Below are 113,860 nucleotides of genomic sequence, written 5' to 3' on the forward strand. Positions count from 1 at the left end.
TGCAAAAAAATGTCTGGTCTGGTGAGATATTCTGCTCGCCTGCCGGGTATAGAGGGTGAAAGGCCTTTCAAAGGAAGTGAAGCTATGCTGACAAACCGGGAGTTTTCCGCTCTGGCGGAGCGATACCTGAATCTGGTCTACCGGGTGGCCCTCAACTGCGTGGGCAGCCCGGCGGATGCAGACGATGTGACCCAGAACACTATGCTGCGGCTGCTGCGGCAGAAGGAGGGGTTTCAGAGCGAGGAGCATGCCAAACGGTGGCTCATCCGGGTGGCGGTGAATGAATCCAAACGGCTGCTCACTGCCCCCTGGCGGCGGCACACCGTGACACTGGAGGAGCTGGCCGCCGTCCTGCCCGGGGAGGACCGGGAGGGACAGGAGCTGCTGGAGGCGGTACTGAGCCTGCCGGGAAAGTACCGGCTGCCCCTGTACCTTTATTATTATGAGGGGTACCAGGTGGGCGAGATTGGCGAGCTGCTGAGCCGCCGTCCCTCCACCGTGCAGACCCAGCTGGCCCGGGGACGGGAACTTCTGAAAAAACAGTTGACGGAGGTGAACGGACGTGGATGAATATAAGGTATATGAGCGGGCATTTGCCGGGGTAGAGGCTCCGGCCCGGCTGAAAGAACAGATTATGAGGATGGGCGAAGAAAAGACAAAACCGCCTCACTTTGTGCGGCGGCTGTCCACAGTGGCGGCTGCGGCGGTGCTGCTGTTGTTCCTGCTGGGCTGCGCCGTGGTGGGCACGGTGTACGGCCAGAGCATCCAGAGCTGGTTTGCCCACTACTGGCAGGCGGTAAACCACCAGGCGATGAGCGAGGGCCAGGCCGCCATGATTGACCATCTGACCCAGGAGATAAACCTTAGCCAGACCGTGGACGGAGTGACCGTAACCGTAGATTCGGCCACGGTTGGGGACGACAACTTTTTCCTTCTCCTTCGGGTGGAAGGGGGGGACTTCTCCAAACGATGGGGATACCGCTTCGAGGATATGACCATGGAGTTTTCTCCCGACCCCACAGAGGCGGATGATGGCCTGGGCGGCTACGGATTCCAGTATCAAGGGCTGGACGGAGACGGCGCAGCGCTGATGCTGATGGATATGGGTTATGCCTCCTCCCAGGGGTTCCAGGCGGATACCAGCCCTCTGGAGGTCACCCTGACCCTCACCGATCTGGTGGAGAGCGGTGGGAGCCATGAAAAACTGCTGACCCAGGGGACCTGGAGCTTTGCCTTTACCCTGGACCGCAGCCAGATCCCCGCCCCGGTCTCTCTGCCGGACACCACCATTGAAGTGATGGACCAGAGCAGAGAGTTTATCGTTTCGGTGGCAGTGACCAACCTCCAGGTGACCAATACGGGGGTGCGGTTCCAGTACGGCCCCTCCCGGGCGGCGATGGATGAGCTCCGTGTGACGCTGATTCTGGAGGACGGAACGGAAATCCGGGACGGCGGAGGCTTCGGCACGGGAATGGAGGATGGCGATGACATGTTTGTCTCCTACCAGTGGCCTGTCCCGGTGGACTTGGAGGTGGCTGCGACGCTGCGCATCGGAGACGTGGAAATTCCCATTCCATAAGAAAAATACGGAAAAGCGGGAGGCGGCTTTTGGGCCGCCTCCCTTCGCGTTGACATTCCCTTGGGGGGAATTTATAATGGAAGCCATAGGATTCGAAGAAACACCGGATTTGGAGGCCGCTATGGATATCCACGTAAACGATGTATTAAAGATGAAAAAGCCCCACCCCTGCGGCAGCCAGGACTGGCTGGTTCTGCGGGTGGGCATGGATTTTAAGCTGCGCTGCCAGGGCTGCGGTCACGAGGTGATGCTCCCCCGGAGCAAGGCGGAAAAAAATATCCGCAAGGTGTTCCGGGAGGGACAGGAGATCCAGGTGTAAGGAAAGGACGGAAAAGGAATGCGTTACGACAGCGATTTGTTATATCGTCCCCCGGGAGAGTGGAGGAGCTATCTGCTCCAGTGTACCATCGGCTGCTCCCACAATAAGTGTACCTTCTGCGGGATGTACAAGGAGAAAAAATTCCGCATCCGCCCGGTGGAGGACATTCTGGAGGACATCGACATGGCCCTGGACTACTATGGCCCCAGGGTGGAACGGGTGTTCCTCATGGATGGGGACGCCATCATCATGAAGACGGAGGATTTGCTGAAGATTCTCCATAAGCTCTATGCCACCTTCCCCAAGCTGGAGAAGGTGACCCTCTACGCTGGGCCACGGAGCACCCTGACCAAGTCCCTGGATGAGCTGAAGGAGCTCCACCAGGCGGGCCTGTCCCGGGCCTATCTGGGCGTGGAGAGCGGCAGCCAGGCGGTGCTGGACTTCATCCACAAGGGCTGCACCACCCAGCAGATGCTCCAGGCGGGGCAGAACCTGGTGGCGGCGGGCATTGACCTGTGGGTGACTGTGATCCTGGGCATGACTGGGCAGGGGGGAGACTGGGAGGAGCACATCCTCTCCACCGCCAAGATGATCAACGAGATGCGGCCCCGGCACCTGTCTGCCATGACCTTCGCCCCTGCCAAGGGGACGCCCCTGGGGGATGACGTGCTGGCCGGGCGGTTCGAGGTCTGCACCCCCGACCAGGTGCTGGAGGAATGCCGGCTGCTCATTGAATATCTGGATGTAAACCCGCTGCACTTTACAAGCAATCACGCCTCCAACTACCTGCCCCTGAAGGGCGGGCTGCCGGAGGACCGGGAGAAATTCCTGGGCCTCATCGACCAAGCGCTGGAGGGAAAAATCCGCCTTCGCAAAACGCTCAACCGGGGGATCTGACGTGGGCGGTTCTGTGTCTTTTGGCAACTGAAAAATAGAGGAAACAAATAGGCCTGTATCCGCAGAATGATTTGCGGATACGGCCTATTTTTTTGTTTCTCTCTTGGAGGATGGCGGAAAAAATCTGGAAAGAACTGTAAAGGGAGAACCGAGGGAATTGACTTCAAATTGAGTCGAAAAAACCTCAAAAAGCGGAAAAATGGGAAAAATCTTTCGCAAATCAAACAAAATACACAAGAATCGTATAAGAGGTCTGTGCAGTTTTACCCTTGATTCTGCCGGATGAATTGGTTACAATGTGGTAACAAAAGTAACAGCCAGTTGCTTTTGGTTGTCATAATTATGACAAAAATTTCATCATAGGAGTGTAGACAATGATACGCAAGCTGTTTTCCACGCTGCTGTGTGCCTTTGCCTTACTCCTCCTGATGGGTGCCGGCACAGCTCCTCAGCAGCCGGTGACTGTCTTGGCAGAGGAGGAGAGCGCCGCCGAGATCAATGGGGCGCTTGAGACTGAAAATCAGTCCGTCTATAAGGTGAGCAGTCAGGCAATTCCCGCCGCTGCCGCCGCCAGTCCCATTGAGCTGGCGGAAAGCACGGAGAGCAGACTTCTGGTGGACGGAATCGCTGCTCCTGCAGAAGTGGAAATGACCCAGAAAGACGGGGTAACCTATGTGGCCCTGGCCAACATGGCCCTGTGTCTGGACGAGACCGCCGCGGTCAACTGGAACGCTGAGTCCCAGGTACTCACCGTTACCACCTCCAAGCTGAGCCTGACTGCCAAAGTGGGCCAGCTGTATCTGGAGGCCAACGGCCGTTATCTGTATTTGCCCGAAGGGGTGCAGATGGTCAATGGCAAGGTTGTGGTTCCCCTGTGGGCCGTTACCGAAGCCTTTGGCGCAAAGCCGGGTTGGGAGAGCTCCACCGGGATTGTAACTGTGACCCGGGGGAGCGGAGCCATTCAGTCCGGTGATTCCTACTATGACCAGAACGACCTGTTCTGGCTGGCCCGCATCATCTACGCCGAGAGCGGCAATCAGCCGCTGGAGGGACAGATGGCTGTGGGAATCGTGGTGATGAACCGGGTGGAGAGCCCCATCTATCCCAACACCGTGGAGGGCGTACTGGCTCAGAAGAACCAGTTCTCCACCTATCAGTCCGGCCGACTGGCCAACCGTACCCCCAATGCCTCCAGCGTGATCGCTGCCAAGCTGGTGCTGGACGGCGGTGTGGTGTCTGAGGTAAAGGATGCCCTTTACTTCGATTCCAGCTCCAACAGCTGGGCCTCCCGCAACAAGGAGTGTGTGGCCGTCATCGGCAACCATAAGTTCTATGCCTGATATCGGGCTAAGCCCGAACAAAGCCGCCCCTTTGGGGGCGGCTTTTTGTTGCCCTGAAATTTGGTACAGAGTCGACGATGGAAAAAGGCCGGAGCCCATTGAGGCTCCGGCCTTTTTCCAAAAGAAAATCAGAGAAGCTGGCGAAACAGTCCGTGGCGTGTGCAGTACCAGTACAGCAGCCCATGGCCGCGTCGGGGAAGACGAAGCTGAAAGTCCCACTCCGGCCAGCGCTTATGGATGGTGACCTGTTCCCCGGTGACCAGGGCGGCAAAGGAGAGGTGATGTTCCTTATCCATGGGGTGCTGTGAAGTAAGGAACCACTCATCTTCCACCGGTTCCACCGTCAGCCGGTGCGCCTCATCCGGCGTCTGCCAGGAGAGGGGAAGAAGGGTTCTCCCGCAGCAGGAGAGGACGGGAGTCCCCGTGGCAGTGATGAGGTTTCCGCACTGGGGACAGACGTAAAAGCTGAGATTTCGCATGTTACCTCCATTTGGATCCTGCTCCTCCAGCGTTCCCGCCAGCAGCTGCTCCACGGGAACGCCCAGCGCCCGGGCAAGGTCAGGCAGAAGGGATACGTCGGGGCAGCCCAAGCCGCGCTCCCATTTGGATACTGCTCGGTCTGTGACGCCCAGGATATGGGCCAGCTGGCGCTGGGTCAAAGTCTGCTCCATCCGCAGCCTTCGGATCAGGTGTCCGATTTGATTTTGATTCATGAGGATCCCTCCCAAGGGACATTATGCCAAAACAGCGGCGGGATTGCAATCAACGCACCGTTGACTGGAAAGGAAAAGAATTTGACAGGGGGGGCGAGATCGAGTAAACTGTATAGTAAAATGAGGGCAGTATTGGACTGCAGACTGCAGCGGTATGCCCAACCTCCGAACGGTTAGGGAGCAACGACGATGAAACGAAATTCCAAAGTATCAACGGCTGTCATTCGGCGTCTGCCGCGTTACTACCGGCACTTGTCTGAGCTGCAGGAGACGGGGGTGGTGCGGATTTCTTCCAGTGCCCTGGGCAAGTCCATGGGCCTGACCGCATCCCAGATCCGCCAGGATCTGTTTTGCTTCGGCGGCTTCGGCCAGCAGGGCTACGGCTATAAGGTGGATACGCTGAAAGAGGAGATTGGAGAAATTTTAGGCATCAACCGGGGGCATACCGTGGTGGTGCTGGGCACCGGCAACCTGGGCCGGGCCATTATTGAGAACTTCCGTTTTTCCAGCAATGGCTTCCATCTTCTGGCGGCCTTTGATGTCAACGAGCAGGTGGTGGGCACGCAAATTGCAGGCGTGCCGGTCTACCACGCCCGGGACCTAGAAGATTTTCTGGCCAAGAATCCGGTGAGCGTGGGCCTCTTAACCGTGCCCATTTCGGCAGCTCAAGAGATGGGGGACCGGCTGACTGCGGCCGGGGTGCCCGGAATCTGGAACTTTACCAATTACGAAATCAACTTCAATCCGGAGAAGGTTGTGGTGGAGTCCGTCCACTTTTCCGATAGCCTCCTGGCCCTAAACTACATGATCACCCAGCGGGAGCTGGATGCAAAGGACGACGGCGGAAGGGAGAACACATGAAAAAGACAATGCTCCGCCTTGCGGTGACGGCAGGCGTTCTGGTTTTGCTGGCCTGTGGGGCCTATGCGCTGAACTCCGGGGACAGCCTGATTTCCCTGAGCTATTTGAAAAACACCTTTATTCCCAGCGCGGTGGAGCAGGGGACTGCTGCCGCCAATGAGAAGCTGCAGGAGACCTATGACGAGGCCAAAAGCACGCTGGACGCCCTGCAGCAGGGGTATCTGGGCCAGAGCTCCGGCACCGGCTCCGGAAGCTACAGCGCATCCCTCCAGCCCCGGGACTGGAAGGGGGGAGACAAGCTGGAGCTGACCACCGGATCCGGCTGTTTCTTCTTTGCGGGAAGCGCCACGGTTACCCATAACGGGGCGGTCATTGATGTGACGGAGGGCAAAGAAGTCTCCTCCGGCAGCCGTCTGACCGCGGGACACCGCTATCTGGTGGGGGAGGACACCAAGGCGACGGTGTCGTTCAGCTCCGGCGCAGCCCAGATGGGGGTCCAGGGCAGCTACACCTACACTGCCGGAGGCGGCTCCTCCATTCCGTTCTATGATGTGAGCACCCAGGACTGGTTCTACACCCAGGTCTGCTATGCCTATGAGCATGGGTTCTTCTCCGGCGTGGATGCCACCCACTTCGGCCCTTACGAGCCCATGGACCGTGCCATGCTGATGACGGTGCTCTACCGCCTGGCCGGCTCGCCGGAGGATGAGCTTCTGGCAGCGGAAGCCGACTTCAGCGACGTCTCTGATTCGGCGTGGTATGCCGGCTACGTAAAGTGGGGAGCAGATCAGGGAATTACCGCCGGAACAGGCCCCAATACCTTTGGACCTGAGCTGAAGGTGACCCGGGAGCAGATCGTGGTTCTGCTGCACAGCTTTGTGCGCAACTATCTGGGACAGAGCGCGGATGCCCGGGCAGATCTGTCCGGCTATCAGGACCTGTCCAAGACCAGCGCCTGGGCCAAGGATTCCTTTGCCTGGGCTGTGGCAGAGGGAATTGTCGGCAGCACTTCCTCCAGCTCGCTGACCCTCAGCCCCCAGAACAGCGCGACCCGGGCGGAAGTGGCTGCAATGCTGCGGGTCTTTACAGAAAAATTTATCGCTTAAACCAGAACCCATTTCCTGCCTGTGCATATGATAGGGATGAGAAGGGCAAACAGCCCTCTTAAAACTTTCATAAAACAGGAGGTACTCACTATGGGGTGCTGCAATAACGGTTTTGGCGGCAGCGGCTGTCTGTGGATCATCATTCTGATCATCATTCTCTGCTGCTGCTGTGGCGGCGGCAGCAGTTGGAACAACAACGGCTGCGGCAATAACTGCGGCTGCAACAACGGCTGCTGCTGAGGCAAATACGTTTCTGCGCGGGGCGTGAAGAGATTCACGCCCCGCATATTTTTTGCGTTCCCATAGGGGAGGAGATTGCTGGGCTTGGGAAAAGAATCTTGCAATTTTGACAGGATAGGTGTATGATAAACGACGCAAGCAAGACCGACGGGTTCAAACTTTGAAAAAAAGTTTAAATCCGGCGGGTTTTGTCGTGCGCCTGTGTATCGCAGGCGTCTGGGTGCGTTCCGCCTGGGGAAGGGCCGCGCACAATGGGCCCCGCTCCCGGAAGGGGAGAGGGACATGGTGCGGGGCAGGGCAGGGAGGTACCTGCTGTTCCAGCGATAGCAGTATAGGGAGGTCGAAATCTGAATGAGTAAATTTCTCAAGCGTTCTGCTCAGGGCGCTGGGGTTCCGCACGAAAAGCGGACTTCAGACCTTGAGACGGTAGTGATGCCGCTGCCGTCAAAGATTGTGCTGTCCATGTCTCAGCACATCGGTGCACCGGCGTCGCCTGCTGTGGCGAAGGGCGACCAGGTGTACGTAGGCACGGTCGTCGGAAAGTCCGGCGGCTTTGTCTCCTCTGACATTCACTCCGGCGTGTCCGGTGTGGTGGAGGGGATCACCACCATTACTGCGCCCAACGGCGCGGTTCAGACTGCGGTGGTCATTATTCCCGATGGGGAGCAGAAGGTGGATCCCGCCATTGCTCCTCCCCAGGTCACAGACCTGAAGTCCTTCCAGGACGCGGTGCGTGCCAGCGGTCTGGTGGGTCTGGGCGGCGCCGGATTCCCCACCGCCGTCAAGCTGGCGCCCAAGAATCTGGATGAGATTGATACCCTCGTCATCAACGGCGCTGAGTGTGAGCCCTACATTACATCCGATAACCGCTGCCTGCTGGAGGATACCCACTTTATTCTCAGCGGCATCAAGGCGGTTATGAAGTACCTGAACATTGCCCACTGCATCATCGGCATCGAGGGCAACAAGCCTCAGGCCATTGCCAAGATGAAGGATGCCATCGACACATCTGACATCGAGGTCAAGACCTTGCCCTGCCGCTATCCCCAGGGCGCTGAGAAAGTTCTGATTGAAAACTGCACCGGCCGTGAGGTTCCCTTCCCCGGGCTTCCCTCCGATGTGGGCGTCATTGTGATGAACGTTACCTCCGTGGCTTTTGTGGGCAAGTATCTGGAGACCGGTATGCCTCTGGTCACCAAGCGCCTGACCGTGGACGGCGACATTGTCAAGGAGCCCAAGAATGTGGAGGTCATCATCGGCACTCCTGTTCAGGAGCTGCTGGATTTCTGCGGCGGTCTCACGGACGAGCCCGGCAAGGTGCTCTACGGCGGCCCCATGATGGGCAACTGTCTGGCTGACCTGTCTCAGCCCGTGCTGAAGAACAACAACGCGGTGCTGGCCTTCTCCAAGAAGTGGGCCCATGTTCCCAAGGTGACCAACTGCATCCACTGCGGGCGCTGCACCAACGCCTGCCCCCTGGGCCTGTCCGCCAAGGAGATTGTTCAGGCCTATAACGCTGGCAATGTGGAGCTGCTGCAGGAGCTCAACGCCGATCTGTGCATGAGCTGCGGCACCTGCTCCTTTGTCTGCCCCGCCAAGCGGCCGCTGGCCCCCTCCATCGCCCTGGCAAAGATCATGATGAAGAATGGAGGTAAGAAGTAATGGCCAACAAGCTGATCGTTACTGCCGCGCCCCATATTACCAGCCCCGACAGCACCCAGAAGATCATGCAGCGGGTGTGCCTGGCCCTGGTTCCTACCCTGATTGCTTCCGTCATTATCTTCGGTATCAATTCCCTGATCCTCACTGCCATCACGGTGGCGGCCTGCGTCTTCTTTGAGTGGGCCTACTGCAAGCTGATGGGTCGTGAGGTGGCCATCGGCGATTTCTCCGCCGTGGTTACCGGCATGCTGCTGGCCTTTAACCTGCCCTCCACGCTGCCGTACTGGATGCCCATCGTGGGCGCCTTCATCGCCATCGTGGTGGTCAAGCAGCTCTTCGGCGGTCTGGGCTACAACTTTGCTAACCCCGCCATCGTGGGCCGTATCGCTATGGCCATGGGCTTTGCCGGCCGTATGTCTGCCTACGGTTTTCCCGCGGACGCCGTCTCCTCCGCCACTCCTCTGGCCAACTCTGACGGTGTCAGCTATGTCACTCTGCTGCTGGGCACTCACGGCGGCGTGCTGGGCGAGACCTGTGCCATTACCCTGATCATCGGCGGTCTCTACCTTATCTGGACCAAGGTTATCAGCCCCACCATTCCCGTTACTTACCTGGCCACTGTGGCTGTGCTCAGCCTCATTGCTGGCAAGGATCCCATCTATCAGCTGCTCTCCGGCGGCCTGATGCTGGGCGCCTTCTTTATGGCCACGGACTACGTCACCTCTCCCACCACCCGCAAGGGTAAGATCGTCTTCGGTATCGGCCTGGGCGTCATCACCTGTGCCATCCGCTTCCTGGGCACCATGAACGAGGGCGTTTCCTTCGCCATCCTGCTGATGAACCTGGTCGTGCCTTACATCGAGGTTAACACCCGTCAGGACAAGCTGGGCATCGCCAAGGTAAAAAAGAGCAAGGAGGGTGCCGCGAAATGAGCAACTGGAACAAGATTTTTAAGCCCATTGTGGTTCTGGTCATTATCTGCATCGTGGTGACCGGCGCCCTGGCTGCCACCAACCAGGTTACCGCCCCCATCATTGAGGAGGCCACCCGCCTGGCTGAAGAGAAGTCCCGTACCGAGCTGCTGCCCGAAGCCGAGGGCTTTGAGGAGGTCACCGGTGTCAGCGTGGACAACGTCTCTGCCATCTATAAGTCCACCAACGACGTGGGCGTGGTGATCACCAGCACCGCCAAGGGCTACGGCGGCGATGTGGTGGTGATGACCGCCATCAATCCCGACGGTACCATCAAGCAGATCAAGGTCACCGAGCAGGCTGAGACCAAGGGCATCGGCAGCAAGGTTGCCGGTACTCCCTCCTACTGGGAGAACTACGTTGGCCTGGACACCAGCGACGCTCTGGTTTTGAACCAGGACGTGGATGCCGTGACCTCCGCCACCGTCTCCAGCACGGCTTTGATCAACGCGGTGAATGCTGCCATCGAAGCCTACAACGCGATTCCTTGAAAGGCAGGTGTATAAGATGAGTAATAAACCCAGTAAGCTTAAGATACTGACTAACGGTATCTTGAATGAAAACCCGGTACTGCGGCTCGTTTTGGGCACCTGTCCCACCCTGGCTGTCACCTCCATGGCCTCCAACGGCATCGGCATGGGCCTGGCCGCCACCTTCGTGCTGCTGTGCTCCAACATCGTGATTTCCGCCCTGCGGAAGGTCATTCCCGACCAGGTCCGCATTCCCTGCTACATCACCGTCATCGCCGGCTTCGTGTCCGTGGTGCAGATGCTGGTCAAGGCCTTTGTCCCCGCTCTGGACTCCGCTCTGGGCGTGTACCTGCCCCTGATTGTGGTCAACTGCATCATTCTGGGCCGCGCCGAGATGTTTGCCTCCAAGAACGGCGTCATCGACTCCGCTCTGGACGGCATCGGCATGGGCATCGGCTTTACCATCACCCTGACCATTATGGGCACCATCCGTGAGATTCTGGGCTCCGGCACCTGGATGTCCGGCCTGGACGGTTTGTTCCCCTTCCTGCCCGAGGGCTTTGCCATTCAGGTTCTGCCTGAGTCCATTGACCCCTTCACCATCATGACCAGCGCCCCCGGCGGCTTCTTTGTCTTCGGTGTGATGATGGCGGCCGCTACCTGGCTGACCACCCGCCCCAAGAAGGAGAAGGCCTCCGCTCCTGCTGAGGCTGCGGAAGGAGGGAATGCGTAATGAGCAGTGCAATGCATCTTGCCAGCATTTTCTTCACCATGATCCTGGTGGACAACTATGTTCTGGTTAAGTTCCTGGGCATCTGCCCCTTCCTGGGTGTGTCCAAGAAGCTGGACAGCGCCGTAGGCATGTCCCTGGCCGTTACCTTCGTTATGGTGCTGGCTACCGCCGCCACCTGGCCCATCCAGACCTTCCTGCTCACTCCGGTGAATGCCGCCGGTGAGCTGAAGTGGGATATGGGCTATCTGCAGACCATCGTGTTCATCCTCATCATCGCCATTCTGGTGCAGCTGCTGGAGAACATCTTGAAGAAGTTCATCCCCGCCCTTTATAAGGCTCTTGGTGTGTATCTGCCTCTGATCACCACCAACTGCACCATCCTGGGCGTGACCGTGCTGAACATTGACAACGGCTACAACTTCATTGAGAGCATCGTCTGTGCTGCCGGCGCCGGCCTGGGCTTCCTGGTGGCCATGGTGCTGTTCTCCGGCGTGCGCCGCAAGGTGGAGCAGGCCATCACCCCCGAGTGCTTCAAGGGTCTGCCCATCACTCTGGTGGCTGCCGCTGTGACCTCCCTGTCCTTCATGGGCTTCGGCGGTATCATCGAGTCCATTTTCGGCGCTTGATAGGAGGGGGAGAGTTTAGGTATGGATAGTAATACTCTGATTATCATGGCAATCGTGCTGGTCACGGTGATCGGCCTGATCGGTGCAATTATTCTGGTGGCCGCCTCCATCTTTATGTACGTTCCCGTGGATGAGCGCGTCGAGAAGATCACCGGCGTGCTGGCCGGCGCCAACTGCGGCGCCTGTGGCTGCGCGGGCTGTGCCGACTACGCCAAGACCATCGTGGAGGATGGCAACGCCATCAACAAGTGCACTCCCGGCGGCGCCAAGACGGTGGCTGCCATTGCGGAGATCATGGGTGTGCAGGCAGAAGCCACCGTGCCCATGAAGGCCGTTGTGGCCTGTTCCGGCACCTGTGAGAAGACCTCCAAACGCTATGAGTTTGAGGGCATCCAGAGCTGCCTGGCCGTCAAGGGCCTGTACGGCGGCGACGGCATGTGCAAGTACGGCTGCCTGGGCTACGGCGACTGTACCCGTGCCTGTGCCTTTGATGCCATCCACATCGTGAACGGCATCGCCAAGGTGGACCGGGAGAAGTGTGTGGGCTGCGGCGCCTGTGCGGCCGCCTGTCCCAACTCGGTTATCTCCATCGTGCCCGAGCACAAGCGCAAGCCTGTGGTTCTCTGCCAGAACAAGGACAAGGGCGGTGACACCCGGAAGGCCTGCACCGCCGGCTGTATCGGCTGCATGAAGTGCGCCAAGGCCTGTCCCAAGGAAGCCATCACCGTGGAGAACAACCTGGCCCACATCGACCAGGAGAAGTGTGTTGGCTGTCAGATCTGTGTCAAGGAGTGCCCTGTGGGCATCATCCACGTGCCTGCCAACGAGTAAACCACTTTGCTCAAAAGAGCCGTCCCACTGGGACGGCTCTTTTTTGATTGCTTACAAGGAATTGTGCAGAAGAGAGGATGCGCTCAGATACCGCCGCAGGGGAAGGGGGCGGCCTATGTTTTTTCCCGTCCAAGCATTTGACAAGCAACTTGTTTGGTCCCTGGAAGCGAAATGAATGCCTGGACAGGGAAGAAAAAGGAGCCATCCCCATCGGGATGGCTCTTTACAAAGGTGACAAGGAGTTACGCTTGACGGTCTCTCAGCCAGCTTGGCAAGGCCTTTGCTTTAATGCTGGAGACAATTCCCATAGCGGCAAAAAGGGTGACAATGGAGGAGCCGCCGTAGCTGATAAAGGGGAGGGTTAAACCCATAACCGGGAGCACATACAGGCACATGCCCACATTGAGGAAAATCTGAACCAGGAACATGCCGCCCATTCCCATGGCGACATAGGCGGAGAAGGGGGAGCTGGCGTGCCAGCTGACCCAGATGCACCGCAGTACAATGCTGCCCAAAATGAGCAAAAGGAGGATACAACCCACCATGCCAAACTCCTCGCCGCAGACGGCGAAGATGAAGTCGGTGTGCCGGGCGGGAAGGGCATCGCTGTTGAGAGCTTGGGTCTGGGTCCCGTTCATATATCCCTGCCCAAAAAGACGGCCGGATCCGATGGCCAGAATGGAGCGCAGCTGCTGGAAGCCACGGCCCTGGGGATCCAGATCATGGTCAAACACCACACGAAACCGCATGATTCGGTAGTCTGTCCACCACTTGGTTTCCGGTAGAACGAAAAGCCAGAGGATGACAACGGTCAGAGTAATGATACCGCCCACCAGCACAAACCACCGCACCTTCACGCCGGCCGACCAAGCGATAAAGGCGAACATGAACATGTAGGTGACACACATGCCCATGTCGCCGCAGACCGCGGCAATGAGGCCCAGCATAAACACCGTGTGTCCGCCAATCTGGAGGATCGATGGGATGGAACTGATGTCATGCCCCTGCTCTTGGAGCTTTGATATTTGCAGAGCCAACAGAAGAACAAAGGGCAGCTTGACAATTTCGTTGGGCTGAATGTCCACTGGAAAGCCGGGAATATCCAGCCAGTTCAGGTTGCCCATGTCATGGTCCGTGCCCAGGGGGGTGAGCAGCAGAAGGATGAAGAAGACGTTGAAAGCCAACAGGTATTTCCAGTTCTTTTCGGTAAAAAGCTGGAAATCCACAAAGGTGAGGAGAATATAGGCAATCACACCCAATATAATGGCCAGAAACTGGATGGCCATATAGCGCATAGGCCCGCTGGAACTGCCTTTCATATATTGGGTGGCGGAAAAAATAAGAACTAAGCCGAAGCCGCTGGCCAGCAGGCACAGGGACAGCAGCAGTAAATCGCCTTTCCGGAAAAACTCCCGCAGGGGAGAGAACAGCGTGGACAAAATGCCACCTCCTGGGTAAAAAGAACTGGACCATATTTTATCACTTTTTGCTGGAAAGGTAAACCTTGGGTGTGGTATAATTCTCGATGAGCGTGAAAATTTTCTGTAAACAAGGAGCAGTTTTATGGAATACAGAACCAACAGCCCGGAAGAGACGGAGGAGCTGGGCCGAAAGCTGGGTGCCTGCCTCGCGCCTGGGTCGGTGGTGGCCTTTACCGGAGATCTGGGGGCGGGGAAGACCGCCTTTACCCGTGGCCTTGCCCGGGGGTTGGACATTCCCGACCGGGTGACCAGTCCCACCTTTACCATTGTCAATGAGTATGAGGGGGGACGGCTGCCCCTGTTTCACTTTGACATGTACCGCCTGGGCTCCTCGGAGGAGCTGTTTGACATCGGCTGGGAAGATTATCTGGCCCGGGGCGGAGTATGCGCCGTGGAGTGGAGCGAAAATGTGGCGGATGCCCTGGAAGCGGATGCCATCCGGGTGGATATCCGCAGGGGAGAGACGGAGAACCAGCGGTTGATTACCCTGGAACATGCCCCGGCGCTCCCGGAAGACTGAGAAGAAGAGGACGATGGAATCATGTTGATTTTGGCACTGGAATCATCCGCCACCGCCTGTTCCGCTGCCTTGTGCAGGGACGGGGAGCTGGCGGCACAAGTATATTCCAACAGCGGCCTGACCCACAGCCGCACCCTTCTGCCCATGGTGGAGAGCATGCTGGTAAACAGTGGAACCAAGCTGGACGACGTGGACGTCATCGCGGTGGCGGCGGGCCCCGGTTCCTTTACCGGCCTGCGCATCGGTGTGGCCACAGCCAAGGGGCTGGCCTGGAAGGGGAACAAGGACTGTGCGCCCTGTTCGACCTTGGAGTCCATGGCCTGGCCACTGGCCCATCTGGAGGGGAGCCTTATTATTTGCGCCATGGATGCCCGGCGCAATCAGGTCTATAATGCCCTCTTTCTGGCTACGGGCGAGGGCCTGGAACGGCTGAGTCCCGACCGGGCCATTTCCCTGGGCGAATTGGCGGAAGAAGTCAAAAAATATAAAAATTCCAAAATAGTCGTTGGAGACGGGGCCAAACTGTGTTATAATGCCTTGATGGAACAGGGCCTCGACTTGAAGCTGGCGCCGCAGCCTCTGCGCATGCAGAGCGCCTGGGGTGTCGCCCGGACCGCACTGCGGCTGGCGGAAGAGGGCGCCCTGGTCAAGGGCGGAGAACTGGTTCCGGTCTACCACCGGCTGTCCCAGGCGGAACGGGAGCGGCTGGAGCGGGAATCCCAATCACCAATGAATCAAAAAGGGGAGCATGCGCATGTTTAACGAGAAAGTACACGTTTTGGACCACCCTCTGCTGCAGCATAAGCTGTCCATCCTGCGGGACGAGCGCACCGGCGTAAAGGAATTCCGCGAGATCGTCTCCGAGATCGCCGCTCTGGAGTGCTATGAGGCCACCCGCGACCTGCCCGTGGAAGACGTGGAGATTAAGACCCCCGTTGCGGTGGGTACCTTCAAGCAGCTGGCCGGAAAGAAGTTGGCCATTGTCCCCATCCTCCGTGCCGGCCTGGGCATGGTGGACGGCATCCTGAATCTGATTCCCTCTGCCAAGGTTGGTCACATCGGCCTCTACCGCGACCCTGAAACCCACGCCCCCGTGGAGTATTACTGCAAGATGCCCAACGACATTGCTGAGCGGGACGTCATCATTCTGGATCCCATGCTGGCCACCGGTGGCTCTGCCTCTGCGGCCATCACCTTCCTGAAGGGCTACGGCTGCAAGCACATCAAGCTGATGAACGTCATTGCCGCCCCCGAGGGCATTGCCTGCATCCAGAAGGATCATCCCGACGTGGACATCTATGTGGCTGCCGTGGATGAGAAGCTCAACGAGCACGCCTACATTGTGCCCGGCCTGGGCGACGCGGGCGACCGTATTTTTGGCACCAAGTAATCCATGGTTTTGTAAGGAAACCATCTGGCGCTCCCCGAATAAGCTCGGGGAGCGCTTTTTGCCGAAAAAACCGGGGAAAGCAGGAAAAAATCCGGGGGCGTGCTTGTGTATTTCAGCAGCCTGTGCTAAAATGACCTATTAGTGTATAAAATGTGGTAAGTATGCCCATATGCCGATAATGAGGTGTGTCAATATGAAGATAGTGGTACTGGCCGGCGGTCTGAGTCCGGAACGAAACGTCTCTCTTTCCTCTGGCGCCATGGTGTGTCAGGCGCTGCGGGATCGCGGACATCAGGTGGCTCTGGTGGATTTGTTTTTTGGACTGGAGGGAATGACCGGTGCGCCGGAGGATCTCTATGACCAGCCTGTCCCCGAATCCTTCAAGAAGGTGTCTCCCCAGGCTCCGGATTTGAAGCAGGTGCGTGCCAGCCGTAAGGACCAGAGTCCTTCCGCCATTGGCCCTGGGGTTCTGGAGCTGTGCGCCGGAGCGGATATCGTATATCTGGCCCTCCATGGCGCCTGCGGAGAGGACGGACGGATCCAGGCTGCTCTGGATCTCCTTGGCGTGCCCTATACCGGGTCGGGCTGCCTGGCCTCCGCCATTGCCATGGACAAGGACTTGACCAAGCGCCTGGTGGCCGACAAGGTGACAACTCCCCGTTGGCAGGTGGTCCGGGTCAGTGAGGAGAACCTGGAAGAACTGGTGGAGAAGACCGAGCTCCCCGTGGTGGTAAAGCCCATTGACAGCGGCTCCTCCATTGGCGTTTACATCGCCCATACCCGCCCGGAGCTTCACAAGGCGCTGGAAGGAAGCATTGCCTTGGGTGGCCGTACCGTTCTGGAGCAGTATATCCAGGGGCGGGAAATTCAGGTGGCCCTCCTGGATGGAAAGGCCCTGCCCTCCATCGAGATTATTCCCAAAGAGGGCTTTTATGATTACGAGAACAAGTATCAGCCCGGAGCCGCTCTGGAAGTCTGTCCCGCCGAGATTCCGGCGGAGTGGGAGAAGCGCCTGGGCGAGGCCGCGCTGGAGGTGTTCCGGATTGTGGGCCTCTCTGTCTATGCCCGGGCCGACTTCATTGTCACTGAGGACGGAACTCCCTACTTTTTGGAGATCAACACTCTGCCCGGCATGACTCCCACCAGCCTGGTGCCCCAGGAGGCAGCCGTGGTGGGCATTGACTATGGGACACTGTGTGAGACCATCATCCAGAAATCCCTGGAAGCTCGGAAGGAGGAACAGTAAGGGATGGAAACCATCACCCTGGGCCAACTGCTGGAGGCAGTGGACGGCAAGCTGCTGGGAACCTTTGGGGATTTGAACGCCCCCATTGTCCGGGTGGATACGGACAGCCGGACCATCCATCCCGGCGCTCTGTTCATCCCCCTCACCGGGGAGCGTTTTGACGGACACGCCTACATTAACTCAGCCCTGGAGGGCGGAGCTGTGGGCTGTCTCACTGCCCGGGAGCGGAAGAGCTACCGGGAGGATAAGTTCTATGTGAAGGTGGCCAATACCCAGCGGGCGCTGCGGGATCTGGCCGCCTGGTATAAGGCCCGGTTTGACATTCCCTTTGTGGCCGTCACCGGCAGCGTGGGCAAGACCACGGCCAAGGACATGATCGCCTCCGTGCTGGGGGTGCGGTATAAGGTTCTGAAGACCGAGGGGAACTTTAATAACAACGTGGGCCTGCCCCTGACCCTGCTTCGTCTGGAAAAGAGCCATGAGATTGCCGTTTTGGAAATGGGCATGGACCGATTCGGCGAGATTGACTACCTGGCCGGAACGGTCAAGCCGGACGTGGGTGTCATCACCAACATCGGCGACGCCCACATTGAGCGGCTGGGCAGCCGGGAAAATATCTTCAAGGCCAAGTGTGAGCTGCTGCCCCACATTAAGGATGGGGGACTGGTGGTACTCAACGGCGACGATGAGCTGCTGGCCACCCTGCGGGGCAAGACGCCGGTGCCCGCTGTCTTCTGCGGACGGGGCGAAGGCCTGGAGTATCGGGCGGAGGTCATTGGCGGCGACGGCGTGAGCTACCTGGACTGCCGGCTCATTACCCCCCACATGGACCAGACCGTCAAGATTCCGGCTCTGGGCGAGCACATGATCTATCCCGCCCTCATTGCCGCGGCCGTAGGGGAGCGGTTTGGCCTTACAGCCCAGGAGATTGCCCAGGGTATCTATCAGTTTGTTCCCACTCGGATGCGGATGAACATTGTCCGCCGGGCCGAGGGCATCACCATTCTGGATGACACCTATAACGCCAATCCCCAGTCCATGCGGGCCGCCATCAGTGTGCTGGCTGACAGCCATTGCCAGCGGAAGGTTGCCGTGCTGGGCGATATGTTTGAACTTGGTCCCTTTGCCCCGGGGCTCCACTATGAGGTGGGCGAGTGCCTGGGCAAGGAGAAGATTGACTGTCTGGTGGCCGTGGGCGAGCTGTCCGACTATATCGCCCGGGGAGCCCGAGAGTCCGGCGTGCCTGAGGTCTACCGCTGTGAAGACAAAGAGGCGGCCCGGACCATTCTTCCCAAGGTGCTGCAGCCGGACTGCACCATCCTGGTCAAGGCCTCCCGGGGTATGAAGCTGGAGGAGCTGACCGCCTGCCTGATGGAGCTCACCAAGGCGGAGTAATCCCGTCTTCCGGCCGGAACCAACGTAATAGAAAATGAGGTTGCTATGATCGATCTATCCGTCTCCAACCTGGTCAAGGAATTTGAGGTTGGCAATCGAATATTGGATGGCCTCACCTTCCAGGTGGACACCGGGGAGCGGGTGGGCCTGCTGGGGCCCAATGGCTGCGGCAAGACCACCTTGCTGCGCATCCTCACCGGTGAAGTGGACTGCGACGAGGGCGAGGTTATGGTGGCGCCGGGCAAGCGTCTGGGCCTCATCTCCCAGATCCCCGTCTATCCGGCCGGCTATACGGTGGAGGACGTACTGGACACCGCCTTTGCCCCTCTCCACGAGATGGAACGGGAGCTGAGCCGTTTGGCTGAGCAGATGGGGGCAGGGGAGAACCCGGCTCTTATGGCTCGGTACGATAAGCTCACCGCTGCCTTTCAGGCGGGGGGCGGTTACGAGACGGAGACCAACAAGAATAAGGTCTGCAACGGCCTTTCCATCTCCGCTGAGATGCGCGGGCGTCCCTTTGATAAACTCTCCGGCGGGGAGAAGACTCGGGTCAACCTGGGCCGTCTCATTCTGGAGGACACGGACATTCTGCTGCTGGACGAGCCCACCAACCACCTGGACCTGCGGGCCACCGAGTGGCTGGAGGAATATCTGGAGAGATTTAAGGGTACTGTCCTCACCGTCTCCCATGACCGCTACTTCCTGGACAAAGTGGTGGACCGGGTCATCGAGATCCAGAATGGAAAGGCAGAGTTCTACTCGGGCAACTACAGCTTCTACGCCGTGGAAAAGGAGCGGCGGTACGAGGAAAAGCTGAAGCAGTACGAGAAGGAGCAGGCCAAAATCGAGCAGCTGGAGAAAGCGGCCCAGCAGCTGCGCATCTGGGCCTACTCCGGCAATGATAAGGTATTTAAACGTGCCCAGTCTATGGAGAAGCGCATCGAGCGCATGCGGGTCACCGACCGCCCCCGGAAGGAGCGGAAAATGGAAGTCCGTTTTGGTGAGCGGGAGTTCCGTGGGGACGAGGTGCTCACCATCAAGGGGCTGGAGAAGGGCTTTGCCGGACGGACCCTGTTTTCCGACGTCAACTTGGAAGTGGCCGGGGGCGAGCGCATTGCCCTTTTGGGGGACAACGGCACCGGAAAGTCCACCCTCATTAAAATTTTGATGGGGGAGGAGCAGCCGGACCAGGGCAAGCTTCGTCTGGGACCCACAGTGAAAATCGGTTACCTGCCCCAGATCATCCACTTTGCCCACCCGGAGCGAAACTTGGTGGATACCATGATTTACGACCTGGACTGCACGGCTCAGACGGCCCGGAACCGGCTGGCCTCCTTCAAATTCCGGGGGGAGGACGTTTTTAAGCCGGTGTCGGCCCTGTCCGGCGGCGAGCAGTCCCGGCTTCGCCTGTGTATGCTCATGGATGCACAGATTAACCTTCTCATTCTGGACGAGCCTACCAACCATCTGGACATCCAGAGTCGTGAGTGGATTGAGGAGGCGGTGGAGGAGTACGAGGGGAACCTGCTCTTTGTCTCCCATGACCGTTATTTTATTGACCGCTTTGCCACCCGCATCTGGATGCTGGAGGACGGCCATATCACCGATTTCAAGGGCACCTATCAGGAATACCTCTCCGCCCGTCAGCGGCAGAAGCAGCTTGCTGCCCAGCCCGCCGCTCCTAAGGCGGAAGAGCCCAAAAAGGAGAAACCCAAGCGCCCGGGCGGCACCAAGAACCTGGAAAAAGAGGTGACCGCCGCAGAGCGTGCTGTGGCCAAGGCGGAGGAGCAGATGTACGATCTGGAGCAGCAGATCGAGCAGGCTGCTTCGGACTATCTGAAGCTGCAGGAACTCTATGAACAGCGGGAAGCCCTGGAGGAAGAAATTTTGAAACTCTACGGGACCTGGGAGACTCTCTCAGCCCAATTGGAGGAGGCGCGGGGATGAGCCGGCAGAAGATTGAGGTGCCCAGCTATAAGGGTAGACGGTATCAGCGCTGGATTCGAGCCATTCTTGTGTTGATTGCGGCAGGCGCCTTGTGCTTTGCCGCCCTGTTTGGCGCCGTCATCTACGGCGCCTATGACCACATTGCCGGTGAACCTCAGGTCATGGTGGTGCTAGGCTGTCAGGTCAAACCGGACGGCCCGTCCCAGCTGTTGCGGGACCGCCTGGAGGAAGCGGCAGACTATCTGTCCGATCACCCAGATATGACGGTGGTGGTTTCCGGCGGTCAGGGGCCTGATGAGCCCACCACCGAGGCCCGCGCCATGGCCGACTATCTCATAGAGGAGGGCGTGGAAGAGGATCGCATCCTTCTGGAGGACCAATCCCACAACACCTCTCAGAATCTTCGAAACAGCGCTCAGGTGCTGAAGGATGCGGGCTACGACCTGGATGAGACCGACGTCCTAGTGGTGTCCAATGGCTTCCACCTGACCCGTGCCCGGATGCTGGCCGAGCGTGCGGGCTTCGGAGAGATCTCGACACTGGCCGCACCCACCAGCCACCTGCCCTCCCGGCTGAAGATGTACATTCGGGAGCCTCTGGCGTTGGTGAAGTCCTTTGTGTTCGACCGCTGAATTCGTTGCAGGAGGAATTGTATGCTGGACAAGCTGGCCGCCATTGAGGCCAAATACAGCCAGATCGAGGCCCGACTGGCGGTGCCGGAGACCTATGACGATCCGGAGCTGGTGGCAAAGCTGAACAAGGAACAGACGGAGCTGCAGCCCCTGGTGGAGACCTTCCGCACCTATCAGCGTGTGAAGGAGGCCAGGGACCAGGCCCAGCAGCTGCTCAGCGACCCGGAGATGAAGGAACTGGCCCAGGAGGAGTACCACCAGGCCGGTCAGGATATGGAGCGGCTGGAGCGCGAGCTGCAGATTCTCCTGCTGCCCAAGGACCCCAACGACCGGAAAAATGTCATTCTGGAGATTCGGGCCGGGGTAGGCGGGGAGGAGGCAGCCCTCTTTGCCCACTCCCTCTATCGCATGTACTCCATGTACGCCGAGTCACGGGGCTGGAAGACGGAGGTAGACTCCGTCAGCGAAACAGAATTAGGTGGGATAAAGGAAATTTCCTTTACAATTGAAGGCGACGGTGCCTGGTCCCGCCTCAAGTATGAGAGCGGCGTTCACCGGGTGCAGCGGGTGCCAGAAACGGAATCGGGAGGCCGGATTCACACCTCCACCGCTACGGTGGCCGTCCTGCCGGAGATGGAGGCGGTGGACGTCCAATTGAATCCCGCCGACATCGAGATGCAGGTCTTTCGGTCCTCCGGCGCGGGTGGACAGCATGTAAACAAGACCTCCTCCGCCGTGCGCCTCATCCACAAGCCCACAGGCACTGTGGTGGAGTGTCAGCAGGAGCGCAGCCAGTTCCAGAACCGGGACAAGGCCATGCGCATCCTGGCTTCCCGGCTCTATGAGGCAGAGCAGGAGAAAATTTCCAGCGAATATACCCAGCAGCGCCGCAGCCAGGTGGGTACCGGCATGCGCAACGAGCGCATCCGTACCTACAATTTCCCGCAGGGCCGGGTGACCGACCACCGGATCGGCCTGACCCTCTATAAAATTGATAACGTTGTGAACGGGGACTTGGACGAAATTATTGACGCTTTGGCGGCCGCAGACCAGGCGGAGCGTCTGAAAGAGCAGTCCTGATCCGTTTTGAAAAGGAGTTTTATATCATGGATCTGTTTATTCACTATTCTTCTCTGCCCGAGGGCAAGGAGCTGGCCGACATTGTGGGCGAGCTCAACGAGGTTTTGGACGACCACGGCGCCGTATGCGGCGGGGAAGGGGACGAAACCGGTGGACGGTTGGATTTGGACCTGGAGGACGAGAAGATTAACCCCAAGTATGCTCAGATGGCGGTGAAAGCCTATCTTCAGCGGGCGGAGTTTGCCCGGGATACCTTGATTGAGATCGGCGGTATGGAGATCGGCATTTACGAGTAAAGAAGGAACCCTTTATGTATCAGTATGTGATTTTTGATTTGGACGGAACGCTGCTCAACACCATTGACGACTTAGCGGACGCGGGCAACCATGTCTGCAAGCTCCATGGCTGGCCTACCCACACTGTGGAGGAGTACAAGTACTTTGTGGGCAATGGAATTCAGAAACTGGTGGAGCGGCTGTTTCCGGAGAAGTGCCGTGATCTGGAGTACGCCAAGTCCGTCATGGACCAGGAGTTTACCCCCTATTATGACGCCCACAAGGAGGACAAGACGGCTCCCTACGCCGGAATCCCTCAGCTGCTGGAGCATTTGAAGGCGGCTGGCGTGTCCATGGCGGTCCTTTCCAACAAGGGCCACGCTCTGGCACGTCCGGTGGTGGAGCACTACTATCCCGGCGTGTTCCCATATGTCCAGGGGGCGCTGCCCGATTGCCCCACCAAGCCTGACCCAACCCTGCTTCATCGCTTGATGGCGGAGATGGGTGCCACCCGGGGAAATACCCTCTTTGTAGGGGACAGCAATGTGGACATCCGCACCGCCCGCAACGGGAATCTCACCAGCTGCGGTGTGCTGTGGGGCTTCCGCACCCGGAAAGAGCTGGAGGACGAGGGCGCCGACTTCATCGCGGAGAACCCGGAGCAGCTGGAAAAGCTGATTTTGTCATGAGCCGGATGATTTTAGAGACCGCCCGCCTGCGGCTTCGGGAAATGGAGGACGGGGACTTTCCTGCTCTTTGCCGGATGCTCCAGGACCCCGTGGTGATGTACGCCTACGAGCACGCCTTTTCAGACCAGGAGGCCTGGGATTGGCTTCACAACCAGCAGAGACGCTACAGCCGGGACGGCTTTGGACTGTGGGCGGTGGTGGAGAAGGCTACCGGAGAGATGGTGGGCCAGTGCGGCATTACCTGGCAGTCCGTGGGGGATGACCGGCAGATGCCCGAGGTGGGATATCTGCTGGAGCGTGCCGCCTGGCACAAGGGCTACGCCACAGAGGCGGCTCAGGCCTGCCGGGACTATGCCTTTGATACTCTGGGATTTCAGGAGGTCTGCTCCATCATCCGGGACAACAACCTCCCCTCCCAGGCAGTGGCACGGCGCAACGGCATGACTCCGCGGGGCACCCTGGTCAAGCACTATTACGGCATGGATATGCCCCACCTGATTTTTACCGTCCGACGGACGGAGCTAGAGAAAGAGAAGTGGAACGGCGTTGCAGACTCTGCGATTGACAAACAATGACAGTGCTCAGGCGGCGGAGATTCTCCGTGCCGGCGGTCTGGTGGGCATCCCCACCGAGACGGTCTATGGCCTGGGCGCCAACGGCCTGAACCCTGAGGCGGTTCGGGCCATTTTCAAAGCCAAGGGAAGGCCCCAAGACAACCCCCTGATTCTCCATATCCCGGAGGCCTCCTGGCTGGAGCGGTACTGTGAGAACGTCCCGCCCCAGGCCTGGGCGCTGGCCCAGCGTTTCTGGCCCGGTCCCTTGACCATGATTCTGCCCCGCAAGGCCCTGGTGCCTGACGAGGTGACGGCGGGGCTGGAGACCGTGGGCATGCGCTGTCCCAGCCACCCTCTGTGTCAGGAGATCATCCGTCTGGCCGATATCCCGGTGGCAGCTCCCTCGGGCAACACCTCGGGACGCCCCAGCCCCACCACCGCCCAGCACATGCTGGAGGATATGGACGGAAAGATTGACGCCATCGTGGACGGCGGTCCCTGTTCCGTGGGGGTCGAGTCCACCATCATTGATCTAACCGGAGACGTGCCCCGGCTGCTGCGGCCGGGCGGAATCACTCTGGAGCAGCTGCGCCAGGTACTGGGACAGGTGGAGGTGGACCCGGCGGTAACCCGGCTTATGGGAGCAGGGGAGAAGCCCAAGGCCCCGGGCATGAAATACCGCCATTACGCCCCCAAGGCGCCTGTCACTGTGGTGACCGGTGACCCCGCCAAGGCGGCTGAGTATATCGCCCAGCACGCTGACGCAGAGGACGGCATCATCTGCTTTGAGGAGTTCCTGCCACTGTTCACGGGACGTTCCGTGACGAGGCCCGTCATGGACCTGGGGCCCTCGGGGGACAAAGAGGAGCAGGCCCGACACATCTTTGACGCCCTGCGCTCCTTTGACCACACCAGTGTGCCCGCCATCTGGGCCCAGTGCCCGGATTCCGGCGGCATTGGACTGGCCATTGCCAACCGCCTCAACAAGGCGGCTGGATTCCATATTATCCAGGTGTAACCCTTGGCCCCCAAGGCCTGCAACCTAAGGTTGCACGGAAATTGCTTGACTGTTTGGCCCTTTTTCCGTACGCTTAAGGTGAGGTGAGCCATATGACATTGGGAGAAAACCTGCAGAACCTGCGGAAAGAAAAGGGGCTGTCCCAGGAAGAAGTAGCCAAGGCCCTGTTTGTGACCCGCCAGACCATCTCCAAGTGGGAAACCGGTAAGGCAGAACCAGGTGTAAGTAATTTGAAAGCCCTGGCAGAACTGTATGGGGTGACCTTGGAGCAGCTGGTCCTGTGGGAGACCCCTCAGGTTGTGAAACACGCGGATTCCACTTTGCATGATTCGCACGTAAAAGAGCGCTCCCTTTCTTATCTGTTCTGGACCGCTCTGTTGATCGCTGTCACCGTTATGGTGGGTATCTATACCATGGAGAATGATCGGAGTGTCAGCATTCCATTCTCCCTGATTGCCATGGTGATCGGAATTTGGGTTCGGTACCCCGCCATGTGGATTGTCATCCAGTGCATTTTTACGGTATCTTTGCTCTTTAGTGGGGTTATCCTGTTTCTGGGTGACCATATGGGATGGCTCCATCTGCTGGTCAATGGGGGATATATTTTGGTTATGTACACTCCCTCAATTCGGAGGCGATTTGGCATGAAAAAGAATGTGCCTATGACCGTTCTGGGAATCACCGGCCCCACCGGAGCCGGTAAAACCACTGCGCTGCGCGAGGTAGAGAAACTGGGTGGTTCGGTCATCGACTGTGATGTCGTGTACCACGAGCTTCTGGAAAGTGATTTAACCTTACAGAGGATGTTGGAGAGTGCATTTGGCCCCCTTCGGAATGAGAGCGGCGCCATCGATCGGAAAAAACTGGGGACCATTGTTTTTGGCGACCCGGAAAAGCTGAAAAAGCTCAATACCATCGCCCAGACCGCCACGGTGAAACGAACGCAGGAACGATTGGAGGAGTACCGCGCCAAGGGGAAAACTCTGGTGGCCATCGACGCCATCGGCCTGCTGGAGAGCCCGCTGAAGGATTTGTGCAGTGCCACGGTGGCCGTGATTGCTCCGCCGGAGGTGCGGGTGAAACGTATTATGGCCCGGGAGAGTATTTCTGAGGAGTACGCCTGGTCCCGGGTGAGGGCTCAGAAGCCGGACGATTATTTTACCCAGGGGTGCGATTACACCCTTTGGAATGACTGTGCTGGGCCGGAAGAATTTGCTCTTCAGGCCAAGACGCTGATTGAATCAATTTTAGGCAAGGACATACAATAAAGTCCAAAAGGAGGTTTTTTCAATGGACGAGCGAAAGGAAGAGAGCCGGGGCGAGCAGCTGCGCCGTGCCCTGGCCTATGAGAAGAAAAACGGCTATGACCGGCTGCAGCCCGGTGAGCTGGAGGCCATGGATGCCTACTGCGTCGGCTATAAGCAGTTTTTGGACGCGGGCAAAACCGAACGGGAGTGCGTGGACCGCACCATCGCTCTGGCGGAGGCCTCCGGTTTCCGGCCCTATACCCGTGGCATGGAGTTGAATGCCGGAGATAAGGTGTATCAGGTCAACCGGGGCAAGGCTATCATGCTGGCCGTGATGGGCAAAAAGAGTCTGGCGGAGGGTGTCAACATTGGCGCCGCCCACATTGATTCCCCCCGGCTGGATTTGAAGCAGAATCCCCTCTATGAGGCCGATGAGATGGCTTTTCTCAAGACCCACTATTACGGCGGCCTTCGCAAGTACCAGTGGGTGACCATCCCTCTGGAGCTCCACGGCGTGGTGGCGCTGAAGAGCGGTCAGGTGATTCGGGTGTCTGTAGGCAACGGGGAGGGGGACCCTCTCTTTACCATCGACGATCTGCTGCCCCACCTGGGCTCCGAGCAGTCCAAGAAGCCCCTGGGTGAGGCCATCCCCGGTGAGAGCCTGAACATCCTGGTGGGCAGCCGCCCGCTCAGCGACGATGAGGGTAAGGACCGGGTCAAGATCGCGGTGCTGGAGTTGCTGAATCGGAAGTACGGCATTGTGGAGGAGGACTTTATCTCTGCTGAACTCTCTGCCGTCCCCGCCTTCAACGCCTGTGATATCGGCTTTGATCGCTCCCTCATCGGCGCCTATGGCCACGACGACCGTGTGTGTGCCTATGCCGCCCTGGCCGCCCTTCTGCAGCTGGGCACGCCGGAGCGCACCGCCATCTGCATGCTGGCGGATAAGGAGGAAATTGGCTCCGAGGGCGTCACCGGCATGAAGTCTGAGTGCTTTGACACCTTTATGGCCGACCTCTGTGCGGGCCAGGGCGTGCTGCCCCGGGCCTGCTATGAGAAGTCCTTCTGCCTGTCCGCCGACGTGACGGCGGCCTATGACCCCAACTTTGCCGATGTGTACGAGAAGCGCAACAGCGCCTTTGTAAACTACGGCATGGGCCTTTGCAAGTACACCGGAGCCCGGGGCAAGTCCGGCGCCTCCGATGCCTCCGCCGAGGTGGTCGCCTACGCCCGCCGGGTGCTGGATGAGGCCAATGTGGTGTGGCAGATGGCCGAGCTGGGCAAGGTGGACGCTGGCGGCGGCGGAACGGTAGCCGCCTATATGGCGGAGCGGAACATCGATACTCTGGACGCCGGTGTGCCGGTACTCAGCATGCACGCTCCCTTTGAGACCGTGGGCAAACTGGACTGCTATATGACCTTCAAGGGTATGAAGGCTGTGTTTGAGGCAGTTTAAGGCGCTTGAAAAAAGCCTGGATGTACGTATCGCACGTACATCCAGGTTTTTTAATATATAGCAAGTGATTTTACTTGTCAGAAAGTCACCGGAGGTTTCGTTCCAGACGCCACACACGGATCGCCAGTATCAGACAGAGAATGGCACCTGCCGCCTGGAGGACTGGCCAAAGCCAGATGGGAAGGGTAGAGGCGCTGGACACAAGAATGGCTGTGGGACCATCTGCACTTCCGATTATTCCATATGTGTAAGCCATAGACGCGGAGGTGGTGAGGGCAAGAATCTGGAGGTAGAGAAAGCTCACCAAAAGAATCACCGGGTCATAGGCCAAATACACACAGATGGCGGTAAGCAGCCACCGCAGCAGCCGAAGGTAACGACGTGCGGTAATACGCTGAGATTGATCAATGGCCTGGGAAAGAACCTCACCAGCTTCCCCGATGGTGAGACTTTCTTTCTCCATACGTGCACCCTGGAGCAGCTCCACCAGGGAAACACCCAGCACCTGAGCCAGGGGCTCCAGCAGCTTGACATCGGGGAAGCCCTTTCCGGTCTCCCATTTGGACACCGCCTTGTCCGTTACGTGCAGACGTTCAGCAAGATCCTTCTGTGTCAGACCTTGTTCTTTGCGGAGCTGGGCCACAAAGGCCCCAAACTGTATGTTATCCATGATTTGACCCCTTTCCTGGGGAACATTATGCCAAAGGAAGGGAAAAAACGCAACCTACGCAAAGTAGAGTGGGGGAAAAGGAGTAAAAATGGGCCCATCCGTGCATGCTAATGGCCAGAAAAGGAGTGGTACGCATGGAAGAAACGCCCAATTCCCAAAATCCGGAGCAGGGTCAGGAGCCCAGCCTGCAGCCCATTGTGGATCTGGGATCCTCTCTCATTCAAAGTAAGCGAGGTACCATTTACGTCCTGACCATTGTGGGGCAGATCGAGGGGCATCAGCTGCTGCCTGCCAGCAGCAAAACCACAAAATATGAGCACGTCTTGCCGCTTCTGGCCACGGTGGAGGAGAGTGACCAAATTGATGGTCTGCTTGTTTTGCTCAATACGGTGGGCGGAGACATTGAGGCGGGGCTAGCCATTGCGGAGCTCATTGCCAGTATGACCAAGCCAACGGTCTCTCTGGTGCTGGGAGGCGGCCACTCGATCGGCGTACCGCTGGCTGTGTCAGCAAAGAAATCCTTCATTGCGCCTTCAGCGGCAATGACCATCCATCCGGTACGGCTCAACGGATTGGTCATTGGTGTGCCCCAGACCTTCTACTACTTTGAGCGGATTCAGGAACGAATCATTCAATTTGTAACGGCCAACAGCACTGTAAAAAGGGAAGACTTTACAAAGCTAATGCTCCAAACCGGGGAACTGGTGGCCGACGTGGGCAGCGTCATTTACGGTGAAGAGGCGGTGCAGCTGGGCCTCATTGACCGGATCGGGGGACTGGGGGATGCACTGACCTGCCTCCATGGGCAAATCCTGGCGCAAAAGGGAAACGGAGAGGGCGAGAGATAACTCCTCCTCCGTTTACATAATTGATAAGAAAAAGTCTGGTATTTCCGGGTGGGTTGTGTTAATATAGTAGCAGTGATTTTATGGCATTTTCCATGGGAGGTACATATTGTGTCGTATTTAATGTCTGCCGTTCTGGGCTTTGTCCAGGGTGTGGCTGAGTTTCTGCCCATCTCCAGCTCCGGCCATTTGACCCTGCTGCAGTATTTCTTCGGTATGTCCGAACCTGACCAGCTTTTTAATATTTTGCTCCACTTTGCCACTTTGCTGGCCGTGTGCATCTACTATTTCCAGGATGTCGTGGAGATGATCGAGGAGTTTTTCCGCGGCATTGCCGCCATCTTCTCCCGCCGTCCTGCCCAGGGCAATCCGCCGGAGGCTCGGCGGCTGGTGCTGCTGGTGATTGTGGGTACGCTGCCCCTGTTTGTGGTTATGCTCGTCAAAGACCAGGTGGAAGCGCTGGGAAGCAGCCCTGTTTTTGTCAGCTGCGCCCTGCTGGTCACCGGATGCGTGCTGTTTCTCTCTGACCGGATGGCAGGGGGGAGAAAGACGGCCCGCAACGCCACACTGAAGGACGTGCTGCTGGTGGGCGTAGCCCAGGGCTGTGCCACTATTCCTGGCCTGTCCCGGTCCGGCTGTACCATCTCCGCCGGTATGGCGGTGGGCTTTGACCGTAAGTTTGCCGTGCGCTATTCCTTCCTGATGTCTCTTCCTGCCGTTCTGGGCGCCACCATTCTGGAGGTCAAGGATGTGTTGGGCGCAGAGGGCGGGTTGCCTGAGGGAGCTCTGCCCAAGTATCTGCTGGGTATGGTAATTGCCGGCGTGGTGGGCTATTTCTCCATTCAGCTGGTGAATCTGCTGGCCTCTAAGGGTAAATTCGGAGCCTTTGCCTACTACTGCTGGGCCGCTGGCCTGATTTGCCTGGTTCTTACCCTTATGGGCTGGACCCTGGTCCCTGCGGCGGTATAATCCTTTTCTGGGAAAGGACGTAACACAATGGCATCCACACGAAAGAAACCGGGCGGCGGCAGCCGTGCCGCTTCCACGTCCAAATTAAAAGGCAGTAAAAGCAGTAAAAGTAGTGCCAGATCCAGGACCTCCGCACCTACCCCCCGGCCTTTTCGCCGGGAGGCGGGGGCGGTGGTCTGTCTCTTGCTGGCCGTTTTTGCTGCTTTCGGATATTTTAATCTGAAGGCCATCTTCATCGACTTTTTCTGCGGGATCCTGAAGGGACTGATCGGTTACGGCTATTGGCTGGTGCCCCCGGTACTGCTGCTGAGCGCTTATATTCTGGCCTTTCATCGGGGCCGTCCGGTACGCCTGCGGCTTACCTGTGCCCTGCTGCTGCCGTTGATGCTGGCGGGTCTGATTCACGGCGTTCTGGTCAAGCCTATGGCCTGGGACGGAGCGCTGATCAAGACCCTGTGGTCCACCGGTGAGACGCTGAAGTCCGGCGGTGTGCTGGGCGGCGTACTGGCGCAGGCCTGTGTCGTGCTCTTCACCAGCCTGGGCAGCACCATTATTTTCGCCATGGGCGGAATCCTGATGGGGCTGGCAGCCTTCAATCGCTCTCTCATTGATGTGGCGGACTGGATTTTCAATCGTCCCCAGTACGAGTATGAGCCGGAGCCCGAACCGGTCCGCCGCAAACGGCCGGAACCCGTCGCGGAAGCACGTGGGGCTCGGGAGGCGCGGGTATCTGCGCCTGCGGCACACCGGGCTCCCATCGATATTCCGGTGGATGAGGGACCGCTGGCAGACCAGACGCCTGTCACTGCCCCGGAAAAGAAAAAGCGCGGCTTCTTTGACCGTAAGGCCCGGGTTCCTTCGCCCGATCAGCTGCTCACCGGGCAGCCGGCCGCTCAGCCGGAACCCAAGGCAGAACCGAAGCCGGAGGTGGAAGCTATTACGGAGCCGGTTCAGCCGGAACCGGAATTTGTCACCGAACCGGTGCTGGCCCCCAAGCCAATTCCTGTGGTTCCTCCCGTCACGGTGGCGCCGCCCACACCGCCCGCGCCCGCTGCACCCGAGGCCCCGCCCAAAGCGGCAGTTTCCGAACCCGCCAAGGTTACCCGGGAGGAGGCCCAGGTGGAAGCGGCCAAGGTGGCTCAGGACATTCAGGACACCATGGACCAGGGAACATCGCCCTATCAGTATCCGCCCCTTTCCTTGTTGAAGGAAGGACCGGGGGACATTGGGGGAGAGGCTCTGGCCGAGCTCAATGCCAACCGTCAGCGGCTGACCGACACCATCCACTCCTTCGGCATCGACGCCAACATCACCCACGTGACCCGGGGTCCCTCGGTGACCCGGTACGAGCTGGAGCTGGACCAGGGTGTTCGCCTCAACAAGCTGACCAACCTGTCTGACGACATTGCTCTGGCCCTGGGCGCCACCGGTGTTCGCATCGCCCCCATTCCCGATCAGATCTCCATGGTGGGCATCGAGGTGCCCAACAAGCTGGTTTCTCCGGTGAATATTCACTCGGTCATCGGCTCCAAGGCCTTTACCGACAGCGCCTCCAAGGTGTCCTTCGCAGTGGGCAAGGACATCGGCGGCAACTGCATCGTAGGCAACATCGCAAAAATGCCCCACCTGCTCATTGCCGGTACCACTGGCTCCGGTAAGTCGGTGTGCACCAACTCCCTGATTATTTCCTTGTTGTACAAGGCCACTCCGGAGGAGGTTCGCCTCATTATGGTCGACCCCAAGATGGTGGAGCTGGGCATCTACAACGGCATTCCCCATCTGCTCATCCCCGTGGTCACCGACCCCAAAAAGGCGGCCGGTGCCCTGCAATGGGCGGTCACCGAGATGATGAAGCGCTACCGCACCTTCTCTGAGGTGGGCGTGCGGGATCTGGCTTCCTACAATGCCCTGGCCGCCAAAACCGAGGGCATGGAAAAGATGCCCCAGGTGGTGGTCATCATCGACGAGCTGGCCGATTTGATGCTGGTGGCCGCCAAGGAGGTGGAGGAATCCATCTGCCGCGTGGCTCAGATGGGCCGTGCCTCGGGCATGCACCTGATCATCGCCACCCAGCGTCCCTCCGCGGATGTCATTACCGGCCTCATGAAGGCCAACATCCCCAGCCGCATCGCCTTTGCAGTGGCCTCCAGTCTGGAATCCCGTATCATTCTGGACATCACCGGCGCGGAGAAGCTGGTGGGCCGGGGCGATATGCTTTACTTCCCTCTGGGCTCCGGAAAGCCCACCCGTGTGCAGGGCTGTCTCATCACCGACCAGGAAGTGGCCTCGGTGGTGGACTTCGTCAAGCGCAGCGGCACTGCCCAGTATGATGACGCCGTCATGCAGGAGATTGAGCAGCATGCGGCCGAGAAGGAGAAGGGCGCCAAAGGCGTGGGCGGTTCGGCCCCCGATGACGTGGACAGTGAGTTCGACGAGCTCATTGACGCCGCCGCCGAGGTGGTGGTGGAGACAGGCCAGGCCTCAGTGTCCATGCTCCAGCGCCGGCTGAAGCTGGGCTATGCCCGGGCCGCCCGGCTGGTGGACCAGCTGGAGGAGAAGGGGATTGTGGGGCCCTTTGAGGGCAGCAAGCCCCGCCAGCTACTCATCACCAAGGAGCAGTGGCAGGAGATGAAATACCGGCAGGGCACGTCCACGCCGCTCTCTCAGCCTGTCCCCCAGGAGACAGTCCAGGATCAGGCGCCGCCCTTCGATGTGGAGGATGCACTGGACCGGACGGAGGAGGATACCCTGTAACCGGTAGGTACAGCCAGACGACAAATATTTCATTTTCATTAAATTTACCCCCAGCCCCTTTACAGAACGGGGATTTGGAGTTAGACTAAACCCATATGATGCAGGATTTTCGAGGAGGTGTTTTCAATGGGAGATATGGATTTTACGCGTAAATTCAGTCTGGGTGATCAGCGGGATTTGGAGATTAAGGCGATTCTTTCCTCCGTCTATCAGGCGCTGCAGGAGAAGGGCTACAATCCCATCAACCAGATTGTGGGCTACATCCTGTCTGAAGACCCTACCTATATTACCAACCACAACAATGCCCGTGCCATGATCCGCAAGGTGGATCGGGACGAGCTGCTTCAGACCCTGGTGAAGTATTACCTGACCCATTGAGTTTATCAATCGCGGCCCGGCGCTTTGGAAGGCGCCGGGCCCTTTTCATAGGAGGAAGCCAACATGAACATTCTCATCAGCCGCTGTCTGCTAGGGGAGCCCTGCCGCTACGACGGCCAGAGCCGTCCAGTGCCTGAGATCCGGCAGCTGGAAGAGGCAGGTCACGTCCTGATCCCGGTCTGCCCCGAGGTGGCCGGTGGTCTGTCTACGCCGCGGCCTCCCGCGGAGCGGCAAGCAGACGGTCGAGTGGTCAACGAAGCCGGTGGGGACGTGACGGAAGCGTACCGGAAGGGAGTGGAGCTGGCCGTCGCCCTGGCCAAAAAGCATGGCTGTCAGGCGGCAATCCTGAAAGCCAAGTCTCCCTCCTGCGGCAGCGGTACCATCTACGACGGTACCTTTTCCCGCCGCCTGATTCCAGGCTGGGGCGTGGCAGCGGAGCAGCTTCGTGAGCTGGGGGTGACCGTCGTGGACGAGAACGGCTGGCAGGCTCTTTTAAACCGGTAGTCCTTAAAAATCCATCGAAAGTGGTCTGACGATAAAAAATTTAGGCGGTCCCGGGTCCGTATGAAACCTCCTGTCAAGGAGATACTGAAAACACAGTATCATCCAAGACAGGAGGTTTTTCCATGCAGCACAAGGTAGAACTATGCGGGGTCAATACCTCCAAGCTGAAGGTGCTGAAGAATGAGGAAACCCGGGAGCTGCTGCTGCGGGCCAAGGCGGGGAACAAGCAGGCCAGGGAGGAGCTGATTGCGGGGAATCTGCGCCTGGTGCTGTCCGTCATCCAGCGCTTTGGAAACCGGGGCGAGAACGCCGACGACCTGTTTCAGGTGGGGTGCATCGGCCTTATCAAAGCCATTGATAACTTCAATACCGATCTGGACGTGAAATTTTCCACCTACGGCGTGCCCATGATTGTGGGGGAAATTCGGCGCTACCTCCGGGACAACAGCACCATGCGGGTGTCCCGGGCCATGCGGGACACCGCCTATAAGGTGCTCCAGGCCAAGGAGTCCTATGTGGCCCAGCACCAGAAGGAGCCAACCGTGGAGGAAATCGCCACCATGCTGCAGCTGCGGAGGGAGGATGTGGTTTGCGCCTTAAACGCTATTCTGGAGCCTGTCTCCCTGTACGACCCCATTTATTCCGACGGAAGCGACACCATCTGTGTTATGGATCAGGTGAAGGACAAGAAAAATACGGACGAGATGTGGATTGAACGTATTGCCCTCAAGGAGGCGGTCTCCCACTTAAGTGAGCGGGAGCGGAAAATCCTCTCCATGCGGTTTTTTCAGGGCAAAACCCAGATGGAGGTCTCCTCAGAGATCGGCATCTCCCAGGCCCAGGTGTCCCGGCTGGAGAAAAATGCCTTGCGCCAGATTCGAAAAGAAATGTAACGCCGCCCGTCGGAAGGTTTCCCTTCCGGCGGGCGGCATTTTCCTTGGAGAACAATTATCCCAGTGCTACATCCAAAATCATCATCAGCAGGAACCCGGTCATCACCCCCAAAGTTCCGGTGTGTCCGCCCTGGGAGAGGTTGGCCTCCGGAATGAGCTCCTCCACCACCACATAGAGCATGGCGCCCGCGGCAAAGGAGAGAAGCCAGGGCATCAGCGGTTGCACGGAGCCGGCTACCAGCACGGTGAGAATACCGAACAGGGGCTCTACCAGACCGGACAGTGCCCCCATGGCAAAGGCCCGGGGCCGGCTCATCCCCTCTTGGCGGAGTGGCAGGGCGATGGCGGCCCCCTCGGGGAAATTCTGAATGCCGATGCCCACCGCCAGGGCGGCGGAGGCCGTCATGAGCGTGGGTTCTCCGCTCTGGGCGGCCAGAGCGCAGGAAATGCCCACGGCCATTCCCTCTGGGATGTTGTGCAAAGTCACGGCCAGAACCATCAGGGCTGTCCGTTTGCGGGGTGTTTCCCCCTCGCGCCAGTGGAAGGTATCCGGCGTCAAATGGGGGAGCAGGTAATCCATCAGCAGTAAAAAGGCGATGCCCAGTGCAGAACCTCCGGCGGCGGGCACCCAGCCGATCATTCCCATTTCCTGAGCTTCTTCAATGGCGGGAATAAGCAGAGACCACATGCTGGCGGCGATCATGACCCCTGCGGCAAAGCCCAGCATCACGCGGTGAAGCTGGGGGGATGCATTTTTTCGGAATAAAAAGACCATAGCGGCCCCCGAGGCGGTCATCAGGGCGGTAAATCCCGTCCCACCGGCGGCCCAGAGAATTGCCTGTGTCACGATGTACGTCCTTTCTCAAATCACGGCGGCGCCCACCTGCGGGGGAGGGCGCCTTTGCGGCTGCTTCCACACTAGGCTATGCCCGGACCGCCCGGAGGGTGCACCGCCGTTAGGAGAGAAAGGAGAGGAAAAGCCAGCTCATCCCGTAGCCCAGCAGAGCGCAGCTGGGAAAGGTGAGCAGCCACGCAAGCCCCACCCGACCGGCCACTGTCCAGTTGGGACGCTGCTGTCCCGCCGCGCCTACACCCAGGAGCGCAGCGGTTCGGGTGTGGGTGGTGGAGATGGGCAGTCCCAGGAAGGTGGCCAGCAGCAGGCAGGGAACACTGCCCAGATCGGAAGAGAGACCCTGAAGAGGGGAGAGACAGACCATGTCCCGGCCCACCGTATCGATGATGCGTCGCCCACCCATCAGCGTTCCCAGAGCAATGCCTGCCGCACACAGTCCAACCAGCCAGAGGGGAATGAGGAACGTACGTTCATCCCCGCGCCCTTCGGCCAGAGCCACCCCCAGAAGGAAAACGCCCAGAAACTTCTGACCATCCTGGGCTCCGTGGAGGAAGGAGACAGCTGCCGCTCCTGGAATCTGGGCCAGACGCACAAGCCTGACGGACAGCGAACGTCGGCTCAGTTTCTGCTGTACCCAAAAGCCTGCTCCAAATCCTACCGCCGTGGACAGCACCAGGCCCAGCAGCACCCTGCCCCAGCAGTCCCAGCGGATACAGGACAGACTTTCCTCCAGAGCCACCGCCGCACCGGAGATGCCTGCCACCAGGGCGTGGCTCTCGCTGGTGGGAATGCCGAAACACCAGGCCGCTCCCGCCCACAGCACCACCGCCCCCATGGCAGCGCACAGGGCAATGAGGGCCGCATCCCGTCCGCCCCCAAAAGAGGCGATGGAGTAGACGGTCTCCGCCACCGACACATTGACCGAGGTGACGCACAGCACCCCCAAAAAGTTGCAGGCAGCTGCCAAAGCCACCGCCATGGAAAAGGGGAGTGCGCCTGTGACCACTGCGCCGGCGATGGCGTTGGGCGCGTCCGTCCAGCCGTTAACCAGCAAAACAGAGCTGGTGAGCAGGACGGTCAGCAAAAGGGCCGGATTTTCCGCCGCATGGGCCGCAAAGTCCCAAAAAGAGATGGGCATGGAATCACCTCCATGCCCATCCTATGGTGCTAGTCCTCTGGATATGCGCCCCCGGGAGGCGGTGCGTGGCGGGGCCTCCGTTCCCGCGGGGCGGAGGCCGGTTGAATGGACCCCGCGCCGTATTTTGCCCGGATGGCATCCATGGTTCCTTCCAGCTTCTCCAGCCGCTCCCGCCGCTGCTCCTGCCCACCATCCCACAGTTCCAACTGGCTGACCGCCTCCTCTGCCGGCAGCAGGTAGATGGCGGTGACGGTGAGGGCACGGACCGGATGGTCCATATTCCAGCAGCTCTCCGCCAGCTCCATGGCGGCCCCGGCAATTTCCCGAGCAAGACAGGAGGGGGTATCCAGCCGCTTTTGTCGGCTCAGGTCCCGGAATGCCGGGTCTCGAATGGCAAGGGATACACCTTGACACTTCATGCTGTGACGGCGCAGACGGGCCGCCACCTGGTCAGCGAGCTGAATGATGCCCGCCCGAATCTCCTCTCGGCCCTTGAGGTTATGGGAGAAGGTGAGGCCGTTGCCCACCGACTTGGGAGGGGTATATTGTGCCGCCGGGGCCACCGGTGAGGTATCCAGTCCGGAGGCAAAATCGTGAAGCTGTGCGCCGTTTTTTCCCAGCAGCCGGAAGAGCTGTTCCCGGTCAAAGGCCGCCAGATCCCCGATGGTGCGGATGCCGAACTTCTCAAAGGTCTGGGCGGCGGCCCGCCCCACGTACAGAAGGTCGGTCACGGGAAGAGGCCAGACCAGCTGACGAAAGTTTTCCCGGGTAATGACCGTTGTGGCGTCAGGTTTTTTATAGTCGCTGCCCAGCTTGGCAAAGACCTTGTTGAAGGACACCCCCACCGAGATGGTCAGCCCCAGCTCGTCCCGTAGCCGGTCCCGCAGCCGGTCAGCCAATGCCTTTGGATCGCCGCCGAAGAGGTGGAGGGTGCCGGTAACATCCAGCCAGCTCTCGTCAATCCCAAAGGCCTCCACCAAATCGGTGTATTCCCGGTAAATTTCGTTGACCTTGCGGGAGTACTCCCGGTAGGTCTTATGGTGGGCGGGGAGGAGGACCAGATCGGGACATTTCTTTCTGGCCTGCCAGATGGTCTCCGCCGTCTTCACCCCGAAGGCTTTGGCCGGCTCGTTTTTGGCCAGAATGATGCCGTGCCGGCTCTCCGGATCGCCGCAGACAGCCACAGGCAGATGGCGCAGCTCCGGATGGGACAGGAGCTCCACAGAGGCATAGAAGCTATTCAAGTCACAGTGAAAAATGACCCGTTCCATCCGGTGCGCCCTCCTTTCTGTTTGGTACAACCATTATAGAACGTCATTGGCAAAAAGTCAAACTTACGTTCGATTCTTCTTCGATAAAAAAGGAACGGTCCAAGGACCGTCCCTGCTATAAGCAAAATCAGTTCTGACGCTCAGGCTGCAGCGGGCCAATGGATTCCTGCGTCTCGGAGGAAGGTGCTTTTTTATGTCCCGCCAGGAACAGGCCGGCACACAGTGCGGTAAAGGGAGCCACCGTCACAAGGCCGAAGGACCCGATGACGGTATGGATAATTTCCGCCGCCACGTATTTATAGTTCAGAATGTGATCCACCGGCGTACCCTGAGCCATGAAAACCATGAGCAGGGCGATGTAGCCTCCGGAGTAGGCGAAGAGGAGGGTGGTGGTCATGGTTCCCATGGCGGCCCGGCCCACATTCAGGCCGGAGCGCATAGCCTCCTTCCAGCCAAGGTCTGGGCGCTTCTCCACCACTTCGTAGACGGCAGAGGTGATGTCCACGCTCAGGTCCATGATGGCACCGGAGGCACCGATAAAGACAGAGGCCATAAAAATCTGGGTGAGGTTCAGGTGGGAGTAGCCGGAGTAGAGCAGACTTTCCGAGTAGGACATCACCGCTCCATGAATTTTGAAGAGGTCCGTGAAGGCAATACCCAGCACACAGGTAACCAGAATACCCAGAAAGGAGCCGGAGGAAGCCGCCCAGCACCGCCGGTCAAAGCCGTAGACCAGGGCAATGATGAGCACGGTGAGAAAGAGGGTGATGGCAAGCCCCACCCAGATGGGGTTCCAGCCCTTGAGGTAGAGGGGAACCAGCACCTTCCAAAGGCACAGCACCGTGAGGGCAAAGGAGGCGATGGCCCGTACGCCGGTACGCCCGGCAAATAGGATCAAGAACACCCCAAAGCACAAGGCCAGCAAAGCCTCCCAGCCCAGACGGAAGTGATCGGACATGGTGACGTTGGTGATGGTGTCCCCGTCGTGGCTGACCACCACCTGGGCTGTGTCGCCGGGGGAGAACAGCTTGTCCTGCTCCAGGGAACCGTTGAGCATGTTGACGCCGTCTACAATCTGCCCCTGAAAGGCTCCGCTGAGCAGCTCCAGCTTACAGCGCTGCTCGCCGGAGCGGACCAGGCCGGTGTCCACGATGGTAGAATTGTCTACCTCCAGGACCTTGGCAGTACAGCGGTCCGCCTCCTGATAGACTACAGCGTCCTCAAAGCCCGTAGGCAGCAGCCACAGCAGAAGAATCGCTGCCAGACAGACCAGGACTGGGGCGTGATAACGCAGATTCCAAGAGAAACGATTGCGCATGGATCAAAACTCCTTTAAAGCGTTGAGATAGGGGAGAGGTCAGGCCTCCTCCAATCGTTGGGCCAGTGCCTCGGCCAGCTCCTGACCCGCCAGGTCGTCCCACCAGCCCAGGTGGCACATCCGGTCTCCCATCCGGAGGTGCCTGCCCGCGGTAACGGTAATCTCCCAGAGAAGATTGTTTTCTCCGTCCCTGCCGTAAAAGTTAAGCACCCGGCCTCCGGTACCCCCCGTGGAAGTGCTGCCGGAGAGGGTCTGAAAACAGCGGTGGACGGTGACCTGGGATAAGAGCTCCTCCAGCTGAGCCCATTGGTCGGAGCCAGGGGAGAGGGTATATGTTTCCTGTGCAATTTCATAGGGCTGCAGGCGGACGCTGGAAATTTCAATCCGTACCACCTCCTCCGGCAAAGGAGGCACGTGAAGCGGCCAAAGAAAATAAACTCCGGCAAAACCAGCCAGAAGCAGCAGGAGCAGAAGAACGAGCCGCCCAGGCGTAACAGAAAAACGGGTCATGGAGCACTCCTTTCCAAGCGTTCTGTACCGCACAGCCCGCCCCTGCCGGAGAGGGCAGAGGCGGGCTATTGTGCAGGCTTAAATCTAAGTGAGGGAAAGGATTACTCCACGTCCAGCATCTCAGCCAGCTTATTGAAAATCTCGGTGTTGTCGTAGTAGCCGTTGAACACCTCAGCGTTGACGCCGTGGGCCAGGACGGCAACCGGCAGGCCGGTGTGGCTGTAAGAGGTGAAGGAGATACCGGACTTATTGTTGATGATGTGAGTCAGGGTGACGGAGAGGGGCTCGTAAGTACCGTAGAGCACATACTCCTCCTGCTCATATTCGCTGGCGGCAGTGCCGTTGATGGACTTCTCGTAGGCGGCGCGCAGCTGCTCCTGCTCATACTCGGTGAGCACCAGCTTGTCGCCCTCCTCGCCCTCCGTCTTCAGGCCGAAAAGCTCCTCCACATCCTTGAGTACATCCTCGAAAGAGGTCTTGTTCTCCTTGTAGGAGGCCACATAATCGCTGTCAAACTTGGCGTAGGAAATCTTCTGGTTCTCCAGCAGGTCCAGATAGGTGTCGTAGTCGGTGCCGGCAAAGCCGATGGTCAGACCGCCGGTCTCGTGGTCGCCGGTGACCACAATCAGGGTCTCATCGGGGTGCTCGGCCGCAAAGTCGATGGCCACCTGGACAGCGTCAGCCAGAGCCTGAGTGTCATGGATAGCAGAGGCAGCGTCGTTGGCGTGGCAGGCCCAGTCAATCTTGCCGCCCTCGCACATCATAAAGAAGCCGTTGTCGTTGTCCAGAACCTCAATGCCCTTTTCTACGTAGTCGGCCAGAGACCACATGTCGTCGGTGCGGTCCAGCTCATAGGCCATGGCGTCGCCGTCGGCCAGGTGCTCATCCACGATCATGACGGGGCCCTCGGTGACCTGCTCGGCCTCGGCCTGGGTCTTGACCACCTGGTAGCCGGCCTGCTCGGCCAGAGCGTACAGGTCCTCCTGGTCGCCCTCAGCACCGGTGGGCTTGAGCAGGGCGCCGCCGGCGAAGTACTCAAAGCCGGACTCCACCAACTCCAGGCCGATGTCATAGTAGTCATTGCGGCTGGCCTGATGCGCATAGAAGGCAGCGGGGGTGGCGTGGTTCAGGTTGACCGAGGAGATCACGCCGATCTTGTAATCCTTCTGGCTGTGCAGCTTCTCCGCAATGGTCTCGTATTCCACGCTGCCGGTCTCGTCCACGTTGATGGAACCGGAGTAGGTCTTGTGACCGGTGGAGATGGAGGTGGCGGTGGAGGCGGAGTCGGGAGCAAAGCTGTTGGAATCGTAAGTAACCGCAGAGCCGGCAACCTCAAAGTTCATGAAGTTCAGGTACTCAGGACCGTCCAGAGTAGCACCCTGATTGTCGTCGAGGCTGGGCTCAGCCTGCCAGTAGTCTTCGTCATTCAAAGCCCCAAGATAGTCGGATGTGGACTGGATCTGGGGATAGCTCATGCCATCGCCGATGAACAGGAACACATACTTGGGGGTCTTGGTTTCCTGATTGTCGGTGGACATGTTTACTGCGGAGTTGGAACCACTCTGGGCGGTGTTCTCACTGCCGGTACCGCTGCTGGAACAGCCGGCCAGCATGGATGCAGCCATGGTCAGAGCCAGGGCCACGGAAAGGAATCGCTTCATCATGTTGTTTCCTCCTGCTTACGTTTCAAAATTCATGTCGTCTGAGACGGGTTCATTTTAGGGAAGGATTGTTAAAAGCGCTACCGCCCAACGGTGAAAAAATAGTAAAACGCGGAGCAGACAGTTGTCTGCTCCGCGTTCTCAGGAGACAAGCAAAATAAAATTGAATCAGATTACACCGGCCAGCACAAGGGCAAACACCACAAAGGTGGCCAGCAGGGCGAAGGAAAAGAGGACAAAGCCCGCATTCATCTTCTTGCCCTGGCTGTTCTGGGAGGGAGGCACCACGCCGGCTTTGCGCAGGGCAGTGACCACGGGGGCATAGAGCAGCAGGGTGGCAGCCATGTTCATACCGCCCTTGGCCAGGTTAAAGGGAAGGAACAGAGTGGGTAGCAGGGCAGCCACATCAGCACGGGAAAACCCCACCATATACATAGGGGTGATAAGGTAATTCCACAGCAGCATCACAACGACCAGGCACACTACGCCGAGACTCAGTCCCAGGACAGCGCCCTTCTTGGTGTGCATCTTCTTATAGACAAAGGAGGCGGTGCAGCAGAAGGCGCAGGTGGCCAGGGCATTCATAATAAAGCCGATAATACCGGTGGTGCTGATACTGATCATCTCAATAAAGGCTACCAAAATGGAGATAATGGCCGCAGAAAGAGGACCGAAGGTAAATCCAGCAATACAGATGACTACGTCCTTAAAATCAAAATCCAGGAACATAACACTGGGCATCAGCTTGGACATCAGCATGACGATGTAGGCGATGGCAGTGAGCATGGCCATGCTCACCATAACCTTGGTATTCATGCGTGCGGTACGGGTCTGGGTACGTGCGGTAATGGGTTCAGACATAAAAAACACTCCTTACTTGTTTTGGTACACCTGAAAAGCCCATGCCTTCCAGGTGTCAAAACAATTAAGGAGGTGCGCGCACACGCAAACATTGCGTGTAAATTGTTTTACACACATCTTCTTCCATCCGGACTATAACCGTTGGTCCCGGAGTTTCACCGGGTCAGCGGACTCATAAACATGAGCCCGGTCGCGGACTGTACCGCCAGTGGGGAATTTCACCCCGCCCTGAAGACATTGGATTCAGTTGTCCTTACTTATTATACGTAAGATGATTCGGAAATGCAAGCACTTAATTTATATTTTTATTTTAAATCAATTTCAAAGCACATAACGATTAAAATGCACGAGAGAAGAGAAAAATGAAAATATTTTTCAAACAAATTTGCGCTTGACCTCCCAAAGCTGTGAATGAATTTTTAACTTTTTATTAATACTTGCGAAATAATCTTGCAATATTTAAAAGCCGTGCTATGATAGGTCGGTATCAAAAAGAATGAGAGCTATCCTAGTCTTCGCTAAAGGTGTTTTACTATGAATGTAATTCAAATGTTGGAAAGTTTTAATTTCTTGCTGGCAGTTTTGTTTACCACGATCTACATCTACCAGCTTGGTTATTTGTGTATGGGCTTGATCCGCAGGAAAGGACTTCACGTTCCGGAAGCCCACAAGTATCACCGCTATGCCGCCGTTATTTCGGCACGAAACGAAGAAGGGGTTATCGGAACACTAATCGAGTGCCTGAAACAGCAAAATTACCCCAAGGAATATTTGGATATTTACGTGGTGGCAGACAACTGTACTGACCATACGGCAGAGGTTTCCCGCCGCGCGGGCGCCATCGTATATGAGCGGTTCAATCAGCGTCAGAAGGGCAAGGGATACGCCCTGGACTATCTGTTCCGTACCTTGCGTCAGGAAGGCCGTGATATTTATGACGGCTATATGATTTTTGACGCGGATAATCTGGTGGATCCCCAGTTTACTGCTGAGATGAACAAGGTCTTCGACAGCGGCAAATATGCTGCCATTACCTGTTACCGCAACTCCAGCAACTTTGGAGCAAACTGGATTTCCGCCGGTTATGCCATCTGGTTTTTGCGGGAAGCCCGTTTCCTGAATGCCCCCCGTATGATGTTGGGTTCCAACTGTCACGTATCCGGTACCGGCTTCCTGGTCTCTGCCGACGTGATTCGTGAAAATGGAGGCTGGCCCTACCATCTGCTGACTGAGGATATTGAATTTTCGGTCAGCTGCGCTCTGAAGGGACAGCGGATTGGCTATTGCGAGAAGGCTGTCATTTATGATGAGCAGCCCACCTCCTTCCAGCAGTCCTGGAATCAGCGGATGCGCTGGTCCAAGGGCTTCTATCAGGTGAACTCCAACTACAGCGGCCGCCTGATTCGGAACTTCCTGTCCCGGCCCAGTCTGAAGAGCTGGTCCTGCTACGATATGTTTGTGACCGTAGCACCTGGAATGCTTCTGACCCTGGCTATGCTGGCCTTCAATGGTGTTCTTTGTCTGGCCTGCATGTTCGGACCGGAGTATCTGATTCCCCGTGTCATTGAGGTATCCACTCAATTTATTTTTGGCACGATCTTCAATTTCTATCTTGGCCTTCTGCTCTACGGCGTTTTGACTGTACTGTGCGAGTGGAAACAGATTCAGATTCCGGGGTATAAGAAGCTGCTGTACGTCTTCACGTTCCCCATCTTCATGTTTACTTACATTCCCATTTCCCTCAGCGCCCTGGTCCGCAAAGTGGACTGGAAGCCTATCTATCACTCGGGAAATCGCACCGTTTTGAGAAAAGTATCCTAAATCTTTGCGGGAGGTCTGAAGCAGACAGACTTCCCGCAATCTTTTTTGCTTGTTCCTTTGACATGGTTTAATAGAGGACCAAAAAAATTAACTCTTTGGACATAAAAAACTTTTCACTTTCCTCTATGCAAAAGAGGAGAATTATATTAAAATAGACAGGCAAGAATTGTAACACAAGGAGTGGTTCCCATGGAGCAGCCTAAGTATAAACGAGTTTTGTTGAAGATCAGTGGTGAGGCCCTGGCGGGTGATCAGGTCCGCGGCCTTGATTTCCATGTCATCGGTCAGGTGTGTGACGTTATCAAGCGCTGCGTCGAGTTGGGTGTCCAGGTGGGCGTCGTGGTCGGCGGCGGTAACTTCTGGCGCGGCGTAAAGGACGGCGGCGATCAGATGGAACGTGTGCGTGCCGACCATATGGGTATGCTGGCCACCGCAATTAATGCCCTGGCTGTGGCCGATGTGCTGGAGCAGAAGGGGGTCCCTGTCCGCGTGCAGACTGCCGTGGAGATGCGGGCCATGGCCGAGCCCTATATCCGTTCCCGGGCCATTCGTCATCTGGAAAAGGGACGCGTGGTCATTTTCGGCTGCGGCACGGGTAATCCGTTCTTCTCCACCGATACCGCCGCAGTGCTCCGCGCCGCTGAGATTGATGCGGATGTCATTTTGCTGGCCAAGAATATTGATGGCGTCTATTCCGCCGATCCCAAGCTGGATCCTGCTGCTATCAAGTATGATGCCATTACCTATGATGACGTGCTGGCGCAGCACCTGAAGGTGATGGATTCCACCGCCACCTCTTTGTCCATGGACAACAAGATTCCCGTTCTGCTCTTTGCGCTGAAAGATCCTGAGAACATTATCCGCGCCGTGATGGGGGAGAAGATCGGTACCATCGTAGGTGGCTGAAGGCACACCAACCCAGAAAATAAAAACGGAAAGGGAGTAAGACCATGAGTCCCGAAAATAAGGTGTATGACGAGAAGATGCTTAAGACCATTGAGGTCGTCAAAGCAAACTTTGCCTCTGTCCGGGCCGGCCGTGCCAACGCCGGTGTGCTGGACCGTATTTTAGTGGAATATTACGGCACCCCCACTCCGCTGAATCAGGTGGCCGCCATTTCCTCCCCGGACCCCCGTACGCTGGTGATTCAGCCTTGGGATGGTTCTCTGCTCAAGGCGATTGAGAAGGCGATTCAGACCTCCGACCTGGGCATCAATCCTCAGAACGATGGCCGTGTCATTCGCCTAGCATTCCCGCAGCTGACCGAGGAGCGCCGTAAGGATCTGTCCAAGCAGGTGCGCAAGTACGGCGAAGACGGCAAGGTTGCCGTGCGCAACATCCGCCGGGACGCCATGGAAGACTTCAAGAAGATGAAAAAGAACGGTGACATTACGGAAGATGACCAGAAGCAGCTGGAAAAAGAGCTGCAGGATCTCACCGACAAGCGCTGCAAGGATATTGATGAGCTGACTGCCGTCAAGGAAAAAGAACTGATGGCGGTGTAATCCATACCGCTGCGCTTATGGCCGCGGTGCCGGATGGCCGGCCGCCGCGGCCCTTTGCTGGTTTTAGAAATACGACCCGGACAGCCCTTATAACAGATTGGGGCCGGGTCGGAGCGAGGTGCCTGTCATGGCCTTTTTTCAGAAGAAATCTACTCCGGCTCAGCCTCAGGCGGATTTGCAGCATTTGCCCCGCCACATTGCCATTATTATGGACGGCAATGGACGCTGGGCCAAAAAACGTGGGCTGCCCCGTACTGCCGGCCATGCCGCGGGTGCGGAAACCTTTCGTTCCATTGCTACTTATTGCAAAGACATTGGCTTGGAGTACCTGACCGTCTACGCCTTTTCCACAGAAAACTGGAAACGCCCGGAAGAAGAGGTCTCCGCTATCATGGGGCTCCTGAAAAAGTACCTTCTGGAAGCTATTTCCAAGATGGAACGGGACCGGGTAAAGATGGCTTTTTTCGGGGATCTCTCGCCTTTGACACCGGAACTGCGTGAGCTTTGTGAGCGCACGCAGGAAATTTCCACCCATTATGACGGCTGTCAGGTCAATATTTGCCTGAACTACGGCGGGCGTGACGAGTTGCTGCACGCTGCCCAAGCCTATGCCCGAGACTGTATGGACGGGAAGGCAGACCCGAACCATTTGACCCAGGAGCAGTTCGGCGGTTATTTGTATTCCAAGGATATTCCGGATCCTGATCTCATCATCCGCCCCAGCGGAGAACTGAGGCTGTCTAACTTTTTGCTCTGGCAGTCCGCCTATGCGGAGTTCTACTTCACGGACGTGCTCTGGCCGGACTTCTCCAAAGAGGAGCTCCACCGGGCCATTGCGGCCTACCAAAGCCGCAGCCGCCGTTTCGGAGGTGTGTAACCCATATGGTGACACGAATTGTTGTGGCCGTGGTGCTGGCCCCGCTCTTTTTTATTGTTTTGTTTTTCCTTCCGCCGATTTGGCTGGCGGTGCTGATTTCTGCCATCTGTGCTGTGGCTTCCTTTGAGCTCCTGCGGGCGACAAAGGTGGCTCACCACAACGGCATGTACGCCTATACAGCCATTGCAGCGGCACTGATCCCCGGGGGATGCCTGTACTTTGGATATGGTAGCTGGTATATACGGGCGGCGGCCCTCTTCTTGATGGTAACGCTGTTTTTGCTGGCGATCAAGCTGTATGGAACGGACCGTGCCATTAAAACAGAGCAGATTATGGTCTGCCTGTTTGGTGGACTCATTATTCCCCTGTTCCTGTCTGCGCTGGTGGAGCTTAAGGATATGGAGCACGGAAAGTATCTGGTACTCCTGCCCGTTATCTGCGCATTTTTGACCGATGCCGGTGCCTATTTTGCAGGCGTTTTCCTGGGTAAGCACCGCGGCATCACCATGGTAAGTCCCAAGAAATCCCTGGAGGGCTATATCGGCGGAATCTTATCCGGCGCTGTATTTCTCTTGCTGTATGGAGTCATCCTCCAGCAGTTTGCCCATCTGGAGGTTTCTCTGCCCATTATGGCTCTTTATGGGCTTCTAGGTAGCGCTATCACAGAGTTGGGCGACCTCTCTTTTTCCTTCATCAAACGGCAGTACGGAATTAAAGATTACGGCAATTTACTCCCGGGACACGGCGGTATGCTGGATCGGTTCGACTCCATGACGTTTGCCGCACCTCTGCTGTTACTGTTGGTGGAGCTTCTTCCCGCATTTCACTAAGAAATGGACCGCGGCATGTTAGCCGCAATAGGTGATAGATATGAGCAGTTGTGTTTCTATTTTAGGTTCAACTGGATCCATCGGGCGGCAATCATTAGAGGTGATTGCCGCCTGCGGCATGCGTGTGGCCGCATTGACGGCAAACTCCAGCGTACAGAAGCTGGAGGAACAGGCCAGACAATTCCATCCGGAACTGGCCGTCATGATGGACGAAGAGGCTGCCGCTGACTTGCGGGTTCGACTGGCTGATACAGACATCCGTGTGGCTGGTGGAATGGAGGGCCTTTTGGAGGCGGCGGTCATCCCCAGCGCCGACACGGTCATTACCGCTGTGGTGGGTATGGTAGGCTTGCGTCCTACCTTGGCTGCCATTCGAGAAGGAAAGCGCATCGGCCTTGCCAACAAGGAAACCCTGGTCTGTGCCGGAACTCTAGTTCTGGAGGAGGCTAAAGACTATGGAGCGGAGATCATTCCCGTGGATTCCGAGCACTCCGCACTTTTCCAATGTTTGCAGGGCAATCGGGACCGAGGAGAGGTCAAACGACTGATTCTTACCTGCTCCGGTGGCCCCTTCTACGGGAAAAAAGCCGCAGAATTAAAGGGAATGACAAGGGAAGATGCCTTACGGCATCCCAACTGGTCCATGGGAGCAAAAATTACGGTTGACTCCGCCACGTTGATGAACAAAGGGTTGGAAGTCATTGAGGCCATGCATCTTTACCACATGCCGCCGGAAAAAATTTCCGTTGTAGTGCATCGCGAGAGTATTATCCATTCCCTGGTGGAATACTGTGATAATGCCATGATTGCCCAGTTGGGTGCACCGGATATGCGTCTGCCCATTCAGTATGCACTGACGTTCCCAAAGCGTGTACCGGGACCGGCGACCGAATTGGATTTGTGGAATTGCGGCCCTCTCACCTTTGGAAATCCGGATCTTGAAACCTTTCGTTGCTTGGATTTGGCCCTTCAGGCGGCCAGGACCGGAGGGACTGCTGGAGCCATTCTCAACGGTGCGAATGAAGCGGCCGTGGCTCAGTTCCTGGCAGGTAAAATTGGGTTCCTGGACATTGCTGAACAGGTGGCTCGGGCTATGGAGCAGGTGCCCGTTCGCTTCAATCCCGGCCTGAAGGATGTGCTGGAGGCGGACCGGGCCGCCCGTGAGGCAGTAGGTTGACGTTCCTTACACTGCCAGTATTGGAGGTACTATGCTTTATATCATCATCGGCATCTTAATCTTCGGTGTACTCATTGCCACCCATGAGTTGGGGCATTTCCTCACGGCTAAGCTGCTGGGTGTGAAGGTCAATGAGTTCTCCATCGGGATGGGTCCCGCTGTGTTCAGCAGAGAGAAAGGCGAGACGCTTTACAGCCTTCGCGTTCTTCCCATAGGCGGCTACTGTGCCATGGAAGGGGAGGAGGACAACTCCGCCGACCCCCGGTCCTTTGGTCGGGCCAGTGGCTGGCGGAAGATCCTTATTCTGTGTGCCGGTGCTGCCATGAACTTTTTGACCGGCATAATCATCCTGGCCGTTCTTCTCTTTCAATTGTCGGGCATCGCCATGCCGGTGGTGGCCGGTTTTCTGGATGGCTACGGACTGGAGAACTGCGGACTGCAGGAGGGCGACATTGTGTTGTCCATCAATGGTCAGCGTATGTTCAGTCTATATGGTCAAGACCGGATGCTGTCTGCCCTGGAGGCCGCCGGAGATAACGTCGACTTCGTGATCTCCCGAAATGGAGAACGAATCACCTTAAAGGACGTTTATATGCCCCGACAGGAGCGTGTGGCCGAGGATGGGACCGTCACCAATCTCCGTGGAATCAGCAAAAGCTTTGCTGCCTACGATGCCGGTTTCGGGGAGCGCCTTTTGTTTAGCTGGTACAGTGCCGTAGATATGGTAGAAGTGGTTTGGACCAGTCTGGGAACGCTGATTTCCGGCCAGGTGGGCATCCGTGAACTGTCCGGTCCGGTGGGCATCGTGGATACTATGACCGAAGTGGGTGAGCAGTCTGCCACAGCGATGGATGCCGCGATGAATCTGGCCTTCTTTGCTGCGCTTATTGCTGTCAACCTGGCAGTCATGAATCTGCTGCCTCTGCCCGCACTGGACGGCGGCCGGATTTTCTTCCTGCTGCTGAACGGCGTTTTGTACCTGCTGTTCCGCCGCAAAATTTCCCCTAAGTATGAGGGATATGTTCATATGGCGGGATTGGCTGCGCTGATGGGGCTGATGCTGGTAGTCACCCTCAGCGACGTGGGAAAAATATTTGGACATTAAGCCCGAAAGGGGAGTCTGACATGACAAAAGCAATTCAGGTGGGAGGCGTCACCATTGGCGGCGGAGCTCCCATTTCCATTCAGTCCATGACCAATACCCGTACTGATGACGTGGAGGCCACGCTCGCTCAAATCCGGGCCCTGGCCGCTGCCGGCTGCGATATTGTCCGGGTCGCCGTACCCGATATGGCGGCGGCCAAGGCTGTGGGAAAGATCAAAGAGAATTGTCCTCTGCCTCTGGTGGTGGACATCCACTTTGACTATAAGCTGGCCCTGGAGGCCATTGCGGCCGGCGCAGATAAAGTGCGCATCAATCCGGGCAACATCGGCGGTGCGGACAAGGTGAAGGCGGTGGCAGACGCCTGCCGCCAGCGTGGGATCCCCATCCGCATTGGGGTGAACGGAGGCTCTCTGGAAAAGGAATTGCTGGCCAAATATGGCCGGGTATGCCCCGAGGCCATGGTGGAATCCGCCTTCGGCCACATTCGTCTGCTCCAGCAGTTTGACTTTGATGACATCTGCGTCTCGTTAAAATCCTCCAGTGTGCCCATTACCATGAAGGCCTATCAGTTGATGAGCCAGCAAAGTAATTATCCTTTACATATTGGGGTGACTGAGGCCGGGACCGTTCGGATGGGCACTCTGAAATCTGCGGTGGGCATTGGCGGGCTGTTGGCTCTGGGAATTGGAGACACCATGCGGGTCTCTCTGTCCGCCGACCCGGTGCAGGAGGTGTACGCCGCCCGGGAAATCTTCAAGGCCGCCGGCATTCGTCGTGAGGGAGCCGAGCTGGTGTCCTGTCCCACCTGCGGCCGTACACGCATCAACCTGATTGCTCTGGCCAATGAGGTGGAGGAACGCCTCAAGGAAGTAGACAAGCCCATTACCGTGGCCGTCATGGGCTGCGTGGTCAATGGCCCGGGAGAGGCCAGCGCCGCAGACTGCGGCATTGCAGGCGGAGTAGGGGAGGGCCTGCTGTTCAAGAGAGGACAGATCATTAAAAAAGTCCCCCAGGACCAACTGGTGGATGAGCTCTTTGCCCTCATTGATACCCTGTAAAACCACAGATTCCGGAAATGTCTCTCCTTTGGGAGAGGCGTTTCCCAGCTTTTGAACGGTGGGGCCATGTTCTAGGGAGAATGGCCGAACCATTTCGGATATGTCCCGGATTTATTGTAACGGAGAGTTGACGAATGTCGAAGAAGATACCATTTTTACAGATGTTTTCCGCCCTGCGCCGCTGGACCGAGTTGGCCCAGGCGGTGGAGGGCTGGCTCATTGTGTCAGCCGCCATTGATAAGGCCACCCGAAGTGCCAAAATCGTGGTGGAAGGCGCAGATGGCGCAGGGAGCAACCTGATCCGCGAGGCAGAGGAGACCCTATCCAGGGCCTACGGTCTCTCCTCCGTCAAAATTGCGCCCGCCCCGGCGGCCCCTGCTCAGCCCAAGCACGAGGCACCGGCGCAGACGGCACCCGTCAACGAGCCCGCACCCTCTGAATCAACCCAAGCGGCGCCTTCTTCTGCCCCTCAGACGCCTCAAGATGCCTTTGCCCGGGCGGAGGCCATCCGCCAGGCCGCTCTGAAGCGGGCCGCGGTCAGCCCCACGGTCCACAAAGGGGAGAAGAAGTCTGCCGGTAAGGCCATTTTCGGCAAGGCCATCTCCAGGGCTCCGGTTCCCATTGGGGAATTGGAGCTGGATATGGGCATGGTAGTGGTAGAGGGCGATGTGTTTGCCATTGATAACCGGGAGCTGAAAAAGCGCGGTGCCTGGGTGGTGGCTTTTGACGTCACCGACTACACCGGCTCCATCCGGGTCAATAAGTTCTTTCCCGGAGACGAGGGGAAGCCCATGGTGGACGGCATCAAGAAGGGAATGCACCTGAAGATTCAGGGGCGCTTGAATTTGGACCGCTTCTATAACGACATGGTGCTGGAGCCCGTGGCGGTAGCGGTGGCAGAAAAGAAGGTGAAGGAGGACACCGCTCCCGAAAAACGGGTGGAGCTCCACCTACACACCACCATGTCCTCCATGGATGCCCTCACTGCCGTGGGCCCCAAGCTGGGGCCGGACAAAAATGTGGTGAAGCGGGCGGAATCCTGGGGCCACCCGGCCATCGCCATCACCGACCACGGCGTGGCTCAGTCCTTCCCGGACGCATGGCATTCGGCCAAGAAGATCAAGCTGCTCTATGGCGTGGAGGCCTACTTTGTAAACGATGTGGACGACCGGGTGGTGGTTCACGGGGAAACCAACGCTGATTTTTCCGACGAAATTGTCTGCTTTGACATTGAGACCACGGGTCTCAATAAAAAGCATGAGGTTATCATTGAAATCGGAGCCGTTATCCTGAAAAATGGTGAGATCACCGACCGCTTCAATACCTTTGCCGCCCCCGGACGGATTTTATCCCAGGAGATCATCATGCTCACCGGCATCACCGATGAGATGCTGGTGGGTGCGCCCTCCCAGAAGGAGGCCCTGCAAGCCTTTCTGGAATTTGCAGGAGACCGGCCTCTGGCCGCCCACAACGCCGAGTTTGACATGGGCTTCATTGCGGCAGGCTGCCGCAAATATGGCCTCCCATTCCATAACCCCTCGGTGGATAGCCTGATCCTGGCTCAGAACCTGCTGCCCGACCTTGGAAAATACAAGCTGGACATTGTGGCAGAGCACCTTCATTTGCCTGCCTTTAACCACCACCGGGCCAGCGACGACGCGGCTACAGTGGCCTATATGCTGCCCCCGTTCTTCAAGATGCTGGAGGAGGCAGGGCTGCACAGTCTGGGTGAGATCAACGGCTATATGCCCAGACTTCGGAAGAAAGGCAAGGCCCGCCGCCAGGCCAAGCACCTCATTGTGCTGGCCAAGAATCAGACGGGGCTCCGCAACCTCTACAAGCTCATTTCCCTGTCCCATCTGGAGCACTTCAAGCGGGTCCCCATCATGCCCAAGTCCCTCATTAACGAGAACCGTGAGGGCCTCATCATTGGCTCGGCCTGTGAGGCCGGGGAACTCTTCCAGGCGGTGGTAGCCGACAAAAACTGGGACGAGCTCAAGCGCATCGCCTCCTGGTACGACTATTTGGAGATTCAGCCCATCTGCAACAATCAGTTCATGCTGCGCAAGGGCATGGTGAAGTGCGAGGAAGAGCTGCGGGACTTCAACCGCACCATCGTGAAACTGGGCGAAGAGCTGGGCAAGCCGGTGTGCGCCACCGGCGACGTCCACTTCCTGGATCCGGAGGATGAAGTTTACCGCCACATTCTCCTGGCCAGCAAGGGCTTCGAGGACGCGGACGAGCCGCTGCCCATCTACTTCAAAACCACCGACGAAATGCTCAAGGAATTTGCCTATCTGGGAGAGGACAAGGCCAAAGAGGTCGTGGTGACCAACACCAACCTCATCGCCAACTGGTGCGACCCAATTGAGCCGCTGCCCCAGGGCCTGTTTGCTCCAAAGCTGGAGGACTCTGATGGAGAGCTGAAGCGTCTGGTATGGGGTAAGGCCCACGAGCTGTATGGCGAAAATCCCCCGCAGATTGTGGTGGACCGCATTGAGGCGGAGCTGGGCGACATCATCCGATGTAAGTACGACGTCATTTACATGTCCGCTCAGAAGCTGGTACAGAACTCTCTGGAGCACGGCTATCTGGTGGGCTCCCGTGGTTCGGTGGGTTCCTCTCTGGTGGCTTTCATGTCGGGCATTACGGAGGTAAACTCTCTGCCCGCCCACTACCGCTGTCCCAAATGTAAGCATTCTGACTTTGAATTTGGCCCCGCCAACGGCTACGGCTGCGGCGCGGACATGCCCGACGCGGTGTGTCCCGTGTGCGGCACCAAGTACGTCAAGGACGGCTTCAACATCCCCTTCGAAACCTTCCTGGGTTTCGGCGGCGATAAGGTCCCCGATATCGACCTGAACTTCTCCGGTGAGTACCAGGCCAATGCCCACCGCTACACCTTTGAACTCTTTGGTCAGACTCACGTGTTCCGTGCGGGCACCATCGGCACGGTGGCAGAGAAGACCGCCTTCGGCTATGTAAAGAAATACCTGGAGGAAAAGGGAAAGAGCGCCTCCAAGGCGGAGGAAAACCGCCTGGCCATCGGCTGCACCGGCGTCAAGCGGACCACCGGCCAGCACCCCGGCGGCATGGTGGTCATCCCCCAGGACAAGGAGATCTACGACTTCTGTCCCGTCCAGCACCCGGCGGATGACCCCAACAGCGATATCATCACTACCCATTTCGAATATCACTCCATGGAAAGTAACCTCCTGAAGCTGGACATGCTGGGACACGATGATCCCACCATGATTCGTATGCTTGAGGATCTGACCGGCGTCAATGCCCGGGAGATCCCTCTGGACGACCCGGACACCATGTCTCTGTTCAGCTCCTCCAAGGCCCTTGGCTATGAGAATGACAAGATTCTCGGCCCCACCGGCGGCACCGCCATCCCGGAGTTCGGCACTTCCTTCGTCCGGGGCATGCTGGAGGAGACCCAGCCCAAGCAGTTTGATATTCTGATCCGTCTGTCCGGCTTCTCCCACGGCACCGACGTGTGGCTGGGCAATGCCCGGGACCTGATTCTGAACCAGGGTGTCCCCGTCGGCGAGGCCATCGGCTGCCGCGACGACATCATGCTCTACCTCATCAAAATGGGTATGCCCCCCAAGCGCTCCTTCAAGATCATGGAGGCTGTGCGAAAGGGCAGGGGACTGCCCGAGGGAGCTGAGGACGAGATGAAGGCGGCAGGTGTACCTGACTGGTACATCGGCTCCTGTAAGAAGATCGCCTATCTGTTCCCCAAGGCCCACGCCGTGGCCTACGTGATGATGGCCTTCCGCATTGCCTGGTTCAAGGTTCACCGTCCCCTGGCCTTCTACGCCGCCTACTTCTCCATCCGGGCCAAGGCCTTTGACGAGGCCTATATGTGCCGTGGCATGGAGGTATGTCAGAAGAAAATGCGGGAGATCATTGCCAAGGACAAGGAGGCCTCTGCCGTGGAGCAGGACATGCTCACCACACTGGAGGTCTGCTATGAATTCTATCTCCGGGGCTTCACCTTCGACCGCATGGATCTCTATGAGTCCAAGGCGCTCCATTTCTCTGTGGATGAGGAGCATAACGCTCTGCGGCCGCCCTTTGTCTCCGTGGCGGGCCTGGGTGAAACGGCTGCCCTTTCTCTGGAGGAGGTCCGCAAGGGAAAATACTTTATATCCATTGAAGAAGTCTCCACCGCCTGTCCAAAGCTGTCCAAGACCCACATCGGGCTTTTAAAGGAGGCTGGCGCCTTTGGGGATATGCCGGAAACCAGCCAGCTGGATCTCTTTTCTCTGTTGGGATAATAGTGACGAAATTTGTGTAACTGCCGGAAACAAACCGGACCTTTGATACGTCTATCTTAAGTGAAACTGAAAATCTCTTGACGAACCACCTGTATCATGTTAAAAATGAGATTGCCGAAGGGACAAAGATACATGGAAACCGCGGTATTATCTTTTCCCACGGCAGGACATCGGCTGAACGAATGAGATCATATGGAGGTAATTCCAGAAATGCGTTCTAATTCCTATAACGGGAAACGAGTCTATCATAGCCGCGCTTCCTCGTCTTACGTTCCCTCTGAGACACTTCAGACCTTGCTGCGTGTATTATTTTTCCCGGTTTTGTTTTTGTATCTGGAGCTGGTTCTCCATATCAGCATGAAAACCAATCTGGCCTACATTCCGGTATATCTGGTTTTCAGCATTGCAGCCGGTCTGTTCTTTTCCGCTTTGACCCTGCCCTTCCGCAGGAGAGTAAATGGCATTCTGACAAAGGTTCTGACTGCGCTGTTCTCTCTGGTCTATGTGGTGGAGATCATCGCCAAAAAGATTCTTCAGTCTTACTACCCCCTCAGCACCATCGGTACGGCAGCGGGGAACCGGCTGACAGACTATTCCGAAGTTATTGTGGAACAGGTGGTAAAGAGCATCCCCCTGATTATTATCCTCTTCCTGCCCACCATTCTACTGATTGTCTTTGGAAACCGTTTTCTTGGTTTTGAACGCTTTGATATTCGGTTTGCCGGTCTTGTCCTGGCTGGTGCAGTCATTTTCCATGTGGTCGGTTTGGGAGTCATCCACCTGCCCTGGAGCGGAGATCTGACCCCCAAGCAGCTCTATCAGGTGGACACCAACATCGACGACCAGGTGGAGCAGCTGGGCCTTTGGACCATGCTGCGTCTGGACCTGAAGCATCAGATTATCAAGCCCAAGGCCAACTTGGACGATGATTTCAGCGGACTTGATGCCTTGGGCGGCGGCTCTTCCAGTTCTTCCGGCAGCTCTTCGGGAGACACTTCCACCGGCGGTAATGAGCCGGTGATCGATACCTCGCCCAACGTTATGGACGTGGATCTGGCCGCCATTGCAGAAAGCGCCAGCAACGATGACATTGCCTGGCTGGCCAACTACTTCAACAGCGTCACCCCCAGCAAGAAGAATGAATATACCGGCATGTTCGAGGGGTATAACGTCATCCAGCTGGTCATTGAGGGCTTCTCCGGCTACGCCATTGATCCCGAGCTCACCCCCACACTCTACAAGCTGGCCAACGAGGGCTTTGTGTTCAACAACTACTACACCGCCCTCCACTTCACCAGCACGTCCAACGGAGAGTGTCAGACGCTTCTGGGCCTCTATCCCAAGGACGGCATGCCCATCACCATGAAGCGCACCGGAGAACTGGGAACCAATTGCTATTTCTCTCTGGCCCAGCAGCTGGGGCGGGAAGGGTACCTGGTGAAGGGATACCACGGCAACTACGAGATGTACGGACGCCAGGCCTCCCACAGCAATCTGGGATACGACTGGAAACAGTTTGGAAGCGGCCTGATGGTGGATACAAAGGAAAATGGTGACATTGCCTGGCCTGCCCGGGACACGCAGGTCATTGAAAACAGCGTGGACGACTATATCAACAGCGATCAGCCCTTCCACGTCTACTATCTGACCATCAGCGGCCACATGCCTTACTCGGATAACCGAGTGGTGTCCACCTACCGGGATACGGTCCGCGCCTTGCCCTATAGTGAAACGACCCAGAACTATATCGCCACCGTGATGGAGGTGGACCGCGCCCTGGAGCTGCTTCTGCAGAAGCTGGAGGCGGCGGGTAAGCTGGACAAGACCCTCATTGTGGCTACCGGGGATCACATTCCTTACTTTAACGTAGATACTCTGGAGGAGTTGACCGGAAAAACCTTCGGCAGCTCCGAAGATATGGAAAACATCAAAGAGGATAACATTGACTTTGATGTTTATAAAAACACTCTGATTATGTGGTCGGCCAGCATGGAGGAACCGGTACAGGTCGACAAGGTCTGCTGCCAGGTCGATATTCTGCCTACTGTGTCCAATCTCCTTGGGCTGGAATATGATTCCAGAATGCTGGCAGGTACGGATATTCTGTCGGACAGCGAGGGGCTTGTTGTATTCAGCTCCAATTGCTGGAAGTCGGACAAGGGATTCTATAATCGGTTTACCCAAGAATTCACACCTGCCGCCGGTGTCACTATGACGGCGGAAGAGCAGGAGAGCTACGTCTCTGCCATGAAGCAGCTGGTCAACTATAAGCGCAGCTGCACGGCACGGATTGTAGAAAACGACTTTTATGATTATGTGTTCGGTTCGAATGGATAATTGAGCGAGGAGGCCGCCGGAATGGGCGGCCTCCTCGTCTTTTCCGCTGGCATTGACAGGATGCAGTTGCGTTTTTCCAAAATATCCCCTATAATGTGGCTGAGCATGAGAATTGCCCTTTGGGGCAAACTGATTCTGATTTCTTATGCCCGGTGCCATTTTTCAGGCACAAGATGCTCAACAGCGAAAGGAGTGCTTGCTATGAGCTTTGATCCCTATGAGTTTGACCGCAGCATGATGCAGGAAGGCCAGTTGGAAACCATAGGTCAGTACACCGCCAAAACCTTCCTCTGGATGGTACTGGGGCTGATGATTACCTTTGGAATTGCCGTTGCGGGTTGGATGACCAATTTCACCTACTATACGTTGATTTATTTTCCTGCCGTGCAGCTCGTTGTACTGGTGGCGACGCTGATTCTCTCCTACACCATGGCTGCCCGGATTGAGCGTATGTCGGTGGGCAGCGCCAAGGCCATTTTTGTGGCGTTTTCCATCCTGTTTGGCTTTACAATTTCCATTTACTTCTATCTCTACCGTCTGGAGAGCATTGTACTGGTCTTCCTGGCCACGGCCGTCTATTTTGCTGTTCTGGCTGCCTATGGCTATCTGACACAGCGGGACCTCAGCCGGATCGGCGGGATTTTATTCTCCGGCCTTATTTTCCTCATTGTTTTTGCAGTCATTTCCGTGTTTATTCCCGCCTTTACTGCACTGGACCGGATGGTATGTCTCCTGGGTATTGCCGTATTTCTGGGCTACACGGCCTATAATACGCAGAAAATCAAGGCCTACTATCAGTACTATGCTGGTTATCCGGATATGCTGGAAAAGGCTTCGATCTTTTCGGCACTCCAGCTGTATCTGGACTTTTTAAACCTGTTTTTGTATCTCCTGCGGTTTCTGGGAAATCGGAAAAATTAAGCGCTGCAAAAGCGCTGAAACAACAGCACACCGCTGGATGGACATGTGCCATCCAGCGGTGTGTCAGTCTTCAGAGAATATTCCGTTTCAGAGCGGGAAATGCAGTTTAACAGAAACAACTGTAAAAAATTGAATTGCATCTCTTGCCAAAAAGTCTGATTTCATGTATAATAACTCCTGCACGTGCCGGTGTGATGGAATTGGGAGACGTAGTGGACTCAAAATCCACCGCTGGCGACAGCGTACCGGTTCGAGTCCGGTCACCGGCACCACGTCGCCGCGGACGACATATCGTTCGCGGCGACTTTTTTTAAAGTCACCTCTCACTCATTTTGTCGCGGCTCCTCTCCAAATCGAACCCGCTACGTTGGGCTTCGATTTGGTTTTGGGTGTAAGCCTAGAGCCATGGCATCTATCCTGTTGCGATATTCCACGTCGGAGCAAGCGATACAAAGCTTGCTCCGACATTTTTATATTGGAATGCCATCTTTCTTTTTTACAATCAAATGATCTAAAAAAACAGGACAGTGTCTGTACGGCACTGTCCCATTTCTTTGTTTGCGTTATATTTTCTGAGGCTCACGAATCGGATTCCAGGTAAATCGGATAATCTTGTTTTTCTGTTGCGTACCCGATGATCGCAGCACTGGGAATCCGGTCCTGAAGTTCCTTCAGGAGCTCTTGTGCGGAGTTTTGGGGGAGGGCAATCAAGAGCCCGCCACTGGTCTGGGGATCATAGAAAATATCCTGCAGTGCCCTGCTCAACGTTTCCGCCGCATAGACACCAGCCTGGGCAAACTCCCGGTTACGGTAGGCACCCGCCGGAATAAAGCCCATCTCAGCCAGCTCATAGGCTTCTTTATGATAAGGGACCTTGTCTGCACAAAGGTGGATGGAACATCCGCTGCCTTGGGCCATCTCAAAGCTGTGACCAAGAAGGGAGAAGCCGGTGACATCGGTGCAGCTATGGACCGGGTATTTGACCATGATGTCCCGCGCGGTTTTGTTCAGTGTGGCCATCTGCTGATAGATTCGATCCATCACAGGTGCTTCCACCATATCTGCCTTTGCGGCGGTGGTGAGGATTCCGACGCCCAGAGGCTTGGTCAGAATCAAGACATCTCCCGGGCGGGCTGCGCTGTTGGTCAGCACCTTTTGGGGATCAATGAACCCTGAAACAGCAAGGCCGTAAATGGGCTCGGCTCCGTGAATGGTATGGCCTCCCGCAATGACTGCGCCTGCCTCGAACACCTTGGAATAACCTCCACGCAGAATTTCCTGTATGGTGGTGGTGTCCATTGTTTCTGTTACACACATAATGTTCAGGGCCAACCTGGGTTCTCCGCCCATGGCGTAGACGTCACTCAAAGCGTTTGCCGCTGCGATCTGGCCATACAGAAAAGGATCATCTACAATGGGAGGAAAAAAGTCTGTGGTTTGAATCAATGCCGTCTCCTCATTGACCACATAGACACAGGCGTCGTCGCTTTTGTCATAGCCCACCACCAGCCTTGGGTCCTTGTGGGTCTGAAAGCCCTCCAGCAGGCAGGACAAGGTTCCTGCCCCTACCTTTGCGCCGCATCCCGCGCAGGAGGCCAGCTTGGTTAATTTTACTTCTGTCTCCATAGTCGCTCCTTATCCGTTCTCCGCCCGGTACAGGCTCTGGTAACCTTGGCTGGTCACAGAAACCACCTGCTCCACCTCTTCGGGGTACTGAGGAGCAGGGCAGGGGAGAGTGCTCTCATAGCGGACACAGCTTCCGCAGCTGCTGCTCAGGTCCCGGGGAACGGGCATAATTTCGGCCGGAATTCCCTTCTCCTGGCAGAGCTTTCGAAAGCGGATTGCACCAAAGTGGGAATAAAAGGTTGCAATGTAAGTCATTTACTTGGTAATGGACAGGCGGTACTCACCATCCGCCTCCTGCACAGAGACCTGATAGCCTTGGTGCTGAGCATAACGGGTCACATTTTCCTTGGCGGTCACATTGTCCACTACCATCTGATAGGCATTTTCCTTGGAGATCATCGCTTTCCGAATCATAACAACAGGCTCCGGACAAGAGAGCCCGCGCGCATCCAGTTCTTTCATGTTGTCTTACACTCCTTTACGCTTTTTCTGTCCGTACGGTGTTGGCCACAGCAATAACAGCCACCACAACAATTCCAATGACGACGGCTACCTTGCCATTGGCGGTCGGGCCGGTGCCGCTGGAGGCCAGGCCGAAGTTGTGGGCAAAGGCCGCTCCGATGCCAAGGCCCAGAACAGTAATGGCACTATCGGTGTTGCCTTCGCCGGACAGCACCAGCTGACGCAGGGGGCAGCCGCCCAGAAGGACGCAGCCAAAACCGGCCAGCAGCATGCCCAGGAAGTTCCACAGGCCATCGGTGTGTGCCACCGGCTGTCCCTCCATGCCCAGGGTGAAGAAGGTGCCGGCACCCGTACCGGTAAGCACCAGATTACAAACCAGCGCGCTGGCCAGAATGGCAATGAAACCGGCCAGGAGCTTCCATTCACCAAACAGCACCAGGTCCCGGATGCCGCCCACCATGCACAGTCGGGTCCGCTGAGCCAGTGCGCCCACGATCAGGCCGGCGGCAAGGCTGATGAGAATGGGGGCATGGAGGGCACCGGGACCGGCTCCGGCCTCGGAGAAATAAATGAAGGCAGGCGCAGCAACCAGCAGAACCAGCAGAGCAACCTGAATGGCGGAGAAGGCGGCACCCTCCAGCGTGGGCAGCTTATAAGTCCGCTTCAGGGAATAGCCCTTGTTCAGAAAGAAGACACCCGCCAGAATGCCGCAGACGAAACCCAGCAGTCCAAACACCGCATTCAGGTCGCCGCCGGCCAGCCGGAGAATCATACGGAAGGGGCAGCCCAGGAACATCAGGCAGCCGATCATAACGAAGAAGCCCAGAACAAACCGGGTCAGGGGAGAGCTGCCGCCCCGAGGCATGAATTCCTTGCGGAAGACAGACAACAAAAAGCTGCCCAATACCAGACCGAGAATTTCAGGACGGATGTACTGTACGGCGGGAGCTGTGTGCAGCCCCAGGGCTCCGGAAATGTCCCGCAGGAAGCAGGCAATACAGAATCCCATATTGACGGGATTTCCAAAGAACACCAACAGGGATGCAATGACCCCGATGGCAATGCCGGCCAAAACAATGCCGGTCTTTTCATGGGTTTTTGGCATAGGTTTTTCCTCTCTCTTTCTTGATGCTGATCTTTTTTGAGTGAACACATACCACGCAAAAAAGTCGCCAATTTGACGCAAGTCATTATAGCATGGCAAAATTTTGCCTTCCAATAGTATTTATTGATATTCTTAACCGATTTATTTTAATTTCAAATAAATATCTTGAATGGGGTAGACGACTGTGGTATGCTAACCCAAAGGCGTGACATGTTCGGGGGATAGAACGATGGAGAAGATCTATTTTGACAACAGCAGTACAACCTTTCCAAAGCCCAAAGAGGTACCGGAGGCGATGTACCGCTATATGACCACCATTGGGAGCAACATCAACCGCGGAGGATACCAGGCGGCCTATGACGTGGAAGAGGCAGTTTATGAGACCCGCCAGCTTCTGTGCCGCTTGTTTCATGGAGAGGACTGCAAACAGGTTGTCTTTACGAAGAATGTAACGGAGAGCCTGAATGTGATTCTGAAGGGCTTTTTGAAGCCAGGCGATCATGTGCTGGTGTCCTCCATGGAGCACAATGCCGTCATGCGGCCGCTCCAGCAGTTGACCGAGCAGGGAGTCTCCTTTTCCCGGATTCCCTGTCGCTCAGACGGAACCCTGTGTCTGGACCAGGCAGAGGGCCTGCTGCGGGAGAATACCAGGGCCGTGGTTATGACCCATGCCAGCAATGTCTGTGGCACCATACTTCCCATCGAAGAGGTAGGTGTCTTCTGTCGTACCCACGGCCTCCGCTTTTTCGTGGACTGTGCCCAGTCCGCCGGTGTATGCCCCATTGACATGGCAAAGATGGGCATTGATGCCCTGGCTTTCACCGGGCACAAGGGTCTGCTGGGTCCCCAGGGGATCGGCGGATTTATCCTGAAAAAAGGTCTGGAGACAGAGCTTGATCCCCTTCTCTCCGGTGGAACGGGCAGCCTCAGCCACACGGAGTTTGTGCCCGACTTTATGCCGGATCGGTTTGAGCCCGGCACCATGAATCTCCCTGGGATTCTTGGCCTGCGGGAGGGACTTTTATGGTTGGAGCGCACCGGAATAGACAACATCCTGCGCCATGAACTGGAACTGACCAAACAGTTTTTGTCCGGTCTTCAGCCCATGGAGGAAGATGGACAAATAAGATCCGTTGGGCTTCCCGATACCATTGGGCGCACTGGAGTCGTCTCGGTCCAGACGGTGGGGCGAGAGCTGGCCCAGGTGGCCTATGAGCTGGACAGTCGATACGGCATTATGACCCGTGTGGGCCTGCACTGTGCTCCTTCCGCCCACCGCACCCTTGGTACCTTTCCCACCGGTACGATTCGCTTTTCTTTCGGATGGTGGAACACCCCTCTGGAAGTGGAACGCGCCCTTCAGGCGCTGAAGGAGCTGTTATATGGAATTTAAGCAACTGCGTTCCTTTGCAGCGGTCGTGAAGTATAAAAGCTTTACAAAGGCGGCGGAGAAAACCTATATTTCTCAGCCCACGATCAGTACTCATGTTCGCATGCTGGAGGAAGAATTTCAAACCCGTCTTATTATCCGGGACACAAAAAACATTGAAATTACACCAAGAGGGTGGGAGCTTTATGAATGTGCCACCCACATTTTGGAGCTCCAGGACAACCTTCTCCAGCGCTGGTCGGAGGAGACCAAGCACATCATTCAGTTGGGCGCCTCCACCATTCCATCCGCCTATATTCTGCCGGAAATTCTGCCCCAGTACGGGAAAAAGCACCCGGATACCTACTTTGTAGTGCATCAGAGTGACAGCAGCCAGGTGGTAAAGAACCTGCTTACCGGGCTGTTCGATGTTGGGATCGTTGGGATGGACTGCGGCAATGAAGCACTGGAGTGTATTCCCTTCTATCGGGACCGCATGGTGCTGATAACCCCGGTCACACCTCAATTTTTGAAAATGAAGGAACTTCCGGAGCCTCCCCTTCACCAGCTGTTGAAGGAGCCTGTCATTCTGCGGGAAAAGGGGAGTGGAAGCCAGAAAAGCGCGGATCTTTTCTTGGAGAAAATGCAGATTCCAGAGGAGCAGCTTAAAATTACCGCCAGAGTGAACGACCAGGAGTCCATCAAGAATTTGGTGGCAGGCGGTCTTGGCGTCTCCATCATATCGGAAAAGGCCGTACGCAATTTCGTGGAGGAAAAACGTCTTTTGATGTTTGAGCTGCCGGAGGGTACTGCACAGCGTAATCTGTATCTCGTTTTTCCGAAACCGGTGAAAGTCAGTCGGGCCGTACAGAGCTTTGTCGATTATGTGCGTTCTTACTACTCATTTGAGAAAGAGACACCGTCCAAAAGTCAGGAATAAATAAGTAAGCGGAGGCATTTGACTGTGCCTCCGCTTACCTTTCACCTGATCAAAAACACTCCCCAACCTTTGCGGGATCTTTTTCAGGCAGAGGAGGGACATTTTTTATGCCTTTGGACTACTTAGACTGTATCTTTAAATAGGGTCATAATCCATCCAAGTCATTTCTCTGCCGCCTACAGTCCAAAAACGGGGGAGTATAGGCAAAAAAGTATTTTATCTGCAAAAATCAAGAAAAACTTAAAGGAATCTTTATGCGTTTTCTTGGCCCTCTATGATACAATTACCACTCAATCAATACGGACACAATATGGACAGGGAGAGCAGAATATGAACTATATTTCCACGTCCGGAAAGGGTAGCCTGTCAACCAGTTTGCTTATTGCTGAAACTGATTTCCAATACAAATAAAGGCGGCGATGATATGGAATATATTTTGCAAACCGATAATCTTTCAAAAGTCTACGGAACAAAAACAGTTCTGAATCATGTAAATATTCATGTGCCGAAAAAGTCGATCTATGGTTTGGTGGGAAAAAACGGAGCTGGAAAGACCACGCTTATGCGGATTATCTGCGGCCTAACCCAGCAAAGTGACGGCAGTTATACATTGTTGGGAAAGTCCAATGATGCTGCAGTGCGGAATCACATGGGGATGCTGATTGAAAAACCTGGTATTCATGAGCACATGACTGCATTGGAAAATTTGCGCTATTTTTCGCTTCTGTTTGGCCTCCAGTCTCGCGATCATCGTAAAATTCTGGAAATGGTAGGACTACAAAACGCAGGGAAAAAGAAAGCGCGTCAATTTTCCCTGGGAATGAAGCAGCGATTGGGCATTGCAATCTCGTTGCTGGGAAATCCCAATTTTCTCATTCTCGATGAGCCTATCAATGGCCTTGACCCGGAAGGTGTCTATGAGATGCGTAAAATGCTGGAGACGTTAAATCGTGAACAGGGCACCACCATTATGATTGCCAGCCATATTCTAAGCGAATTACATAAACTGGCGACGGATTACGCGATTATTGATGGCGGATGCCTGATTGATGAGTTCAGCAAAGAAACACTGGAGCGTGCATGCAGCAGCGGCGTTCAGATTATGGTTGAGCCGGAATACTTGGAAAATGCAAAAACACTTATTGCCTCCCGCTATCCCGATGTCCGATGTGAAGTTCTCTCTAATCAAAGCCTGCATTTGTATGAGAAAATCAATCCGGCGGACCTTAACCAATATTTGGTGGAAAACAAGGTACGCGTGTGTGGTTTGGGCGCGAACAATGAAGATATTGAGCGATTTTTTGTAGAGAAACTTTCAGGAGGGCGAGCGGTATGAAAAATCTAATTCGTGGACATATTTATCAGCTTAAAAAAGACAATTTCTTTTTCGGATGCCTTGTTCTCAGCTGTGTTCTCCTGGTGGTAACAATTCGCCTTTCTTTTTCTTTGGCATCTGCATTAAACCCTATCATGGGGGTAGAGGGGCTGTTTGATACATTTTTGGGTAGTGATACCATCCTTTATGTCTTCATGCTTTTGACGGCGAATACCATTGCAGAAACTTATCGCTCCGGCGTAATGAAGAACATCATAGGGCGTGGTATCGCGAAGAAACAATACTATCTCTCCATCGTTTTGACAGTATCCGCCATATATATATATTGGTAATGCTGATCGGCGGAATTGTTGCGGGAGTTCTTGCGAGCAGCAGATTTGGTATGGGTACAATTACTTATCCTGGTTACTATGCTCTTGCTGTAATCGCACGCATTCTTTTCGCAATGGCGCACATCAGCTTTGCACTTACGATGACGATCTACACCAGAAATGCAATTACAGGCGTTGTTTTCGGCCTTATAATTCCAAATATCCCGAAAATTTCGGAAATGGTTTTGGGATTTTTGAGAATTCATATTGACCTCAATTATATCAAAATCTCTACACATATGCCTTCTGTTTATACGGCGTCAAATGATTTGTCGTCATTCTTGCCGTGCTTTGCTGTGCTGTGTGGCTATCTTATTTTATCTACTGCTGCTGGTTTCATGCTTTTGAAACATCAGGATATCAAGTGATTTATAATGGAACGTCGACATATCATCTAAGATGGTTCCTCAAGTTCATCTCAGTGATGACTCAAAATCTGCGCCACAAAAAAGGAGGGGGCCCCTTGTGAATAGGGGTACCCTTCCTGTAATCAACCAAGAAAAGCGTCCATTTTAATTTGTGTGGTCGACAAATAATAAAAAGCCCGCCATTTTCATTTGAAAATGGCGGGCTTTTTGGTCCGAGTGGCGGGATTTGAACCCACGGCCTCATGGACCCGAACCATGCGCGCTACCAACTGCGCTACACCCGGATATTGGCTGACAGGAATTTGAAGAATCGTTCTTTTAACTACCTTCTGCCAAAATATCAGCTATGTTATTATATTTTCTTCTCCCCACTCTGTCAAGAGGAATATTCCATTTGTCATGCGAATAGACTTGGAATAAACAAAAATGACAAGAGGAATTTGGCGAGGAGGTACCAGTCTCTATGTACAACGACACCGCCCGTACCCACCAAGTAAATACATACCCTCGCCGCAGCGGGGCGGGAGATTCAAAAAAGAGGACAACTGCACAGGATCGGCTTCGGCTTCTTCAGCTTTTCATCTGCCTGATTCTCTTTCTGGCCGTATTTCTTGGAAAAGGCATTTTTCCTGGAAAACTGCTGGAGATCCGAGATGATCTGCTGGCTATGATTACATCCAACACCGATTTTCGGGCTGCATTTTCGGTGGTGGGGGAGACTGACTCAGAAGAAAGCATTCTAAGCCGTTTGGAAGACTTCTGTGTTGCCGTATTCGGGGCAGAGGACGGTGGAGCTTCCAATTCGGTACAGTCTAAGCCGGAATTGGCCAGCTTTCTCTCCAAGGAAAGCAGCTTCCCCATCAGGACAGCCGATGAACAGGCAATCACCGACCATCTGCTGGCGCAGAACGCCTGGAAGCTGCCCATTTCATCCAATCAGTCAACCACAGAGGAGACCGTACCCCCAGAAGCAGAATCCACTGATCTTACCGAGGAACTGGAAGCAGTCCCGGCAGCCGGCACATTGATTCTAAAATCAGACTACGACGGAGACCCGCTTCCCGAGCACTACACAATGGATCAGCTTTCGCTTGGAACGCTGGAAACCATGACACCTGTTCTGGGGTATATCAATTCCGAATACGGATACCGGGATCATCCCATCAACGGAACCTATCAATTTCACGGTGGGGTGGACATCAGCGGACAGACAGGGGATCCCATTCAAGCCTTTGCGTCCGGTACGGTGGAATATGTTGGAAAAGACGACTCCTATGGCCTGTATTTGCAGCTGGACCATGGAAACGGAGTCAAGTCCTTCTATGCCCACTGCAGTGAAGTATGTGTGACCAAGGGACAGTCAGTTACCATAGGAGATACCATAGCGAAAATTGGTTCGACCGGTATGTCCACCGGCCCGCATCTTCATCTGGAATTGAAATTCAATAAGATGCATTTAAACCCCATCTATTATATTGAATACATGACCGATCAATGAAATTGGGAAAATGGGAGGCCACAGGAGGCTTTTTCCTCCTGATGGCGTGGCTGAACTATCTGGACCACCAAATGATCCTGCCGCTGGCCCTGACAGCTTGCATATTCCATGAACTGGGGCATTATTTGACCATCTGCGCACTGGGCGGCTCTGTAACGCAAATTCGTCTCACGGCGGTTGGGGCTGAAATGGCTTTGGCACATTCCCTGAACTATTGGCAGGAGGGTTTGGCCGCTCTGGCCGGGCCGGCAGCCAATCTGCTGCTGGCCCGTCTCTTTTGTGGGTGGGAGCATGGTACTTTGTTTGCCGGGCTGAATCTGGTGTTAGGCTGCTTCAATCTTCTCCCCATCGGCTGCCTGGACGGAGGACGTGCGCTTCACTGCGCGCTCTGCCTGATGGCCGGCCCGGATGTGGCCGAATGGGCAGGGGAGTGGCTCAGCCGGCTGCTTTCCACGCTGATTCTGGCCGGCGGAATCCTGCTGCTGCGGGGCGGGGGAAATGTAACCCTCCTCTGTATTGCTCTGTGGCTGCTCATTTTAGAATTTTCCCATAAGAAAGGGGAAAAATAGGGCTTGTCATGCCAATGTGAAACGGGTACAATAGAGTTTACTGTATAAGACCCGAAAACGGAGGAACGACATGAACCGCACATTGGAGCATATCCTGCCCAAAGTACAAAAGCCCGCCCGTTATACCGGCGGAGAATATAACGCTGTGGTAAAATCCAAGCAGGCGGTCAAGACCCGCTTTGCTCTTTGTTTCCCGGACACCTATGAAATTGGTATGTCCAATCTGGGCTGCCGCATTTTGTACGGTGTAATGAACGAGTGCCCGGACATCTGGTGCGAACGCTGCTATGCGCCTTGGGGCGACATGGAAGAGGAGATGCGCCGGGAGGGGCTTTTGCTCTACGGGTTGGAGAGCGGTGACCCCATCTCTGACTTTGACATCATCGGATTTTCCCTGGGGTATGAGATGGCCTACACCAATGTGCTCAACATGTTGGACCTGGCCGGCCTGCCTCTTCGCTCTGCCGACCGCAGAGATTTAACGCCATTGGTAATCGCGGGCGGTACCTGCTGCTATAATCCGGAGCCTCTGGCCCCCTTCATTGACATGTTTGTCCTGGGAGAAGGGGAGGAGGTCACTCTGGAGTACATCCGCCTTTACCAGCTGGCCAAGGAGGAGTGCTGGTCCAAGGAGGAGTTTCTCCAGGAGGCGGCGAAAATCGAGGGAATTTATGTTCCCTCTTTTTATGAGCCGGTTTATCGGGAGGACGGCACTCTGGAGGCCATGGAGATCAAGCCGGGAAGCGGCGCGCACGAAATGGTGCGCAAGCGCATCGTGGAAAACATGGACAAGTCCTATTTCCCCGTCAAGACCATCATTCCCTCCACTGAGATCGTCCATGACCGTGTGATGCTGGAGCTGTTCCGGGGCTGTATCCGGGGCTGTCGCTTCTGTCAGGCGGGCTATGTATATCGTCCCGTCCGCAATCGGAATCCGGAGCTGCTGGCTCAATACGGAAAAGCGGCCTGTGAGGACTCTGGCTATCAGGAAATGACCCTGTCTTCACTTTCTTCTACGGATTACCCCTGTCTGCTGGAGCTGTGCGATAATCTGCTGGACTACTGTGCCCCCAGAGACATTGGCGTATCTCTGCCTTCTCTGCGCGCAGACACCTTCTCTATGAACCTGATGGAGCGGCTCCAGCGGGTGCGTAAGGGTGGACTGACCTTTGCGCCGGAGGCCGGTACTCAGCGGCTGCGGGATGCCATCAACAAAAATCTCCGGGAAGAGGATTTGCTGCAGTCCTGCCGCACCGCCTTCTCCGGCGGCTGGAGCGGAGTCAAGCTCTACTTTATGCTGGGTCTGCCCACGGAAACAGATGAAGATGTCCTGGGAATTGCGGACTTGGCCCGCAAGGTCTACTTTGCCTGGCGGGAATGTACGCCCAATAAGGCCAGGGGCGTGCGCATCACCGTGTCCACCTCCTGGTTTGTCCCCAAGCCCCACACCGCCTTCCAGTGGGATGCCCAGATTCCGGTGGAGGAGTATCAGCGCCGGGTCAATCTGCTTCGGGACGCCCTGAAACGGGACAAGTCCATTACTTATAACTGGCACGATCCGGAAACCAGCTATCTGGAGGCCATTTTCTCCCGCGGTGACCGACGTCTGGCAGACGTGCTGGAGTGGGCCTGGGAGCACGGAGCTAAGATGGATTCCTGGAGCGAGTATTTTGATTATCAGCGCTGGATGGACGCGCTGAAGGCCTGTGGTCTGGATGGGGACTTTTATGCCCACCGGGTGCGCCCGAAAAACGAGGTGTTCCCCTGGTGCCGCATTGATACCATGGTGAACCCCTCGTTCCTGTGGCATGAGCGTGAGCTGTGCTACCAGTCCCAGACCACCCCGGACTGCCGGACCCGCTGTTCGGGCTGCGGCGCCAATCGTTTGCTCTGTGGAGGTGTGTGCAATGGCTGATCGACTGCTCTTTTCCAAGACCGGGCGTGCAAAGTACATCTCTCATTTGGACCTCATGCGCACCTTTCAGCGCGCATTTGCCAGAGCACAGATTCAAATCAAGCATACGGAGGGCTTTCATCCACATCCCTTTGTCTCCATCGCGCTGCCTTTGTCGGTAGGCTACTCCAGCCAGTGTGAAATTCTGGAGTTTGGCCTGATGGGGGATACTCCCAGAGAGGAAGTTCCTTCCAGACTCACTGCTGCCATGCCGGAGGGAATTATCATTCATCAGTGCTATTCCGGAGAAAGAAAGCTGAAAGAACTGGCACTGGTCAACTACATAATGAACTTTGAGTATCCCGAGGGCCGTCCCCAGGAGACAGAGCCTGCCATGCAGGAGCTTCTCCACCGGGAAAGCTTGGTGGTTCGGAAAAAATCCAACAAGGCAAAGCTGGGTTATACCGAGGTGGACTTGATTCCTCTCATCCGCAGCTGGAATCTGGAGTGTCAGAGCGACACCATGACATTGGACATTGTGGTGTCCGCCCAGAACCCCGGGTTAAATCCGGAGCTGCTCCGGGGGGCGTTTTGCCAGGACTACCCAGAATTTACGCCTGATTTTGTCACCTTCCACCGCCGCGAGGTCTTTGACGCCTCCGGCTGCCCGTTCCGTTAAAATAGAAATAGAAAAAGAGGGGAGAGGACCTGTTATGGACAAGCCCAAGGAGTATTCTCTGACCTGGGAAGTAACCGATGAAATGACTGCCAAGCGTATTGGAACTGCTGGTGCCCGTATTCTCTCCACCCCAAACATGCTGGCTTTGATGGAGGCTGCCGCTCTGGAGCTGGCGAAAGCCTATCTGGACGACGGCACGACTACCGTAGGTGTGGAAGCCCATGTCCGTCATCTGGCTTCCACGCCGGTGGGAATGAAGGTAACGGCCACGGCCACGCTCCGTTCCATCGAGCGAAGAAAAATGTGGTTTGACATTGTGGTTACCGATGAAAACGGGAAGTGCGGGGAGGGCTCTCATCTGCGCATCATGGTCCCCAACAAGGACCGAAGCAAGCAGGCGTAATGTGATTTTCAGAAAACATATTCGCCTGGACTTGCAAAGCAAATAAAATAGTGATATAATTTTTTGGCGAATTTGAAGCCAAAAAGAGAAGGGAACGATTTTATGTCCGGACATTCCAAGTGGCACAACATACAAAAGACCAAGGGCGCTGCCGATGCCAAGCGCTCTCAGATTTTCACCAAGATTGCTCGTGAGATGATCGTCGCCGTCAAGACCGGCGGCAGCGGTGACCCCGCTAATAACTCTCGTCTGGCCGCTGTGATTGCCAAGGCAAAGGCAGCCAACATGCCCAACGACAACATCAAGCGGACTATCGACAAGGCTCTGGGTGCCGGCAATACCGACAACTTTGAGAGCGTGGTGTATGAGGGCTACGGCCCCAACGGCGTTGCCGTGATCGTAGAGGCTTTGACTGATAACCGCAACCGTACCGCCCCTGAAGTTCGTCACCTGCTGGATAAGTACGGCAAGGGTCTGGGTGCTACCGGCTGCGTGTCCTGGTCCTTCGATAAGAAGGGCGTTATTGTGATGGATTCCGAGGATTTGGATGAGGATACCGTCATGATGGACGCTTTGGAGGCCGGTGCGGAAGACATGCAGGCCGATGATGATGTCTTTGAAATTTATACGGATCCTGACAGCTTTAACGAGGTTGTGTCCGCTCTGGAAGGGAAGGGTTACACCTTCCTGGAGGCCGCTGTTCAGATGGTGCCTCAGAATTACGTCAAGCTCACGGACGAGGCTGACATCAAGAACATGGAAAAGCTGATCGATATGCTGGAAGAGAACGACGACGTGCAAAACGTGTACCACAACTGGGAGCAGGACTGATCCGTCATTGATCAAAGCAGCAGGTTTGGATAAACTCCAAATCTGCTGCTTTTTCTCTGGACGCAGAAGAAATGATTCTCGCATTGCGAAACAGAGAAACGTTTATGCGCAAGAGACGTCCTTGAGATAGTTTGAACCGGCGGTTACTCGGAGTTCTTGTTGACCGGTCAAAACAAGCGTGCTATATTGGTATGGAATTTAAAGAAGTGTCCGTGAGGGGAGCATATGGTTCTCCTCTAAAATCCCATTGTATCAGGTCAACAAAATAAAAATTTTGTTGACCTGAGTGGAGGTGAAATCCGCATTCTATGCATCCTGACTACCGAACCGAGGCTCCGCCTCTCATCCGGGACTTTCTGGTCTATCATGAGACCATCCAAGGTCATTCTCGTCGTACCGTTGATGAATACTATTTAGATCTCAGAAGTTTCTTCCGTTTTATCAAATTGGACAAGCATTTGGTTCCGGAAAATCTGCCGTTCGATTCCATTTCCATTGACGACATCGATTTTCCATTGATTCAATCCATTACGCTGACGGATGTTTATGCTTTCATGAACTATCTGTCCCGTGATCGCGGTCTGAATGCCGCTTCAAGAGCTCGCAAAGTCGCAACCATCCGTTCTTTTTATAAATATCTGACCAATAAGGCGAAGCTGCTGGATCAAAACCCTGTCCAGGAATTGGATTCTCCCCGGCAAAAAAAGTCCTTGCCCAAATATCTGAATTTGGACGAAAGCGTCCATCTCCTGTCCAGCGTCGACGGGAAAAATTCCGTCCGAGACTACTGCATTTTGACGCTATTTTTAAACTGCGGGTTGCGTATCTCAGAGTTGGTGGGATTGAATAAGACAGATGTTCGAGAAAACCAGCTGCGTGTTCTGGGTAAGGGTAATAAAGAACGGGTTCTCTACTTAAATGAAGCCTGCCAGCAGGCCCTTCAGGACTGGCTGACGGAACGGGACGCCATGACTCTGGTGGACCAGAACGCTCTTTTTGTGACCCATCAGAACCGGAAACGCATCACCAGAGCGGCTGTCCATAAGCTGGTGAAAAAGCATTTATCCGCAGCAGGTCTGGACAGCACCCAGTATTCCTCTCACAAGCTGCGGCATACAGCCGCTACGCTGATGCTGCAAAACGGCGTGGATGTACGGACCCTCCAGGAGGTTTTAGGCCACGATCATCTGAATACAACGCAGATCTATACCCATGTAGACAGCGATGATTTGCGGGTTGCCGCGCAGGCCAACCCATTAGGTAGAGTAAAACAATCGAAAAAGGCATCTTCAAACGATGGTAAACCCGAATAGAAAACATGGAAAACGAGGTTTCTTATGAATATTCTCTATGGTATTCTCAGTTTTTTAGCGCCGGTGGGCATGCTTCTCATGGGGATTCTTTGGAAGGTAACGCCTCCCCCCTTTCAAAAAAGCGGGCTTTCCTATAATACGGAGCTTACCCGAAACAACCCCGAGGCGTGGGAAGCCGCACACCGCCATTGCAGCAAGCTTTGGATCCGCATCGGCATCATCAGCGGCATTGTCAGCGGAATCCTGCTAGCGCTTTTTGGGGACTCCTTGGCCATTTTCTGGCTTTGGCTTATCGTGGGACAGATGGCTCTGTTTTGCGTCTCAGTCTTTATGGTGGATTTGCTGCTCAAAACACAATATGGTGGAGAAAAATAATAAAAAGCAGGGCATTTAGATGGGTGCTCGTAAGACAGTAATTCTAAAAAATTACTATTTTACGGCATCTGTCTGACAGGGTTGGAAACAACAACGAAAAGAACGATGTCGAGTCGCATGACCGGCATCGTTCTTTTTTGCAACAAAATATTAGAATTACGGAGGTATTTACCATGAAACACCTGTTATCTTGTGAATTTAACCTTGATACTGCTTGTGTAGAGCTTTGCTTTTCAGACGGCAGCATGGTTTCTATCGACACTATCGCTGTGGAAAATGAGGTAGTGAATAATATGTATCAACAGTCGGAACTCGACTATCTGATCTATAATGACCCTGCTGCATATGCTGATTTAATCCTTAACGGCGATCCTGCTGTCTACCTCAAGACAGTTACGGAATACCAAAACCTTGATTGATTTTTGGTGACGAACAAGAGCTGCCCTGCCATTCAGCGGAGCAGCTCTTGTTTTGGCAAAAATGCGTTCATGAAAAGTTATGCTTTACTTTGGTGAATTGGGAAACTAATCTTGAAAAAGATGGTGCATTCTTGTATAATGATGTGTGTACACACACCGATTTACCGGAAAGGATGAAACCGATGGCCGATACACATATTAAATATAACGATCACTCGATCAACTCCGCATTTAAGAACCACTACATTGTTCCCGACTATCAACGAGAGTATGTTTGGAAAGACGAACAGGTAGAGCAGCTGTTGGCAGACTTACTGGATGCCTACAATACCGATAGTCAAAAGGCTTATTTCCTTGGCACTATTGTAACTTATGACTCTGGCAGCCAGTTTGAGTTGATTGACGGACAGCAGCGCCTTACCACATTTTTTATTCTGTTGTGTGCGATCAAAAAAATCTACATAGATCATGGTGAACAAACCAGTGTTATTGAAAATTTAATTTATAGCCCAACTATGAATAGTGAGGGTGATGTGATTAACTTGTATCATCTCCAGCTTCAATATGAAGATGCCGGAAATTGTTTGGAGCTGATTGAAAAAGGACAGGAACGACCGAACTATATCACACAATCGGGAGAAAGACTGTTCGACGCATTCAAGACGATCCAGGACTTTTTGCAGGAGCAATTCCCCCAAATCGCTGATTTGAAAAAATTTGTTGTGTTTCTGCTAAACAAAACAAGCTTTATTCGTATTGAAACTTATGACATTTCCGATGCACTGAAGATTTTTGAAACAATCAACCAACGAGGCAAAGGGCTTGACCCGATGGATTTGCTTAAGAATATGGTTTTCCGTCAGGTTGACAGAAGCAAATTCAAAGAACTAAATATGAACTGGAAATCTATTACCCGTTCACTGGAAAAAATTGATGAGAAGCCGCTCCGTTTTCTTCGCTATTTTATCATGGCCAATTATGATACCTCCAGCGAAAAAGATGGGATTCTCCGTGAAGATCAGATCTATACCTGGCTCAGCAATAACAACGCACAGTGCCATTATCAAGAAGCTCCATTTCAGTTTGTTCAAAAAATGGCACAAAATGTTGAGTTATATGTTAAGTGCAGGATGCCCGATGGTGCATCGGAAGGAAATGTACATTTGAAGAACATTCCTTTGCTGGCGGGTAAGTCCTATAAGCTGCACCTGATGCTTCTTCTTGCGGCTTCCAACATGAACTCAGAAGCATTTGCTAAATTTAAAAGCATTCTTGAATCTGTAGTTTATTATACAGTAATTGATAAAATAGCGACCAACATCACAGAGCGAACTTTTGCATTGTGGTGCAGAGATGTTCGCAATATTATTACGGTAGAGGACTTGGATTGTTTTGTAAAGAACACTATTATTCCCACGGTGAATGACTGGAAACTCGATAATAAATCCAACTTTCTTCGCTTGGGGTTGAACAGTATGCAGCAATATCGAATCAAGTTTATTCTCGGTAAAATCACTGCGTATGTAGATGCATTGAAATTAGGGAAAACCACGGTGGAGGATTTAACTACCTATACGGAAACAGCAGTTGAGATTGAACACATTATGCCGCAGACTTGTACAGATAAAGAGCTGTATGGCATGGATGAAGAAGAATTCTCTGTATATATTAACCGGCTTGGAAATCTTACCTTGCTTGAAAACACCATCAACAGATCAATCCAGAATGATGTTTACGCAAACAAGGCAACTTACTATAAACAGTCTAAATTCTACATCACTTCTTCCATCTCGGAGTTGGTGAATTTAGGACAGGATACTGCTATCAACAGAACGAACTCACTGCTGTCCTCTTGGTCTGATTGGAACAAACAAGCCATTGAAGAACGACAAGAAATGTTCTATCGCTTAAGCGAAATGATATGGGAGTTGCGATAACCTACCAGCAAAAAAGAAGAGCTTTAGAGGTATTCACAATGGCAGATAAGCGAAAACCATCAATCCGGCAACGCCCGATACAAGTCAAGTTTTTTGTAGACGAAAAAGAACTTGACCTGATAAAACAGAAAATGGCACAGATGGGAACAGAAAACATGAGTGCCTATCTCCGCAAAATGGCAATCGACGGATATGTTGTAAATCTGGATATGCCTGAACTCCGTGAGCTGACTTCCAAAATGAAACGAATATCCAACAGCGAAAACCAGATTGCCAAACAGCTCAACACAACGGGTAACATCTACGAAGCGGACATCGAAGAAATCAAAAAGAACCAGGAGGAAATTTACGAAGGGATTAAAAAAATCCTGCTTTCTCTTTCTCATCTGAAGTGATGTCAGCTCCGCAGGAGCGTAGTCAATTTTGAAAAAATCGTCAAAGGGTTTGGGATGCTTCCCAACAAGCTTTTGCAAAAATCAGCTTCGCTGAAATTTGCAAAACGCACGATGTGTGTACACACGTGCACTGCTTGCAAAGTTTGTTTTGACCTTTTGTAAGCAAATTGAAGATTTTCATTTTCCACCAAATCGGCAACGCTATATTTTGTAAAACATCGCAGTGTGCAGCTACACCTGCGGTACTTGCAATCCCAACAATACTTCGAATAAATCGAATTGAAGTGAATGAAAGAAAAGGAGGCTCGACAGGATGGATGAGAAACGAACAGAGGAAGAAGCTCGTGAGCTTACTCCCGAAGAAATAGATGATATGATTTTTGAGGAACAGATTGCGAGTGGAGAGCATAACGAGAAAGTTCCCGAATACTACTTCTCCAATCCCGACCCGTATGCCAAGGTCGAGCCTCGCCCCGATGATGCACCAAAGCGTGACATCAAGTTTGATGAAAACGGTAACATCGTTGTAAAAAATCCGTCTGCCTTTTGGTTGCCTGAAGTGACAATCGTGGATGAAATCGGCGGCGCAGAATACACAGTTACAGGTAGCTACGAGGGCACGGAAACTCTTGATAAAAAGCTCAAACGTATTATGGAGCAGAACGCTGCCGATGATGAATCTGATATCACGGAGGATAGCGAATGAATAGCGACACCTCTCTTGATATAAACAACCATTCCAATCCTGTACAGACAGTTGCCCAACCAAAGGAGGATAACAAAATGTTAAGGGCAACCGACAAAATCACAGCACTTTATTGCAGATTGTCCGTAGAGGACACCAAGGATGAGAAGAAAAACGGCAAAGAGGATTTGTCAAATTCTATCCAAAATCAAAAGGCCATGTTGCTTCAATACGCACGAGATCACCGCTTCCCCCACCCGACATTTTTCATTGATGACGGCTACAGCGGTGTGACCTATGATCGTCCGGGATTTCAGAAAATGCTTGATGAAATTGAAGCCGGTCATGTGGGTGCAGTCATTACGAAAGACCTATCAAGGCTTGGGCGAAACTCCGCTTTGACGGGACTGTATATCAACTATACTTTCCCTCAGAACGATGTCCGCTACATCGCCATCAACGACCACTTTGACAGCATCAACCCCAACAGCACCGACAGTGACATTGCCGGTATTAAAAACTGGTTCAACGAATTTTTCGCCAAAGATACAAGCCGAAAAATTCGTGCGGTGCAAAAAGCAAAGGGTGAGCGTGGTGAAAGATTGACCGTCCATGTGCCGTATGGCTACATGAAAAATCCCGAAAATCCAAAGGAATGGATGATTGACGAGGAAGCTGCACAGGTGGTCAAGAAGATTTTCACGCTCTGCATGAATGGGCGTGGACCGAGCCAAATTGCAGACCAGCTTGAAAAGGACAAGATACTCACACCTACCGCATACAAAAACAAGCAAGGCGTGAAAACACCGCACACCGAGCCGGAGAACCCTTACCGCTGGCACGAAAGCACCATTGTCAATATTCTTGAACGAAAAGAGTACATTGGCGCAACGGTCAATTTCAAGACCTACACCAATTCCATTTGGGATAAAAAGCAGCGGGAAAATCCCGAAGAAAATCGAGTGATTTTCTACAACACCCATCCTGCCATTATCGAGCAGGAAGTCTTTGACAAGGTGCAGGAGATTCGTCAGCAGCGACACAGGCGAACAGCAACCGGCAAGAGCAGCCCGTTTTCGGGATTGGTGTTCTGTGCTGATTGCAAGCAGAAGCTCTACTATTCCACCACCAAATACTTTGAAAAGCGACAGGACTTTTTTATCTGTTCCACTCACCGAGCCAACAAGGACAAGTGCAGCGGACACTACATTCGTGCCGTAGTTCTGGAGGATTTGGTCTGGAATCACATGAAAGAGGTTATCTCGTATGTGACCCGATATGAAGCACATTTCAGGGTGGAAATGGAGCAAAAACTCCGTCTGCAAAGCGAGGAAACCATAAGGATATATAAGAAGCGTCTGGCACAGGCAGAAAAGCGTATAGGGGAGCTTGACCGCTTGTTTATCAAGATCTACGAGGACAACGCCAAAGGCAAGCTGAACGATGACCGCTTTGCCATGATGAGCAAGACCTACGAGGATGAGCAGGCGCAGCTAAAAGTTGAAATTGTAAATCTGCAAAAAGAGATTGAAGTACAGGAACGACAGATAGAAGACCTTGAACAGTTTATTCAGCGGGCACGCAGATACACCGACCTCACAGAACTTACGCCATATGCTCTCAGAGAGCTTGTAAAGGCGGTTTATGTGGAGGCACCGGACAAGTCCAGCGGTAAACGCAAGCAGAGGGTACATATCGAATATGACCTTGTGGGCTACATTCCCGTGGATGAACTGATAAAAGCGGAACAAGCATGACCGAAATCATGCCTGTTCCAAGAAATTCACATATTACTGTTTTACGACCACCGAGCATTTGCCCTGCTTTTTTTATTACATGGATTACATAGTGATAAGCTCATATTCCCGGGAACCCAGACAAATTTTCTCGGCATGCTCCAGGCAGGAACGCCATTCGGATTCCGGGGTAGAGTTGCGGAAGTGGTCATGATGGTCATGGAAGTTGGGATCGGCCAGATTACGGGCCAACTGGCTTCCGGGCATGGGCGTGGCGGCCAGACAGGCATCCACGCAGGCCTGATCCAACGCCAGGGGATCAAAGGACGCAAACATGCCAATGTTGGGCAGAATGGGCACATCATTTTCGCCGTGGCAGTCGCAGTTGGGAGACACATCCACCACCAGAGAAATATGGAAGTTGGGACGTCCATCCAACACGGCCTTGGTGTATTCCGCCATCCGGCAATTCAAGGCTTCCTGGGCATTGTCGTTGGTAAAGTAGATGGCGTCGAAATTACAGGCGCCCAGGCAGCGGCCGCAGCCCACGCAGTTCTGCTCATCCACAGTCATCTTCTTTGCTGCGGCATCAAAGACCAGACCCTGGTTGGCGCACTCCTTCTGACACCGCATACAGCCACGGCAGGCCTCAGGGTTAATTTTAGGTTTGCCGCTGGCGTGCTGCTCCTTCTTACCGGCACGGGAACCGCAGCCCATGCCAATATTTTTAATGGTACCGCCAAATCCAGTCATCTCATGGCCCTTAAAGTGCGTCAGGGAGATAAAGACATCCGCATCCATCACAGCACGGCCGATTTTGGCGTACTCTACGTACTCTCCGCCCACCACAGGGACCTCTACGTCATCGGTTCCCTTCAGACCATCACCAATCAGGATAGGGCAGCCAACCGTCAGAGGAGTAAATCCATTCTCCCAAGCGCATTCCAGGTGCTCCAGAGCGTTTTTTCTGCTTCCGGGGTACATGGTATTGCAGTCCGTCAGGAAGGGCTTACCGCCCAGCTCCTTGACCACATCCACCACAGCGCGGGCGTAGTTGGGGCGAAGATAGCTGATATTTCCCAGCTCGCCAAAATGCATCTTGATGGCCACAAACTTACCATCCAAATCCAGCTTCTGAATGCCGGCCTTCCGAATCAGTTTTTTCAGCTTTGTGGGCAGACCATCGCCAAACGCCTGCGTATGGAAATCAGTAAAATACACCTTTGAAACTGCCATAATTGTTTCTTCCTCCCTAGTATTTATCTCGATCGTTGTAACGCAAAAAACTTATTGAAGCATGGCCAGGAATTCTTCCTCTGTGAGCACCGGAACGCCCAGCTCCTGGGCCTTGCGAAGCTTGGAGCCGGCACCCTCGCCGGCCACCACATAGGTAGTCTTTTTTGACACAGAACCAGCGGCTTTTCCGCCCCGCTTCTCAATGAGCTCTCCGGCCTCTTCCCTGGTGAAGTGCTCCAGACCGCCTGTCAGCACAAAGGTCATCCCGGCAAAGCGCCGGTCACTCCCCTGCTCCTCCGCCTGGGTATTGACACCGGCCGCCCGCAGGCGGGCCATCAGATGCTGACTCTGGGGGCTGGCCATCCAGTCCAAAATACTTTGAGCCGTGATGGTGCCGATGTCTTCCACCTCCACCAGCTGCTCCATGGTGGCGTGCTCCAGGGCATCCAGACTGCGGAACCGGGCCGCCAGAATCTTACCTGCCTTCTGCCCCACCTGGCGGATTCCGAAGGCATAAATCAGACGAGACAGATCCTGCTGCTTGGATTTGGCAATGGCGTCGATCAGATTCTGCGCGGACTTCTCTCCCATGCGATCCAGCTTGGCCACGTCCTCAGCCTTGAGAAAATAGAGGTCACCGGGTGTCTTGACTAATCCGGCATTTACCAGGTTTTCTACCACTGCAATACCAAGGCCCTCAATATCCATGGCATCCCGGCTGGCAAAATGGGCCAGTGTCCGAAGAATCTGAGCCGGGCACTCCGCACCGGTACAGCGAATGTGCGCGCCATCCTCGTCCCGGTGTACGGGCGCTCCGCACACAGGGCAGCAGCTGGGAAGCTGATAGGGCACCGTGCCCTCGGGACGCTTCTCCATCACCACGGACAGAACCTCTGGAATGATTTCGCCTGCCTTACGCACCAGAACCGTATCTCCAATCCGGATATCCTTTTCCTGGATAAAATCCTGATTGTGCAGCGTGGCATTGGTTACCGTAGTTCCTGCCAGCCGGACCGGGGTCAACACAGCCTTGGGCGTCAGCACTCCGGTGCGTCCAACCTGCACCACAATATCCACCACCTGGGAGGGCTTTACCTCCGGGGGGTACTTGTAGGCAGCGGCCCAACGGGGAAATTTCGCCGTAGAGCCCAATGCTTCCCGCTGTGACAAGGAATTTACTTTGATCACAGCCCCATCGATGTCAAACTGGTACTGATCCCGGTTTTCGCCCACCTGCGTCACATAGGTAATGGCCTGTTCCACCTGGTCACAGCTGTAATGCGGAATTACTTTAAACCCTTTCTGTTTCAAGTAGTCCAGCGTCTCAGCGTGGGTTTTAAATTGACCTGGCTCTATCCACTGGACATTGAACACCAGAATATCCAGCTTCCGGGAGGCAGCGACCTTGGGATCCAGCTGACGCAGGGACCCGGCGGCAGCGTTGCGGGGATTTGCAAACAGTGCCTCTCCCCGCTTCTCCCGTTCCTGGTTCAAGGCGTGGAAGACCTTCTTTGGCATAAACACCTCGCCCCGGACAATCAACTGGTGGGGCGCATCGGGAATCCGAAGCGGAATGGAGCGAATGGTGCGCAGATTCTCGGTCACGTCCTCCCCTACCTGTCCATCACCGCGGGTTGCGCCACGCACGAACAGGCCATCCTCATATTCCAGGGCCACAGACAGTCCGTCCACCTTCGGCTCCACGACATAATTTGGCTCCGCAACCACGCCCCTCACCCGCTGGTCGAAGGCCCGCAGCTCGTCAAAGTCAAACACGTCCTGCAGAGACTCCAAAGGTACCTTGTGCTGCACCTGCGTAAAGGCTTCCAGAGCCTTACCGCCCACTCGCTGGGTGGGTGAATCGGGTGTAATGGTTTCCGGGTGGGCCTCTTCCAGCTCTTCCAGACGACGAAGCTTGTGGTCATAGTCATAGTCGGACATGGTGGGATTGTCCAACACATAATATTCATAGCCAGCCTGCTCCAGCTCACGGCGCAGGGCTTGTATTTCCGTCAAATAATCCATTTCGCAGCTCCTCCTCTCTGTCCTGGCAGCGAAATTTGGTCAGAAAATCCGGCAGTACGGCATACAACATCAGGAATAGCCAATATCCAAGCAGTGCCCCCGCCGTATTCAGAATCACATCATCAATATCGGTGCTTCGCCCAATAAAAAACTGGATGAATTCGATTATAACCGAGCATCCAAAGCCAACCAGCACGGACTTCCACCAGTGGTGCCTGCGCCACAGGAGGGCCGTACAAAAGCCGATGGGAAGAAACATTCCAATATTACCCCACAGCATAAACATGAGCCATGGATAGCCGGTTCTCAATGCCCGGCGGATTTCCTGGAGAGGGGCCAGCACATCCGCAAGCCCCATCATCCGGAACGCCAGCTCCTCCCGAGTCAAATAGAACGCTGCCCACTGGAATCCTTCTGCCCGAACCTCAGGCATCAGGAGATACCGGAGCACATAGTCCCAGAAATCGGCCGGAAACAGAGTAAGGGCTGCCAGCCCGGCACAGAAAGCCACAAACAGCCCCAGGCCTATTTCCCGCAGCGGACCACTGGAAAGCCCCAGCTGTTTGAGCCGTTTTTTTCGTGCTGGACCCAGGCAGAAAAAAACGGCCAAGCCCACCAGCATACAGGGCAGCATTTGAACCAAGTAGCCCCCTATGCTGCCCATATACCAGCTTAATGTATCCAGAAGAATCATTGGTATCCCTTTCGTGTCTGGCTTTTTTCAGGGAAGGTACGAGTCCATCTGCAAATATGTGCTGGGTACATTCCCCACAATGACAGTTTCCGCCACACAAAGCCGGCTGTTCAGCTCTGCTTGAACCTCACCACCCGGCAGCATCACCGTCAGTGGAACAGACAGCTCCAACCAGATCCGATGGAGGGTCTGATTGACGCCGGCAGCCGTAAAATCGCTTTCGAACTCGGCAGAGATAGTACCCACCGTCATCGCTCTGGCCTTGATTGCAGGCCCCCGGGCCCAGATCAGCTCGGAGTCCAACAGGCTGCCCAGCGGAATCTGAATGGTGGAGACATCCACGCTCTCCAGCTCCTGGAGCACCTGGGTGACAATCTGGGCACGCAGAACGTTGAGCCGGGACATGTCCGTAGTGAGCGCGGTAATGGCACCATCTGCATCTCGTTCGATGGTCACCAACGCCGCATCCTCAGACGGCTGCTGTGACAGCGCCTCCTGGGCCGCATGTTCCAGTACCCCAGTCATTTGATTGACCACCTGGGTGCGGGCGGTATCTTCCAAAACCGGCCGCAGGCGGGCCTCAAGTGTCCTGATCCCCCAAAAGGCCAGCACAACTGCAACAAAGAGGGTAATCAAGGCTGCTGGGAATCGCCCTCCCCTTGGTTCTTCCCGCCGGTACACTCGACGGGAGACGCGTTTTTTCCAGGAACGACACAGTTCCCTGCGCCACGGCGCCACGGGCATACTCCCACCCCCTCAGAGGCAGGATATTCCCCTCCCGGCTTGGCCTATGCCTCTCCGCCACCCAGCAGCTCCTGAACCGCCAGCAGCACCCCCAGACGGCCCGACTCGAAGGTCAGTCCACCCTGGAGATAGACGGTATAAGGTTCCCGCATGGGCGCGTCGGCAGACAGCTCAATGGAGGCGCCCTGAATGAATGCGCCCGCCGCCATAATCACCTGGCTGTCATATCCGGGCATATCCCAGGGCTCCGGCGTCACATAGGAATCCACGGGAGCACCGAACTGAATACCCTTGCAGAAGCGCTTCAGGGCCTCCGGCTCCCGCATGTGAATCATTTGGATGATGTCGTGACGAATGTCGTGGGAATGGGGCTCCGTTTCATAGCCCAGAAGTTCCATGACGCCGGCGGCAAACACAGCGGTCTTTACCGCCTGAGCCACCGTATGGGGTGCCAGAAACAGTCCCTGATACAGCAGTCGGTTCTGGCCCAGGGTACATCCGCACTCCCCGCCGATACCGGGAGCCGTAAGCCGCATGGCCGCCCCCTCCACCAGGTCCTTTCGACCGGCGATATATCCGCCGGTAGGAGCCAGTCCGCCGCCGGGATTTTTAATGAGAGAGCCCACACACAGGTCGGCCCCCACATGAGTGGGCTCCAGCGTCTCCACAAACTCGCCGTAGCAGTTGTCCACCAGAATGGACACGTTGGGATTGGCCTGCTTGATGACCCGGCACATCTCCCCAATTTCCGCCACGGACAGGGAGCTGCGGGTGGAATAGCCCTTGGAGCGCTGAATCAGCACAGCCTTCACTTTGGGGTCCGCAACTGCCCGGGCCATACCCTCCAGGTCTGGCTTGTCGTCAAGGAGATCTACTTGACGATACTCCACGCCGTAGTCTTTCAGGGAACCCGGCCCCTTGTTCACCACACCGATGGCTCCCAGCAGGGTATCATAGGGCGCGCCCACTGCGGACACCAGCACGTCTCCCGCCTTCAGCGCTCCAAAAAGGGCGGCGGTGATGGCGTGGGTGCCGTTGACAAACTGCAGACGGACCAAGGCCGCCTCCGTTCCAAAGAGATCGGCATAAATCTCATCCAGCTTGTCCCGTCCCAGGTCGTCATAGCCATATCCGGTGGTTCCGGCAAAATAGGCCTCTGCCACCCGGTGCTTCTGGAATGCCGCCAGAACCCGGGCAGTATTCTCCTTGGCAATGGCATCAATGCGGTCAAACTGCTCTCTCAGCTGTCGCTCCGCCTGGTCTCCCAGGTCCAGGACGCGCTGGCTTAACTGTAAGGTCATATTCCTTGTCATTCCTATCTATTTCTGTTCTTTTTGGAGTTCTGATCTGCTCTCATTTACAGGGCCTTGAGCGGCCGCTGGGCAAAAGCTGCCGTCAGGCGGATACAGGCTTCACAGTCCTCCAGGCTGGCGGTCTCCACCGGCGTATGGATATAGCGGCAGGGCACCGAAATGCCGCCGGTGAGCACACCGGCCCCGGTGGTGTGGATGGCACCGGCATCGGTGCCGCCTGCCCGCAAAATGTCCCGCTGGGTGGGAATATCCCCCTCCCGGGCGTTCTGGTCCAACAGCTCCACCATGGCCGGATGGCAAATGACGGAGGAGTCCATCACCTTGATGGCCGCCCCCTTCCCCACCTGAACCGTGCCGGACTTCTCCGAGCCGGGCGTATCATCTACATCAGTGACATCTACCGCTACGGCGTAATCGGGCTGGATGGCAAAGGCGGCGGTTTTAGAGCCCCGCAGGCCCACCTCCTCCTGGACGGTAAAGACGAAGTATAAATCGTTGGGGCTATTCTGAACACGCTCCAGAGCCTCCAGCAGGATGGCACAGGAAATTCGGTTGTCCAGATAGGGCGAGGTTACCGCATCCCCCGTCTGAAAGGCAGGGGTGTCATACACGGCCGTATCCCCTACCCGGATCAGCTTTTTGGCCTCCTCTGCACTTCTGACGCCGATGTCCAGGTAGCACTCGTCCAGCTTTAGCTTTCCAAATTCCGCCTTTTCCTCTGGCACAAAGCAGCCTCGCACTCCGTTTTTGAACCGTACCGGAGTGTAGACGGCCTCTTTGGGACTGATCCCGCCCAGTCTGCCCACACGGAGGAAGCCTTCCTCCTCGATATGGGTCACAATAAAGCCAATGGAGTCCATATGGGCGGCAAACATCACCTTGGGCCCGCTGCCCGCCTTGTGAACGATGAGGTTTCCCATGGTGTCGGTGGTCACCTCATCGGCATAAGGGGCGGCCATCTCTTGAATGACCGCCCGGATTCCGCCCTCATCCCCGGAGGGACCGTGAGCGGCATTCAGCTTTTTCATCCGTTCAAACAGTTCCATAGATCAGGCTCCTAACCCTCAATGAGTTCATAGCGCTTGCATAAAATGTGGTAAATACCACCCTGAGTCTGCTGCTGAAAGAGGCGGTACTGCTCCACTTCCCCCAGTACACCCTCGATGGGCGGGCGGAAATTTAGGATATCCCCCGGCTCCTTCGGGTCATAGTCATAGTCCCCGTGGAAGAGGTATCCATCCTTCCGGTTCTGAAACACCTTCTCCAGCATCTGCATTTTGAAGTCCCTGTCCAGAATTTCATAAAATCCGCCCAGCTCAGCGCCGATGGGATTATCAAAGAAGTTGATCTCCACATCTATACTGGCCACCTGAGAAAACCGGAGAATTGCGGAAACACTCCGCTCTTCCCCGTTCTCATGGCGATAGTACTGAACGGAAAACTCCACCTGAGTGTCCTCACTCTGAGGCCGAATCGTACAGGCTGTGAGGCTGCCGTCATAGGTGTTCAGCAGCAGCTTTGATTTCATTCCCTAACCTCCTGGGCCATACGCTGCAAAAACAGCCGGGTGAGCTTCAGCATATTCTCAAAGTCCGCCACACTGCCTACGCTGGCTGGGGCATGGAGATACCGCACCGCGGCGGAAACGGCGGCCACTCGGACGCCCGCTTTGGTGCGCTGAATGGCCCGGGCGTCGTTGCCGCCAGCAATATATTCTTTGGTCTGCCAGGGAATCTGATGCTCCTCTGCCAGGTCCCGCAACAGTTCAAACAGTCCACGGTCGTAGATGGTCCCGCCGTCCATATAGGAGATCACAGGCCCCTTTCCCGGGGCACACACCTGCTGGTGGTCGGGTACGTCGGGCAGGTCGGCTGCGGTAGTGGTCTCCAGCACCAGAGCAATCTCAGGCGTCACGGAGAAAGCCGCACCGAAGGCTCCGCGGGTACCTACCTCCTCTTGGGCGGTAAAGGCAAAGGTCACGTCCACCGGCAGTTCCTCCCGCAGAAGGGAAAGCATCACGGCGCAGCCCACCCGGTCGTCAACGGCCTTCGCCTTAAAGAAGCCATCGCCAAAGAGCTCCGGCTGAGTGACAAAGGAGCCATAGGTCCCGGGCTGAACCAGCTTCAGGGCCGCCTCCTTGTCCGAAGCGCCGATGTCCACGTACAGGGACTCCGTTTTGGGGGTCTTTTTCCGTTCCTCCCGGCTGACCAGGTGAATGGCCTTCAGGCCAATGATACCGGGGACCCGGTCAGGTCCCAGAACCACAGGCTTTCCAATGGCCACCCGGCGGTCCACACCACCCACAAAGTCAAACTTCAGGAAGCCCTCCTCCGTCACCTTGGTCACGATGAGGCCCACCTCATCCATATGAGCGCACACCAGCAGCCGGTTTTTGGCGGATTTGGCTCCCTTTTTGAACACAATCAAATTGCCCAGGGGGTCGGTACGGATTTCGTCTGCCCAGGGCTCCGCCTGGCAGCGAATCCAGGCCCGTACCCGGTCCTCGTCGCCGGACACACCGTCCATGGCACACAGGGTCTTCAGACACTCAATCACAGCCGGGCACCTCCTTCCCCAGGTTCCGCACAAAGGCGGCCAGCAGACGGGCTGTATTTTCCAGATCGTCCGCGTGGACGACTTCCACCGGGGTATGCATATACCGCAGCGGGACGGACAGCACCGCTGTGGCTACTCCCTCACCGCTGACCTGCAGCGGCCATGCGTTGGTCCCGCTGTGCCCCGCCATCACCTCCACCTGGTAGTCCAGCTCCAGGTCCTTGGCAATCTGCTCCATGCGCTGAGACATCCAGCGGGTGCAGTTGGGTCCCACGCCGATGACCGGTCCACTGCCCAGAGAGAAGGTCTTATCCTTGGACACATCCGGGCTGTCCCCGTGGGTCACATCCACTGCCACGCACAGCTGGGGCACAATTCCAAAGGCAGCGGTGATGGCTCCGGTGCTGTGGGTCTCCTCCTGCACCGAGCCCACCACATAGAGGTCCACGTCCAGTTCCTCGTGGGCCAGCCGCCGAACGGTGTCCAGCAGCACGGCAAAGCAGCTCCGGTCATCCAGAGCCTTTCCGCACAGAAGCTTGTCCCCGATAGGCTGGCAGCCAGTGCGGTACACGATGGGCGTTCCAATGGGAATACGGCGCTGGGCCTCCTCCTGGGAAAGGCCCACGTCGATGGTCAGCTCCCGGATGGTCCGGGCCTTGTCCATATCCTCACTGGTCTGAATGTGAGGCGGCAGGCAGGCCACTACCCCGGGTACGGGGGGCTGGCTGAGCACCAGCACCTCCCGGTCCGGCAGCATTCGGGGATCCACGCCCCCCAGCGGGGCAAAGCGCAGAAATCCCTTTTCATGTCCTGTGACAATGAGACCGATTTCGTCCAAGTGGGCATCCAGCATCAGCCGGGGCGCGTCGGGACGTCCGCAGCGGCGCACGCCCACCACACTGCCCATACGGTCCACCTGAACTTCGTCCATATAAGGGCGCAGCAGCTCGACTGCAGCCGCGGCCACCGGACCTTCAAACCCGCTGGGGCCAGACAGGGCACAGAGCTGTTTTAATATCTCGTTATAATCCAAGATGCCGCTCCTCCCTTACAGGGCGTTGACCAGATCTTTAAATACCTTGCCGCGCTCCATGAAGTTTTTAAACTTGTCAAAGGCGGCACAGGCGGGAGAGAGCACCACCACGTCGCCCGCCACAGCAGCGGTCCGGGCAGCGTCCACTGCCTGGCTCAGGTTGTCGGTTACAAGGATGTCCGGCGTATGCTCAGCGTATTCCGGCGCCTGCTCCACACTGGCCTTGATGGCTTCGGCGGTGGCACCGGTGAGGATCAGGAACTTCACCTTTTTGGTAATCTCCACGCCAAGCTGAGTAAAGGGGACACCCTTGTCATATCCGCCCGCGATCAGGATGAGCTTCTGGTCGAAGGAATCCAGGCAGGCCATGGTACGGGTGGGGCTGGTGCCGATGGAGTCATTGTAGTACTTGACCCCGTCCAGCTCCCGCACCAGCTCAATGCGGTGCTCCACGCCGGTAAAGCGCTGGGCCACAGCCCGGACGCACTTGTCGGGCACCAGTCCGTCCACGGCAGCAATGGCGGCCATATAGTTTTCAATGTTGTGTACGCCGGGAATCTGGATCATGGACAGGGGAAGCACCTCCCGGCTGCCCATTTCATTGGTCAGCCAGATGGTGTCGTCCCGGAGGTACACGCCCTCCTCCAGAGGCTTCTTCCGGCTGAACAGCATCACCTGACCCGGCGCCTGCTTGGACAGAGAGCGGGTAATGTCGTTGTCAAAGTTGAAGACAGCCCGGTCATTCTTCCCCTGGTGGGTAAAGATGTTCAACTTGGCGGCGGTGTACTCCTCCATGGTGTGGTGGTAATCCAGATGGTTGGGAGACAGGTTGGTAAAGACCGCCACATTAGGGCTCTTCTTCATGGTCATCAGCTGGAAGGAGGACAGCTCCACTACCACCACGTCCTCAGGCTCCATGCTAGCAACATCCGGCAGCAGGGGCCGACCGATGTTGCCCCCCAGATAGACGTTGCGCCCCGCCTCCCGAAGAAACTCGCTGATGAGCGTGGTGGTGGTCGTCTTTCCGTCGCTTCCGGTCACTCCAATGATCTTGCAGGGACACAGCTGGAAAAAGAGTTCCATCTCCGAGGTAATCTCTCTCCCCTTCTCTGCGGCCTGCTGCAGCTCCGGTGTGTTGGGACTGAGACCGGGAGTACGGAAAATAATGTCAAAGCGGTACAGCTTGGATAAATAATCCGGACCAAGCTGGAACCGGGCTCCCAGGCTCTCCAGCTCAGAAACCAGCTCCTCTACCCGCTCTCTCGGGGACTTATCGCACACTGTGACCTTTACGCCGGCACGCAGCAGCATCCGGATCAGAGGCGTGTTGCTGACACCCATACCGATGACGGCAACGGACTTTCCCTTTAAGCCTTCCAAATATTCGGCAATGGTGGACATGATGTATCCTCCTTCCTAGATTCTTCATAACTTTTGTATTTTACCACATATCCCCTGAAAATTCAATCGAAAAGCCCTCGCTCTCCCTCCCCACTTTCCGATAAAATGTAATTTGCCATTTGACAGAACGCTTATTTTTCGATATGATATGGAGACAAGTAAGCTGGACAGCCGCGCGGCCGGGGCGAAAGGCCCGGCTGTGAGGAAAGTCCGGGCTCCATAGGGCAAGGATAACGGGTAACACCCGCCGGGGGCGACCCTAGGAAAAGTGCAACAGAGATATACCGCCCCAGACCGTTTTCTGGTTTGGGGTAAGGGTGGAAAGGCGAGGTAAGAGCTCACCCGATGGCTGGGAACAGTCCATCGCTGTAAACTCTATCCGGAGCAACGCCGTGGAGGGACACATAAGGCCGGCCCGGCCGTCCCGGGGAGGCGGCTTGAGCGTACCGGCAACGGTGCGTCGAGATAGATGGCTGTCTTAAACGACAGAACCCGGCTTACAGGCTTACTTGTATTTGTAAAAAAACGGTGAAGGCAGGTTGTCTTCACCGTTTTTTTACAATTCGGTCAAACTCACGTTACCAGAATTTCAGCTTTCTTTCAGCCATCCATGTTAGGATAAAACCGATCCTTAAAAGGAAAGAAGGAATTTCTCATGCATCTAGCGAAACTTGCTGCGCTTTGCACAGCATTTGCCCTGTTATTCAGTCTGTCTGCCTGTCAATCGGCGGATACCTCCATGCAGACCGACGGTAATGAAGACACAATTCTGGTCCTCTCCGATGAGGAGGTTACACTCAACGGGCAGGCTCTTTCCTCCGATGACGAGGCTCCGGTGACGGTAAGTCACGATATCGTCTATTACCAATCTGGTATGGGATCGGATTACGGGGAAGGGACTGAGGAAGAAGCCCACTCGGAAGAAGAGGCCCAGGCCCACACAGTCGTTACCATACGGCAGCCCGGAACCTATCGTGTTTCCGGTTCCCTGTCCGCCGGCCAGCTGGCTGTTGACTTGGGAGAGGACGCCAAAACGGATCCCAACGCGGTGGTCACGTTAATTCTGGACGGGGTGAACATTACCTGCACAGTCGCTCCTGCTGTCATTTTTTACAGCGTGTACGAATGTGATACCCAATGGGTCACCTGCCAGGAAGAAGGAACCGAAGATGAGTATGATGCTCCTTCCTCGGTCGATACTTCCGCCGCAGGTGCCAACGTGATCCTGGCCGACGGCAGTGACAATATCATTCAGGGCTCCCATGTAGCGCGCATTTACCAGGAGGGTACTACGAAAAAGCTTCACAAATATGACGGTGCTTTCTACTCCAAAATGTCCATGAACCTCAGCGGCGAGACCGAAGGAACCGGCAGACTGAGCATCACGGCTGACAACGAAGGACTGGACACAGAGCTTCACCTGACCATTAACAGCGGCACCATTAACATCCAGTCCCAGGACGATGGTATCAACACCAACGAGGACGGTGTTTCTGTCACGACCATCAACGGCGGCACCTTTCAGATTAACGCCGGACTTGGGTCTGAGGGGGACGGCATCGATTCCAACGGATACCTGGTCATCAATGGTGGAAATGTCTACACCATGGCCAACGAAAAAAGTCCGGACGGCGGTCTTGATGCCGACAAGGATATTCTTCTGAATGGCGGCTATGTAGTCGCTTTGGGCACACGGAACGACGCAGTCTCCCAACAGTCCGCTCAACAATACGGTGAATTTTTCTTTGCCTCTACCCTGCCCGCCGGCACTATCATCCAGCTCTCCGATGCCCAGGGCGAAGATCTGCTCCAATTTACCCTGGAAAAAGCAGCCCAGTGTCTCACCTTCTCGTCTCCGGATCTGGCCGCAGACACCGCTTATACGTTGAAGGTAGACGGCGTTGTTCAGCAATACACCGGAACTTCCTCCGGCGGCATGGGCGGCGGCCCTCGCCCCGGAGACGGCTTTGAGGGAGATCGGCCAGATGAAAGTCTGCAGCCTCCCGAGGGAGAAGCACCGGATGGTCAGCCTCCTGAGCACCCGGATGACAGCCATCGCCCCCAGCCCCCGGACAACGCTCAGGAACCCGGAGGCAACGATGGCCAAGTCGAAGCCTCTACGGAGTTTATTCTCTCTGACAGCGTACACACTTTCTCTGGTATCTCCGCCAGTGCCCAGGACAGCGGAAAAACGCTGGTAACCTTCTCCGCTGATATCTCTGTTTCGAAAACCGGCACCGTATCCGTGGAGAATATTCAGTCCAGCCAGGAGCTCGACTCCTCCCACGTACAACTATCCATTACGGATATCCCATCCGAAACTATGCCGCCTCCTGTCTTCTGTCTGACGGCGAGGAAGCTCTGGCAGATATTCTCCCCACCGATCCAGGAAGCTATCAGTTGACCATTGCCGTTACCAATGACAGCGAATACACCGGCGCCACACAATTTTTCTTTACCATTCCTCAGGAATAAGGAAATACGCCTCAAAGCAAAGCGGGAACCCACTCAGATGGGTTCCCGCTTTTATCATTCATTTGTGTTTTCTTCCTGGTGACCTGCCACAATGGGTGCCTGTCCAAAATAGCACTCGGTCTGGACTGGAAGATTCCGCCTCCGCAGACCGGCATTGACCAACCGGCGAATGGCATTATACAGCATAGCAAATACCGGAACACCCAGCACCATGCCAGCAAACCCAAACAGACCGCCAAGGAGCAAAATGGAAAACAGTACCCAGAAGGAAGCCAATCCTGTGGAGTCGCCCAAAATCTTCGGGCCCAGAATATTGCCATCAAACTGCTGCAAAATCAGAATAAAAATCACAAAATAGAGACACTGCAAGGGGTTGACCAGCAAAATCAGCAGTGCACACGGAATGGCACCAATAAACGGGCCAAAAAACGGAATCACGTTTGTGACGCCGATAATGGTCGCCAACAAGGCCGGATAAGGGAAATGAAGAATGTTGCAGAAAACCAGCGCAATGATTCCAATAATCAGGGAGTCCAGCAGTTTTCCGTTAATAAATCCGCTCAAAATCCGGTAAGCGTTCCGGACCTCCTCCACAATAAAATCGGCATGCTCAGCCTTGAATATACTGTACACAATCTTCTTGCTCTGAGCGGAAAAGATGTCCTTGCGCGCCAGCAGATAGACCGTAACAATAATGGCAATGAGAATATCCTTCAGCAGCACCAGCAGCGCAATTACAATGGCTGATACATTGGATACTACGCCGGTAACGTTGGGCAGAACCGACTCCTTAATCCATCTCATACTGGAGGTAACCGATTCCAGATTGGGCAGAATGTCCGTACGCAGCCAGGTCTCCAGCGAGTTGGCCGCGGAGGTGTAGTAAGGCATAATCGCCTCCTCCACCCCAGGATTGTCCTCCAAAAATTTCTGCAGCCCCTCCTGTGCACTCTCGATGTAGTCCGGAATGGCGTTGACCAAACCCACTACGCTCAAGTAAACCTGAGGCAGCACCATAGCCAAAAGAATGTATATCACCAGCACGGCAAAGAGCATGCTGAATATGATGGCCAATACATTCAAAAAACGCTGATTTCTCGCATCTGACAAGGTGGCGTTCGGTGTTACCGCCATCAAAAAGCGCAGAATGTGCCGGTGGATGGGCAACAGCAGGAAAGCCAACACCATGCCCATAAAAATGGGGCGCAGGATGTGGGCCACCATACTGAAAAAGCCATACACATCCTTAGCATGAAACAGCAGAAAAAAGAGCAGAATCGCCCCGGCGATTACACAGAATGCGGTTACGCCCACCGCCACATAGGGTTGATATTTGCCACGCTTCACTGCCTGCACCTGCTTTTCCTTAAACTTTCAGCTCGGTCTCCTCGGTACCCAGCACACTCTCATAGCGCTTCAGAACAGGCTCAACCTGCAGCGCCAGGAACTCCTCCACCTGCTGGGGGCAGCGGCCGATGTAGCGGCTGGGCTCCAGATGAGCCGTGAGTTCCTCCTTGGTCATACCGAAAGCAGGATCCTCTGCAATCAAATCAATGAGGTTGTTGCTCAGGCCCAGGTCTTTGACGTTCTTGCCCGCCTCGATGGAGTGTACCCGAATCCGCTCATGGAGCTCCTGACGGTTTCCTCCACGCTTGACCGCATCCATCATAATATTCTCGCTGGCCATAAAGGGCAGCTCCTCCAGCACGTGCTTCTCAATCACCTTGGGATGCACCACCAGTCCGGAGGCCACATTCATATAGATGTTCAGAATAGCATCCACGGCCAGGAAGGCCTCAGGCACCGAGATGCGCTTGTTGGCCGAGTCGTCCAGGGTGCGCTCAAACCACTGGGTGGCAGTGGTAATGGCCGGGTTACCCACGTCCACAATCACATACCGGGCCAGGGAGCAGATCCGCTCACAGCGCATGGGATTGCGCTTATAGGGCATGGCGGAAGAGCCAATCTGGTTCTTCTCAAAGGGCTCCTCAACCTCCTTCAGGTGACACAGAAGCCGCATGTCGGTGGCAAACTTGCTGGCGCTCTGGGCAATCCCCGCCAGGGTAGAAACCACATTGTAGTCCATCTTCCGGGAGTAGGTCTGTCCGCTAACCGGCACAACGCCTGTAAAGCCCATTTCCTTGGCGATCTTATCCTCCAGCAGCTTGACCTTTTCGTGGTCGCCCTCAAAGAGCTCCAGGAAGGAGGCCTGGGTGCCGGTGGTGCCCTTAGAGCCCAGCAGCTTCAGCGTAGAGAGGCGATACTCCACTTCCTCCAGGTCCATCAGCAGGTCGTTCATCCAAAGGGTAGCCCGCTTGCCCACGGTGACAAGCTGGGCGGCCTGGAAGTGGGTAAAGCCCAGAGTAGGCATAGCCTTATACTCATTTGCAAACTCAGCCAGATGGGCAATTACCTTCACCAGCTTGGTCCGGACCAGTTCCAGCCCCTCCCGCATCACAATCACATCGGTATTGTCACCTACATAGCAGCTGGTGGCACCCAGATGGATGATGGGCATCGCCTTGGGACAAAGCTCACCATAGGTGTGGACATGAGCCATTACATCGTGGCGCAGCTTTTTCTCCCACTGGGCCGCACGCTCATAGTCGATATCCGTGATATGGGCCTCCAGCTCGTCCACCTGCTCCTTGGTCACAGGAAGACCCAGTTCCATCTCCGCCCGGGCCAGGGCCACCCAAAGGCGGCGCCAGGTGGAGAATTTCTTGTCGGCGGAAAAGATATACTGCATCTCGTCGCTGGCATAGCGAGAGGACAAGGGGCTTTCATACGTATTGGTTGCCATATTGTTCTAACCTCTTCTTCCTAGTATCTGCCTGAATCTGCAGGAACTTTAATTTTATTATACCTGACCGGTTCTGCGGATACCAGTCCTTTCCTAAAGTTTTGCAAATTTTTTGGTTACGCCATGTTTTACCGTCCAAATGCAAAGCACAAACGGCAGAACAAAGGAAGCGGTGCTTTTGCAGGCACCGCTTCCCTCTTGATGTTCTGATTAAATTGTCTCGCCAGCCAGGAACTTCTCCAGACGGTTCAGGCCCTCCTTGATATTCTCCATGGAGGTGGCGTAGGACCAGCGCACGAAATAGGGCGCACCGAAGCCAGTGCCGGGCACCACAGCAACCTTGCCGTACTTCAGGAAGAGGTTTCCGAAATCGTCGGCGTCCCGAATGACGGTGCCGTGGAGCTCCTTGCCGATGAGCTTCTCAATGTTCATCATGACATAGAAGGCACCCTCAGGCTTGATGCAGCTGACCCCATCAATGGAATTCATCCGCTCCACCATATAGTTGCGGCGCTCCTCAAAGGCGCGGCGCATCTCGTCCACGGTCTCCTGAGAGGCCGCCAGAGCCACAGCAGAGGCCTTCTGGGAAATGGAACAGGCAGAGCCGGCGCAGTGGCTCAGGAAGTTGGAGATCACCTTAGCGACCTTGGGGTTGGCCGCCACATAACCGATTCGCCAGCCGGTCATGGCATAGGACTTGGAGACGCCATTGATGAGCAGGGTGCGCTCCTTGGCCTCCTCGCTCAGAGCCGCAAAGCTGACAAACTCCCGGTTGTCATAGGCCAGACGGTAGTAAATCTCATCAGAGATGACATAGATGTCCTTCTCCACGCAGACCTTGGCAATGGCCTCCAGCTCCTCACGGCTGTACATCATGCCGGTGGGGTTGGAGGGGTTGTTCAAAATGATGCACTTAGTCTTGGGGGTAATGGCAGCAGCCAGCTTTTCGGCCGTCAGCTTGAAGTGCTCCGCCTCGGAGGCATTCACCACAACAGGAGTGGCGCCCACCATCTGGATGAGCTCCAGATAGCTGACCCAGTAAGGAGCGGGCAGAATCACCTCATCCCCGGGATTGACCAGGGCACGCAGGGCCACATACACGCAGGTCTTAGCACCGTTGGACACCGCAATCTGAGCAGGCTCATACTCCAGACCGCAATCCTCCTTCAGCCGCTGGCAGATGGCCTTGCGCAGCTCAACTGTACCGGCCGCGGGAGTATAGCGGGTCTCATTGTTCTCAATGGCCTGGATACCGGCCTGCTTAATGTGCTCGGGGGTGGGAAAATCAGGCTCACCGGCACCAAAACCGATGACATCCAGCCCCTCTGCCTTCATCTGCTTAAACATGGAGTCAATGGCCAGGGTGGTGGAGGGCTCCACCGCCAGGGCGATCTTAGACAACTCCTTCATGCTGTGTCCTCCTTCTCATTCCTGCTGATAGTCAGCTTGTTTCGCGTCGTATATTATATTCGCTGATTTTGAAAAATGCAAGAGAAAATTTTTCATTTTGCAAAAATTCGTTTGATTCCTACCAAATAAACAGAAAGAGGCCCCGCTTAGCGAGGCCTCTTTATGAGAAATGCAGTTTACAGTTGGGCGCGAATCAATTCTCCCATCCGCACCGTACCGATTGCCTGCTCACCCGGAGCGGCAATATCAGCCGTACGCCAGCCGGCGTTGAGGACAGAATCCACTGCCTTCTCAATGGCAGAGGCTTCCTCCGGCAGCTGGAAAGAGTAACGGAACATCATGGCCACGGACAAGATGGTGGCGATGGGATTGGCCTTATCCTGCCCGGCGATATCGGGGGCAGAACCGTGGATGGGCTCATAGAGGCCGGGCGCTGTGTCGCCAATGGAGGCGGAAGGCAGCAGGCCGATAGAACCAGTGATCATGGAAGCCTCGTCAGAAAGAATGTCACCAAACATATTCTCGGTAACCACCACGTCAAACTGCCCCGGATCCCGTACCAGCTGCATAGCGGCATTGTCCACCAGCACGTCAGAATACTCTACGTCGGAGTACTCCTCCGCCAGGCGGTGCATGACCTTGCGCCACAGGCGGCTGGTCTCCAGCACATTGGCCTTGTCCACGCTGGCCAGCTTCTTTCCGCGCAGGCGGGCCAGTTCAAAGGCCCGGCGGCCGATGCGCTCAATCTCCATCTCGGAGTAGGCCATCCGGTCGGCGGCCTCCTCTCCCCGATCCTCCGTCTGATAGCTCTCCCGCTTGCCGAAGTAAATGCCGCCGGTGAGCTCCCTGACAATCATCAGGTCGATGCCCTTGTCCGCCGTCTCCTTTTTCAAGGGGCAGGCATCCGCCAGGGCGGGACGCAGGGCGGCAGGACGGAGATTGGCATAGAGTCCCAGATCCTTTCGGATGGACAGTAGGGCGGTTTCCGGCCGCTTCTCCGGGTCGGTGGAGTGTCCCCACTTGGGACCGCCTACCGCGCCCAGCAGAACCGCATCGCAGGCCTTGCAAGCCTCGGCGGTGCCGTCGGGATAGCTCTTACCCACCGCGTCAATGGCACAGCCGCCCATGAGTACGTCGGTATAAGTAAAGGTGTGGCCGAACTTCTCCCCCACGGCATCCATGACCTTCACGGCCTCGCCCACTACCTCAGGGCCAATTCCGTCGCCGCGGATCAGTGCAATTTTGTAATTCATTTCGCCACCCCCCGGGCCTTCAGGGAGTTGAGCAGGCCTCCGCTCTGGATGATGCCGTCAATAAACTCCGGGAAAGGCGCAGCCTGCCAGGTCTTGCCCTGGGTCGTATCGGTAATGATACCGGTGGCAAAGTCCACCTCCACCTGGTCCCCGGCCTGGATCTCCTCCGCCGCCTGGGCACACTCCACGATGGGCAGACCGATGTTGATGGAATTGCGGTAGAAAATGCGGGCAAAGGAGGGGGCAATGACGCACTTCACGCCGCAAGACTTGATGGCTAGGGGGGCATGCTCCCGGGAGGAGCCGCAGCCGAAGTTAGGGCCGGCCACAATGATGTCGCCCTCTTCCACCGTAGAGGCAAAATTCACATCAATGTCCTCCATACAGTGGGAGGCCAGGGCCGCGGGCGAGGGGTCATTCAAGTGGCGGGCAGGAATGATGACGTCAGTGTCTACATTGGCGCCGTATTTATAAACCTTCATTGGGTGTCAATCCTTTCTGAAAATCAGGAATCGGACGTTCGTAAAGAAGAAGCGAACCTCTCCCCTCTTGAACCGCCCAGAGGCGAAACGAAGTTTCGCACAAAGTTCTTGGCCAAGCTTTCTTTTAAGAAAGCTTGCGGGGGTCGGCCACACAGCCGGCAATGGCGGAGGCGGCTGCCACATCGGGAGAGGCCAAAATGACCTCGGAGGTCACGTGGCCCATGCGGCCCACAAAATTACGGTTGGTAGTGGAGACGGTGCGCTCCCCCTCGGCCATCACGCCCATGTGTCCGCCCAGGCAGGGACCGCAGGTGGGGGTAGAGACAGCAGCGCCGGCCTCGATGAAGATCTGGATGAGGCCCTCCTTCATGGCCTGGAGCACAATCTCCTGCGTGGCAGGAATGACGATGCAACGCACGTTGTCTGCCACCTTCTTCCCCTTCATCACAGCGGCAGCGGCCCGCAGGTCGCTGATGCGGCCGTTGGTGCAGGAGCCGATGACCACCTGGTTGATGGGCAGGCCAGCCACCTCGCTGACCACCTTGGTGTTCTCCGGCAGGTGGGGCATAGCCACGGTTGGCTCCAGCTTATCCAGGTCAATGATGATCTCGCTGTCGTACTCCGCGTCCTCGTCGGCGGCAAAGGCCTCGCAGGGGCGATTCACACGGCCGTTGATGTACTCCATGGTCTTCTCGTCCACGGGGAAAATGCCGTTCTTGCCACCGGCCTCAATGGCCATATTGGAGATGGTGAAGCGATCATCCATGGACAGGGAAGCAACACCCTCGCCGGCAAACTCCAGGGACTTGTAGAGGGCTCCATCCACGCCGATGGCGCCGATGAGGTGTAGAATCACGTCCTTGCCGGACACGTGGGGCTGCAGCTTGCCCTTCAGGGTCACCTTAATGGCAGAGGGCACCTTGAACCACAGGAGACCAGTGGCCATGGCCGCGGCCATGTCGGTGGAACCGATACCGGTGGAGAAGGCGCCCAGAGCGCCGTAGGTACAGGTGTGGGAGTCAGCTCCCACGATGACCTCGCCGGGGGCGCACAGTCCCTTCTCGGGCAGCAGGGCGTGCTCCACGCCCATGTGGCCCACATCAAAGAAATTGGTAATATTGTGCTTGTGGGCAAAATTCCGCGCCTGGAGACAGAGCTCAGCGGACTTGATGTCCTTGCAGGGGGTGTAGTGGTCCAGAACAATGGAAATCTTATCCTTGTCAAAGACCTGGGTGAAGCCGGCCTTCTCAAACTCCGTGATGGCCACCGGCGTAGTAATATCGTTGCCCAGCACCATATTGACCCGGGCCTCAATCAGCTGACCGGGCACCACCCGATCCAAGCCGGCCGCCTTGGCCAAAATTTTCTGTGTCATGGTCATACCCATTTCACATTCCTCCTCACTGTTTTTTCTGGATGAGCCTAGTATGACAGATCTCTTGCCAAAAGAATGTAAACTATGATACAATTCTGAAAAAGAATGAAATCTGGTGATTGGCATGGAGCTTTTCCATCTGGATATTCCCCCAAACATCTGGCGCCCCTTCGCAGAGCATCGGGCTCCCATTCACTGCTCCCCCGGCTTTTTCATTTATCTCCAGGGGACGGAGGCCACCTGCTTCTACTATTTAAAAGAGGGGCGGGTCAAAAGCTTTATGCAGTCGGAGGACGGCGGTGAACGGGTTTTAAATCTCTACATGGCGGGCAGCCTCTTTGGTGAGGCCTCCTTTTTTGACGAACTGCCCAGAGTGTCCTCCGCCGTGGCCCTTACCCCCTGTCAACTAGTTCCCATTGACAGAGAGCTTGTTACCCAGGCTTTTTCCAGGGATCCGGAACTGGCTCTGGCCATGATGAAGTACCTGGCCCGCACCGTCCGTCTGCTTTCCCGCCAGGTGGACCAGATGGCCTTTCGTCCTGCCAGGTGGCGGGTGGCGTGGTACCTCCTATCCCTGGCCTCGGAACAGCCAGACATCTCCTGCACCCAGGAGGAGATTGCCGCCTGCGTCTCCGTCAGCCGGATCACAGTGAGCCGGATTCTTAACGAATTAGCCAAGGAAGGGATTCTGGAGCTGGGCTATCGCTGCGTCCGGATTCTGGACCGCCCCGCCCTGGAAGCTTTGTGTCAGGACTGAGGGACTTATCCAATCCCTTGTCATCCCCAGTAAACCATGGTAAAATAGATGGAAAATTTGAAGAGAGCGGAGCGGTATGCCATGACAGACTACTTTCATCTAAACATTGAACGCGACAAGCTATTATCCTTGTCAAGCCTTGGGCTTGCACATCTTGGAGACAGCGTATATGAGGTCATGGTACGCTCCTGGCTGTGTCTTCACGGTGCCGCCAAAGTGAAGGACCTCCACCGGGCCACGGTGAGCTATGTAGCCGCCCCCGCCCAGGCCAAACGGACCGAGCGCATTCTGCCTATCCTCACCCAGGAGGAACAGGATGTGTTTCGTCGGGGTCGCAACACCGCCCCCCACTCGGTCCCCAAGGCAGCCAGCCGAGGGGAGTATCAGACTGCCACCGGGCTGGAGGCCCTGTTTGGCTGGCTCTATCTCCAGGGCCGGACTAATCGGCTCAATGAGCTGTTCGCCCTGATGATGGAAGAGCCAACAGAATAATCCCCCTTCTTTTTCACTATCCCAAGTCGCGAGGTGATTTCCCATGCCCTTGGACGCCCTGTGTCTGTCCGGACTGGTACACGAACTGAATACCGCCTTGATCGGCAGCAAAATTGATAAAATCTATCAGCCCGGGAGGGATGAGGTGATTCTGGCCCTTCGCACCCCCTCCGGCAATCGGAAGCTGCTGCTCTCTGCCAATCCCAACCACCCCAGGCCTCAACTGACTGAGCTTTCCCGGGAAAACCCTGATGTCCCTCCCATGTTCTGCATGCTGCTGCGCAAGCACCTTACCGGCGGCCGGATTCTGGAGATTAAGCAGCCCCCGCTGGAGCGGGTGGTAGAGTTCCGTCTGGAAACTCTGGATGAGTTGGGAGATCGGGTGGAGCGTTCCCTGGTGCTGGAGGCTATGAACCGCCACTCCAATCTGATCTTGCTGGATGGTGACGGCCGCATCACCGACTGCCTGCGCCGGGTGGACAGCGACATGTCCGCCAAACGCCAGGTATTGCCCGGCATGTTCTACCGCCTCCCCCCTGCCCAGGCAAAACGCAGCCCCCTGGGGCTGGATCGCGAGGAACTGCAGCGGTTGCTGAACGGCGCGCCGGAGGAGGCTCAGGCCGACCAGTGGCTGTTGGACACCTTCGGCGGCCTCTCCCCACTCATCTGCCGGGAGCTGGCCTTCCAGGCGGGTGGAAGTACCGATGTGCGGCTCAATGTGCTGGGCGAGGAAGGCCGCCAGAAGCTGCTGGACAGTCTGGAAGGCCTTCTTCATTCTGTGTCGGAGTATTCCTTTACACCAACTCTAATTTCAATGGATGGAAAGCCAAAGGATTTCACCTTTCGCTTTATTGGCCAATACGGCGCTGCCGCCCAGCTGACCGCTTTTCCCTCCTTCTCCGCCCTGCTGGACCAGTTCTATGAGCAGCGGGAGAGCATGGAGCGCATCCGCCAGCGGGGCCAGGATCTCATCCGTTCCGTGACCAACGCCCGGGACCGCACCGCCCGCAAGCTTGCCAATCAGGAAAAGGAGGTTGCCGCCACCCTGGACCGGGACCGCCTGCGCCAGTTTGGTGACCTCATCACCTCCAACCTATACGCGATGAAAAAGGGCATATCCTCCCTGCGCACCTCCAACTACTATGACCCTGAGGGGGCCGAAATTGATATCCCCCTGGACCCTCTCCTCACACCCCAACAGAATGCAGCTAAATACTATAAGGAGTACAACAAAGCCAAGACCGCCCAGGCCATGCTCACCATCCAGATTGAAAAAGGAAAAAAAGAGCTGGATTATTTAAACAGCGTGCTGGAGTCCATCTCTCTTGCCGAGGGCGAAAAAGATCTCCAGGAGATTCGCCAGGAGCTCACCGACACCGGCTATCTCCGCCGCCCCTCCAAAGCCAAGGGACGGGATAAGCGGGTGACCTCCAAGCCCATGGAGTTTCGCTCCTCTGCCGGACTCCGCATCTCCGTCGGAAAGAATAACACCCAAAACGACCTGCTCACCTGTAAGCTGGCCTCCAAGCAGGACATCTGGTTCCACACCCAGAAAATTCACGGTTCCCACGTCATTCTCTGGACGGAGGGAACCCAGCCCGACCTGCAGAGTCTCCACGAGGCCGCCTGTCTGGCCGCCTGGTTCTCCCAGGGCCGGGAGTCCAGTAAGGTGGCGGTGGATTACACGCCGGTGAAATTTGTGAAGAAGCCTGGGGGCGCCCGGCCCGGCATGGTGATCTACACCACCTATGAGACTGCCTACGTCACCCCCAGCGAAGAACTGGTCAAACAGCTGAAACGGCGCTAAAAGATAAACATGAGCCCGACCGTGAACGGTCGGGCTCATGTTTTTTTATTCTTCCACCGAAATGGGGTAATGCTCTGTAAAGCAGCCCTCGCAGAACCCACACTTGGCGTCGGGCGCCAGATGACGAAGGTTCGCAATGGAAAGGTATTCCAGACTGTCTGCCCCGGTCATAGCTTCAATTTCTTCCAGGGAGTGGTGACAGGCAATCAGCTTCTCCTTGTCGGGAATATCGGTGCCGAAATAGCAGGGAGAAATGAAGGGCGGCGCCGACACCCGCATATGGACCTGGGTAGCTCCCGCCTCCCTCAGCAGGTTAATAATCTGGCTGCAGGTGGTACCGCGGACAATGGAATCATCCACCATCACCACACGCTTGCCCTCCACCTCGCTGCGCAGGGCAGACAGCTTGATCCGCACAGCCTGCTCCCGGCTGCTTTGATCGGGTGTAATGAAGGTACGGCCCACATACCGGTTTTTCACAAACCCCATGCCCAGCGGGATTCCACTCTCCAGGGCATAGCCCCGAGCGGCGTCCAAGCCGGAGTCCGGAACTCCAACCACCAGGTCCGCTTCCACCGGCTTCTGTCGGGCCAGCAGGCGGCCGGCGTTCATCCGCGCCCGGTGGACCGACTGGCCGGCAATGACCGAGTCAGGACGGGCAAAGTAGATATACTCAAAGATGCACATATGGGACAGACCACGGCAGTTGTCCCGGATGGAGGTCACCTTACCCTCCCGGACCACTACGATCTCTCCCGGATCCAGCTCCCGTTCCACCTGTCCGCCTACCGCTTCAATGGCGCAGGACTCCGAGGCAAAAAGAACAGCCTCCCCTTTCCGCCCCATGCACAACGGTCGGAAGCCCCAAGGGTCCCGACAGGCGATCAGCTTCTCGGGAGACATGACGAGCAGAGAGAAAGCCCCCTTCAGTTTTGAGGCCGCCCGGCATACCGCCTCCTCCACGCTGCCGCAGTGCAGCCGCTCCTGGGCAATGGCGTAGGCAATGAGTTCTGAATCACTGCTGGTGTGGAAGATGGCTCCTTTATATTCAAACTCCCGGCGCAGCTTGTCCACCCCTACCAGGTTTCCGTTGTGGACCACAGCCAAAGTTCCCTTCACATATTTGATGGTCAGCGGCTGTGCATTTTCCCGTTCTCCTGCTCCGGTGGTAGCATAGCGTACATGGCCCACTGCCATAGTCCCGTTCAGACGCTCCAGCCGTTCCCGGTCGAACACCTCGCTGACCAGACCTACATCTTTATAACAGGACTGCTCCCGGTTGTTCATCGCCGCAATACCGCAGGCCTCCTGCCCCCGGTGTTGAAGGGCATAGAGCCCGTAATAGGTTGTCTGAGCACAGCCGCCTTTTGAATCCCAGATTCCAAATACGCCGCACTCCTCATGCAGTCCCCACTCCTCCTGCTTCCTCTGCGCCTCTGGTTCCATGTTGCCGCATCTCCTTTCTGAAAAAAGACAACGGTGCCCTGTTCAGGCACCGTTGTCTGCTTCTTCATTATAAAAGATTCGTTTTTCCTATTTCAAGAAAAAACATCTGAAAAACCACACGATATTTTTTTACAATCCCGGTTTGTCCCATACAATCTACACAATTTTACTTTCAATAATTACTGTGTTAAAAAGGACTATTCAAATTTTGGAAATTATGATATGATACTTCCATACATGTGAGAATCCTTAGGAGGTACGTTTATGAAATGCCCCTTCTGTTCCCATTTAGAAAGTAAGGTCGTGGATTCCCGCCCTGCCGATGAGGGCGCCAGCATCCGGAGACGCCGGGAATGTCTGTCCTGCCACAAACGATTCACGACCTACGAGACCATGGAGAGCCTGCCCCTGGTGGTGGTTAAGAAGGACGGAAGCCGTCAGAGCTTCGACCGAAACAAGGTTATGGCCGGTCTGATTCGCGCCTGTGAAAAGCGTCCGGTGCCCTACAACACCCTGGAGAGCATGGTCAACGAAATTGAGCAGGTACTTCAGAACAAGATGGAACGGGAGGTCCCCTCTTCGGAGATTGGTGAACTGGTCATGGAGCGTCTGAAAAAAATTGACGAGGTAGCCTACGTCCGCTTCGCCTCCGTCTACCGCCAGTTCAAGGATATCAACACCTTCATGCACGAACTGAATAAGCTGCTGGAAGATAAATAATGTTCTTCCTTGCAAGTCGGCCCGGAGGACATCCGGGCCGACTTTTTTCTGTGCCTCTTTTCCCATCTCGCGGCTGCATGGCAGCTTTGTCACGGAACCTGGCACCAGATCCCGCAGGTTCTCATAGGATGGGGAAAAAACGGAGGTATTTCTATGCCTATTATTTATCTTTCCCCATCCACTCAGGAGAACAATTACTTTGTCACTGGAGGCACCGAGGAGCAGTACATGAATCTGCTGGCTGACAAAATGATTCCCTATCTGGACGCCTCGGGCATCCGCTATGTACGCAATACCCCCAGCATGACCGCCGCTTCCTCCATCGCCGCCTCCAACGCCGGAAACTATGACCTGCACCTGGCCCTTCACTCCAATGCGGCGCCGGAATCCAAGTATGGCACCGTGCGGGGTTCCATCGTGTTCTATTACCCCAATAGTTCTAAAGGGAGGCGTGCAGCAGAAATCATTGCCGATGGTTTGAAGGACATCTACCCGGCCCCCAATCTGGTCCGCGCAGAGGGTACCACCGCCATCGGTGAGGTGCGCCGGGTCCGTGCTCCCTCCGTCTTCCTGGAACTTGCCTTCCACGACAATGTAGAGGACGCAAACTGGATCACGAATAACCTGGACGCCATTGCCCGAAATCTGGTTCTCTCTCTCACCGAGTACTTTGGCATTCCCTTTTATGAGGCTGAGCTCAACCGGACCGGCATGGTAGATGTATCCTGGGGCGTTCTGAACATCCGGGCACAGCCCAATCAAAACGCTGCCATTCTGGCCCAGGCTCCCGATGGGGCTCCTTTGACCATTCTCAACCGCTCCAATGACTGGTATTTGGTCAATTATAACGGCATCATCGGCTACGCCAGCGGCGACTTTATCACCATCAACTGAGGAGGCACCCAATGGACATTCATGTGGTAAAACCGGGTGACACCCTCTATTCCGTAGCACTCCGATACGGGGTTCCCATGTCCCAGCTCATCAACGACAACCAGCTCCCCGACCCTTCTCGTCTGGTCGTAGGGCAGACCCTGGTCGTCCAGTATCCCCTGCTCACCCACACAGTCCGTCCCGGCGACACTCTGTACTCCATTGCCGCCTCCCATGGCACCACCGTGCGTCAACTTCTGCGCAACAACCCCATTCTGGGCGGCGACAGCCTGATTATCCCTGGTCAGATTCTCACCATTTCCTTTCGACAGGAACAGGTAGGGACTCTGTCTGTCAACGGCTATGCAGAACCCTCCGTTGATCCTTCTCTGCTGCACCGCACCCTTCCATATCTGTCGGCTCTGACTCCCTTTACCTATGGATTTACGTCTCAGGGCGTGCTTACTCCGCTGGATGATGCCGCACTGATTGAATCCGCCCTTCAGGCGGAGGTGCAACCCGTCCTCCACCTGTCCACGCTTACCAGGGACGGAACCTTTTCCAACGAACTCTCTCACATCGCGCTGACCGATCGTGCGGTACAGACCCAGCTGATTGCACAGCTGCTGCGCACAGTAGAACAGAGGGGCTATACGGCTGTGGACATTGATTTTGAGTTTATCTATGGCGAGGATGCCAAGGCCTATGCCCAATTTATTGAACGCCTGCGCAGCAATCTTTCTCCCATGGGAATTCCGGTCATTGTAGCGTTGGCTCCTAAGGTCTTTGCCCAGCAGCAGGGAGATCTTTATGAGGGACACGATTACGCGGCCCTCAGCCAGGCCGCTGATTTTGTGCTTCTGATGACCTATGAGTGGGGCTACACCTACGGTCCGCCCATGGCGGTGGCGCCCATTCGGAACGTGCGCCAGGTGGTGGATTACGCTCTGACCGAAATGGAGCCGGAAAAAATCTATCTTGGAATTCCCAATTACGGCTATGACTGGACGCTCCCCTTCCAGCAAGGAAGCCGCGCTCGCTCCATCTCCAACCCGGAGGCGGTCACCATCGCCGCCGACCACTACGCAGCCATCCGCTTTGACGAAGCGGCACAGTCTCCCTGGTTCCGCTATGTGGATGACAGCGGTCAGGAACACGAGGTGTGGTTTGAGGATGCCAGAAGCATCCGTGCCAAGCTGGATCTGGCCCACACCTATGGTCTGCGGGGCGTAAGCTACTGGAACCTGATGCGGCCCTTCCCACAAAACTGGACGGTACTCAACGCCCTGTACCGTATTCGGGAAGAACTTTAAGTCCGGGGCTGGATTTTTCCTCGTACATGGTGTAAAATTCTCCTCGAAACTGCACAAAGGAGGACATCACCATGTCTGTTTCTGTTGGAATGAAGGGCCGCTGTGAGGCCACTGTGGATGAGAGCTTAACTGCCCAGGCCGCCGGCTCCGGTACTCTGCCCGTCTTTGCCACCCCCTGGATGTGCGCCCTGATGGAAAAGGCCGCCTGGACTGCCGTAGCTCCCGGCCTTGGTGAGGGTGAGAGCACCGTGGGTACCAAGCTGAGCATCTCCCATGTCTCCGCCACCCCGGTGGGCTTGAAGGTCTGGGCGGAGAGCGAGGTCACTTTGGTGGACGGCAAGCGCATTGAGTTCACCGTCAGCGCCTACGACGAGAAGGGACTGATCGGCTCTGGCACTCACGAGCGGTTTGTGGTCACGGACCAGCGCTTCCTGACCAAGGCGCAGAGCAAGAAGGAGGGCTGAACCGTGTCCATTGAACGGGTTCGCGCCTATTTCCGTGATCTTGGGCGGGAACAGGATATTCTGGAATTTCCCGTATCCAGCGCCACTGTGGAGCTGGCCGCCCAGGCAGTTGGTGTGATTCCTGCCCGAATCGCCAAGACGCTCTCCTTCCTGGTGGAGGACAAGTGCGTCCTCATTGTGGCCGCCGGAGACGCCAAAATTGACAACTCCAAATACAAGGCCCAGTTCCACACCAAGGCCAAGATGCTCACCGCAGAACAGGCTCTGGAAATGACGGGCCATGCCGTAGGCGGTGTGTGTCCCTTTGCCAACCCGGAGGGCGTCACCACCTACCTGGACATTTCCCTTCAGCGCTTTGACACGGTCTTCCCTGCCGCAGGCAGCTCCAACTCTGCCATCGAGTTGACCTGCCCGGAGCTGGCGGAATACGCTCACAGCGCCGGATGGATCGATGTATGCAAAGGCTGGCAGGATGAATAATCGATAAAAAGGAGCCGGATTCACGGGCACAGCCCCATGAATCCGGCTCCTTTTTCAAAGGCTCACCGTACGCGTGGCCACCGCCCGGCAAAAGGCCTGGTCGTGCTCCACGAAAAGCAAAGTAGGCTTTTCCCGCACAATCAGCTCCTCCAACTGCATCCGGGCATAGAGATCGATGTAGTTCAGCGGCTCATCCCACACATATAGATGGGCACGCTGGCTCAAACTGGCCGCCAACAGCAACTTCTTTTTCTGTCCGGCGCTGTAAAAGGCCATATCCACGGAAAAAAGCTCCCGCGGAAAATCCAGCTTTCTCAGCACTCCCAACAGCAGAGGGGCCTCAATTCCCTGACCCTCGACCCATTCCATGAGATTTCCCTGCAAGAATCCGGTGTTCTGGGGTACGTAGGAGATTTCCAAGCCCGACGCTCTCTGTATCACCCCTGTGTCGGGTTCAGTCTCACCCAGCAGCAGGCGCAGAAGGCTGGTTTTCCCGCATCCGTTTCCACCCGCCAGGCAGACTCGCTCTCCCGGCTCCATCGCAAAGTTTACACCCTGAAGGACAGGTTTCCCGCCCAAGGCAATGGATGCGTCCCTGGCCTGGAGCAGACATCGGCTGGAAAGGCTGGGAGCGGTGATCAGTTTCAGCGCATCATATCGCTCCACATCCCGCAGCAAACCCTGTTTTTCCTCGATGGCCTGCTTCTGCCGGTTTTCCAGGCTTTTGGACCGTTTCATCAGCTTGGCTGCCTTATGGCCCACATAGCCGCGGTCAGGACGCAGGCCCGAGTTTTTGCTGCCGTACTTGGTCCGCTCCACCCGGTCCGACCAATCTCCGGTACGGCGGACAGCCTGTTCCAGGCGGCGAATCTCCCCTCTTAGTTCCTGGTTTCGGGCCAGCTCTCCCTGATCTCTGGCCTGCTTTTCCCGCAGCCAGGAGGAGCAGTCTCCCCGCACGACCTCCGTCCCCGTCTTGTTCAAGGCCAAAATGTGGTCCACACAGCCATCCAGAAAGTCCCGGTCGTGGGACACCAGCAGGAAGCCTCGCTTCAGCCTGGAAAGGTAGCGGGCCACCATCTGTCGGCCCGGACCATCCAAGTGGTTTGTGGGCTCATCCAGCATCAGGTAATCCCTCTGCCCCAGAAACAGGGCCGCCAGAAGCGCCCGGGTCTGTTCTCCGCCGCTGAGGCTCTGGAAAGGCCGATCCAGAATCGTTTCCTCCAGCCCCAACAGTCTCAGTTCCCGCTGCAGCCGCCATAGCTCCTCGCCCTGCGACAATTCCTCCAGCACCCTTTCGGTGGGCAATGTCGGATCCAAGATCGGCTGCGGCACGCAGCGGCAGGGCTCCGGACAGGAAATTGTCCCCTTGCCCTGTAATCTGCCCTCCAGAAGGCCCAGCAAGGTGGTCTTGCCTCGTCCGTTACGCCCCACCACTCCAAGCTTCCAGTTGGTATCCAGCTGCAAATTCAGATCTTCAAATACGGGGAGCACAGCTCCCTCATAAGAAAACGTAAGATGTGTTATGGTAATAAGCGCCATATAGGAAGCCCTCCTGTCTTCATAAAAATAGCCGCAGGAGGAACATCCCTCTCGCGGCAAGACAGAAGACGGCACCACACAGGCTGCCGCAATCCAATCGAAAAACCGGAAGCGGGCGCAATTCCCCCTGCTGCCGGCACGACGAAACCGGGCCCCACTCTGCGGCCCGTTCTGTTTCTCCGTACCAAATCAGCAAGCGGTCTTGCGCATGTTTTCGCCTCCGGTTCCTCTAAGTTGTTACGACTATAACACGTCCGGTCTCTGCTGTCAAGGCAGCCACTCCCCTGCCTCCAACAAAAAACACACTCCCATGTCCGGGAGTGTGTTTTTTCATTATGCCCGAGGATGTGCCTTACGATAGACATCCTTGATTTTCTGATTCATCAAACGGGAATAGATCTGGGTGGAGGAAATGTCCGCATGGCCCAGCATCTCCTGAATGGAGCGCAGGTCCGCTCCATTCTCCAACAGGTGTGCGGCAAAGGAGTGGCGCAGGGTGTGCGGAGTAATGTCCTTCTTGATCCCTGCCTTCTCCTGGTAGTGCTTAATAAGCTTCCAGAAGCCCTGGCGGCTCATCCGCTCTCCGCTCATATTCAGAAACAGTGCCGTCTCTTCCACCGACTCCACCAGCTGAGGACGAATGTTATGGACATACTCATTCAGAGCCCGAATGGCCGCCGGATAGAGGGGGATCATCCGCTCTTTGCCCTTGCTGTAGCATTTTAAAACGCCGCCAGGCAGATTTAAGTCGTCTACATCCAGAGCAATCAGTTCACTGACCCGGATTCCGGTGGCGTACAGCAGCTCCAGCATAGCCCGGTCACGGTAGCCCTTCAGATCGGTGCACTCAGGCTGCTCCAAAAACAGCTCCACCTCTTTGCCGGTGAGCACCTGGGGCAGCTTCCGCTCCACTTTTACTGGAGTAATTCCCTTGGCCGGATTCCGGTCTGCCTTCCCCAACGTCATCAGGCAGTTGTAGAAGGATTTGATGGAGGCCACAGAGCGGGTCACCGTGGCAGGGGACTTCCCTCTTCTGGAGAGCTGATGGGTATAATCCTCCACATCCTGCGCCACTACGTCCAGCAGGGCAATGTCGCGCTCTTCCATGGCATGGGCAAACTGGTGCACATCCCGCAAATAGGAGCTCACCGTATTCTCGGACGCCTTTTTTTCTGTTTTCAGGTATTCCTCATAGGCCTCAAATAAATCAGACACAGCCAACTCTCCCGGAATCACAAATTACAGCACTGCATGTGCCGCCGCCTTCAGTAAAATCGGCACCACCACATATTCCAACGCACTGCAAATAAAAAACAACACACAACAAAGCCCATTCCGGGCCCAATAGACCATCTGACAAGCCGGAATCTCTGAGCGGCCCTCACCCAATCCACGGCGAATCAAGCTTTGCGCGTTGGACAGTCCCTGGGTGCCTGCCAGGAAAAAACCAGGTGCCCATAAAAGGGCCGGCAGTCCAAAGAGCACAAGGGCCGGCAGCAGGCCGGCACCGCCAAACACACGAAAAAAACAACCGACAGAAAAGGAAAAGAAAAAACCTTTGACTCCAAACAACACCGGAAGGCCAACCACACCGATGGCTGTCACCCCCAGCACTACCGCAGCTAGAAAATACCGCATCTGTTCCCACAGCACAGGCCAGAAACTGCGCATCACGGTTCCCTCGGCTGCAAGAGTCAAATAATCACTCAGATAATTGCCCAGCTCCAGCGCGCCCTCTCCCTGCGCCAGACCGGCAAATATTCCGCCGACGATGCCGCCGCCCAAAAAGGCCGCGCCCAAAATCATCACAGAGGCCCCATGGCCCCACAGTATCGTCCATTTTTTTCTTACCCGCTTTCCCATGGCTGTCACCTCAGTATCAACCTTATGAGAAGGGAGAAAAAAATAGACATGCACCACCGGCTTCGGCGAGTTTAAATGTCTAGTTTTAATATAGCTGTATCCGACACATTTCGCAAGTCTTTTTTGGAAATTTGTCCATATTTTTCTCGTTTCGTTATTTGTTATGTAAACCGTTTTATGTAAACTTTGTAACGTAATAAGAAAACAGCCTCGGTCAATCGAGGCTATTTTCTCCAAATATTGTGTTTCAGATTCCAGTTCTCACCAGATCTTGTCTTTGCTTACATTTCACAGTTCTCGCAGTGATTACAGTCCGTATTATTACATTCTGTATCCTTCGCTTCCCCCATGCCTGCCGCAATAGCATTGAGCGCAATGGCACATTCCAGGCGCTTGCGCTCCATTTCACAGGCCACCTCGTTGGACTTTGTTATGTCGCCGTTGACAAGCAAATTGGAGGCAGAGCAGCCGCCGCTGCAGTAGAACCGAGCCCAGCACTTCTGGCAGGCCGGACGAGTGTAAATGTTCTGCTTGGCAAATTCCCCGGAGATCTTCATATCAAAGCCATCCCGGAACACGTTCCCCATCCGGTACTCCTCCTTGCCCACAAACTGGTGGCAGGGATAGATGTCACCGTCCGGAGTAATGGCCACATATTCACAGCCGGCGCCGCAACCCCTCAGGCGCTTGATAACGCAGGGACCCTGAGTCAGGTCTACATTGAAGTGGAAGAAATTGATGTCCTTCCGGCCCATCAGCTCCTTGGCCAGCTTCTCGTACTCCTCCTCTACCCTGGGCAGATCCTCCTCCTTGATGGCAAAGGGATCGTCCAGAGGTCCACTGGCGGGCTCTACCGAGACGTGGCGGAAGCCCAGCGAGGCCATATGCATTACATCTTCAGAGAAGTCCAGATTTTCCCGGGTAAAGGTACCGCGCACATAGTAGTCCTTAGTTCCCCGTCCGGATACCAGCTTCTGGAATTTGGGGACAATGACCTCATAGCTGCCCTTGCCGTTCACAGTGGGACGCATGTGATCATTGACCTCCTGACGTCCATCCAGGGAGAGCACCACATTGGACATCTCCCGGTTGATGTACTCAATGTTCTCGTCGTTGAGCAGCACGCCGTTGGTTGTGATTGTAAAGCGGAACTGCTTGTCATATTTTTCTTCCAGAGACCGGGCGTACTCCACAGTGGCCTTTACCGTGTCCATCGCCATCAGGGGCTCCCCGCCGAAGAAGTCCACTTCAATGTTGCGCCGCTTGCCGGACTTGGCAATCACCCAGTCAATGGCCCGCTTGGCGGTCTCCACATCCATGGTCATACGGCAGCCAGTGCCGAAATCGCCGGTAGAGGCGAAGCAATAGCGGCAGCGCAGATTGCAGTCATGGGAGACATGGAGGCAGAGTGCCTTGACCACCGCCTGTCGGGGTAGCTCCATGGCCTTCTCCACGTCCACATAATCGTCATCGGTAAAGAGCAGGCCCTGCTCCTGAAGCTCCCGCAGCTCCTGCCAGGCCTCCTCCAGCTCGCTCCGGTCATACTGGGACAGTTTCTTCGCCAGCTCCTCCGGCAGCTTCTCCCCCAGCGGGCCCTCCGCCGCGGACAACAGATCATAGCTCAGCTTGTCCAGCACGTGCACTGCACCGCTGTTCACGTCGGCCGCCAGGTACTGGCCCAGCGCCGTAAAGGTATGTACCATCTTCCGTTTCCATTCCTTTCTTGTTCCTCTCACCCCCACTAGAAGGGCAAGGTATGCAGACATGAAAAAGGGCAGGCTCACGCCCACCCTCATTCACATGCCGAAGATTTGCTTACTTATTCTCGCACTTCTGGTTGGCCACAGTGCAGGAAGTCTTGCAAGCGGACTGGCAGGAAGTCTGGCACTCGCCGCAGCCGCCCTTGGCAGCGCTGGCCTTCAGAGTAGCACCGCTCAGAGTCTGAATGTGTTTCATGGGTATCTCTCCTTCTGCATCACAGGGCTTGGTCGCCCCATAAAAGTTTGATTTATTATAACACAGTTTTTCGCCCATTTCAATCATCTTCTGTGCTTTTTCTTTGGAGCCCCCCGCCCCAGCAATCCAGCCAGCCCGCCGCCGCATAAACAGGCGCACAGAACCCCCACCCCGCCATGCTCGATGCTGGCTGTGTCAAAGGCCAGAAAACCAGCCGTCAGCAGCAGCAGGAACAGGATGCCCCCTACCGCGAGGCCAACCAGCAGGGTTCTCACGCCGATGCGCCGCACCGCCACCATGCCGCCCACCAGGGCTCCAGCCACACAGGAGGCCAATACAGCGCCCTCCATCCAGCGCTCCCGCAGCACACCGGCCGACACCATCACCGCACACAGAAGCAGGGTCAAAATGGACACCAATCCTGCGGCCACACCGCCCTTGAGCAGCTCGCACATGGCATTGACCCACTGATTTTCCGACTCAGGACGCCGCTTCTCCCGCCTTTTCATGACAATACCCTCCCCGATGGTTTCTACAGAAACCTATGCGGGAAGGGTATTGGTCATGCTATCTTTTTGTGTCTTATTTCTTGCCAGCTTCCTGGCCATTCTTGCTGGAAACGGCCCACTTGGTCAGCTCAATCCGGACCCGGTCGGCACCGGTCTCAATCACAATGGTGCTGTCCTTCACGGCGCACACAGTGCCGGTAATGCCGCCAATGCTGGTAATCTCATCCCCAACAGTCAGAGAATTTCTCAGGTTCTCTGCTTCCTTCTTCCGCTTGTTCTCCGGACGAATCATGAAGAAGTAGAGCAAGCCAAACATGAGGACGAGCAGAATAATACTTTCCAAAATTGTTCCCTCCAACGTAATCTATCAGCCGTTGCACGACGTAATGTTTATTATAGCGGGTTCTCTTTGCCTTGACAAGTGTTTTTCAAAATTTCCCTATGCCTGATTCCCATTATGTCTCGTTTCCCCGGGCCGGACGGTCCAGAATCGGAGCATATTTTCTGCGAAACTCCTCAAACGTACCCTCATCCAGGGCTGCACGGATCCGCACCATCAGTTCATTGTAGAAATGAAGGTTATGCAGCACCGCCAGACGCATGGCCAGCATCTCCCCCGCCACAAACAGGTGGCGCAGATAGGCCCGGGAGAAGGAGGCACAGGCAGGGCAGGTGCAGCCCGGGTCAATGGGCCGCTGATCCAGCTT

111 protein-coding genes, 2 tRNA genes, 1 other RNA gene and 1 riboswitch (1 of these 115 running past the window's edge) are annotated in these 113,860 nt (G+C 55.7%); of the genes, 74 read left to right on the top strand and 40 right to left on the bottom strand.

What is annotated here, in order from left to right:
- The first annotated feature begins 84 nt into the window (after nt 1–84).
- From DWX58_RS08235 to DWX58_RS08255, 5 genes are all read left to right on the top strand, one after another.
- Nucleotides 85–570: a sigma-70 family RNA polymerase sigma factor gene (locus DWX58_RS08235; RefSeq protein WP_243093360.1), complete on the top strand. Its 486-nt coding sequence runs from the start codon at nt 85–87 to the stop codon at nt 568–570.
- Nucleotides 563–1,579, top strand: a complete 1,017-nt coding sequence (locus DWX58_RS08240) for a DUF4179 domain-containing protein (protein WP_118642787.1) — start codon at nt 563–565, stop codon at nt 1,577–1,579. The genes DWX58_RS08235 and DWX58_RS08240 overlap by 8 nt, the downstream gene beginning before the upstream one ends.
- A 121-nt stretch (nt 1,580–1,700) precedes the next feature.
- Complete coding sequence (locus DWX58_RS08245; RefSeq protein WP_118642789.1) at nt 1,701–1,898, top strand: DUF951 domain-containing protein; 198 nt, start codon at nt 1,701–1,703, stop codon at nt 1,896–1,898.
- An 18-nt stretch (nt 1,899–1,916) separates the two neighbouring features.
- On the top strand, nt 1,917–2,795 hold the full coding sequence (locus DWX58_RS08250; RefSeq protein WP_118642791.1) for a radical SAM protein: 879 nt from the start codon (nt 1,917–1,919) through the stop codon (nt 2,793–2,795).
- Nucleotides 2,796–3,169: 374 nt separating this feature from the next.
- Entirely contained in the window at nt 3,170–4,135 is a 966-nt protein-coding gene (locus DWX58_RS08255) for a cell wall hydrolase (protein ID WP_118642793.1), read from the top strand.
- Nucleotides 4,136–4,263: 128 nt separating this feature from the next.
- On the opposite strand, the gene DWX58_RS08260 is transcribed toward DWX58_RS08255, so the two are convergent.
- Entirely contained in the window at nt 4,264–4,848 is a 585-nt protein-coding gene (locus DWX58_RS08260) for a helix-turn-helix domain-containing protein (RefSeq protein ID WP_118642795.1), read from the bottom strand.
- 189 nt (nt 4,849–5,037) lie between these two features.
- Between DWX58_RS08260 and DWX58_RS08265 the strand changes: the two genes are divergently transcribed.
- The 9 genes from DWX58_RS08265 (at nt 5,038) to DWX58_RS08300 (ending at nt 12,348) form a co-directional block, all read left to right on the top strand.
- Nucleotides 5,038–5,709, top strand: a complete 672-nt coding sequence (locus DWX58_RS08265) for a redox-sensing transcriptional repressor Rex (RefSeq protein WP_118642797.1) — start codon at nt 5,038–5,040, stop codon at nt 5,707–5,709.
- A complete protein-coding gene (locus DWX58_RS08270; protein WP_118642799.1) occupies nt 5,706–6,815 on the top strand; it encodes an S-layer homology domain-containing protein in 1,110 nt (369 codons plus the stop codon). The genes DWX58_RS08265 and DWX58_RS08270 overlap by 4 nt, the downstream gene beginning before the upstream one ends.
- Before the next feature lie 90 nt (nt 6,816–6,905).
- Entirely contained in the window at nt 6,906–7,055 is a 150-nt protein-coding gene (locus DWX58_RS15380; RefSeq protein ID WP_199648737.1) for a hypothetical protein, read from the top strand.
- Nucleotides 7,056–7,406: 351 nt separating this feature from the next.
- Entirely contained in the window at nt 7,407–8,717 is a 1,311-nt protein-coding gene (gene rsxC / locus DWX58_RS08275; RefSeq protein WP_118642801.1) for an electron transport complex subunit RsxC, read from the top strand.
- On the top strand, nt 8,717–9,649 hold the full coding sequence (locus DWX58_RS08280; protein WP_118642803.1) for an RnfABCDGE type electron transport complex subunit D: 933 nt from the start codon (nt 8,717–8,719) through the stop codon (nt 9,647–9,649). The genes rsxC and DWX58_RS08280 overlap by 1 nt, the downstream gene beginning before the upstream one ends.
- On the top strand, nt 9,646–10,179 hold the full coding sequence (locus DWX58_RS08285) for an FMN-binding protein (protein WP_118642805.1): 534 nt from the start codon (nt 9,646–9,648) through the stop codon (nt 10,177–10,179). The genes DWX58_RS08280 and DWX58_RS08285 overlap by 4 nt, the downstream gene beginning before the upstream one ends.
- Before the next feature lie 16 nt (nt 10,180–10,195).
- Nucleotides 10,196–10,891, top strand: coding sequence for an electron transport complex subunit E (locus tag DWX58_RS08290; RefSeq protein WP_118642807.1), 696 nt, complete (start codon nt 10,196–10,198; stop codon nt 10,889–10,891).
- Nucleotides 10,891–11,517 (top strand): RnfABCDGE type electron transport complex subunit A, encoded by a 627-nt coding sequence (locus tag DWX58_RS08295; protein WP_243093362.1) that lies wholly within the window; start codon nt 10,891–10,893, stop codon nt 11,515–11,517. The genes DWX58_RS08290 and DWX58_RS08295 overlap by 1 nt, the downstream gene beginning before the upstream one ends.
- A gap of 21 nt (nt 11,518–11,538) precedes the next feature.
- On the top strand, nt 11,539–12,348 hold the full coding sequence (locus DWX58_RS08300) for an RnfABCDGE type electron transport complex subunit B (RefSeq protein WP_118642809.1): 810 nt from the start codon (nt 11,539–11,541) through the stop codon (nt 12,346–12,348).
- A gap of 242 nt (nt 12,349–12,590) precedes the next feature.
- Here the strand turns inward: DWX58_RS08300 and DWX58_RS08305 are convergent, their stop codons facing one another.
- Nucleotides 12,591–13,787, bottom strand: a complete 1,197-nt coding sequence (locus DWX58_RS08305) for an FtsW/RodA/SpoVE family cell cycle protein (protein ID WP_118642811.1) — start codon at nt 13,785–13,787, stop codon at nt 12,591–12,593.
- A gap of 124 nt (nt 13,788–13,911) precedes the next feature.
- Between DWX58_RS08305 and tsaE the strand changes: the two genes are divergently transcribed.
- From tsaE to DWX58_RS08375, 14 genes are all read left to right on the top strand, one after another.
- Complete coding sequence (tsaE, locus tag DWX58_RS08310) at nt 13,912–14,349, top strand: tRNA (adenosine(37)-N6)-threonylcarbamoyltransferase complex ATPase subunit type 1 TsaE (RefSeq protein ID WP_118642813.1); 438 nt, start codon at nt 13,912–13,914, stop codon at nt 14,347–14,349.
- Between the two features lie 21 nt (nt 14,350–14,370).
- Complete coding sequence (tsaB, locus tag DWX58_RS08315) at nt 14,371–15,111, top strand: tRNA (adenosine(37)-N6)-threonylcarbamoyltransferase complex dimerization subunit type 1 TsaB (protein ID WP_118642815.1); 741 nt, start codon at nt 14,371–14,373, stop codon at nt 15,109–15,111.
- Nucleotides 15,104–15,739 (top strand): uracil phosphoribosyltransferase, encoded by a 636-nt coding sequence (upp, locus tag DWX58_RS08320; RefSeq protein ID WP_118642817.1) that lies wholly within the window; start codon nt 15,104–15,106, stop codon nt 15,737–15,739. Before tsaB ends, upp begins: the two co-directional genes overlap by 8 nt.
- A gap of 193 nt (nt 15,740–15,932) precedes the next feature.
- Entirely contained in the window at nt 15,933–16,985 is a 1,053-nt protein-coding gene (locus DWX58_RS08325) for a D-alanine--D-alanine ligase (protein WP_118642819.1), read from the top strand.
- 3 nt (nt 16,986–16,988) lie between these two features.
- Entirely contained in the window at nt 16,989–18,380 is a 1,392-nt protein-coding gene (gene murF / locus DWX58_RS08330) for a UDP-N-acetylmuramoyl-tripeptide--D-alanyl-D-alanine ligase (RefSeq protein ID WP_118642821.1), read from the top strand.
- A gap of 45 nt (nt 18,381–18,425) precedes the next feature.
- Nucleotides 18,426–20,327, top strand: coding sequence for an ABC-F family ATP-binding cassette domain-containing protein (locus DWX58_RS08335; RefSeq protein ID WP_118642823.1), 1,902 nt, complete (start codon nt 18,426–18,428; stop codon nt 20,325–20,327).
- Entirely contained in the window at nt 20,324–20,959 is a 636-nt protein-coding gene (locus DWX58_RS08340) for a YdcF family protein (protein ID WP_118642825.1), read from the top strand. Before DWX58_RS08335 ends, DWX58_RS08340 begins: the two co-directional genes overlap by 4 nt.
- Nucleotides 20,960–20,980: 21 nt before the next feature.
- Nucleotides 20,981–22,039 carry a peptide chain release factor 1 gene (gene prfA, locus DWX58_RS08345; RefSeq protein WP_118642827.1) on the top strand — a complete coding sequence of 353 codons (1,059 nt, stop codon included), beginning with the start codon at nt 20,981–20,983 and terminating at the stop codon, nt 22,037–22,039.
- 26 nt (nt 22,040–22,065) lie between these two features.
- On the top strand, nt 22,066–22,335 hold the full coding sequence (locus DWX58_RS08350) for a hypothetical protein (protein ID WP_118642829.1): 270 nt from the start codon (nt 22,066–22,068) through the stop codon (nt 22,333–22,335).
- 14 nt (nt 22,336–22,349) lie between these two features.
- Entirely contained in the window at nt 22,350–23,003 is a 654-nt protein-coding gene (locus tag DWX58_RS08355; RefSeq protein ID WP_118642831.1) for an HAD family hydrolase, read from the top strand.
- Between the two features lie 5 nt (nt 23,004–23,008).
- A complete protein-coding gene (locus tag DWX58_RS08360; protein ID WP_118643216.1) occupies nt 23,009–23,578 on the top strand; it encodes a GNAT family N-acetyltransferase in 570 nt (189 codons plus the stop codon).
- Nucleotides 23,565–24,575, top strand: coding sequence for an L-threonylcarbamoyladenylate synthase (locus DWX58_RS08365; protein ID WP_243093364.1), 1,011 nt, complete (start codon nt 23,565–23,567; stop codon nt 24,573–24,575). The genes DWX58_RS08360 and DWX58_RS08365 overlap by 14 nt, the downstream gene beginning before the upstream one ends.
- 92 nt (nt 24,576–24,667) lie before the next feature.
- On the top strand, nt 24,668–25,843 hold the full coding sequence (coaE, locus tag DWX58_RS08370; protein WP_118642835.1) for a dephospho-CoA kinase: 1,176 nt from the start codon (nt 24,668–24,670) through the stop codon (nt 25,841–25,843).
- 22 nt (nt 25,844–25,865) lie between these two features.
- Complete coding sequence (locus DWX58_RS08375) at nt 25,866–27,278, top strand: aminopeptidase (RefSeq protein ID WP_118642837.1); 1,413 nt, start codon at nt 25,866–25,868, stop codon at nt 27,276–27,278.
- Nucleotides 27,279–27,363: 85 nt separating this feature from the next.
- On the opposite strand, the gene DWX58_RS08380 is transcribed toward DWX58_RS08375, so the two are convergent.
- Nucleotides 27,364–27,948, bottom strand: coding sequence for a helix-turn-helix transcriptional regulator (locus DWX58_RS08380; protein WP_118642839.1), 585 nt, complete (start codon nt 27,946–27,948; stop codon nt 27,364–27,366).
- 134 nt (nt 27,949–28,082) lie between these two features.
- Between DWX58_RS08380 and DWX58_RS08385 the strand changes: the two genes are divergently transcribed.
- From DWX58_RS08385 to sigG, 6 genes are all read left to right on the top strand, one after another.
- Nucleotides 28,083–28,796, top strand: a complete 714-nt coding sequence (locus DWX58_RS08385) for an ATP-dependent Clp protease proteolytic subunit (RefSeq protein WP_118642841.1) — start codon at nt 28,083–28,085, stop codon at nt 28,794–28,796.
- Nucleotides 28,797–28,904: 108 nt separating this feature from the next.
- Entirely contained in the window at nt 28,905–29,762 is an 858-nt protein-coding gene (locus DWX58_RS08390; RefSeq protein ID WP_243093366.1) for an undecaprenyl-diphosphate phosphatase, read from the top strand.
- A gap of 27 nt (nt 29,763–29,789) precedes the next feature.
- Complete coding sequence (locus tag DWX58_RS08395; RefSeq protein ID WP_118642845.1) at nt 29,790–32,516, top strand: DNA translocase FtsK; 2,727 nt, start codon at nt 29,790–29,792, stop codon at nt 32,514–32,516.
- A 126-nt stretch (nt 32,517–32,642) separates the two neighbouring features.
- Nucleotides 32,643–32,894: an IreB family regulatory phosphoprotein gene (locus DWX58_RS08400; protein ID WP_118642847.1), complete on the top strand. Its 252-nt coding sequence runs from the start codon at nt 32,643–32,645 to the stop codon at nt 32,892–32,894.
- A gap of 63 nt (nt 32,895–32,957) precedes the next feature.
- Nucleotides 32,958–33,398: a DUF523 domain-containing protein gene (locus DWX58_RS08405; RefSeq protein WP_118642849.1), complete on the top strand. Its 441-nt coding sequence runs from the start codon at nt 32,958–32,960 to the stop codon at nt 33,396–33,398.
- 122 nt (nt 33,399–33,520) lie between these two features.
- Nucleotides 33,521–34,291 (top strand): RNA polymerase sporulation sigma factor SigG, encoded by a 771-nt coding sequence (gene sigG, locus DWX58_RS08410; protein ID WP_118642851.1) that lies wholly within the window; start codon nt 33,521–33,523, stop codon nt 34,289–34,291.
- Between the two features lie 55 nt (nt 34,292–34,346).
- On the opposite strand, the gene DWX58_RS08415 is transcribed toward sigG, so the two are convergent.
- The 7 genes from DWX58_RS08415 to DWX58_RS08445 form a co-directional block, all read right to left on the bottom strand.
- On the bottom strand, nt 34,347–35,087 hold the full coding sequence (locus DWX58_RS08415) for a ZIP family metal transporter (protein WP_207664070.1): 741 nt from the start codon (nt 35,085–35,087) through the stop codon (nt 34,347–34,349).
- Between the two features lie 160 nt (nt 35,088–35,247).
- Nucleotides 35,248–36,282 carry an inorganic phosphate transporter gene (locus tag DWX58_RS08420; RefSeq protein WP_118642855.1) on the bottom strand — a complete coding sequence of 345 codons (1,035 nt, stop codon included), beginning with the start codon at nt 36,280–36,282 and terminating at the stop codon, nt 35,248–35,250.
- 29 nt (nt 36,283–36,311) lie between these two features.
- The gene (gene dinB / locus DWX58_RS08425) at nt 36,312–37,553 is read right to left on the bottom strand and encodes a DNA polymerase IV (protein WP_118642857.1); all 1,242 of its coding nucleotides are present in this window, start codon (nt 37,551–37,553) and stop codon (nt 36,312–36,314) included.
- A 127-nt stretch (nt 37,554–37,680) separates the two neighbouring features.
- On the bottom strand, nt 37,681–38,871 hold the full coding sequence (locus DWX58_RS08430) for a YibE/F family protein (protein WP_118642859.1): 1,191 nt from the start codon (nt 38,869–38,871) through the stop codon (nt 37,681–37,683).
- Nucleotides 38,872–38,910: 39 nt separating this feature from the next.
- Nucleotides 38,911–39,381, bottom strand: a complete 471-nt coding sequence (locus tag DWX58_RS08435; protein WP_118642861.1) for a hypothetical protein — start codon at nt 39,379–39,381, stop codon at nt 38,911–38,913.
- 101 nt (nt 39,382–39,482) lie between these two features.
- Nucleotides 39,483–41,042 carry an alkaline phosphatase gene (locus tag DWX58_RS08440; RefSeq protein ID WP_118643218.1) on the bottom strand — a complete coding sequence of 520 codons (1,560 nt, stop codon included), beginning with the start codon at nt 41,040–41,042 and terminating at the stop codon, nt 39,483–39,485.
- A 168-nt stretch (nt 41,043–41,210) separates the two neighbouring features.
- The gene (locus tag DWX58_RS08445) at nt 41,211–41,903 is read right to left on the bottom strand and encodes an ECF transporter S component (RefSeq protein ID WP_243093368.1); all 693 of its coding nucleotides are present in this window, start codon (nt 41,901–41,903) and stop codon (nt 41,211–41,213) included.
- 111 nt (nt 41,904–42,014) lie between these two features.
- Nucleotides 42,015–42,143, bottom strand: a riboswitch (FMN riboswitch).
- 294 nt (nt 42,144–42,437) lie between these two features.
- Here DWX58_RS08445 and DWX58_RS08450 point away from each other — a divergent pair.
- The 12 genes from DWX58_RS08450 (at nt 42,438) to DWX58_RS08505 (ending at nt 58,095) form a co-directional block, all read left to right on the top strand.
- On the top strand, nt 42,438–43,724 hold the full coding sequence (locus DWX58_RS08450; protein ID WP_118642863.1) for a glycosyltransferase family 2 protein: 1,287 nt from the start codon (nt 42,438–42,440) through the stop codon (nt 43,722–43,724).
- A gap of 189 nt (nt 43,725–43,913) precedes the next feature.
- Complete coding sequence (gene pyrH / locus DWX58_RS08455; protein WP_118642865.1) at nt 43,914–44,630, top strand: UMP kinase; 717 nt, start codon at nt 43,914–43,916, stop codon at nt 44,628–44,630.
- A gap of 44 nt (nt 44,631–44,674) precedes the next feature.
- Entirely contained in the window at nt 44,675–45,229 is a 555-nt protein-coding gene (frr, locus tag DWX58_RS08460) for a ribosome recycling factor (RefSeq protein ID WP_118642867.1), read from the top strand.
- A gap of 127 nt (nt 45,230–45,356) precedes the next feature.
- Complete coding sequence (locus tag DWX58_RS08465) at nt 45,357–46,106, top strand: isoprenyl transferase (RefSeq protein ID WP_118642869.1); 750 nt, start codon at nt 45,357–45,359, stop codon at nt 46,104–46,106.
- Nucleotides 46,107–46,111: 5 nt separating this feature from the next.
- Nucleotides 46,112–46,936 (top strand): phosphatidate cytidylyltransferase, encoded by an 825-nt coding sequence (locus DWX58_RS08470; protein ID WP_118642871.1) that lies wholly within the window; start codon nt 46,112–46,114, stop codon nt 46,934–46,936.
- 40 nt (nt 46,937–46,976) lie between these two features.
- Nucleotides 46,977–48,113 (top strand): 1-deoxy-D-xylulose-5-phosphate reductoisomerase, encoded by a 1,137-nt coding sequence (locus DWX58_RS08475; RefSeq protein WP_199648739.1) that lies wholly within the window; start codon nt 46,977–46,979, stop codon nt 48,111–48,113.
- 31 nt (nt 48,114–48,144) lie between these two features.
- Nucleotides 48,145–49,218 (top strand): M50 family metallopeptidase, encoded by a 1,074-nt coding sequence (locus DWX58_RS08480; protein WP_118642873.1) that lies wholly within the window; start codon nt 48,145–48,147, stop codon nt 49,216–49,218.
- 20 nt (nt 49,219–49,238) lie between these two features.
- Entirely contained in the window at nt 49,239–50,276 is a 1,038-nt protein-coding gene (gene ispG / locus DWX58_RS08485; protein WP_118642875.1) for a flavodoxin-dependent (E)-4-hydroxy-3-methylbut-2-enyl-diphosphate synthase, read from the top strand.
- A 134-nt stretch (nt 50,277–50,410) separates the two neighbouring features.
- Nucleotides 50,411–54,565, top strand: coding sequence for a PolC-type DNA polymerase III (locus tag DWX58_RS08490; RefSeq protein WP_118642877.1), 4,155 nt, complete (start codon nt 50,411–50,413; stop codon nt 54,563–54,565).
- A 357-nt stretch (nt 54,566–54,922) separates the two neighbouring features.
- Nucleotides 54,923–56,902, top strand: a complete 1,980-nt coding sequence (locus DWX58_RS08495) for an LTA synthase family protein (RefSeq protein WP_199648741.1) — start codon at nt 54,923–54,925, stop codon at nt 56,900–56,902.
- A 201-nt stretch (nt 56,903–57,103) separates the two neighbouring features.
- Nucleotides 57,104–57,823 carry a Bax inhibitor-1/YccA family protein gene (locus DWX58_RS08500; protein ID WP_118642881.1) on the top strand — a complete coding sequence of 240 codons (720 nt, stop codon included), beginning with the start codon at nt 57,104–57,106 and terminating at the stop codon, nt 57,821–57,823.
- Between the two features lie 185 nt (nt 57,824–58,008).
- Nucleotides 58,009–58,095 (top strand) — tRNA-Leu (locus tag DWX58_RS08505).
- A gap of 307 nt (nt 58,096–58,402) precedes the next feature.
- On the opposite strand, the gene selD is transcribed toward DWX58_RS08505, so the two are convergent.
- From selD to yedE, 4 genes are read right to left on the bottom strand one after another with little or no spacing between them, the layout of a single operon-like run.
- A complete protein-coding gene (gene selD, locus DWX58_RS08510; protein ID WP_118642883.1) occupies nt 58,403–59,449 on the bottom strand; it encodes a selenide, water dikinase SelD in 1,047 nt (348 codons plus the stop codon).
- A 9-nt stretch (nt 59,450–59,458) separates the two neighbouring features.
- On the bottom strand, nt 59,459–59,704 hold the full coding sequence (locus DWX58_RS08515) for a DUF3343 domain-containing protein (protein WP_118642885.1): 246 nt from the start codon (nt 59,702–59,704) through the stop codon (nt 59,459–59,461).
- Nucleotides 59,705–59,911 (bottom strand): sulfurtransferase TusA family protein, encoded by a 207-nt coding sequence (locus DWX58_RS08520; RefSeq protein ID WP_118642887.1) that lies wholly within the window; start codon nt 59,909–59,911, stop codon nt 59,705–59,707.
- A gap of 16 nt (nt 59,912–59,927) precedes the next feature.
- The gene (gene yedE, locus DWX58_RS08525) at nt 59,928–61,016 is read right to left on the bottom strand and encodes a YedE family putative selenium transporter (RefSeq protein WP_118642889.1); all 1,089 of its coding nucleotides are present in this window, start codon (nt 61,014–61,016) and stop codon (nt 59,928–59,930) included.
- A gap of 229 nt (nt 61,017–61,245) precedes the next feature.
- Here yedE and DWX58_RS08530 point away from each other — a divergent pair, with 229 nt between their 5' ends.
- From DWX58_RS08530 to DWX58_RS08550, 5 genes are all read left to right on the top strand, one after another.
- Entirely contained in the window at nt 61,246–62,409 is a 1,164-nt protein-coding gene (locus DWX58_RS08530) for an aminotransferase class V-fold PLP-dependent enzyme (protein ID WP_118642891.1), read from the top strand.
- Nucleotides 62,399–63,325: a selenium metabolism-associated LysR family transcriptional regulator gene (locus DWX58_RS08535; RefSeq protein WP_118642893.1), complete on the top strand. Its 927-nt coding sequence runs from the start codon at nt 62,399–62,401 to the stop codon at nt 63,323–63,325. Before DWX58_RS08530 ends, DWX58_RS08535 begins: the two co-directional genes overlap by 11 nt.
- A gap of 382 nt (nt 63,326–63,707) precedes the next feature.
- Nucleotides 63,708–64,661 carry an ATP-binding cassette domain-containing protein gene (locus DWX58_RS08540; protein WP_147382250.1) on the top strand — a complete coding sequence of 318 codons (954 nt, stop codon included), beginning with the start codon at nt 63,708–63,710 and terminating at the stop codon, nt 64,659–64,661.
- On the top strand, nt 64,658–64,993 hold the full coding sequence (locus DWX58_RS08545; protein WP_118642897.1) for a hypothetical protein: 336 nt from the start codon (nt 64,658–64,660) through the stop codon (nt 64,991–64,993). Before DWX58_RS08540 ends, DWX58_RS08545 begins: the two co-directional genes overlap by 4 nt.
- Entirely contained in the window at nt 64,993–65,400 is a 408-nt protein-coding gene (locus DWX58_RS08550; RefSeq protein ID WP_147382251.1) for a hypothetical protein, read from the top strand. The genes DWX58_RS08545 and DWX58_RS08550 overlap by 1 nt, the downstream gene beginning before the upstream one ends.
- A gap of 208 nt (nt 65,401–65,608) precedes the next feature.
- Here DWX58_RS08550 and DWX58_RS08555 read toward each other — a convergent pair.
- Nucleotides 65,609–65,684 (bottom strand) — tRNA-Pro (locus DWX58_RS08555).
- Nucleotides 65,685–65,863: 179 nt separating this feature from the next.
- On the opposite strand from DWX58_RS08555, the gene DWX58_RS08560 reads away from it, so the two are divergent.
- The 13 genes from DWX58_RS08560 to DWX58_RS08620 all read left to right on the top strand — a co-directional run bounded on the left by DWX58_RS08560 (nt 65,864) and on the right by DWX58_RS08620 (nt 78,155).
- A complete protein-coding gene (locus DWX58_RS08560; protein ID WP_118642901.1) occupies nt 65,864–66,898 on the top strand; it encodes a M23 family metallopeptidase in 1,035 nt (344 codons plus the stop codon).
- A gap of 41 nt (nt 66,899–66,939) precedes the next feature.
- Nucleotides 66,940–67,467: a M50 family metallopeptidase gene (locus DWX58_RS08565; RefSeq protein ID WP_243093372.1), complete on the top strand. Its 528-nt coding sequence runs from the start codon at nt 66,940–66,942 to the stop codon at nt 67,465–67,467.
- A 70-nt stretch (nt 67,468–67,537) separates the two neighbouring features.
- The gene (locus DWX58_RS08570) at nt 67,538–69,382 is read left to right on the top strand and encodes a TIGR03960 family B12-binding radical SAM protein (RefSeq protein ID WP_118642905.1); all 1,845 of its coding nucleotides are present in this window, start codon (nt 67,538–67,540) and stop codon (nt 69,380–69,382) included.
- Complete coding sequence (locus tag DWX58_RS08575) at nt 69,375–70,040, top strand: TIGR03936 family radical SAM-associated protein (RefSeq protein WP_118642907.1); 666 nt, start codon at nt 69,375–69,377, stop codon at nt 70,038–70,040. Before DWX58_RS08570 ends, DWX58_RS08575 begins: the two co-directional genes overlap by 8 nt.
- 34 nt (nt 70,041–70,074) lie before the next feature.
- Entirely contained in the window at nt 70,075–70,443 is a 369-nt protein-coding gene (locus tag DWX58_RS08580) for a hotdog domain-containing protein (RefSeq protein ID WP_118642909.1), read from the top strand.
- Between the two features lie 102 nt (nt 70,444–70,545).
- Nucleotides 70,546–71,274, top strand: a complete 729-nt coding sequence (locus DWX58_RS08585; RefSeq protein WP_118642911.1) for a YebC/PmpR family DNA-binding transcriptional regulator — start codon at nt 70,546–70,548, stop codon at nt 71,272–71,274.
- 308 nt (nt 71,275–71,582) lie between these two features.
- On the top strand, nt 71,583–72,587 hold the full coding sequence (locus DWX58_RS08590; protein WP_118642913.1) for a tyrosine recombinase XerC: 1,005 nt from the start codon (nt 71,583–71,585) through the stop codon (nt 72,585–72,587).
- A 24-nt stretch (nt 72,588–72,611) separates the two neighbouring features.
- Complete coding sequence (locus DWX58_RS08595; protein ID WP_118642915.1) at nt 72,612–72,962, top strand: SdpI family protein; 351 nt, start codon at nt 72,612–72,614, stop codon at nt 72,960–72,962.
- Between the two features lie 173 nt (nt 72,963–73,135).
- Entirely contained in the window at nt 73,136–73,381 is a 246-nt protein-coding gene (locus DWX58_RS08600) for a DUF6061 family protein (RefSeq protein ID WP_079698696.1), read from the top strand.
- On the top strand, nt 73,378–75,318 hold the full coding sequence (locus DWX58_RS08605) for a DUF262 domain-containing protein (protein WP_118642917.1): 1,941 nt from the start codon (nt 73,378–73,380) through the stop codon (nt 75,316–75,318). The genes DWX58_RS08600 and DWX58_RS08605 overlap by 4 nt, the downstream gene beginning before the upstream one ends.
- Nucleotides 75,319–75,356: 38 nt before the next feature.
- On the top strand, nt 75,357–75,713 hold the full coding sequence (gene mobC, locus DWX58_RS08610; RefSeq protein ID WP_118642919.1) for a plasmid mobilization relaxosome protein MobC: 357 nt from the start codon (nt 75,357–75,359) through the stop codon (nt 75,711–75,713).
- Nucleotides 75,714–76,026: 313 nt separating this feature from the next.
- Nucleotides 76,027–76,419 carry a hypothetical protein gene (locus tag DWX58_RS08615; RefSeq protein WP_118642921.1) on the top strand — a complete coding sequence of 131 codons (393 nt, stop codon included), beginning with the start codon at nt 76,027–76,029 and terminating at the stop codon, nt 76,417–76,419.
- Nucleotides 76,416–78,155 carry a recombinase family protein gene (locus DWX58_RS08620; RefSeq protein WP_118642923.1) on the top strand — a complete coding sequence of 580 codons (1,740 nt, stop codon included), beginning with the start codon at nt 76,416–76,418 and terminating at the stop codon, nt 78,153–78,155. The genes DWX58_RS08615 and DWX58_RS08620 overlap by 4 nt, the downstream gene beginning before the upstream one ends.
- Before the next feature lie 84 nt (nt 78,156–78,239).
- On the opposite strand, the gene DWX58_RS08625 is transcribed toward DWX58_RS08620, so the two are convergent.
- The 10 genes from DWX58_RS08625 to murD are packed head-to-tail and all read right to left on the bottom strand — an operon-like array spanning nt 78,240 to nt 89,136.
- Nucleotides 78,240–79,370 (bottom strand): DUF362 domain-containing protein, encoded by a 1,131-nt coding sequence (locus DWX58_RS08625; protein ID WP_118642925.1) that lies wholly within the window; start codon nt 79,368–79,370, stop codon nt 78,240–78,242.
- Nucleotides 79,371–79,421: 51 nt separating this feature from the next.
- A complete protein-coding gene (gene ligA, locus DWX58_RS08630) occupies nt 79,422–81,395 on the bottom strand; it encodes an NAD-dependent DNA ligase LigA (RefSeq protein WP_118642927.1) in 1,974 nt (657 codons plus the stop codon).
- A complete protein-coding gene (locus DWX58_RS08635; RefSeq protein ID WP_118642929.1) occupies nt 81,358–82,089 on the bottom strand; it encodes a VanZ family protein in 732 nt (243 codons plus the stop codon). Before DWX58_RS08635 ends, ligA begins: the two co-directional genes overlap by 38 nt.
- Nucleotides 82,090–82,116: 27 nt before the next feature.
- The gene (gene yunB / locus DWX58_RS08640; protein WP_118642931.1) at nt 82,117–82,833 is read right to left on the bottom strand and encodes a sporulation protein YunB; all 717 of its coding nucleotides are present in this window, start codon (nt 82,831–82,833) and stop codon (nt 82,117–82,119) included.
- Nucleotides 82,834–82,877: 44 nt separating this feature from the next.
- A complete protein-coding gene (locus DWX58_RS08645) occupies nt 82,878–84,134 on the bottom strand; it encodes a methionine gamma-lyase family protein (RefSeq protein ID WP_118642933.1) in 1,257 nt (418 codons plus the stop codon).
- 56 nt (nt 84,135–84,190) lie between these two features.
- Nucleotides 84,191–85,192, bottom strand: coding sequence for a M42 family metallopeptidase (locus tag DWX58_RS08650; protein WP_118642935.1), 1,002 nt, complete (start codon nt 85,190–85,192; stop codon nt 84,191–84,193).
- An 11-nt stretch (nt 85,193–85,203) separates the two neighbouring features.
- Nucleotides 85,204–85,674, bottom strand: coding sequence for a hypothetical protein (locus DWX58_RS08655; RefSeq protein ID WP_118642937.1), 471 nt, complete (start codon nt 85,672–85,674; stop codon nt 85,204–85,206).
- Nucleotides 85,671–86,702 (bottom strand): M42 family metallopeptidase, encoded by a 1,032-nt coding sequence (locus DWX58_RS08660; protein WP_118642939.1) that lies wholly within the window; start codon nt 86,700–86,702, stop codon nt 85,671–85,673. The genes DWX58_RS08655 and DWX58_RS08660 overlap by 4 nt, the downstream gene beginning before the upstream one ends.
- Entirely contained in the window at nt 86,695–87,735 is a 1,041-nt protein-coding gene (locus tag DWX58_RS08665; protein ID WP_118642941.1) for a M42 family peptidase, read from the bottom strand. Before DWX58_RS08665 ends, DWX58_RS08660 begins: the two co-directional genes overlap by 8 nt.
- Nucleotides 87,736–87,750: 15 nt before the next feature.
- A complete protein-coding gene (gene murD / locus DWX58_RS08670; protein ID WP_118642943.1) occupies nt 87,751–89,136 on the bottom strand; it encodes a UDP-N-acetylmuramoyl-L-alanine--D-glutamate ligase in 1,386 nt (461 codons plus the stop codon).
- 155 nt (nt 89,137–89,291) lie between these two features.
- Between murD and rnpB the strand changes: the two genes are divergently transcribed.
- Nucleotides 89,292–89,652: RNase P RNA component class A (rnpB, locus tag DWX58_RS08675), an RNA gene on the top strand.
- 139 nt (nt 89,653–89,791) lie between these two features.
- The gene (locus DWX58_RS08680) at nt 89,792–91,540 is read left to right on the top strand and encodes a carbohydrate-binding domain-containing protein (protein WP_118642945.1); all 1,749 of its coding nucleotides are present in this window, start codon (nt 89,792–89,794) and stop codon (nt 91,538–91,540) included.
- A 125-nt stretch (nt 91,541–91,665) separates the two neighbouring features.
- Here DWX58_RS08680 and DWX58_RS08685 read toward each other — a convergent pair whose 3' ends face one another.
- The 6 genes from DWX58_RS08685 to leuC all read right to left on the bottom strand — a co-directional run bounded on the left by DWX58_RS08685 (nt 91,666) and on the right by leuC (nt 98,946).
- On the bottom strand, nt 91,666–92,958 hold the full coding sequence (locus DWX58_RS08685; RefSeq protein WP_147382252.1) for an AI-2E family transporter: 1,293 nt from the start codon (nt 92,956–92,958) through the stop codon (nt 91,666–91,668).
- A gap of 19 nt (nt 92,959–92,977) precedes the next feature.
- Nucleotides 92,978–94,414: an adenylosuccinate lyase gene (gene purB / locus DWX58_RS08690; RefSeq protein WP_118642949.1), complete on the bottom strand. Its 1,437-nt coding sequence runs from the start codon at nt 94,412–94,414 to the stop codon at nt 92,978–92,980.
- Between the two features lie 210 nt (nt 94,415–94,624).
- Nucleotides 94,625–95,824 carry a pyridoxal phosphate-dependent aminotransferase gene (locus DWX58_RS08695; RefSeq protein ID WP_118642951.1) on the bottom strand — a complete coding sequence of 400 codons (1,200 nt, stop codon included), beginning with the start codon at nt 95,822–95,824 and terminating at the stop codon, nt 94,625–94,627.
- A gap of 176 nt (nt 95,825–96,000) precedes the next feature.
- The gene (gene leuB, locus DWX58_RS08700) at nt 96,001–97,077 is read right to left on the bottom strand and encodes a 3-isopropylmalate dehydrogenase (RefSeq protein ID WP_118642953.1); all 1,077 of its coding nucleotides are present in this window, start codon (nt 97,075–97,077) and stop codon (nt 96,001–96,003) included.
- Nucleotides 97,074–97,559 (bottom strand): 3-isopropylmalate dehydratase small subunit, encoded by a 486-nt coding sequence (locus DWX58_RS08705; RefSeq protein ID WP_118642955.1) that lies wholly within the window; start codon nt 97,557–97,559, stop codon nt 97,074–97,076. The genes leuB and DWX58_RS08705 overlap by 4 nt, the downstream gene beginning before the upstream one ends.
- 124 nt (nt 97,560–97,683) lie before the next feature.
- Nucleotides 97,684–98,946 (bottom strand): 3-isopropylmalate dehydratase large subunit, encoded by a 1,263-nt coding sequence (gene leuC / locus DWX58_RS08710; protein WP_118642957.1) that lies wholly within the window; start codon nt 98,944–98,946, stop codon nt 97,684–97,686.
- A 112-nt stretch (nt 98,947–99,058) separates the two neighbouring features.
- Between leuC and DWX58_RS08715 the strand changes: the two genes are divergently transcribed.
- The 3 genes from DWX58_RS08715 (at nt 99,059) to DWX58_RS08725 (ending at nt 101,990) form a co-directional block, all read left to right on the top strand.
- Nucleotides 99,059–99,691: a Crp/Fnr family transcriptional regulator gene (locus DWX58_RS08715; protein ID WP_118643224.1), complete on the top strand. Its 633-nt coding sequence runs from the start codon at nt 99,059–99,061 to the stop codon at nt 99,689–99,691.
- Nucleotides 99,692–99,772: 81 nt separating this feature from the next.
- Nucleotides 99,773–100,183, top strand: a complete 411-nt coding sequence (locus tag DWX58_RS08720; RefSeq protein WP_118642959.1) for a ribonuclease III domain-containing protein — start codon at nt 99,773–99,775, stop codon at nt 100,181–100,183.
- 43 nt (nt 100,184–100,226) lie between these two features.
- Nucleotides 100,227–101,990: an NFACT RNA binding domain-containing protein gene (locus tag DWX58_RS08725; RefSeq protein ID WP_118642961.1), complete on the top strand. Its 1,764-nt coding sequence runs from the start codon at nt 100,227–100,229 to the stop codon at nt 101,988–101,990.
- Between the two features lie 45 nt (nt 101,991–102,035).
- Here the strand turns inward: DWX58_RS08725 and purF are convergent, their stop codons facing one another.
- Nucleotides 102,036–103,436 (bottom strand): amidophosphoribosyltransferase, encoded by a 1,401-nt coding sequence (purF, locus tag DWX58_RS08730; RefSeq protein ID WP_118642963.1) that lies wholly within the window; start codon nt 103,434–103,436, stop codon nt 102,036–102,038.
- Between the two features lie 264 nt (nt 103,437–103,700).
- Between purF and nrdR the strand changes: the two genes are divergently transcribed.
- The 5 genes from nrdR (at nt 103,701) to DWX58_RS08755 (ending at nt 107,286) form a co-directional block, all read left to right on the top strand.
- Nucleotides 103,701–104,156, top strand: a complete 456-nt coding sequence (gene nrdR, locus DWX58_RS08735) for a transcriptional regulator NrdR (RefSeq protein WP_118642965.1) — start codon at nt 103,701–103,703, stop codon at nt 104,154–104,156.
- A gap of 153 nt (nt 104,157–104,309) precedes the next feature.
- A complete protein-coding gene (locus tag DWX58_RS08740) occupies nt 104,310–105,050 on the top strand; it encodes an SH3 domain-containing protein (RefSeq protein ID WP_118642967.1) in 741 nt (246 codons plus the stop codon).
- 11 nt (nt 105,051–105,061) lie between these two features.
- Nucleotides 105,062–106,342, top strand: a complete 1,281-nt coding sequence (locus tag DWX58_RS08745) for a LysM peptidoglycan-binding domain-containing protein (RefSeq protein ID WP_118642969.1) — start codon at nt 105,062–105,064, stop codon at nt 106,340–106,342.
- 71 nt (nt 106,343–106,413) lie between these two features.
- On the top strand, nt 106,414–106,806 hold the full coding sequence (locus DWX58_RS08750) for a thioesterase family protein (RefSeq protein ID WP_118642971.1): 393 nt from the start codon (nt 106,414–106,416) through the stop codon (nt 106,804–106,806).
- A gap of 3 nt (nt 106,807–106,809) precedes the next feature.
- Complete coding sequence (locus DWX58_RS08755) at nt 106,810–107,286, top strand: YbaK/EbsC family protein (RefSeq protein WP_118642973.1); 477 nt, start codon at nt 106,810–106,812, stop codon at nt 107,284–107,286.
- Between the two features lie 54 nt (nt 107,287–107,340).
- On the opposite strand, the gene abc-f is transcribed toward DWX58_RS08755, so the two are convergent.
- The 8 genes from abc-f to tgt all read right to left on the bottom strand — a co-directional run.
- On the bottom strand, nt 107,341–108,825 hold the full coding sequence (abc-f, locus tag DWX58_RS08760) for a ribosomal protection-like ABC-F family protein (RefSeq protein ID WP_118642975.1): 1,485 nt from the start codon (nt 108,823–108,825) through the stop codon (nt 107,341–107,343).
- A 333-nt stretch (nt 108,826–109,158) separates the two neighbouring features.
- Nucleotides 109,159–110,046 (bottom strand): site-specific tyrosine recombinase XerD, encoded by an 888-nt coding sequence (xerD, locus tag DWX58_RS08765; RefSeq protein WP_118643226.1) that lies wholly within the window; start codon nt 110,044–110,046, stop codon nt 109,159–109,161.
- An 18-nt stretch (nt 110,047–110,064) separates the two neighbouring features.
- The gene (locus DWX58_RS08770; protein ID WP_147382253.1) at nt 110,065–110,925 is read right to left on the bottom strand and encodes a stage II sporulation protein M; all 861 of its coding nucleotides are present in this window, start codon (nt 110,923–110,925) and stop codon (nt 110,065–110,067) included.
- Between the two features lie 44 nt (nt 110,926–110,969).
- A complete protein-coding gene (gene scfB, locus DWX58_RS08775; RefSeq protein WP_118642979.1) occupies nt 110,970–112,391 on the bottom strand; it encodes a thioether cross-link-forming SCIFF peptide maturase in 1,422 nt (473 codons plus the stop codon).
- A 112-nt stretch (nt 112,392–112,503) separates the two neighbouring features.
- Nucleotides 112,504–112,644, bottom strand: a complete 141-nt coding sequence (scfA, locus tag DWX58_RS08780; RefSeq protein ID WP_118642981.1) for a six-cysteine ranthipeptide SCIFF — start codon at nt 112,642–112,644, stop codon at nt 112,504–112,506.
- 83 nt (nt 112,645–112,727) lie between these two features.
- Nucleotides 112,728–113,153 carry a TIGR04086 family membrane protein gene (locus DWX58_RS08785; protein WP_243093375.1) on the bottom strand — a complete coding sequence of 142 codons (426 nt, stop codon included), beginning with the start codon at nt 113,151–113,153 and terminating at the stop codon, nt 112,728–112,730.
- Nucleotides 113,154–113,226: 73 nt separating this feature from the next.
- Nucleotides 113,227–113,496 (bottom strand): preprotein translocase subunit YajC, encoded by a 270-nt coding sequence (gene yajC / locus DWX58_RS08790; RefSeq protein WP_243093376.1) that lies wholly within the window; start codon nt 113,494–113,496, stop codon nt 113,227–113,229.
- A 112-nt stretch (nt 113,497–113,608) separates the two neighbouring features.
- On the bottom strand, nt 113,609–113,860 hold the 3' portion of the coding sequence (gene tgt / locus DWX58_RS08795; RefSeq protein ID WP_118642985.1) for a tRNA guanosine(34) transglycosylase Tgt. 894 nt of this gene lie beyond the right edge of the window; 252 of the gene's 1,146 nt are visible here — the last part of the coding sequence; its start codon lies beyond the right edge, outside the window; its stop codon occupies nt 113,609–113,611.

Source organism: Pseudoflavonifractor sp. AF19-9AC (assembly GCF_003478995.1).
Taxonomy (GTDB): domain Bacteria; phylum Bacillota; class Clostridia; order Oscillospirales; family Oscillospiraceae; genus Lawsonibacter.

Bases quoted from the DNA above. Each gene is read 5' to 3' on its own strand.
- ispG (WP_118642875.1), top strand. From the start codon at position 49,239: ATGACAAAAGCAATTCAGGTGGGAGGCGTCACCATTGGCGGCGGAGCT.
- tsaB (WP_118642815.1), top strand. From the start codon at position 14,371: ATGTTGATTTTGGCACTGGAATCATCCGCCACCGCCTGTTCCGCTGCC.
- DWX58_RS08335 (WP_118642823.1), top strand. From the start codon at position 18,426: ATGATCGATCTATCCGTCTCCAACCTGGTCAAGGAATTTGAGGTTGGC.
- DWX58_RS08450 (WP_118642863.1), top strand. From the start codon at position 42,438: ATGAATGTAATTCAAATGTTGGAAAGTTTTAATTTCTTGCTGGCAGTT.
- DWX58_RS08430 (WP_118642859.1), bottom strand. From the start codon at position 38,871: ATGCGCAATCGTTTCTCTTGGAATCTGCGTTATCACGCCCCAGTCCTG.
- yedE (WP_118642889.1), bottom strand. From the start codon at position 61,016: ATGCCAAAAACCCATGAAAAGACCGGCATTGTTTTGGCCGGCATTGCC.
- mobC (WP_118642919.1), top strand. From the start codon at position 75,357: ATGGCAGATAAGCGAAAACCATCAATCCGGCAACGCCCGATACAAGTC.
- coaE (WP_118642835.1), top strand. From the start codon at position 24,668: ATGACATTGGGAGAAAACCTGCAGAACCTGCGGAAAGAAAAGGGGCTG.
- scfA (WP_118642981.1), bottom strand. From the start codon at position 112,644: ATGAAACACATTCAGACTCTGAGCGGTGCTACTCTGAAGGCCAGCGCT.
- DWX58_RS08385 (WP_118642841.1), top strand. From the start codon at position 28,083: ATGGAAGAAACGCCCAATTCCCAAAATCCGGAGCAGGGTCAGGAGCCC.
- DWX58_RS08635 (WP_118642929.1), bottom strand. From the start codon at position 82,089: ATGATTCTTCTGGATACATTAAGCTGGTATATGGGCAGCATAGGGGGC.
- leuC (WP_118642957.1), bottom strand. From the start codon at position 98,946: ATGGGTATGACCATGACACAGAAAATTTTGGCCAAGGCGGCCGGCTTG.
- DWX58_RS08435 (WP_118642861.1), bottom strand. From the start codon at position 39,381: ATGACCCGTTTTTCTGTTACGCCTGGGCGGCTCGTTCTTCTGCTCCTG.
- DWX58_RS08325 (WP_118642819.1), top strand. From the start codon at position 15,933: ATGAAGATAGTGGTACTGGCCGGCGGTCTGAGTCCGGAACGAAACGTC.
- DWX58_RS08680 (WP_118642945.1), top strand. From the start codon at position 89,792: ATGCATCTAGCGAAACTTGCTGCGCTTTGCACAGCATTTGCCCTGTTA.
- DWX58_RS08720 (WP_118642959.1), top strand. From the start codon at position 99,773: ATGACAGACTACTTTCATCTAAACATTGAACGCGACAAGCTATTATCC.
- murD (WP_118642943.1), bottom strand. From the start codon at position 89,136: ATGTCCACCATTGCCGAATATTTGGAAGGCTTAAAGGGAAAGTCCGTT.
- DWX58_RS08625 (WP_118642925.1), bottom strand. From the start codon at position 79,370: ATGGCAGTTTCAAAGGTGTATTTTACTGATTTCCATACGCAGGCGTTT.
- DWX58_RS08545 (WP_118642897.1), top strand. From the start codon at position 64,658: ATGAAAAATCTAATTCGTGGACATATTTATCAGCTTAAAAAAGACAAT.
- DWX58_RS08500 (WP_118642881.1), top strand. From the start codon at position 57,104: ATGAGCTTTGATCCCTATGAGTTTGACCGCAGCATGATGCAGGAAGGC.
- DWX58_RS08750 (WP_118642971.1), top strand. From the start codon at position 106,414: ATGTCTGTTTCTGTTGGAATGAAGGGCCGCTGTGAGGCCACTGTGGAT.
- DWX58_RS08650 (WP_118642935.1), bottom strand. From the start codon at position 85,192: ATGGAACTGTTTGAACGGATGAAAAAGCTGAATGCCGCTCACGGTCCC.
- pyrH (WP_118642865.1), top strand. From the start codon at position 43,914: ATGGAGCAGCCTAAGTATAAACGAGTTTTGTTGAAGATCAGTGGTGAG.
- DWX58_RS08295 (WP_243093362.1), top strand. From the start codon at position 10,891: ATGAGCAGTGCAATGCATCTTGCCAGCATTTTCTTCACCATGATCCTG.
- DWX58_RS08725 (WP_118642961.1), top strand. From the start codon at position 100,227: ATGCCCTTGGACGCCCTGTGTCTGTCCGGACTGGTACACGAACTGAAT.
- dinB (WP_118642857.1), bottom strand. From the start codon at position 37,553: ATGGAACGGGTCATTTTTCACTGTGACTTGAATAGCTTCTATGCCTCT.
- DWX58_RS08445 (WP_243093368.1), bottom strand. From the start codon at position 41,903: ATGTCTGAACCCATTACCGCACGTACCCAGACCCGTACCGCACGCATG.
- DWX58_RS08490 (WP_118642877.1), top strand. From the start codon at position 50,411: ATGTCGAAGAAGATACCATTTTTACAGATGTTTTCCGCCCTGCGCCGC.
- DWX58_RS08400 (WP_118642847.1), top strand. From the start codon at position 32,643: ATGGGAGATATGGATTTTACGCGTAAATTCAGTCTGGGTGATCAGCGG.
- scfB (WP_118642979.1), bottom strand. From the start codon at position 112,391: ATGGTACATACCTTTACGGCGCTGGGCCAGTACCTGGCGGCCGACGTG.
- DWX58_RS08250 (WP_118642791.1), top strand. From the start codon at position 1,917: ATGCGTTACGACAGCGATTTGTTATATCGTCCCCCGGGAGAGTGGAGG.
- upp (WP_118642817.1), top strand. From the start codon at position 15,104: ATGTTTAACGAGAAAGTACACGTTTTGGACCACCCTCTGCTGCAGCAT.
- DWX58_RS08495 (WP_199648741.1), top strand. From the start codon at position 54,923: ATGAAAACCAATCTGGCCTACATTCCGGTATATCTGGTTTTCAGCATT.
- DWX58_RS08405 (WP_118642849.1), top strand. From the start codon at position 32,958: ATGAACATTCTCATCAGCCGCTGTCTGCTAGGGGAGCCCTGCCGCTAC.
- leuB (WP_118642953.1), bottom strand. From the start codon at position 97,077: ATGAATTACAAAATTGCACTGATCCGCGGCGACGGAATTGGCCCTGAG.
- DWX58_RS08375 (WP_118642837.1), top strand. From the start codon at position 25,866: ATGGACGAGCGAAAGGAAGAGAGCCGGGGCGAGCAGCTGCGCCGTGCC.
- DWX58_RS08350 (WP_118642829.1), top strand. From the start codon at position 22,066: ATGGATCTGTTTATTCACTATTCTTCTCTGCCCGAGGGCAAGGAGCTG.
- DWX58_RS08355 (WP_118642831.1), top strand. From the start codon at position 22,350: ATGTATCAGTATGTGATTTTTGATTTGGACGGAACGCTGCTCAACACC.
- DWX58_RS08645 (WP_118642933.1), bottom strand. From the start codon at position 84,134: ATGACCTTACAGTTAAGCCAGCGCGTCCTGGACCTGGGAGACCAGGCG.
- sigG (WP_118642851.1), top strand. From the start codon at position 33,521: ATGCAGCACAAGGTAGAACTATGCGGGGTCAATACCTCCAAGCTGAAG.
- tsaE (WP_118642813.1), top strand. From the start codon at position 13,912: ATGGAATACAGAACCAACAGCCCGGAAGAGACGGAGGAGCTGGGCCGA.
- DWX58_RS08280 (WP_118642803.1), top strand. From the start codon at position 8,717: ATGGCCAACAAGCTGATCGTTACTGCCGCGCCCCATATTACCAGCCCC.
- DWX58_RS08265 (WP_118642797.1), top strand. From the start codon at position 5,038: ATGAAACGAAATTCCAAAGTATCAACGGCTGTCATTCGGCGTCTGCCG.
- DWX58_RS08590 (WP_118642913.1), top strand. From the start codon at position 71,583: ATGCATCCTGACTACCGAACCGAGGCTCCGCCTCTCATCCGGGACTTT.
- DWX58_RS08715 (WP_118643224.1), top strand. From the start codon at position 99,059: ATGGAGCTTTTCCATCTGGATATTCCCCCAAACATCTGGCGCCCCTTC.
- DWX58_RS08530 (WP_118642891.1), top strand. From the start codon at position 61,246: ATGGAGAAGATCTATTTTGACAACAGCAGTACAACCTTTCCAAAGCCC.
- DWX58_RS08360 (WP_118643216.1), top strand. From the start codon at position 23,009: ATGATTTTAGAGACCGCCCGCCTGCGGCTTCGGGAAATGGAGGACGGG.
- DWX58_RS08340 (WP_118642825.1), top strand. From the start codon at position 20,324: ATGAGCCGGCAGAAGATTGAGGTGCCCAGCTATAAGGGTAGACGGTAT.
- abc-f (WP_118642975.1), bottom strand. From the start codon at position 108,825: ATGGCGCTTATTACCATAACACATCTTACGTTTTCTTATGAGGGAGCT.
- DWX58_RS08570 (WP_118642905.1), top strand. From the start codon at position 67,538: ATGAACCGCACATTGGAGCATATCCTGCCCAAAGTACAAAAGCCCGCC.
- DWX58_RS08740 (WP_118642967.1), top strand. From the start codon at position 104,310: ATGCCTATTATTTATCTTTCCCCATCCACTCAGGAGAACAATTACTTT.
- DWX58_RS08615 (WP_118642921.1), top strand. From the start codon at position 76,027: ATGGATGAGAAACGAACAGAGGAAGAAGCTCGTGAGCTTACTCCCGAA.
- DWX58_RS08515 (WP_118642885.1), bottom strand. From the start codon at position 59,704: ATGACTTACATTGCAACCTTTTATTCCCACTTTGGTGCAATCCGCTTT.
- DWX58_RS08595 (WP_118642915.1), top strand. From the start codon at position 72,612: ATGAATATTCTCTATGGTATTCTCAGTTTTTTAGCGCCGGTGGGCATG.
- DWX58_RS08620 (WP_118642923.1), top strand. From the start codon at position 76,416: ATGAATAGCGACACCTCTCTTGATATAAACAACCATTCCAATCCTGTA.
- DWX58_RS08440 (WP_118643218.1), bottom strand. From the start codon at position 41,042: ATGAAGCGATTCCTTTCCGTGGCCCTGGCTCTGACCATGGCTGCATCC.
- DWX58_RS08475 (WP_199648739.1), top strand. From the start codon at position 46,977: ATGAGCAGTTGTGTTTCTATTTTAGGTTCAACTGGATCCATCGGGCGG.
- purB (WP_118642949.1), bottom strand. From the start codon at position 94,414: ATGGCAACCAATACGTATGAAAGCCCCTTGTCCTCTCGCTATGCCAGC.
- DWX58_RS08260 (WP_118642795.1), bottom strand. From the start codon at position 4,848: ATGAATCAAAATCAAATCGGACACCTGATCCGAAGGCTGCGGATGGAG.
- ligA (WP_118642927.1), bottom strand. From the start codon at position 81,395: ATGGATTATTTGACGGAAATACAAGCCCTGCGCCGTGAGCTGGAGCAG.
- selD (WP_118642883.1), bottom strand. From the start codon at position 59,449: ATGGAGACAGAAGTAAAATTAACCAAGCTGGCCTCCTGCGCGGGATGC.
- DWX58_RS08585 (WP_118642911.1), top strand. From the start codon at position 70,546: ATGTCCGGACATTCCAAGTGGCACAACATACAAAAGACCAAGGGCGCT.
- frr (WP_118642867.1), top strand. From the start codon at position 44,675: ATGAGTCCCGAAAATAAGGTGTATGACGAGAAGATGCTTAAGACCATT.
- DWX58_RS08550 (WP_147382251.1), top strand. From the start codon at position 64,993: ATGCTGATCGGCGGAATTGTTGCGGGAGTTCTTGCGAGCAGCAGATTT.
- DWX58_RS08420 (WP_118642855.1), bottom strand. From the start codon at position 36,282: ATGCCCATCTCTTTTTGGGACTTTGCGGCCCATGCGGCGGAAAATCCG.
- DWX58_RS08255 (WP_118642793.1), top strand. From the start codon at position 3,170: ATGATACGCAAGCTGTTTTCCACGCTGCTGTGTGCCTTTGCCTTACTC.
- DWX58_RS08395 (WP_118642845.1), top strand. From the start codon at position 29,790: ATGGCATCCACACGAAAGAAACCGGGCGGCGGCAGCCGTGCCGCTTCC.
- DWX58_RS08235 (WP_243093360.1), top strand. From the start codon at position 85: ATGCTGACAAACCGGGAGTTTTCCGCTCTGGCGGAGCGATACCTGAAT.
- DWX58_RS08480 (WP_118642873.1), top strand. From the start codon at position 48,145: ATGCTTTATATCATCATCGGCATCTTAATCTTCGGTGTACTCATTGCC.
- DWX58_RS08245 (WP_118642789.1), top strand. From the start codon at position 1,701: ATGGATATCCACGTAAACGATGTATTAAAGATGAAAAAGCCCCACCCC.
- DWX58_RS08380 (WP_118642839.1), bottom strand. From the start codon at position 27,948: ATGGATAACATACAGTTTGGGGCCTTTGTGGCCCAGCTCCGCAAAGAA.
- DWX58_RS15380 (WP_199648737.1), top strand. From the start codon at position 6,906: ATGGGGTGCTGCAATAACGGTTTTGGCGGCAGCGGCTGTCTGTGGATC.
- DWX58_RS08695 (WP_118642951.1), bottom strand. From the start codon at position 95,824: ATGAAGGAGTTGTCTAAGATCGCCCTGGCGGTGGAGCCCTCCACCACC.
- nrdR (WP_118642965.1), top strand. From the start codon at position 103,701: ATGAAATGCCCCTTCTGTTCCCATTTAGAAAGTAAGGTCGTGGATTCC.
- DWX58_RS08600 (WP_079698696.1), top strand. From the start codon at position 73,136: ATGAAACACCTGTTATCTTGTGAATTTAACCTTGATACTGCTTGTGTA.
- DWX58_RS08705 (WP_118642955.1), bottom strand. From the start codon at position 97,559: ATGAAGGTTTATAAATACGGCGCCAATGTAGACACTGACGTCATCATT.
- DWX58_RS08465 (WP_118642869.1), top strand. From the start codon at position 45,357: ATGGCCTTTTTTCAGAAGAAATCTACTCCGGCTCAGCCTCAGGCGGAT.
- DWX58_RS08270 (WP_118642799.1), top strand. From the start codon at position 5,706: ATGAAAAAGACAATGCTCCGCCTTGCGGTGACGGCAGGCGTTCTGGTT.
- yunB (WP_118642931.1), bottom strand. From the start codon at position 82,833: ATGCCCGTGGCGCCGTGGCGCAGGGAACTGTGTCGTTCCTGGAAAAAA.
- DWX58_RS08565 (WP_243093372.1), top strand. From the start codon at position 66,940: ATGGCGTGGCTGAACTATCTGGACCACCAAATGATCCTGCCGCTGGCC.
- murF (WP_118642821.1), top strand. From the start codon at position 16,989: ATGGAAACCATCACCCTGGGCCAACTGCTGGAGGCAGTGGACGGCAAG.
- rsxC (WP_118642801.1), top strand. From the start codon at position 7,407: ATGAGTAAATTTCTCAAGCGTTCTGCTCAGGGCGCTGGGGTTCCGCAC.
- DWX58_RS08580 (WP_118642909.1), top strand. From the start codon at position 70,075: ATGGACAAGCCCAAGGAGTATTCTCTGACCTGGGAAGTAACCGATGAA.
- DWX58_RS08290 (WP_118642807.1), top strand. From the start codon at position 10,196: ATGAGTAATAAACCCAGTAAGCTTAAGATACTGACTAACGGTATCTTG.
- DWX58_RS08285 (WP_118642805.1), top strand. From the start codon at position 9,646: ATGAGCAACTGGAACAAGATTTTTAAGCCCATTGTGGTTCTGGTCATT.
- DWX58_RS08655 (WP_118642937.1), bottom strand. From the start codon at position 85,674: ATGAAATCAAAGCTGCTGCTGAACACCTATGACGGCAGCCTCACAGCC.
- DWX58_RS08745 (WP_118642969.1), top strand. From the start codon at position 105,062: ATGGACATTCATGTGGTAAAACCGGGTGACACCCTCTATTCCGTAGCA.
- prfA (WP_118642827.1), top strand. From the start codon at position 20,981: ATGCTGGACAAGCTGGCCGCCATTGAGGCCAAATACAGCCAGATCGAG.
- DWX58_RS08535 (WP_118642893.1), top strand. From the start codon at position 62,399: ATGGAATTTAAGCAACTGCGTTCCTTTGCAGCGGTCGTGAAGTATAAA.
- DWX58_RS08415 (WP_207664070.1), bottom strand. From the start codon at position 35,087: ATGACCGCCTCGGGGGCCGCTATGGTCTTTTTATTCCGAAAAAATGCA.
- DWX58_RS08300 (WP_118642809.1), top strand. From the start codon at position 11,539: ATGGATAGTAATACTCTGATTATCATGGCAATCGTGCTGGTCACGGTG.
- DWX58_RS08785 (WP_243093375.1), bottom strand. From the start codon at position 113,153: ATGAAAAGGCGGGAGAAGCGGCGTCCTGAGTCGGAAAATCAGTGGGTC.
- DWX58_RS08470 (WP_118642871.1), top strand. From the start codon at position 46,112: ATGGTGACACGAATTGTTGTGGCCGTGGTGCTGGCCCCGCTCTTTTTT.
- purF (WP_118642963.1), bottom strand. From the start codon at position 103,436: ATGGAACCAGAGGCGCAGAGGAAGCAGGAGGAGTGGGGACTGCATGAG.
- DWX58_RS08575 (WP_118642907.1), top strand. From the start codon at position 69,375: ATGGCTGATCGACTGCTCTTTTCCAAGACCGGGCGTGCAAAGTACATC.
- DWX58_RS08560 (WP_118642901.1), top strand. From the start codon at position 65,864: ATGTACAACGACACCGCCCGTACCCACCAAGTAAATACATACCCTCGC.
- DWX58_RS08520 (WP_118642887.1), bottom strand. From the start codon at position 59,911: ATGAAAGAACTGGATGCGCGCGGGCTCTCTTGTCCGGAGCCTGTTGTT.